The sequence below is a fragment of the Isoptericola sp. GX10416 genome, from assembly GCF_056590155.1.
Genome location: NZ_JBWPVO010000011.1, coordinates 1 through 111,510, shown reverse-complemented (window position 1 = coordinate 111,510; position 111,510 = coordinate 1). Strand labels below are relative to the sequence as shown.

At 73.5% G+C, this 111,510-nt stretch carries 108 protein-coding genes and 1 tRNA gene (1 of these 109 only partly in view); 76 read left to right on the top strand and 33 right to left on the bottom strand.

Annotated elements, in window-relative coordinates; genetic code table 11:
- The 12 genes from ACWAT2_RS15395 to ACWAT2_RS15340 form a co-directional block, all read left to right on the top strand.
- A protein-coding gene (locus ACWAT2_RS15395) for a heme-binding beta-barrel domain-containing protein (RefSeq protein WP_402374029.1) crosses the window boundary here: on the top strand, window positions 1-518 show its 3' portion. The gene continues 58 nt to the left of window position 1, outside the view; 518 of the gene's 576 nt are visible here — the last part of the coding sequence; its start codon lies beyond the left edge, outside the window; the stop codon is at window positions 516-518.
- The gene (ygfZ, locus tag ACWAT2_RS15390; RefSeq protein ID WP_402374031.1) at window positions 515-1,684 is read left to right on the top strand and encodes a CAF17-like 4Fe-4S cluster assembly/insertion protein YgfZ; all 1,170 of its coding nucleotides are present in this window, start codon (window positions 515-517) and stop codon (window positions 1,682-1,684) included. Before ACWAT2_RS15395 ends, ygfZ begins: the two co-directional genes overlap by 4 nt.
- Window positions 1,685-1,739: 55 nt before the next feature.
- Window positions 1,740-2,825: an FUSC family protein gene (locus tag ACWAT2_RS15385; protein ID WP_402374033.1), complete on the top strand. Its 1,086-nt coding sequence runs from the start codon at window positions 1,740-1,742 to the stop codon at window positions 2,823-2,825.
- Between the two features lie 82 nt (window positions 2,826-2,907).
- On the top strand, window positions 2,908-3,279 hold the full coding sequence (locus tag ACWAT2_RS15380) for a PadR family transcriptional regulator (RefSeq protein WP_402374521.1): 372 nt from the start codon (window positions 2,908-2,910) through the stop codon (window positions 3,277-3,279).
- Complete coding sequence (locus tag ACWAT2_RS15375; protein WP_402374035.1) at window positions 3,276-4,193, top strand: permease prefix domain 1-containing protein; 918 nt, start codon at window positions 3,276-3,278, stop codon at window positions 4,191-4,193. The genes ACWAT2_RS15380 and ACWAT2_RS15375 overlap by 4 nt, the downstream gene beginning before the upstream one ends.
- A gap of 43 nt (window positions 4,194-4,236) precedes the next feature.
- Window positions 4,237-4,521 (top strand): type II toxin-antitoxin system Phd/YefM family antitoxin, encoded by a 285-nt coding sequence (locus tag ACWAT2_RS15370; protein WP_402374037.1) that lies wholly within the window; start codon window positions 4,237-4,239, stop codon window positions 4,519-4,521.
- A 27-nt stretch (window positions 4,522-4,548) separates the two neighbouring features.
- Window positions 4,549-4,971: a type II toxin-antitoxin system VapC family toxin gene (locus tag ACWAT2_RS15365; RefSeq protein WP_402374039.1), complete on the top strand. Its 423-nt coding sequence runs from the start codon at window positions 4,549-4,551 to the stop codon at window positions 4,969-4,971.
- A 9-nt stretch (window positions 4,972-4,980) separates the two neighbouring features.
- Window positions 4,981-5,313, top strand: coding sequence for a DUF2516 family protein (locus ACWAT2_RS15360; protein WP_402374041.1), 333 nt, complete (start codon window positions 4,981-4,983; stop codon window positions 5,311-5,313).
- Window positions 5,307-6,386 carry an asparaginase gene (locus tag ACWAT2_RS15355; protein WP_402374523.1) on the top strand — a complete coding sequence of 360 codons (1,080 nt, stop codon included), beginning with the start codon at window positions 5,307-5,309 and terminating at the stop codon, window positions 6,384-6,386. Before ACWAT2_RS15360 ends, ACWAT2_RS15355 begins: the two co-directional genes overlap by 7 nt.
- Window positions 6,383-6,808, top strand: coding sequence for a D-aminoacyl-tRNA deacylase (gene dtd, locus ACWAT2_RS15350; protein ID WP_402374043.1), 426 nt, complete (start codon window positions 6,383-6,385; stop codon window positions 6,806-6,808). The genes ACWAT2_RS15355 and dtd overlap by 4 nt, the downstream gene beginning before the upstream one ends.
- Window positions 6,809-6,859: 51 nt before the next feature.
- The gene (locus ACWAT2_RS15345) at window positions 6,860-8,467 is read left to right on the top strand and encodes a helix-turn-helix domain-containing protein (RefSeq protein ID WP_402374045.1); all 1,608 of its coding nucleotides are present in this window, start codon (window positions 6,860-6,862) and stop codon (window positions 8,465-8,467) included.
- Between the two features lie 181 nt (window positions 8,468-8,648).
- Window positions 8,649-10,304, top strand: coding sequence for a glycosyl hydrolase family 18 protein (locus tag ACWAT2_RS15340; protein WP_402374047.1), 1,656 nt, complete (start codon window positions 8,649-8,651; stop codon window positions 10,302-10,304).
- A 129-nt stretch (window positions 10,305-10,433) separates the two neighbouring features.
- Here the strand turns inward: ACWAT2_RS15340 and ACWAT2_RS15335 are convergent, their stop codons facing one another.
- Together ACWAT2_RS15335 and ACWAT2_RS15330 are read right to left on the bottom strand one after the other, a co-directional pair.
- Window positions 10,434-11,522 (bottom strand): LPXTG cell wall anchor domain-containing protein, encoded by a 1,089-nt coding sequence (locus tag ACWAT2_RS15335; protein WP_402374049.1) that lies wholly within the window; start codon window positions 11,520-11,522, stop codon window positions 10,434-10,436.
- 114 nt (window positions 11,523-11,636) lie between these two features.
- Window positions 11,637-13,508, bottom strand: a complete 1,872-nt coding sequence (locus ACWAT2_RS15330) for a DUF4012 domain-containing protein (RefSeq protein WP_402374051.1) — start codon at window positions 13,506-13,508, stop codon at window positions 11,637-11,639.
- A gap of 156 nt (window positions 13,509-13,664) precedes the next feature.
- Here ACWAT2_RS15330 and ACWAT2_RS15325 point away from each other — a divergent pair, with 156 nt between their 5' ends.
- The 3 genes from ACWAT2_RS15325 to ACWAT2_RS15315 are packed head-to-tail and all read left to right on the top strand — an operon-like array spanning window position 13,665 to window position 16,133.
- Entirely contained in the window at window positions 13,665-14,213 is a 549-nt protein-coding gene (locus tag ACWAT2_RS15325) for an RNA polymerase sigma factor (RefSeq protein WP_402374053.1), read from the top strand.
- A 46-nt stretch (window positions 14,214-14,259) separates the two neighbouring features.
- On the top strand, window positions 14,260-15,633 hold the full coding sequence (locus tag ACWAT2_RS15320; RefSeq protein ID WP_402374055.1) for a hypothetical protein: 1,374 nt from the start codon (window positions 14,260-14,262) through the stop codon (window positions 15,631-15,633).
- A 56-nt stretch (window positions 15,634-15,689) separates the two neighbouring features.
- Window positions 15,690-16,133 carry an OsmC family peroxiredoxin gene (locus tag ACWAT2_RS15315; RefSeq protein WP_402374056.1) on the top strand — a complete coding sequence of 148 codons (444 nt, stop codon included), beginning with the start codon at window positions 15,690-15,692 and terminating at the stop codon, window positions 16,131-16,133.
- A 185-nt stretch (window positions 16,134-16,318) separates the two neighbouring features.
- Here ACWAT2_RS15315 and ACWAT2_RS15310 read toward each other — a convergent pair whose 3' ends face one another.
- A complete protein-coding gene (locus tag ACWAT2_RS15310; protein WP_402374058.1) occupies window positions 16,319-17,434 on the bottom strand; it encodes an NAD-dependent epimerase/dehydratase family protein in 1,116 nt (371 codons plus the stop codon).
- Between the two features lie 312 nt (window positions 17,435-17,746).
- Here ACWAT2_RS15310 and ACWAT2_RS15305 point away from each other — a divergent pair, with 312 nt between their 5' ends.
- The gene (locus tag ACWAT2_RS15305) at window positions 17,747-20,653 is read left to right on the top strand and encodes an FAD-binding and (Fe-S)-binding domain-containing protein (protein WP_402374525.1); all 2,907 of its coding nucleotides are present in this window, start codon (window positions 17,747-17,749) and stop codon (window positions 20,651-20,653) included.
- Here ACWAT2_RS15305 and ACWAT2_RS15300 read toward each other — a convergent pair.
- The 5 genes from ACWAT2_RS15300 to ACWAT2_RS15280 form a co-directional block, all read right to left on the bottom strand.
- Window positions 20,650-23,169, bottom strand: coding sequence for an ABC transporter permease (locus tag ACWAT2_RS15300; RefSeq protein ID WP_402374060.1), 2,520 nt, complete (start codon window positions 23,167-23,169; stop codon window positions 20,650-20,652). The two genes, ACWAT2_RS15305 and ACWAT2_RS15300, sit on opposite strands and share 4 nt — an antisense overlap.
- On the bottom strand, window positions 23,169-24,044 hold the full coding sequence (locus ACWAT2_RS15295; protein WP_402374061.1) for an ABC transporter ATP-binding protein: 876 nt from the start codon (window positions 24,042-24,044) through the stop codon (window positions 23,169-23,171). The genes ACWAT2_RS15300 and ACWAT2_RS15295 overlap by 1 nt, the downstream gene beginning before the upstream one ends.
- 120 nt (window positions 24,045-24,164) lie before the next feature.
- Window positions 24,165-24,851 carry a response regulator gene (locus ACWAT2_RS15290; RefSeq protein WP_402374063.1) on the bottom strand — a complete coding sequence of 229 codons (687 nt, stop codon included), beginning with the start codon at window positions 24,849-24,851 and terminating at the stop codon, window positions 24,165-24,167.
- 4 nt (window positions 24,852-24,855) lie between these two features.
- On the bottom strand, window positions 24,856-26,079 hold the full coding sequence (locus ACWAT2_RS15285; RefSeq protein ID WP_402374065.1) for a sensor histidine kinase: 1,224 nt from the start codon (window positions 26,077-26,079) through the stop codon (window positions 24,856-24,858).
- 35 nt (window positions 26,080-26,114) lie between these two features.
- Window positions 26,115-27,182, bottom strand: coding sequence for a fatty acid desaturase family protein (locus ACWAT2_RS15280; protein WP_402374067.1), 1,068 nt, complete (start codon window positions 27,180-27,182; stop codon window positions 26,115-26,117).
- Window positions 27,183-27,380: 198 nt separating this feature from the next.
- On the opposite strand from ACWAT2_RS15280, the gene ACWAT2_RS15275 reads away from it, so the two are divergent.
- From ACWAT2_RS15275 to ACWAT2_RS15265, 3 genes are read left to right on the top strand one after another with little or no spacing between them, the layout of a single operon-like run.
- Window positions 27,381-28,052 (top strand): hypothetical protein, encoded by a 672-nt coding sequence (locus ACWAT2_RS15275; protein ID WP_402374069.1) that lies wholly within the window; start codon window positions 27,381-27,383, stop codon window positions 28,050-28,052.
- Entirely contained in the window at window positions 28,049-30,175 is a 2,127-nt protein-coding gene (locus ACWAT2_RS15270; protein WP_402374071.1) for a YhgE/Pip domain-containing protein, read from the top strand. The genes ACWAT2_RS15275 and ACWAT2_RS15270 overlap by 4 nt, the downstream gene beginning before the upstream one ends.
- A gap of 42 nt (window positions 30,176-30,217) precedes the next feature.
- Entirely contained in the window at window positions 30,218-30,823 is a 606-nt protein-coding gene (locus ACWAT2_RS15265; RefSeq protein ID WP_402374073.1) for a nitroreductase family protein, read from the top strand.
- Window positions 30,824-30,826: 3 nt separating this feature from the next.
- On the opposite strand, the gene pdxR is transcribed toward ACWAT2_RS15265, so the two are convergent.
- Complete coding sequence (pdxR, locus tag ACWAT2_RS15260; RefSeq protein WP_402374075.1) at window positions 30,827-32,335, bottom strand: MocR-like pyridoxine biosynthesis transcription factor PdxR; 1,509 nt, start codon at window positions 32,333-32,335, stop codon at window positions 30,827-30,829.
- 70 nt (window positions 32,336-32,405) lie between these two features.
- On the opposite strand from pdxR, the gene ACWAT2_RS15255 reads away from it, so the two are divergent.
- Both ACWAT2_RS15255 and ACWAT2_RS15250 read left to right on the top strand, forming a co-directional pair.
- A complete protein-coding gene (locus ACWAT2_RS15255) occupies window positions 32,406-33,389 on the top strand; it encodes an aldo/keto reductase (RefSeq protein ID WP_402374077.1) in 984 nt (327 codons plus the stop codon).
- A 52-nt stretch (window positions 33,390-33,441) separates the two neighbouring features.
- Complete coding sequence (locus ACWAT2_RS15250) at window positions 33,442-34,410, top strand: aldo/keto reductase (protein ID WP_402374079.1); 969 nt, start codon at window positions 33,442-33,444, stop codon at window positions 34,408-34,410.
- Window positions 34,411-34,428: 18 nt separating this feature from the next.
- Here ACWAT2_RS15250 and cofC read toward each other — a convergent pair whose 3' ends face one another.
- Both cofC and cofD read right to left on the bottom strand, forming a co-directional pair.
- Complete coding sequence (gene cofC, locus ACWAT2_RS15245) at window positions 34,429-35,118, bottom strand: 2-phospho-L-lactate guanylyltransferase (protein ID WP_402374081.1); 690 nt, start codon at window positions 35,116-35,118, stop codon at window positions 34,429-34,431.
- Window positions 35,115-36,071 (bottom strand): 2-phospho-L-lactate transferase, encoded by a 957-nt coding sequence (gene cofD, locus ACWAT2_RS15240; RefSeq protein WP_402374083.1) that lies wholly within the window; start codon window positions 36,069-36,071, stop codon window positions 35,115-35,117. The genes cofC and cofD overlap by 4 nt, the downstream gene beginning before the upstream one ends.
- Before the next feature lie 34 nt (window positions 36,072-36,105).
- On the opposite strand from cofD, the gene ACWAT2_RS15235 reads away from it, so the two are divergent.
- Together ACWAT2_RS15235 and ACWAT2_RS15230 are read left to right on the top strand one after the other, a co-directional pair.
- Window positions 36,106-36,426: an MTH1187 family thiamine-binding protein gene (locus ACWAT2_RS15235; protein ID WP_402374085.1), complete on the top strand. Its 321-nt coding sequence runs from the start codon at window positions 36,106-36,108 to the stop codon at window positions 36,424-36,426.
- 105 nt (window positions 36,427-36,531) lie between these two features.
- Window positions 36,532-38,295 (top strand): restriction system modified-DNA reader domain-containing protein, encoded by a 1,764-nt coding sequence (locus ACWAT2_RS15230; protein ID WP_402374087.1) that lies wholly within the window; start codon window positions 36,532-36,534, stop codon window positions 38,293-38,295.
- A gap of 116 nt (window positions 38,296-38,411) precedes the next feature.
- On the opposite strand, the gene ACWAT2_RS15225 is transcribed toward ACWAT2_RS15230, so the two are convergent.
- Window positions 38,412-39,371 (bottom strand): zinc-binding dehydrogenase, encoded by a 960-nt coding sequence (locus ACWAT2_RS15225; RefSeq protein ID WP_402374089.1) that lies wholly within the window; start codon window positions 39,369-39,371, stop codon window positions 38,412-38,414.
- Window positions 39,372-39,422: 51 nt separating this feature from the next.
- On the opposite strand from ACWAT2_RS15225, the gene ACWAT2_RS15220 reads away from it, so the two are divergent.
- Window positions 39,423-40,412 carry a coiled-coil domain-containing protein gene (locus ACWAT2_RS15220; RefSeq protein WP_402374091.1) on the top strand — a complete coding sequence of 330 codons (990 nt, stop codon included), beginning with the start codon at window positions 39,423-39,425 and terminating at the stop codon, window positions 40,410-40,412.
- Window positions 40,413-40,422: 10 nt separating this feature from the next.
- Here the strand turns inward: ACWAT2_RS15220 and ACWAT2_RS15215 are convergent, their stop codons facing one another.
- The 3 genes from ACWAT2_RS15215 to ACWAT2_RS15205 form a co-directional block, all read right to left on the bottom strand.
- Window positions 40,423-40,842 carry a VOC family protein gene (locus ACWAT2_RS15215; protein WP_402374093.1) on the bottom strand — a complete coding sequence of 140 codons (420 nt, stop codon included), beginning with the start codon at window positions 40,840-40,842 and terminating at the stop codon, window positions 40,423-40,425.
- 90 nt (window positions 40,843-40,932) lie between these two features.
- On the bottom strand, window positions 40,933-42,171 hold the full coding sequence (metX, locus tag ACWAT2_RS15210; protein ID WP_402374095.1) for a homoserine O-acetyltransferase MetX: 1,239 nt from the start codon (window positions 42,169-42,171) through the stop codon (window positions 40,933-40,935).
- A 168-nt stretch (window positions 42,172-42,339) separates the two neighbouring features.
- Window positions 42,340-42,705, bottom strand: coding sequence for a winged helix-turn-helix transcriptional regulator (locus ACWAT2_RS15205; RefSeq protein WP_402374097.1), 366 nt, complete (start codon window positions 42,703-42,705; stop codon window positions 42,340-42,342).
- Window positions 42,706-42,788: 83 nt separating this feature from the next.
- On the opposite strand from ACWAT2_RS15205, the gene ACWAT2_RS15200 reads away from it, so the two are divergent.
- Entirely contained in the window at window positions 42,789-43,604 is an 816-nt protein-coding gene (locus ACWAT2_RS15200) for an NAD(P)H-dependent oxidoreductase (RefSeq protein WP_402374099.1), read from the top strand.
- Here ACWAT2_RS15200 and ACWAT2_RS15195 read toward each other — a convergent pair.
- Entirely contained in the window at window positions 43,564-44,286 is a 723-nt protein-coding gene (locus ACWAT2_RS15195) for an ABC transporter permease (protein WP_402374101.1), read from the bottom strand. The two genes, ACWAT2_RS15200 and ACWAT2_RS15195, sit on opposite strands and share 41 nt — an antisense overlap.
- A gap of 23 nt (window positions 44,287-44,309) precedes the next feature.
- Window positions 44,310-45,206: an ABC transporter ATP-binding protein gene (locus ACWAT2_RS15190; RefSeq protein ID WP_402374103.1), complete on the bottom strand. Its 897-nt coding sequence runs from the start codon at window positions 45,204-45,206 to the stop codon at window positions 44,310-44,312.
- 163 nt (window positions 45,207-45,369) lie between these two features.
- Here ACWAT2_RS15190 and ACWAT2_RS15185 point away from each other — a divergent pair, with 163 nt between their 5' ends.
- Genes ACWAT2_RS15185 through ACWAT2_RS15175 form a run of 3 tightly spaced genes read left to right on the top strand, consistent with a single transcriptional unit; the run spans window position 45,370 to window position 47,914 of the window.
- Complete coding sequence (locus ACWAT2_RS15185; protein ID WP_402374105.1) at window positions 45,370-46,593, top strand: sensor histidine kinase; 1,224 nt, start codon at window positions 45,370-45,372, stop codon at window positions 46,591-46,593.
- Complete coding sequence (locus tag ACWAT2_RS15180; RefSeq protein ID WP_402374107.1) at window positions 46,590-47,192, top strand: response regulator transcription factor; 603 nt, start codon at window positions 46,590-46,592, stop codon at window positions 47,190-47,192. Before ACWAT2_RS15185 ends, ACWAT2_RS15180 begins: the two co-directional genes overlap by 4 nt.
- Window positions 47,193-47,218: 26 nt before the next feature.
- Complete coding sequence (locus tag ACWAT2_RS15175; RefSeq protein ID WP_402374109.1) at window positions 47,219-47,914, top strand: GOLPH3/VPS74 family protein; 696 nt, start codon at window positions 47,219-47,221, stop codon at window positions 47,912-47,914.
- 20 nt (window positions 47,915-47,934) lie between these two features.
- Here ACWAT2_RS15175 and ACWAT2_RS15170 read toward each other — a convergent pair whose 3' ends face one another.
- From ACWAT2_RS15170 to ACWAT2_RS15160, 3 genes are all read right to left on the bottom strand, one after another.
- On the bottom strand, window positions 47,935-48,996 hold the full coding sequence (locus tag ACWAT2_RS15170) for a zinc-binding dehydrogenase (protein WP_402374111.1): 1,062 nt from the start codon (window positions 48,994-48,996) through the stop codon (window positions 47,935-47,937).
- Window positions 48,997-49,422: 426 nt separating this feature from the next.
- On the bottom strand, window positions 49,423-50,754 hold the full coding sequence (locus tag ACWAT2_RS15165) for a bifunctional o-acetylhomoserine/o-acetylserine sulfhydrylase (RefSeq protein ID WP_402374113.1): 1,332 nt from the start codon (window positions 50,752-50,754) through the stop codon (window positions 49,423-49,425).
- Between the two features lie 108 nt (window positions 50,755-50,862).
- Window positions 50,863-51,357: an inorganic diphosphatase gene (locus tag ACWAT2_RS15160; protein ID WP_402374115.1), complete on the bottom strand. Its 495-nt coding sequence runs from the start codon at window positions 51,355-51,357 to the stop codon at window positions 50,863-50,865.
- A 156-nt stretch (window positions 51,358-51,513) separates the two neighbouring features.
- Between ACWAT2_RS15160 and dacB the strand changes: the two genes are divergently transcribed.
- The 19 genes from dacB to ACWAT2_RS15065 all read left to right on the top strand — a co-directional run bounded on the left by dacB (window position 51,514) and on the right by ACWAT2_RS15065 (window position 72,157).
- Window positions 51,514-52,920 (top strand): D-alanyl-D-alanine carboxypeptidase/D-alanyl-D-alanine endopeptidase, encoded by a 1,407-nt coding sequence (dacB, locus tag ACWAT2_RS15155; protein ID WP_402374117.1) that lies wholly within the window; start codon window positions 51,514-51,516, stop codon window positions 52,918-52,920.
- 22 nt (window positions 52,921-52,942) lie between these two features.
- Window positions 52,943-54,067 (top strand): zinc-dependent metalloprotease, encoded by a 1,125-nt coding sequence (locus tag ACWAT2_RS15150; protein WP_402374119.1) that lies wholly within the window; start codon window positions 52,943-52,945, stop codon window positions 54,065-54,067.
- An 11-nt stretch (window positions 54,068-54,078) separates the two neighbouring features.
- Entirely contained in the window at window positions 54,079-55,260 is a 1,182-nt protein-coding gene (tilS, locus tag ACWAT2_RS15145) for a tRNA lysidine(34) synthetase TilS (protein WP_402374121.1), read from the top strand.
- 3 nt (window positions 55,261-55,263) lie between these two features.
- Complete coding sequence (gene hpt / locus ACWAT2_RS15140) at window positions 55,264-55,815, top strand: hypoxanthine phosphoribosyltransferase (protein ID WP_402374123.1); 552 nt, start codon at window positions 55,264-55,266, stop codon at window positions 55,813-55,815.
- 110 nt (window positions 55,816-55,925) lie between these two features.
- Window positions 55,926-58,040 carry an ATP-dependent zinc metalloprotease FtsH gene (gene ftsH / locus ACWAT2_RS15135; RefSeq protein WP_402374125.1) on the top strand — a complete coding sequence of 705 codons (2,115 nt, stop codon included), beginning with the start codon at window positions 55,926-55,928 and terminating at the stop codon, window positions 58,038-58,040.
- Between the two features lie 38 nt (window positions 58,041-58,078).
- Window positions 58,079-58,666: a GTP cyclohydrolase I FolE gene (folE, locus tag ACWAT2_RS15130; protein WP_402374527.1), complete on the top strand. Its 588-nt coding sequence runs from the start codon at window positions 58,079-58,081 to the stop codon at window positions 58,664-58,666.
- A 5-nt stretch (window positions 58,667-58,671) separates the two neighbouring features.
- Complete coding sequence (gene folP / locus ACWAT2_RS15125) at window positions 58,672-59,607, top strand: dihydropteroate synthase (protein WP_402374127.1); 936 nt, start codon at window positions 58,672-58,674, stop codon at window positions 59,605-59,607.
- Window positions 59,604-61,610 (top strand): 2-amino-4-hydroxy-6-hydroxymethyldihydropteridine diphosphokinase, encoded by a 2,007-nt coding sequence (folK, locus tag ACWAT2_RS15120; RefSeq protein ID WP_402374129.1) that lies wholly within the window; start codon window positions 59,604-59,606, stop codon window positions 61,608-61,610. Before folP ends, folK begins: the two co-directional genes overlap by 4 nt.
- Before the next feature lies 1 nt (window position 61,611).
- Window positions 61,612-62,085: a DUF3180 domain-containing protein gene (locus ACWAT2_RS15115; RefSeq protein ID WP_402374131.1), complete on the top strand. Its 474-nt coding sequence runs from the start codon at window positions 61,612-61,614 to the stop codon at window positions 62,083-62,085.
- A 268-nt stretch (window positions 62,086-62,353) separates the two neighbouring features.
- A complete protein-coding gene (locus ACWAT2_RS15110; protein WP_402374133.1) occupies window positions 62,354-62,965 on the top strand; it encodes a hypothetical protein in 612 nt (203 codons plus the stop codon).
- Window positions 62,962-63,987 (top strand): peptidoglycan-binding domain-containing protein, encoded by a 1,026-nt coding sequence (locus ACWAT2_RS15105; RefSeq protein ID WP_402374135.1) that lies wholly within the window; start codon window positions 62,962-62,964, stop codon window positions 63,985-63,987. Before ACWAT2_RS15110 ends, ACWAT2_RS15105 begins: the two co-directional genes overlap by 4 nt.
- Window positions 63,987-64,613: an ABC transporter ATP-binding protein gene (locus ACWAT2_RS15100; RefSeq protein ID WP_402374137.1), complete on the top strand. Its 627-nt coding sequence runs from the start codon at window positions 63,987-63,989 to the stop codon at window positions 64,611-64,613. The genes ACWAT2_RS15105 and ACWAT2_RS15100 overlap by 1 nt, the downstream gene beginning before the upstream one ends.
- The gene (locus tag ACWAT2_RS15095) at window positions 64,610-65,701 is read left to right on the top strand and encodes a hypothetical protein (RefSeq protein ID WP_402374139.1); all 1,092 of its coding nucleotides are present in this window, start codon (window positions 64,610-64,612) and stop codon (window positions 65,699-65,701) included. The genes ACWAT2_RS15100 and ACWAT2_RS15095 overlap by 4 nt, the downstream gene beginning before the upstream one ends.
- A gap of 57 nt (window positions 65,702-65,758) precedes the next feature.
- Window positions 65,759-66,334, top strand: coding sequence for a PH domain-containing protein (locus ACWAT2_RS15090; protein WP_402374141.1), 576 nt, complete (start codon window positions 65,759-65,761; stop codon window positions 66,332-66,334).
- The gene (locus ACWAT2_RS15085) at window positions 66,331-68,031 is read left to right on the top strand and encodes a PH domain-containing protein (protein ID WP_402374143.1); all 1,701 of its coding nucleotides are present in this window, start codon (window positions 66,331-66,333) and stop codon (window positions 68,029-68,031) included. Before ACWAT2_RS15090 ends, ACWAT2_RS15085 begins: the two co-directional genes overlap by 4 nt.
- Window positions 68,028-68,999: a Rossmann-like and DUF2520 domain-containing protein gene (locus ACWAT2_RS15080; protein WP_402374145.1), complete on the top strand. Its 972-nt coding sequence runs from the start codon at window positions 68,028-68,030 to the stop codon at window positions 68,997-68,999. The genes ACWAT2_RS15085 and ACWAT2_RS15080 overlap by 4 nt, the downstream gene beginning before the upstream one ends.
- Window positions 68,996-69,994: a pantoate--beta-alanine ligase gene (gene panC, locus ACWAT2_RS15075; protein WP_402374147.1), complete on the top strand. Its 999-nt coding sequence runs from the start codon at window positions 68,996-68,998 to the stop codon at window positions 69,992-69,994. The genes ACWAT2_RS15080 and panC overlap by 4 nt, the downstream gene beginning before the upstream one ends.
- Before the next feature lie 79 nt (window positions 69,995-70,073).
- Entirely contained in the window at window positions 70,074-70,484 is a 411-nt protein-coding gene (gene panD / locus ACWAT2_RS15070) for an aspartate 1-decarboxylase (RefSeq protein ID WP_402374529.1), read from the top strand.
- A complete protein-coding gene (locus ACWAT2_RS15065; RefSeq protein ID WP_402374149.1) occupies window positions 70,481-72,157 on the top strand; it encodes an L-aspartate oxidase in 1,677 nt (558 codons plus the stop codon). Before panD ends, ACWAT2_RS15065 begins: the two co-directional genes overlap by 4 nt.
- Window positions 72,158-72,176: 19 nt before the next feature.
- On the opposite strand, the gene nadC is transcribed toward ACWAT2_RS15065, so the two are convergent.
- The 4 genes from nadC to ACWAT2_RS15045 form a co-directional block, all read right to left on the bottom strand.
- On the bottom strand, window positions 72,177-73,112 hold the full coding sequence (nadC, locus tag ACWAT2_RS15060) for a carboxylating nicotinate-nucleotide diphosphorylase (RefSeq protein ID WP_402374151.1): 936 nt from the start codon (window positions 73,110-73,112) through the stop codon (window positions 72,177-72,179).
- Window positions 73,113-73,144: 32 nt separating this feature from the next.
- Window positions 73,145-74,014: a sulfite exporter TauE/SafE family protein gene (locus tag ACWAT2_RS15055; protein ID WP_402374153.1), complete on the bottom strand. Its 870-nt coding sequence runs from the start codon at window positions 74,012-74,014 to the stop codon at window positions 73,145-73,147.
- A gap of 44 nt (window positions 74,015-74,058) precedes the next feature.
- Window positions 74,059-75,468, bottom strand: a complete 1,410-nt coding sequence (locus tag ACWAT2_RS15050; protein WP_402374155.1) for a rhodanese-like domain-containing protein — start codon at window positions 75,466-75,468, stop codon at window positions 74,059-74,061.
- 199 nt (window positions 75,469-75,667) lie between these two features.
- On the bottom strand, window positions 75,668-75,928 hold the full coding sequence (locus tag ACWAT2_RS15045) for a metal-sensitive transcriptional regulator (protein ID WP_402374157.1): 261 nt from the start codon (window positions 75,926-75,928) through the stop codon (window positions 75,668-75,670).
- A 319-nt stretch (window positions 75,929-76,247) separates the two neighbouring features.
- Between ACWAT2_RS15045 and ACWAT2_RS15040 the strand changes: the two genes are divergently transcribed.
- The 10 genes from ACWAT2_RS15040 (at window position 76,248) to ACWAT2_RS14995 (ending at window position 84,132) form a co-directional block, all read left to right on the top strand.
- Window positions 76,248-76,649: a GntR family transcriptional regulator gene (locus ACWAT2_RS15040; protein WP_402374159.1), complete on the top strand. Its 402-nt coding sequence runs from the start codon at window positions 76,248-76,250 to the stop codon at window positions 76,647-76,649.
- Window positions 76,600-77,346 (top strand): ABC transporter ATP-binding protein, encoded by a 747-nt coding sequence (locus ACWAT2_RS15035; RefSeq protein WP_402374161.1) that lies wholly within the window; start codon window positions 76,600-76,602, stop codon window positions 77,344-77,346. The genes ACWAT2_RS15040 and ACWAT2_RS15035 overlap by 50 nt, the downstream gene beginning before the upstream one ends.
- Entirely contained in the window at window positions 77,343-78,161 is an 819-nt protein-coding gene (locus tag ACWAT2_RS15030; RefSeq protein WP_402374163.1) for a hypothetical protein, read from the top strand. Before ACWAT2_RS15035 ends, ACWAT2_RS15030 begins: the two co-directional genes overlap by 4 nt.
- A gap of 36 nt (window positions 78,162-78,197) precedes the next feature.
- A complete protein-coding gene (gene lysS, locus ACWAT2_RS15025) occupies window positions 78,198-79,712 on the top strand; it encodes a lysine--tRNA ligase (RefSeq protein WP_402374165.1) in 1,515 nt (504 codons plus the stop codon).
- A gap of 12 nt (window positions 79,713-79,724) precedes the next feature.
- The gene (locus tag ACWAT2_RS15020; RefSeq protein WP_402374167.1) at window positions 79,725-79,922 is read left to right on the top strand and encodes a hypothetical protein; all 198 of its coding nucleotides are present in this window, start codon (window positions 79,725-79,727) and stop codon (window positions 79,920-79,922) included.
- 84 nt (window positions 79,923-80,006) lie between these two features.
- Window positions 80,007-80,339, top strand: a complete 333-nt coding sequence (locus ACWAT2_RS15015; protein WP_402374169.1) for a histone-like nucleoid-structuring protein Lsr2 — start codon at window positions 80,007-80,009, stop codon at window positions 80,337-80,339.
- A gap of 79 nt (window positions 80,340-80,418) precedes the next feature.
- The gene (locus ACWAT2_RS15010) at window positions 80,419-81,519 is read left to right on the top strand and encodes a lactonase family protein (RefSeq protein ID WP_402374171.1); all 1,101 of its coding nucleotides are present in this window, start codon (window positions 80,419-80,421) and stop codon (window positions 81,517-81,519) included.
- The gene (mshA, locus tag ACWAT2_RS15005; protein WP_402374173.1) at window positions 81,516-82,814 is read left to right on the top strand and encodes a D-inositol-3-phosphate glycosyltransferase; all 1,299 of its coding nucleotides are present in this window, start codon (window positions 81,516-81,518) and stop codon (window positions 82,812-82,814) included. Before ACWAT2_RS15010 ends, mshA begins: the two co-directional genes overlap by 4 nt.
- Window positions 82,815-82,857: 43 nt before the next feature.
- Window positions 82,858-83,298, top strand: a complete 441-nt coding sequence (locus ACWAT2_RS15000; protein WP_402374175.1) for a nitroreductase family deazaflavin-dependent oxidoreductase — start codon at window positions 82,858-82,860, stop codon at window positions 83,296-83,298.
- Window positions 83,299-83,391: 93 nt separating this feature from the next.
- On the top strand, window positions 83,392-84,132 hold the full coding sequence (locus ACWAT2_RS14995; RefSeq protein WP_402374177.1) for a phosphoglyceromutase: 741 nt from the start codon (window positions 83,392-83,394) through the stop codon (window positions 84,130-84,132).
- 110 nt (window positions 84,133-84,242) lie between these two features.
- Here ACWAT2_RS14995 and phoU read toward each other — a convergent pair whose 3' ends face one another.
- Window positions 84,243-84,911, bottom strand: coding sequence for a phosphate signaling complex protein PhoU (gene phoU, locus ACWAT2_RS14990; protein ID WP_402374179.1), 669 nt, complete (start codon window positions 84,909-84,911; stop codon window positions 84,243-84,245).
- 158 nt (window positions 84,912-85,069) lie between these two features.
- Here phoU and ACWAT2_RS14985 point away from each other — a divergent pair, with 158 nt between their 5' ends.
- The 6 genes from ACWAT2_RS14985 (at window position 85,070) to pstB (ending at window position 91,233) form a co-directional block, all read left to right on the top strand.
- On the top strand, window positions 85,070-86,350 hold the full coding sequence (locus ACWAT2_RS14985; protein WP_402374181.1) for a sensor histidine kinase: 1,281 nt from the start codon (window positions 85,070-85,072) through the stop codon (window positions 86,348-86,350).
- Entirely contained in the window at window positions 86,347-87,060 is a 714-nt protein-coding gene (locus ACWAT2_RS14980) for a response regulator (protein WP_402374182.1), read from the top strand. The genes ACWAT2_RS14985 and ACWAT2_RS14980 overlap by 4 nt, the downstream gene beginning before the upstream one ends.
- 141 nt (window positions 87,061-87,201) lie before the next feature.
- Window positions 87,202-88,329 (top strand): phosphate ABC transporter substrate-binding protein PstS, encoded by a 1,128-nt coding sequence (gene pstS, locus ACWAT2_RS14975; protein ID WP_402374184.1) that lies wholly within the window; start codon window positions 87,202-87,204, stop codon window positions 88,327-88,329.
- Between the two features lie 129 nt (window positions 88,330-88,458).
- Complete coding sequence (gene pstC, locus ACWAT2_RS14970; protein WP_402374186.1) at window positions 88,459-89,445, top strand: phosphate ABC transporter permease subunit PstC; 987 nt, start codon at window positions 88,459-88,461, stop codon at window positions 89,443-89,445.
- Window positions 89,445-90,407 carry a phosphate ABC transporter permease PstA gene (pstA, locus tag ACWAT2_RS14965; RefSeq protein ID WP_402374188.1) on the top strand — a complete coding sequence of 321 codons (963 nt, stop codon included), beginning with the start codon at window positions 89,445-89,447 and terminating at the stop codon, window positions 90,405-90,407. The genes pstC and pstA overlap by 1 nt, the downstream gene beginning before the upstream one ends.
- A gap of 46 nt (window positions 90,408-90,453) precedes the next feature.
- Entirely contained in the window at window positions 90,454-91,233 is a 780-nt protein-coding gene (gene pstB / locus ACWAT2_RS14960; protein WP_402374190.1) for a phosphate ABC transporter ATP-binding protein PstB, read from the top strand.
- Between the two features lie 145 nt (window positions 91,234-91,378).
- Here the strand turns inward: pstB and ACWAT2_RS14955 are convergent, their stop codons facing one another.
- The gene (locus ACWAT2_RS14955; protein WP_402374192.1) at window positions 91,379-91,849 is read right to left on the bottom strand and encodes a hypothetical protein; all 471 of its coding nucleotides are present in this window, start codon (window positions 91,847-91,849) and stop codon (window positions 91,379-91,381) included.
- A 249-nt stretch (window positions 91,850-92,098) separates the two neighbouring features.
- Here ACWAT2_RS14955 and ACWAT2_RS14950 point away from each other — a divergent pair, with 249 nt between their 5' ends.
- Genes ACWAT2_RS14950 through ispF form a run of 3 tightly spaced genes read left to right on the top strand, consistent with a single transcriptional unit; the run spans window position 92,099 to window position 93,815 of the window.
- A complete protein-coding gene (locus ACWAT2_RS14950; RefSeq protein WP_098464588.1) occupies window positions 92,099-92,581 on the top strand; it encodes a CarD family transcriptional regulator in 483 nt (160 codons plus the stop codon).
- Window positions 92,578-93,315 (top strand): 2-C-methyl-D-erythritol 4-phosphate cytidylyltransferase, encoded by a 738-nt coding sequence (gene ispD, locus ACWAT2_RS14945; protein WP_402374531.1) that lies wholly within the window; start codon window positions 92,578-92,580, stop codon window positions 93,313-93,315. Before ACWAT2_RS14950 ends, ispD begins: the two co-directional genes overlap by 4 nt.
- Window positions 93,312-93,815 (top strand): 2-C-methyl-D-erythritol 2,4-cyclodiphosphate synthase, encoded by a 504-nt coding sequence (ispF, locus tag ACWAT2_RS14940; RefSeq protein ID WP_402374194.1) that lies wholly within the window; start codon window positions 93,312-93,314, stop codon window positions 93,813-93,815. Before ispD ends, ispF begins: the two co-directional genes overlap by 4 nt.
- A 3-nt stretch (window positions 93,816-93,818) precedes the next feature.
- Here the strand turns inward: ispF and ACWAT2_RS14935 are convergent, their stop codons facing one another.
- Window positions 93,819-95,183 carry a D-arabinono-1,4-lactone oxidase gene (locus ACWAT2_RS14935; protein ID WP_402374196.1) on the bottom strand — a complete coding sequence of 455 codons (1,365 nt, stop codon included), beginning with the start codon at window positions 95,181-95,183 and terminating at the stop codon, window positions 93,819-93,821.
- Window positions 95,184-95,227: 44 nt separating this feature from the next.
- On the opposite strand from ACWAT2_RS14935, the gene ACWAT2_RS14930 reads away from it, so the two are divergent.
- Genes ACWAT2_RS14930 through rlmB form a run of 3 tightly spaced genes read left to right on the top strand, consistent with a single transcriptional unit; the run spans window position 95,228 to window position 98,901 of the window.
- Window positions 95,228-96,421 (top strand): type III PLP-dependent enzyme domain-containing protein, encoded by a 1,194-nt coding sequence (locus tag ACWAT2_RS14930; RefSeq protein WP_402374198.1) that lies wholly within the window; start codon window positions 95,228-95,230, stop codon window positions 96,419-96,421.
- A 54-nt stretch (window positions 96,422-96,475) separates the two neighbouring features.
- Complete coding sequence (gene cysS, locus ACWAT2_RS14925) at window positions 96,476-97,909, top strand: cysteine--tRNA ligase (protein ID WP_402374200.1); 1,434 nt, start codon at window positions 96,476-96,478, stop codon at window positions 97,907-97,909.
- Window positions 97,909-98,901 (top strand): 23S rRNA (guanosine(2251)-2'-O)-methyltransferase RlmB, encoded by a 993-nt coding sequence (rlmB, locus tag ACWAT2_RS14920; RefSeq protein ID WP_402374202.1) that lies wholly within the window; start codon window positions 97,909-97,911, stop codon window positions 98,899-98,901. The genes cysS and rlmB overlap by 1 nt, the downstream gene beginning before the upstream one ends.
- 359 nt (window positions 98,902-99,260) lie before the next feature.
- Here the strand turns inward: rlmB and ACWAT2_RS14915 are convergent, their stop codons facing one another.
- The 4 genes from ACWAT2_RS14915 to ACWAT2_RS14900 all read right to left on the bottom strand — a co-directional run bounded on the left by ACWAT2_RS14915 (window position 99,261) and on the right by ACWAT2_RS14900 (window position 104,238).
- Window positions 99,261-100,538: a DUF4032 domain-containing protein gene (locus ACWAT2_RS14915; protein ID WP_402374203.1), complete on the bottom strand. Its 1,278-nt coding sequence runs from the start codon at window positions 100,536-100,538 to the stop codon at window positions 99,261-99,263.
- An 82-nt stretch (window positions 100,539-100,620) separates the two neighbouring features.
- Entirely contained in the window at window positions 100,621-101,736 is a 1,116-nt protein-coding gene (locus tag ACWAT2_RS14910; protein WP_402374205.1) for an ABC transporter ATP-binding protein, read from the bottom strand.
- 206 nt (window positions 101,737-101,942) lie between these two features.
- Window positions 101,943-102,782 carry a trehalose-phosphatase gene (gene otsB, locus ACWAT2_RS14905; RefSeq protein ID WP_402374207.1) on the bottom strand — a complete coding sequence of 280 codons (840 nt, stop codon included), beginning with the start codon at window positions 102,780-102,782 and terminating at the stop codon, window positions 101,943-101,945.
- Entirely contained in the window at window positions 102,775-104,238 is a 1,464-nt protein-coding gene (locus tag ACWAT2_RS14900) for an alpha,alpha-trehalose-phosphate synthase (UDP-forming) (protein ID WP_402374209.1), read from the bottom strand. Before ACWAT2_RS14900 ends, otsB begins: the two co-directional genes overlap by 8 nt.
- Window positions 104,239-104,410: 172 nt before the next feature.
- Here ACWAT2_RS14900 and ACWAT2_RS14895 point away from each other — a divergent pair, with 172 nt between their 5' ends.
- The 3 genes from ACWAT2_RS14895 (at window position 104,411) to ACWAT2_RS14885 (ending at window position 107,464) form a co-directional block, all read left to right on the top strand.
- The gene (locus tag ACWAT2_RS14895) at window positions 104,411-106,342 is read left to right on the top strand and encodes a serine/threonine-protein kinase (protein ID WP_402374211.1); all 1,932 of its coding nucleotides are present in this window, start codon (window positions 104,411-104,413) and stop codon (window positions 106,340-106,342) included.
- 124 nt (window positions 106,343-106,466) lie between these two features.
- Window positions 106,467-107,336 carry a DsbA family protein gene (locus ACWAT2_RS14890; RefSeq protein WP_402374213.1) on the top strand — a complete coding sequence of 290 codons (870 nt, stop codon included), beginning with the start codon at window positions 106,467-106,469 and terminating at the stop codon, window positions 107,334-107,336.
- Window positions 107,337-107,388: 52 nt separating this feature from the next.
- Window positions 107,389-107,464 (top strand) — tRNA-Thr (locus ACWAT2_RS14885).
- 86 nt (window positions 107,465-107,550) lie between these two features.
- Here ACWAT2_RS14885 and ACWAT2_RS14880 read toward each other — a convergent pair.
- Window positions 107,551-108,393: an SGNH/GDSL hydrolase family protein gene (locus ACWAT2_RS14880; protein WP_402374215.1), complete on the bottom strand. Its 843-nt coding sequence runs from the start codon at window positions 108,391-108,393 to the stop codon at window positions 107,551-107,553.
- A gap of 14 nt (window positions 108,394-108,407) precedes the next feature.
- On the bottom strand, window positions 108,408-109,100 hold the full coding sequence (locus ACWAT2_RS14875) for a uracil-DNA glycosylase (protein ID WP_402374217.1): 693 nt from the start codon (window positions 109,098-109,100) through the stop codon (window positions 108,408-108,410).
- A gap of 87 nt (window positions 109,101-109,187) precedes the next feature.
- On the opposite strand from ACWAT2_RS14875, the gene ACWAT2_RS14870 reads away from it, so the two are divergent.
- The 4 genes from ACWAT2_RS14870 to ACWAT2_RS14855 all read left to right on the top strand — a co-directional run.
- A complete protein-coding gene (locus ACWAT2_RS14870; RefSeq protein ID WP_402374533.1) occupies window positions 109,188-109,499 on the top strand; it encodes a DUF3263 domain-containing protein in 312 nt (103 codons plus the stop codon).
- A 67-nt stretch (window positions 109,500-109,566) separates the two neighbouring features.
- A complete protein-coding gene (locus ACWAT2_RS14865; RefSeq protein WP_402374219.1) occupies window positions 109,567-110,277 on the top strand; it encodes a LytR C-terminal domain-containing protein in 711 nt (236 codons plus the stop codon).
- A 169-nt stretch (window positions 110,278-110,446) separates the two neighbouring features.
- On the top strand, window positions 110,447-110,650 hold the full coding sequence (gene cspE / locus ACWAT2_RS14860) for a transcription antiterminator/RNA stability regulator CspE (RefSeq protein ID WP_106266085.1): 204 nt from the start codon (window positions 110,447-110,449) through the stop codon (window positions 110,648-110,650).
- A gap of 318 nt (window positions 110,651-110,968) precedes the next feature.
- Window positions 110,969-111,510 (top strand): TCP-1/cpn60 chaperonin family protein (locus tag ACWAT2_RS14855; RefSeq protein WP_480049075.1); only part of this gene is annotated, 542 nt, incomplete at its 3' end.

Here is a 111,510-nt window from a genome sequence, read left to right as displayed (position 1 = left end):
TGGGCCGGTGGACGGGTGCAGGCGTCATCAAGTACGAGGGCATCGCCGAGACGCCGTTCCGCCAGGACCTGGTCTTCGACCACGACGGCGGCCCCTACCTGCGCTTCACCTCGACGCTGCGGGTCCGTTCCGCCGCGGCGGCGGACGGCGAGACGACCGGCGACGGTACCGAGGGCGAGGACGCCTTCGACACCGTGTGGTCCACCGAGACCGGCTACTGGCGCATCTCGTCGGAGCGTCCCGACGACCTGCCGGAGGGCAAGCACGCCCTCGAGGTGCTGGTGACCGACGCGTCGGGCCGGCTCTCGCTGTTCCTGGGGCTCGTGGGCGACGGTCGCGTGGACCTCGCCACCGACTTCGTCGCGCGCACGTCCACCGCGGCCGAGGTGACGGCCGCCAAGCGGCTCTACGGCAACGTCGAGGGCCGCCTGCTGTGGCTGGAGGAGCTCGCTGCGTTCGGCCACCCGATGGGTTCGTACGCCTCCGGCGAGCTCGACCGCGTCGACGGCCTCTCATGACCTACCGCAGCCCGATCCTGGACCGTCCCGGGGCCGTCTCGGCGACCGGGCCCGACGAGGGCATCGCCTGGCACTACGGCGAGCCCGTCGCCGAGCAGCGCGCGCTCGCCCGCGGCGGCGCCGTCGTCGACCAGTCCCACCTCGGCGTCGTGCGCCTGACGGGCCCCGACCGCCTGAGCTGGCTGCACTCCATCACCTCGCAGGACGTGGAGCACCTCGCGCCGCGCACCTCCACCGAGCTGTTCGTGCTCTCCCCGCAGGGCCGGATCGAGCACGCGCTCGGCGTCGTCGACGACGGCACGTCCACCTGGCTGATCACCGAGCGCGACCACGTGGAGCCGCTCGTCGCCTGGCTGACCCGCATGCGGTTCATGATGCAGGTCGAGATCGACGACGTGACGGACTCCTTCGCGGCGATCGGCGAGCCGGTCGCGGCGGAGGGCGTCGAGGGCGAGCCGGTGACGTGGTGGGACACCTGGCCGCGGGTCGCCGTCGGCGGCACCCGGTACGGCCCGCCGGAGGAGGAGCACCCCGGCGCCGACCGCGCGTGGCGGCTCGTGCTCGTGCCGCGCGAGACGCTCCCCGACGCCGTCGCCGAGCGGGAGGCCGCCGGATGGCGCCTCGCCGGCACCTGGGCCACCGAGGCCCTGCGGGTCGAGGCGTGGCGCCCGCGCCTGGCCCGTGAGGTCGACGATCGTTCGGTGCCCCACGAGCTCGACTGGCTGCGCACCGCCGTCCATCTGCACAAGGGCTGCTACCGCGGCCAGGAGACGGTCGCGCGGGTGCACAACCTGGGCCGGCCCCCGCGGCGCATCGTCATGCTCCACCTCGACGGGTCGCAGCACGTGGTGCCCGACGGCGGCTCGGAGGTCCGGCGTGACAGCGCGGACGGCAAGGCGGTCGGCACGGTGACGTCGGTCGCGCGCCACCACGAGCTGGGCCCGGTCGCCCTCGCCGTGGTCAAGCGGAACCTGCCGGACGACGCACCGCTCGTCGTCGTGGGCACCGTCGGTACCGGTACGGACGCCCAGGAGCTGGTCGTCGACGCCACCCAGGAGACGATCGTGCCCGGCGAGGGCGTGTCCGCCGACCGGCCCGAGGGCCGCGGCGAGACGTTGCGCGGGCTGACCCCGCGCGGTGGCGACGGGGCCCAGAGCCTGCTGTGATCGTGCGGTGAGAGCGCCGGACCCGCGGGAGGCGGGCTCAGCCGCGGGTGCCGCGGTGCGCAAGCTCCTCCGGCGGATCCGCATCCGGCAGGGTCTCGCACGGGTGCGGTCGGGGTTCTGGCCGATCGTCCAGGCGTCGCTGGCGGCCGGTGCCGCCTACCTGCTGGCCCAGCTCGTCCTCGGCCACGACCAACCGTTCTTCGCCGCCGTCGCGGCCTGGGTGTGCCTCGGCTTCTCGTTCGAGCGGGAGCTGCGCCGCGTCGCCGACGTCGCCGTGGGGGTCGCCGTCGGCGTCGGGATCGGCGAGGTCATCGTGGGCCTCATCGGTGCGGGCTGGTGGCAGCTCACCGTCGTGCTCCTCGTCTCGGCGGTGCTCGCCCGGTTCATCGACCGCGGGCCGATGCTGGTGACGCAAGCCGGGGTGCAGGCCATCGTCGTCGTCGGCCTGCCGGCCGCCGTCGCGGCGGAGGGTGCGTTCGGCCGATGGGCCGACGCGGCGGTCGGCGGCGTCGTGGCCCTGGCCGTCACGCTGCTGCTGCCGAGCGACCCCTTGCGGCGGCTGCGCTCCCTGGCCTACGAGGCGACGACAGAGCTGGCCGAGACGCTGGAGGCGGTCGGGCGGGGGCTGCGGCAGCACGACATGGACGAGCTGGGCGCGGCGCTGGTGCGCGGCCGGGCGTCGGAGTCGGTGCTGGCCGACTGGCGGGACACGGCTCGCAAGGCGGAGGACATCGCGCGGGTCGGCGTCAACCGGGCGCAACGGGGCGACATCCACGAGATCGTCGGGCAGGCGGTGCTGGTGGACCGGGCCATGCGCAGCGTCCGGCTGCTCGCCCGGCGCGCCCCGACCGTCGTCGGGCCGGACGGCACGTGGCCGGACGTCGGTCCGCTCGCGGACGAGGTGGAACGGTTCGCCGGCGGGACGCGGCTGCTGGCGTCCGCCGTCGGGGGCGGCGGCACGGTCGAGGACGCCCGGCGGCTGCTGGTGGACGTCGCGGCGGCGGTCGACCCGCACGTGGTCGGCCGTAGCGATCTGCGCGTCGCGTCGCTGGTCGTGCTGCTGCGTTCACCGGTGGTGGACGCCCTCGAGGCGAGCGGTCTGGACCCCCGGGCGGCACGCGAGCACCTGCCCGAGCTCTGACTCCCGCGATCCTGCCGCCCCGACGCGGCGTCAGAGGAACCCGTTGGCATCCAGTAGTTGATCAGATACAGTACCTGTCGTGATGCAGCCCGATCAGAGCCCTCCGGCGGAGGACGCCTTCTCCGCCGACCTGCTGCGCGGTCACACCGACACGATCGTGCTCGCGACGCTGCGCCGCGGGGACCGCTACGGCTTCGAGATCTACAAGGCGATCCGTGACGCCACCGGCGGAGCGCACGAGATCAAGGAGGCGACGCTCTACGCGACCTACCGCCGTCTGACCCGGGACGGCCTGGTCGAGGCCTACTGGGGCGACGAGTCCCAGGGCGGGCGTCGCAAGTACTACCGGATCACCGACGCCGGCCGCGCCGTCTTCCGTCGCAACGTCGCCGCGTGGCGCGCGACCCGCGACGTCGTCGACACCCTGCTGACAGACAAGGAACCTCGCTCATGACCACGGTCCACCGCCTCCTCGACGACGCATTCGCCGGCGTCGAGCCGACCGCAGAGGTCCAGGACCTCAAGGAGGAGATCCGGGCGAACCTCACCTCCCGGGCCGCCGAGCTCGAGGCCACGGGCGCCGCCCCCGCCGACGCGGCACGCCAGGCCGTCGACGAGCTCGGCGACGTGCGTGCTGTCATCGCCGAGGCGGCGGACCCGGCCCGGTCGCCCGCCGCGTCGTCCCCCACCTCGTCGTCCGCCGCGTACGCGTCGACGGCGCAGGCGATGCTCGCGAACAAGGTGCGGCCGCGGCCTGCCTTCGTCGTCAGCCTCGTGTTCGCGGGAGCCAGCACCGCGGCGCTCCTCGCCCTGACCCTCCTCGGCCTGAGCGGGAACCTCACCGCCCCCGTGGGCGCGCTCGTCGGATGGGTGCTGGGCGCCGCGTTCGGGGCGGGCTGGATCGTGGGCAGCTCCGTGGCGCAGGAGACCACCACCAACCACCCGGTCCCGGGCCGCCGGGCCGCGGGATACGGGCTGGCCGCCGGGCTCGTCGTCAGCGGGCTGGGGCTCGTCGGCATCGTCGTCACCGACGGGCCGCTGTGGCTGACCGCGCTCGCCGCGCCCCTGCTCGTGAGCGGGGCCGCGCTGTTCGCCGGGCTCGGTGCCACGCAGACCAACCGCAAGAAGGCATGGTTCCGCGAGGTCACGGCCGAGCACGGCACGGTCGGCGACCGGTTCGACCGCGACCCCGAGGCCGCGGCGCGGTTCGGCATCCTCACGGCGGTGATCTGGGTGACGGCGTTCGTCGTCTTCGTCGTCGTCGGCCTGGCCGGCGGCTGGGCGTGGTCCTGGCTGGCGTTCGTGGTCGGCTGGATCGCGTTCATGCTCCTGCTGGCCAAGATGCTCTTCGGCGGTCCCGCGCGGTGAGAGCCCTGTTCGGCTCCCGCTCGTGGGTGTACCGTCGCTGGTCATGGAGGTATCCGTCAGCGCGTTGCGCGCCGAGCTGAAGTCATGGATCGAGAGGGCTCGCGACGGCGAGGACGTGGTCGTCACCGACCGTGGGGTCCCGGTCGCCCGGCTCACCGGCGTGGGCAGCGCCGACCTGGTGAGCGAGCTCGTCCGTGACGGTCTGCTCACCCCGGCCCAGGCCGAGCGCCCCACCCACACCGTGCCGCCCACGGCGCAGGCCCTGGGCGCGGCCAACGGTGCCTCCCGCTCCGGTCTGTCCGGCCTCGTCCGGCGCATCCGCCGCTGAGTGAGCCGCTGAGAGGATCCACCCCCGATGGCACTCGTCTACTTCGACGCCAGCGCGCTGGTGAAGCTGTGCGTCCCCGAGCACGGCTCCGACCTGGCGAGCGCGCTGTGGAACCGGGCCGACGTCGTCGTCACGTCCCGGCTGGCCGACACGGAGCTGCGGGCGACCCTCGCCGCGGGGGAGCGCGCCGGCGTGCTCGACCCGGGCTCCCGCCGTCGTGCGCTCGACCGCTGGACCGCGCTCTGGCCCGCCCTGCACCTCGTGGAACTCACCGCGCGCGTCGCCGGCACCGCGGCCGAGCTCGCCGCGGGGCCGCACCCGCTGCGCGGCGGGGACGCCGTGCACGTGGCCAGCGCCCTCGCCGTCGCGCACGACGACACCCTCGTCGCGGCGTGGGACGAGCACGTCGCCACGGCGGCGCGGGACCGACGGCTCCGCGTCCTCCCGTAGCCTGGTCGCGTGATCGCGAACCTCCAGTTCTACGTGCTCGCCGCCCTGGCGGTCGTCGTCTTCGTCGTCCAGGTGTGGGCGCTCATCGATGCGTTGCGCCGGCCCGCGCACGGGTTCGTCGCCGAGGGCAAGCTCAAGAAGCCGATCTGGCTGCTCATCCTGGGCGTCGCCGTCGTGCTCGGGTTCCTGGGTCTCCCGTCGGACGGCAGCGCGGGCAACGCGGTGGGCTTCCTCAACATCATCGCGGTGGTGGCCTCCATCGTGTACCTCGTCGACGTGCGCCCGAAGCTCCGGGCGTACGGCCCGGGCAAGGGCCGCTCGCAGGGTTCGAGCAGCTGGTGACCGCGGGGATCGACCGGGGCGCCGTCCCGCTCGCCGAGGTCGTGCGCGGCGACCTCGTCGAGTCGGTCCACCTGGGCCACCTCGTCGTCCTGGACCCGCAGGGTGAGGTGGTCCTCGCCGCCGGGGAGCCGACGGCGCAGATCTGGCCACGCTCGTCGCTCAAGCCGCTGCAGGCGGTCGCGATGGTCCGGGCAGGGCTCGACCTGCCGCCGGAGCTCCTGGCGCTCGCGGCCGCGAGCCACAGCGGGGAGCCGGTGCACCGGGACGGCGTGCAGGCGATCCTCGCGGGTGCCGGGCTCAGCGCCGACGCGCTGCGGAACACCCCGGGCCTGCCCATGTACCCGCCGGCGGCCGCGGACTGGCTGCGCGCGGGCCGGGACGCGGAGCAGATCACGCAGAACTGCTCCGGCAAGCATGCGGCCATGCTCGCCACGTGCGTCGCCACCGGCTGGGACACCGGCGACTACCTCGCGGTCGACCATCCGCTGCAGCGGGCGGTGCGGGCCACCGTCACCGAGCTGACCGGCACCGAGCCCGAGCACGTGACGACGGACGGCTGCGGTGCGCCGCTGTTCGCGACGACGTTGAGGGGGCTGGCCCGCTCGTTCGGCACGCTCGCCGGCGCGGCCGGGCGGCACGGCCCGGCCGGCGCGGCCGGGCAGGAGGGCGCCGCCGACGGCCCGCTGGAGCCGACGGCGCGGGTGGCGCAGGCCATGTCCATGCACCCCGAGATGGTGGCGGGCACCGGGCGGGAGGACACCCTGGCGATGCGGGCGGTGCCGGGCGTGGTGGCGAAGATCGGTGCCGACGGCGTGTGCGCGGCCGGCCTCCCGGACGGTTCCTCGCTGGCGTTCAAGGTGCTCGACGGTGCCGACCGGCCCCGGCCCGCGCTGCTCGCCGCGGCACTGCGCCTCGCGGGCGCCCTGGACGTGCGGGGCGCCGATCCTGCGGCCCTGGTGGCCGTCGGCCACGTCGCCGTGCTCGGCGGTGGCCGGCCCGTGGGCGAGGTTCGCACGGTGCTCGACGGGCCGCCCGGCGCGCGCTCCGCCGTCGGCCCGGGGGTGCGGTCGTGAGGGCGGTGCTCCAGCGGGCGACCCGCGCGAGCGTGACGGTCGACGGCGAGGTGGTGGGCGCGTTCGACCGGCCCGGGCTGGTGGCGCTGGTCGGTGTCACTCACGACGACGGACCGGCGGACGCCGCGACGATCGCGCGCAAGATCGCCGACCTGCGTCTCCTGCGGGGCGAGCGGTCGGTGGTCGACGAGGGCGCCCCGGTGCTGGTGGTCAGCCAGTTCACGCTGTACGGCGACGCGCGCAAGGGGCGCCGGCCGACCTGGCAGGCCGCGGCGCCGGGGCCGGTGGCGGAGCCGCTGGTCGATGCCGTGGTGGCTGACCTGCGCGCGCGGGGCCTCGAGGTCTCGACCGGGGTGTTCGGTGCCGACATGGCGGTAGAACTGGTGAACGACGGTCCGATCACTATGATGTTGGAGACCTAACAAACTTCTGACCTGCGCCGACCCGGCGAAGGTCGACCCCGGAGGTTGACGATGGCGTCGAACCCGCCGGTCGACGCGCTCGCACTGCTCGGCCACGAGACCCGGCGTACTGTCGCGCCCCACGTCGCGGCGCGGCTGGTCCGGGGGACGGCCGGCGACGCCGCGGCGCTCGCCCAGCTCGCGGCCGTCCTGCGGCCCGAGCACCTGGCCGGCACGGCCCTCCTGCCCGACCCGCTCCCGGCCGTCCCGGCGGTCCGTGCGAGCCGGGGCCCTACGCAGGGCGGCGCGGCGGACCGTCGGGTGCTGCTGTGCGCGGCCGTGGCCGTCACCGACCGCGCCGACATCCTGCTGCGGGCCACCGGTGACGCGACGGATGCGCTCGTGGCCGGACCGGTGGTCGAGGACGTCGAGCTCGCGGACGGACGCTTCCGGATCACCGACCCCCGGATGCGGTGCGTGGTGCACGACGACGCCGACCTCGCGCAGCGCACCGCCGCCCACACCGCGTTGGCGCGCGCGGCCCGGGACTGCGGCGAGCCGGGCATCGCCCTCTGGCACACGGCACTCAGCACCCTCGCCGGCGACGAGCTGCTCGCCGACGGCCTCGTCGAGCTCGCGGAGCTGCTCGCGTCGCACGGGGACACCGAGGCCGCCCACGAGGTGGCGAGGGAGGCCGCGAGCCACGGCACGGGGGACCGGCGCGCCCGGGCCTTCCTGGTGGCCGGCCGCTCCGCGTTGTGGAGCGGGCACCTCGTCGACGCGCAGGACTGGCTGCGGCGGGCGGACAGCAGCGGTGTCCCCGCGGTCGAGCGGGACGCCGCACGCTGCGCCGCGGCGGTGCGGGCGCTGCTCACCGGGGAGACCGCCGAGCGGTCCGACGCCGACGCCACGCCCGGCGCCCGGCTGGCCCGGACGGTCGAACCGCTGGTCGGCACGGCCGTCACCCGTGCCGACCGGGCCGCCGTGGCTGCCGTGGCCGCTTGCCTGGGCATGCTCGAGAACGATCCCGCCCAGGCAGAGGCGCTGCTCGTCCGTACCGTCGCCGGTGTCGTGCCGGCCCGGCGTCGGCCCGGGCCCTGGCCGTCGGCGTCCGGCGCGCTCGCCCCGCTGGCGGAGGCCGCCGTCCGGGCGGCTCAGGCGTTGCTGCTGCTGCGCGCCGGCCAGACGGGGGCCGCCGCCACCGTGCTCGACGAGGCCGTCGACCGGCTCCCGATGGCGCACGTCGGCGGCGGGCTCGCCGCCGAGGTGTCCCGGCGGCTCGACGCGGCGTGCCCCGGTCGCCCGACGGCGGTGACCGCAGCGCTCGAGCGGGTGGGGCCGCCGCGCACGGCACCCGCTGTCGCCGCGGCGGCCGGGCGGTGGACGCGGCCCGCGGACCGCGGTTGCTCGCTGCTCGCCGCCGTGAGCAGCCGAGGCTGCGCGGGCGGGTCCGACGACGAGCCCGACGGTGCGCTGCCGCTCGCCTGGTCGGTGGTGCTGACGGCGCGGGAGACGGAGGTCGCCCGGCTGGTCACGGCCGGGATGACGAACCGCGAGGTGGCCAACGCCCTGTGCGTCTCCGTGCGCACGGTCGAGGTGCACCTGGGCCGCGTCTTCCGCAAGCTCGACGTGCGGTCACGGTCGGAGCTCGTGGTCCTGGCGCTGCGGCCGGTCCGGTGACCGTCCGTGCGGGGCGCGGGCGTGCACGCCGATCAGGGAAATCACGTAGCGGGACCGGTGCGCGCCGGTCGGTCGTGTGGTTTTCCCGGATGACCTGATAGGAAGCCTTCCTTACTTTTGAGGCGCACGGTTCGTACGCCCGGCCCGACGACGATGTCGGGCTCCAGAGAGAGGAAGAACCATGTCGAGACCAGCAGGAGGGGCACGCCGGGTCGTGGCTGCCGTGGCCGGTGCCGCCGTCGCGCTCACCGGTGCCCTCGGCGCCGTGGCGGCCACGAGCGCGAGCGCCGGGGAGCCGTCCGGCGGGGACAGCGCGATCAACGGGTTCCGCAACGTCGGCTACTTCACGCAGTGGGGCGTCTACGGGCGCGACTTCCAGGTCGCCGACCTGGTGACCTCCGGTGCCGCCGAGAACCTCACCCACATCAACTACTCCTTCGGCAACATCCACCACGAGAGCCTCGAGTGCTTCGTGGCGAACAAGGCGCAGGGCACCGGACCGAACGGGTCGGACGGCGCGGGCGACGCGTGGGCGGACTTCGGGATGGGCTACACCGCGGCGAGCTCCGTCGCAGGCGTCGCCGACACCTGGGACCAGCCGCTGGCCGGGTCGTTCAACCAGCTCAAGCAGCTCAAGGAGCTCCACCCCGACCTCAAGGTCATGCTGTCCATCGGCGGCTGGACCTGGTCGAAGAACTTCTCGCGCGCCGCGGCCACCCCGGCGTCCCGGGAGAGCTTCGTGTCATCCTGCATCGACCTCTACATCAAGGGCGACCTGCCCGTGATCGACGGTCGCGGTGGTCCCGGGGCCGCCGCCGGCGTGTTCGACGGCATCGACATCGACTGGGAGTGGCCCGGCACGCACAGCGGTCTGGAGGGCAACCACGTCGACGAGGAGAACGACGCCGAGAACTTCCGCCTGCTGCTGGCCGAGTTCCGTGAGCAGCTGGACGCCTACGGCGCGCAGACCGGTGAGGACTACCTCCTCAGCGCATTCCTCCCGGCCAACCCGGACGACATCGCCGCCGGCGGCTGGAACGACCCAAGGATCTTCGACTCGCTCGACTTCGGCAACGTCCAGGGGTACGACCTGCACGGCGCCTGGGATGCGGACCTGACCGGTCACCAGATCAACCTCTACGACGACCCGGCGGACACCCGCGAGCCGAGCCGACAGTTCTCGGTGGACACCGCCGTCCAGGAGTACGTCTCGGCCGGCGTGGACCCGGCCCAGCTCGGCCTTGGCATGGCCATGTACGGCCGTGGGTGGCAGGGCGCGACGTCGGCGGACGCCTGGGGACCGGCGACCGGCGCCGCTGCGGGCACGTGGGAGGCCGGCATCGAGGACTACGACGTGCTGCGCGACGTCGGCACGGAGCACTACGACGCCACCCTCGGCGCCGCCTGGCGCTACGACGGCAACCAGTGGTGGTCGCTGGACACGCCGGCCACCGTGGCACAGAAGTCCGCGTACGTCCGCGACCGGGGCCTCGGCGGCGCCATGTGGTGGGACCTCTCCGGCGACGAGGACGCCGAGCTGCTCGACGCCGTCGCCGCCGGACTGTTCAGCGGCCCGGCCGGGCCGGTCGACCCCGGCACGCCCGACCCGGACCCGACGCCCGACCCGGACCCGACGCCCGACCCGGACCCGACGCCCGACCCGACGCCAGACCCCGACCCGGACTGCGGTGACGGGTGGAGCAGCGGCGCGGTGTACACCGCCGGCGACCTCGTCTCCTGGGACGGGCACACCTGGCGGGCCAAGTGGTGGACGACGGGCGAGGAGCCCGGAACCACCGGGCAGTGGGGAGTGTGGGAAGACCTCGGCACCTGCTGAGGCCCACCCGGTCCGGGCTCGGCCCCCGACCGGGCGGAGACCACGATCCCCGCAGCACCCTGACCAGGGTGCTGCGGGGATCGGTGCACGGCCGCGGGAGGCGGCGTCACTCTCGCTGTCGGCTGCCGGTCACTCGGTCCCGACCGACCCGCGGCGTCGGCGGACCACCACGACGATCACGGCGCCGGCGGCAAGGAGCCCGGCAGCGACGGCCAGCAGTCCGAGGACCTCGCCGCCCGTCTGCGGCAGGAACGGGATCGTCGACGCGCCCGGTCCCGGCGGGCCCGCCACGGTGTCGCCCGGGGGCGGCACCTCCTCGTCGATGCAGCCGTCGGTGTCCTGCGGGAAGGTGACGGGGATCGTCACCTCGGGGTTGACGGTGAACGTGACGTCGACGGTGCCGACCGCCCAGCCGAAGTCCCGGGTGTTCTGCCACATGTTGTTGACGAGCTCCCAGCCGTCGTCTGCAGAGAGCTCGACGAACCGTTCCGGGTAGGCGCCCGGCCAGAGCACCCTGCCCTCGAGCGGCTGGTCGGCCTGGACGAAGTTCTCGCCGTCCGGGTTGTGCCACGTCAGCGTCACCGTCGTGCTCGGGTCGCCGGTGAGAGACACCCGGTAGTCGAGGTACGTCACGCCCTCCACGCACAGGGGGGTGAGAGTGTCGACCTCCATCGCCGGCTCCTCGACCCCGGGCGGGTTCGTGGCGCAGTCCGGGGACGACGGCGGGTAGCCGACCGTCCGCGTCGCGGACGGGTTGACCTCGAAGACGACCTCCACGGACGGGCGCACCCAGTCCCACTCGTCGCCCACGACCCACTCGCCGTCAACGAGGTTCCACCCCGGCCAGTCCACCGGGTTGCCCGCGCCGTCGACCTCGGCGCCCGGCCAGAGGACCCGGCCGGACATCGGCTGGTCGGCCAGGACGTAGTCGTCGCCGGTGGGGTTCACGAAGGTGATCGTCACCGCGTCGGGCGCGGGCTCCACACCCTCCGTCACGGCGTCGTACTGCAGGTAGGGCACGTCGCCGTCGCAGATCGGGTCGAGGATCTCGAGCTCGAGGTTCTCCTCGGGCTCCTCGGTGTATCCCGTGACGCTCGGTGACGGGCTCGGGCCGTCGTCCGTGTCGGCCACCGCGAGCGTCCCGCCGCCGAGCACGACGACGGTGCTGAGGCCCAGCGCCGTGAGAGCGCGTCGCCGCGCGCGTGGTGCCGATGTCATCGGTCCGTCCCCTTTGGTGTGCCGTGCGCTGGTGTCGCTGTGGCCTTTCACGCTAGCGACGGCGGGGCGGCGCGGGTATGTCTGGTACGGGTGAAAGCGGCTGGACCGCCGTTTTCACCCGCAGAACGGGACGTCGAGCTCGCGGAGCCCTGACGTGCTCACCGTGGGCGTGGACCACACCTCGAGGCGGCCCGGGACGCCGGCCCCCTCACCGCGGGCCGCTGCCGCGGAGGCAGGAACGGCGATCTCGATCGTCGTCGTCCTCCCCGGGCGCAGCGTCACCGCGATGGTGGTGTGCTGCCGGCCGTGCACGGCCAGGCTCGACCCGCCGATCGGGGCGCCGTCCTGGGTCAGTGCCGGTGCCCCGCCGCCGTGCACCCCGGCGGCCGTGAGGTTGACCACGATGTCCCCCCGGCGCGGGTCGTCCTCGGGGCCAGCCACGTAGAACGGCAGCTCACGGGCTCGCTCGCGGTCGAGCCGGTTGGTGAGCGTGACCGCCACGGTGTCCAGGCGGCCGTCACCGGTGCACACCGACGCCGCCAGCGCGAGCTCGACGTCCAGGTAGGCGGACATCTTCCCGGCCTTCGTGTCCTCGAGGAACACTCCGACGGAGTCCGCGGCGCGCTCCGCGCCGAAGGTCCCGGCGACCAACGTGCCCGTCAGCAGCTCCTGCTCGTCGGGCGACACCGACCAGATGAGGAACCGGTGCTGCGCTGCCGCCTGTTCGAACGCCGGCAGGACGGCGGTGGTGTCCACCTCGTCGGTGGCCAGGGTGCTGAAGGTCGCGGCGGCGACCGCCGCGAAGAACTGGTCGGCGACGTCGGGCCGCAGCGAGTCGTAGACCCGGCGCAGCAGCAGGTCGACGACGTTGTCCGCGTGGACCTCGATGCTGTCGCTGCCCACGGCCGCGGCCACCTCCTCGGGGAGCGGCACCTGCACGGGTCCGGTCGCCTCGAGCAGGAAGGACAGCGCGACCGGGTCGGTGGCGATCACGCCGTCGACCTGCTCGCCCTGCGACCGTGCCCACATCTCCGCGGCGACGGCGCCCGTGGTCGGGAACTCCGGGGTGGCCGTGACGTCCTGCACGAACCGTCCGAGACGCGCGGAGTAGGCCGCCTCCTCCTCCGGGTCGAGGGGGACGACGCTCTCCTCGAACGGCCCGACGTCGCTGCTGGCGGCCTGCTTCTCGATCGTCACCCGGCCGTCCTCGACGGCCATCAGGGTGAGGGCGCCCGGGATGCCGCCGGCGGCCCGCAGCTCGCCGTTGTTCATGCCCAGCAGCAGGTACTGCCGTGGCCCGTCAGCGCCCAGCATCGGTGGCAGGAGCGACGTGGCGCGCTCCGCGGTCCTCGTGATGCCGGCCAGCTCGTCGAGCCGGGCGTCGAGCGTCACGAGCGGTTCCACGAGCTCGGAGCGGATGCGGGTGGGATCCACCTGGTCCAGCTCGCCCCGCGCCTCGTCGAGGGTCACCCGCGCGGCAGCGACCTGCCCGGCCACCTCGGACAGCGGGACGAGGTCGACGCCGCCGTCGTCGGTGCGGTCGGTCGCCGTCGCCGCGTCACCGGCCGCGGCGAGGGCGGGCAGCACGTCCTCGGCGAGGTCGTGGAGCGCGGAGGCGACGCGCTGGACGGCGTCCACGGAGTCCCCGATCACGGGCAGGTACGCCGCGAGGTCCCACAGCACGCCGTCGGTCGCGTCGCGTGCCGTCGCGGTCTGCTCCTGCAGGGCGACGAGACCGGGGGCGTCCGTGAGCGACTGCCCGGACCCGTCGAACAGTCCCCCGCGCAAGGTCTGCTCGACGGCGGGGACCTGCGCGGCGGCGTCCTGGAGCGCGTCACGGGCCGTCAGCGCGTCGCGGATCATCAGGGCCGCGGCGACCAGGGTGGCGATCACGAGCACGACCATCGTCAGCAGCACCCAGCGCAGGACGCGGCGCCGCGGCCGCACCCTCCGCAGGTCCGCTGCACCGCCGGTCTCGACGGTCATACCGGCAGGGTACGTGGCCGACTGACCGCGAGGTCAGCGCGTCGCAGGGTGAAACCGGTCCTGACGTGGTGCAAGGCTGGGGGTCCTCGCGACACAGAGCAGGCAACCGGCAGGCAGACCGTCGCAGCGCCGCGACCACCGACCGCAGGAGGCACCGTGACCCCCGACGTGGCGATCGAGCACGACGACGCCTGGTTCGACGCGCTGTTCGCCGCGCACTCGCGAGCCGTCCACCGATACTTCCTGCGCCGCCTCCCGGCGGGGGACGGCTCACGGGACGACGCCGAGGACCTCGCCGCCGACGTGCTCGCCACGGCTTGGCGACGCCGCACCGACGTGCCGCGCGGGGCGGAGCTGCCCTGGCTCTACCGGACCGCCGGACACGTGCTCGCCAACCATCGGCGCAAGCATCGCGCGCTGCCGGTGGCCGCCGTGCCGGACGAGCCGGACGACGTCGACCCGGCGGTGCTCGCCGTCGCCGACGACCGTGTACGCCGCGCGTTGGCCGGGCTCTCACCCCGCGACCGGCGCATCCTGCTCCTCGTCGCGTGGGACGGCCTCGGCGGCGACGACCTCGCCGAGGTGCTCGGTGTGGGTCGCGGCGGCGCGGACGCCGCTCTCTCCCGCGCCCGCTCGCGCCTGCGCGACGCCTGGGCGCAGGCCGACGACGAGGCGGCCGACGGGACGCAAGGAACCAGCACGTGAGGACACAGGCAGGGTGTCAGAGCGAGCGCGTCCCGAGGAGGCCGTGATGAACACCGAGGACGAAGCCTTCGAGCGGCTCGCCGCGGCGGACCCGGCAGCCGGTACGGAGCCGCGGCCGGGCGCGCTCCGGGCCAAGGTCGACGCGCTGGCGGACGGCCCGACGCACGCTCCGCCGTCGGGCAGCGACGAGGTCGCCGCGCGGCGGGCTCGCCGCACGCCCTGGCTGGTGGCTGCCGGGGTGGCCGGTGCGGTGGCGCTGGGTGGCGGCGGGTACGCGCTCGGCGTGGCCGGGTCCGACGGCGCGGTGCCCGCGGCCAGCGGCGAGGTGGCCGGCGAGGCGCTGCCGCCGATCACGCTCGGTGGTGGCCGCGACGGGGCGGAGCCCGCCGAGAACGGCGCCGCGGCCGGGGCGGCGGACGAGCAGGCGACGGCCGGCGACTCGGCCGCGTCCTCCAGCCGCGACGTGTCCCTGCCCGGCTGGCACGACGGCCGGGCCGTGTTCAGCGCGAGCGGGCTCTCCGACGAGGCGGGCACCGCGACCGCCTACTCCTACGACGCCCGCGAGGTCGCCACCGAGGCCGGTGCCGCCCGCCTGGCCGAGACGCTCGACGTCTCGGGCGAGCCGCGCTGGGAGCACGGCGCGTGGGCGGTCGGGCCGCAGGACAACAGCGGACCGAACATCTGGCTCTCCGTGGACGGCACCGCCTACTTCAGCTACAACGACCCGGCCGCCGACCCGTGGCGGTGCGACGGTCCGGTCGAGACGCTGGAGCGCGAGGACACCGGGGACGAGGCGGGCGTCATCGAGCCCGCCCCCTGCGAGCAGCCGGGCGACCCGGAGCTCTCGCCGCAGGACGCGATCGACGAGGTGCGCGACCTCATGGAGCAGGTCGGGGTCGACCCGTCCGGCTTCGAGTTCGAGGTGCCCGACGACGGCGGCGAGGGGGCGCGGTGGGTGAGCGCCCAGCAGGTGGTCGAGGGGCAGGAGACCGGGGCGTCCTGGAGCGCGACCGTCGGTGACCAGGGCATCGCGTGGCTCGACGGGTTCCTCGCCGCGACGGTGCCCCTCGGCGACTACCCGGTGGTGAGCCCGGCGGAGGCCGTGGAGCGGCTGGGCGACCCGCGCTTCGGTGGGTCCTCCTGGCCCGTGGTGTACGCGGCCGAGTCGCAGGAGCTGCTCGAGATGCGGGTCGAGGAGACGGAGCCGACGGCGCCGCCCGCACCGCCGTCGTCGGGCAACGACCTGCCGTGGCCCGTGTCCGAGGTGACCATCACCGAGGCTCGGCTGGGTCTCACCCAGCACCACGACGCCGGCGGGTCCGTCCTGCTGCTGCCCGCCTACGAGCTGAGCGACGCCGCGGGGAACACCTGGTCGGTGCTCGCGGTGGCCGAGGAGGCGCTCGACACCACCTCTCGTTGAGGGGCGTACCGGGGTACGGTCGGGGTGTCCCTGCAGCAGCTCCGAAGGAGATCGCCATGCCCACTCGTACCGCACGCACCGCCTGGAACGGCACCCTGCAGGAAGGGTCGGGCCAGCTGGAGCTCTCGAGCTCCGGCGCCGGGACGTTCTCGGTCTCGTTCCCGAAGCGTGCCGCCGACGACGCGGACGGCACCACCAGCCCCGAGGAGATGATCGCGGCCGCGCACTCCTCGTGCTTCTCGATGGCCCTCGCCGGCGAGCTCGGCAACGTCGGAGCCTCGCCCGAGCAGGTGGAGGTCACCGCCGACGTCACGCTGTCGTCGGACCCGGCGGGCGGCTTCCGCATCTCCGCGATCGCGCTGTCCGTGCGGGGCTACGCCGCCGGCACCGACGAGGCCGGCTTCCGCCAGGCCGCCGAGGCCGCGAAGACCGCTTGCCCGGTGTCCAAGGCGCTCGCGGGCGTCGATGAGATCACCCTCGACGTCACGTACGAGGGCTGAGCCGGAGCGAGCTTGCGAGTGCAGGCCCGGCCCGACCGTGGATACGAGGGCTGAGCCGGAGCGAGCTTGCGAGTGCAGGCCCGGCCCGACCGTGGATACGAGGGCTGAGCCGGAGCGAGCTTGCGAGTGCAGGCCCGGCCCGACCGTGGATACGAGGGCTGAGCCGGAGCGAGCTTTCTCTGCTCCTACTTCGTGAGCGGCGGGGTGCTGGCGTGAGCGCCGTCCAGCACCCCGCCGAGCACCTCGAGCAGCACCTCTTGCTGCGTGCGGGTCGGCCGCCAGCGCAGCACGTCCCGGGCGCGCGAGGCGTCCATGACGATGTTCGCCGCCGCCATGTCGAGCCACCCCGCGTCGATCGGGACGACGCGCGCGCGGGACGCCAGGTCCAGGCCGCGCCGCAGGAGGCCGACCGGTAGCTCCACGAGCCGCCCGTCGGCGAGCAGGTCGGCGAGGTCCTGGCCGGTGAGGCCGCCGTCGGGAGCGAGGTTGAACGCCCCGGGATGGCGGCCGACGACGGCGGCGCGCACGGCGCTCGCGGTGTCGTCCGGGTGCAGCACCTGCAGGCGGACGCCGCGGGGGAACGGCACGAGCGGGAACAGCGGGGGGTCGACGGGCTCCGGGCGCCCGTCGGCGTGCCAGCCGCGGATCAGCCCGCCGAGAGCCTGGCCGACCGGCCCGGCCGCGACCTTGAGCCCGATCCGGCCCAGCGGACCCAGGAAGTAGCGCCCGATCTCGGCCCCGGCCTCGCGCTGCAGCATGATCGCCGGACGCATCCGTGTCACGGTGAGCCACGGTTCGGCAGCCTCGACGCCGTCCAGCATCGTCTCGACCTCGGCCTTGTCGAGCGCGTACGCCGAGCCGGGCACGCCGCGGGTCGGCCAGCTCTCGTCGATCGCGTGGCCGTCGGCCGGGCCGGGCGAGTACACCCCGGACGCCGACATGAAGATCAGGTGCGGCACCCGGTTGCGCACCACGGCGTCGACGACGGCGCGGGTCCCGTCCACGTTGACGTGGTGCAGCACGTCGGGCTTGCGTGCCGGCTGGATCGCCCACACCAGGTGGATGACGACGTCCGCCCCGGCGAGCGCCGTGTCCAGCCGTTCGGCGACCGTGGCGTCGTCGGCGAGGTCGACGCGCGCCCACTCGGCGGCGTCGTGCGGCGGGCCGACGGTGCTGCTGCCGTCCGCTCGGGGGACGCGGCGCGCGACCCCCACGACGGAGGTCACCACCGGTTCGGCGACCAGGGCGCGCAGGATCGCTGTCCCGACGTTTCCGGTGGCTCCCACGACGACGACTCGCATGGCTCGACGCTATCGGCGCAGAGCGGTGGGCGCGCGATGGCGGCAGGCGGCAGGCGGCCGAGGTCCGGCAGCACGCCGGCGAGGTGGCCCGCGCCGCGGACGATCCGGTCGCTCACGGGCAGCGGTGGCACAATCGCCATCGTGTCTGCCCAGTCGACGACCACAGCTTCCGGCCACCACCCAGCACCCGACGACGCGCCCTCCCAGGACGCGCAGGCAGCGGCGCTCGCCGCGCAGCGGGAGGCCGAGCGCGAGGCCCAGGCCGCAGCGGCCGAGGCCCGCGAGGCCGTCGCGACGGCGCTGCGCACGGTGATGGCCGGCACCGTCGACACCACGACCCGTCGCCGCGCCGAGTACTCCACGGACGCCTCGAACTACCGGGTGGTGCCTGACGTCGTCGCGTTCCCGGCCTCGACGGACGACGTCGTCGCGGCGCTCGAGGTGCTCCGCGAGCTGGGCGTCCCGGTCACCGCACGCGGGGCCGGCACGTCGGTGGCAGGCAACTCCGTGGGCCCCGGGGTGGTCCTCGACCTCTCGCAGCACCTGCACGCCATCAGCACGGTCGACCCGGAGGCGCGTACCGCCGTCGTCGAACCCGGTGTGGTGATGTCGTCGTTGCAGCGCGCCGCGGTGCCGCACGGGCTGCGGTTCGGGCCGGACCCGTCCACGCAGAACCGCGCCACGCTCGGCGGGATGATCGGCAACAACGCCTGCGGCCCGCACGCGGTGGCCTACGGCCGCACGGCCGACAACGTGGTGTCGCTCGACGTCGTGGACGGACGCGGACGGCGCTTCACCGCGGGGCAGGGCGACCCGACCTTCGCCGACGTGCCAGGGCTGGCGGAGCTCGTCCGGGAGAACCTGGCGCTCATCCGGACCGAGTTCGGTCGGTTCGGCCGGCAGGTGTCCGGCTACTCGCTGGAGCACCTGCTGCCGGAGAACGGCTCGAACCTGGCGCGGATGCTCGTCGGCACCGAGGGCACGCTGGTCACGGTGCTCGGCGCCACGCTCGACCTGGTCCCGACGCCGAGCGCCCCCACGCTGGTGGTGCTCGGCTATCCCGACATGCCCGCGGCCGCCGACGACGTCCCGGTCCTGCTGCGGCACCACCCGCTCGCCGTCGAAGGGCTCGACGCCCGCCTCGTCGACGTCGTGAAGCGCGCCAACGGGCCGGACTCGGTGCCCGACCTCCCGGACGGCGCCGGCTGGCTGATGATCGAGGTCGGCGGCGACTCACCGGCAGCGGCCCGCGCCGTCGCCGACGAGATCGTCGCGGCGTCGTCGGCCATCGGGTCGGCGGTCTACCCTGCCGGTCCGGACGCGACCAAGATGTGGCAGATCCGGGCCGACGGCGCGGGGCTCGCCGGGCGCACGCCCGCGGGGGAGCAGGCCTGGCCCGGCTGGGAGGACTCGGCGGTCCCGCCGGAGAAGCTGGGCGACTACCTGCGCGACCTGGACGCCCTCATGGCGCGCTACGGCGTCGACGGCCTGCCGTACGGGCACTTCGGCGACGGCTGCATGCACCTGCGCATCGACATCCCGCTCGAGACCTCGGGCTCCGTGCTGCGCACCTTCCTGACCGAGGCCGCGGAGCTCGTCGCGAAGTACGGCGGGTCGCTGTCGGGCGAGCACGGCGACGGCAGGGCACGCTCCGAGTTGTTGCCCCTCATGTACTCGCCCGAGGCGATCGCGCTGCTCGAGCAGGTCAAGGCGTTGTTCGACCCCGAGGACGTGCTGAACCCGGGCGTGGTCGTCCGGCCGGCCGCCGTGGACACGGACTTGCGCCGGCCCGCCGCCCAGAAGGTGCCGTCGACGGCGCCGATCGGCGAGCGCGGGCTGCTGGGCTCCGGCACGCTGCGCGGGCCGGCGAAGAAGACGGGGTACGCCGGGTTCAGCTTCGCGCACGACCACCACGACCTGACGACGGCGGTGCACCGGTGCGTCGGCGTCGGCAAGTGCCGCGCGGACACCAGCGCCGCCGGCGGGTTCATGTGCCCGTCCTACCTGGCGACCAAGGACGAGAAGGACGTGACCCGGGGTCGCGCCCGCGTGCTCCAGGAGGCGGTCAACGGGTCGCTGGTGGGCGGCCTCACGGCACCGGAGGTGCACGAGTCGCTCGACCTGTGCCTGAGCTGCAAGGCGTGCTCCTCCGACTGCCCGGCCGGCGTCGACATGGCGCAGTACAAGTCCGAGGTGCTGCACCGCACGTACCGCGGCAAGCTCCGCCCGATGGACCACTACGCGCTCGGGTGGCTGCCGCGGTGGGCGCGGCTCGCGGGCATCGCCCCCCGAGCGATCAACAGGGTCATGTCGGTGGGGTGGATCCGCAAGGCCGTGCTGTGGGCCGGGGGCATGGACACCCGTCGCGAGGTGCCGCACTTCGCCGAGATGCCGTTCCGCACGTGGTGGCGGCGCGGGTACGCCACCCACGGCGTGCCCGGCCTGGCGCACCGCGAGCTGCCGGGCCGGCCCGTCGAGTCCCAGCGACCCCGGGTCGTGCTGTGGACCGACTCGTTCAGCGACTCGCTGTCGCCGTCGGTGCCCCAGGCCGCGGTGAAGGTGCTCGACGCGGCGGGCTACGACGTCGTCGTCCCCGACGAGCAGGCCTGCTGCGGGCTGACGTGGATCTCCACCGGCCAGCTCGACGGTGCCCGCCGCCGGCTGAGCGACCTGCTGAAGGTGCTCGGCCCTTACGCCGTCAACGGGATCCCGATCCTCGGTCTGGAGCCGTCCTGCACGGCGGTGCTGCGCTCCGACCTGCTGGACCTGTTCCCGGACGACCCGCGCGCCGCGGCCGTCGCCGGAGCGACCAAGACGCTCGCCGAGCTGCTCACCGACCCGGAGACGGCGCCTGCCGAGGACTCGGGCTGGGAGCTGCCGGACCTGAGCGACGTCACCGCCGTCGTGCAGCCGCACTGCCACCAGCACTCCGTGATGGGGTTCGGTGCCGACCGGTCGCTGCTGGCCGACGCGGGGGCGACCGTCACCGAGCTCGCCGGGTGCTGCGGGCTCGCCGGGAACTTCGGCATGCAGAAGGGCCACTACGACGTGTCGGTCGCCGTGGCCGAGAACGCCCTGCTCCCGGCGTTGCGGGAGCAGGGCGAGGGCGACGAGTTCATCGCCGACGGGTTCTCGTGCCGGACGCAGGCAGTCCAGCTCGAGGGTGTGGAGGGCAAGGCGCTGGTGGAGGTCCTCGCCGAGCGCCTCCCTCGCGGCTAGGCACGCCGCAGCACCGCTCGTGCCGGGAGGGTGACCGCCAGCAGGGCGAGGCCGACGGCGCCCGCCACGAACGCACCGTAGACCAGCGGTGGCACGGAGGGCGCCGAGCCGGTCATGCCCTGCATCATCGGGAAGAGCGTGGCGGCGGCGATCGCGGACCCGAGGACGACGCCGATGCCCGAGACGAGCAGCCCCTCCCAGCGGAGCATCCGCAGCACCTGGAGCCGGGTGGCGCCCACGAGGCGGAGCGAGCCCAGCTCGCGCCGGCGGTCGAGGACCATCATCACCAGGGTGTTGACGGCGGCGACGGCCGCGAACCCGCCGAGGACGGCGGCCATGGTGGCGTTCATCCAGGCGCCCAGCCCGGCCTCCGAGCTCTGCGCGGTGGCGTAGCCGGAGACGTCGGTGACGTCACCCAGACCGGAGAGCGCCGCCGCGGAGCCGCCGCTGACGAGCAGGGTGCTGTCGAACCCGGAGGTGACGTGCCCGGCGAGGTCGGCCCGGTCCATGGTGACGGTCCCGAGCCCGAGCCCCCGCTCGTACACGGCGACGATCTCGGGGCTCGCCTCGGTGCCGTCGGGCAGGTACATCGCCAGCTCGTCACCGACCCCGACCTCCGCCGACGCGGCGAGCGTCTGGTCGACGGCGATCCGGCCGGCGCCGAGCCGGCCGAGGTCGCCGTCCCGCACGCCCAGGTCCACCACCTGGGCGAGCGCGGCGCCGGAGCCGGTGACCCCCTGGGTGGCCGCGCCCTGCAGCGAGGAGAACTCGCCGGAGCCGACCGGCACGAGCACCTGCGTGCTCAGCACGCCGACGGCGGCGTCCACGCCCGGTGTCGCGGCCGCGCGGCCCACGGCGTCCGCCGGCAGGCCGGCGGGGTCGGTGATCACGTGCTCCGCGGTGATGCCCGCCTGGAGCTGCTCGTCGGCGGCGTGGTTCTCGCTGGAGTGCATGAACACGAGCGTGGAGGCGAACGCCATGGCGAGGACGATCGGGGTGGTGGCCGACGCGAGGCGCCGGGCGTTGGTGCGGGAGTTGGCGGCCGCGAGCGACGCCGAGGCGCCGGCGCCGCGCAGGGGGATGCCGAAGAGGCCGGCGCACACCCGGGCGACGATCGGGCCGAGCAGCCCGACGGCCAGCATGAAGAGCATGACGACGCCGAGCGCGGCACCGGCGGAGTCGTCGCCGGTGGCGCTGGCGGAGACCCCCGTCAGGGAGAAGCCGCCGACGAGCGCGGCCACACCCAGGACGGTGCGGATCTTGCCCGGGCGGAGTCGTTCGACCGCCGCCTCGGACAACGCCTGCCCCGGCTTGATCCTCGCGGGGCGGCGCCCAGCGATCCAGCCGGAACCGAGCGCGGTGAGGAGCCCGACGACGACCGCCGCCAGGAGCGGGTAGGCGGAGACCTGCAGCTGGACGCCCTCGGGGATCGCGCCGCGATCCTGCAGCTGGCTGAACCACCAGGACGCGAGGCCGATGCCGGGCAGGCAGCCGAGGACGCCGGCGAGCGGGGCCACGAGCGCGGCCTCGGCGGCGACGGCGCGGCGGATCTGGCGCGGGGTCGCTCCGACGGCGCGCAGCAGGGCGAACTCGCGGGCACGCTGGGACACGGACAGGGCCACGGTCCCGGCCGCGGTGAAGACCGCGACGATGGCGGCGATCCCGCCGAAGGACCCACCGATGCCGAAGAGGGTCTGCCGGGCGCTGGCGAGGCCGTGCTCCTCGACGGCGCCACGGTCGTCGCCGGTCAGCACCTGGGCCGCGGAGCCGGCCGGGTCGGCTGCCAGCGCGCCGGCCACGGCGGTGGCGAGCGCCTCCGTCCCGGTTCCGGGCTCGGCGAGGACGGCGACGGCGTCGACCGTGCCGGCGTGGCCCGCGAGCGCGGGTGCCTCGGTGTCGGCGAACCAGGCGAGGTCGCCGGTACCCGCGGCCTCCTCGGCCGCCCCTGCTGCCCCCTCCGCCGGGCCGGGCTCGGCCACGCCCGCGACGCGGAAGTCTCGCTGGCCGTCGGCCGTCTGCACGGCGACGGTGCCGCCGACGGCGGTCCCTGCGGAGCCTGCGGCGTCGGCGGAGAGCACGACCTCGCCCGGGCCGGGCGCATGCCCGGAGACGAGCTCCGTGCCGGTGAAGGCGTGCGAGCCCCAGCCGTGCGCGGTGAGCGGGGCGTCCTCGGCACGCACCGGGAAGGTGACGTCGGGGACCGCGGTGGCCACGCCCGGAGCCCGGGAGACCTGCGCCGCCAGGCCGGCGTCGATGCGGGCGGTGTCCGGCAGCGGGACCGCCTCTTCCTCGCGGTCCTCGCCGCTGCCGGTGACGACGTACTCGTTCTGGTCCGCTGCCGCGACGACGGGCGCGTGGGCGTACCGTTCGGGTGCCACGGACGCCGACATGCTCGTCATGAGGAGGGTCCCGCACGCCGCGACGATCAGGGCGGACATGAGGATCGCCACGAACGTGCCCACGAACGACGCGGGCTTGGCGCGGACGGCCGCGCGGGCCAGGCCGGTGGTGCGCATCAGGCCGCCGCCCCCGCCATCGTGCCCGTGGTGGGCCGCACCGTGCCGGCGCCGGCGGCGACGGCCGTGAGGGTCGTCATGCGCGTCGCGATCTGCTCGGCGGACGCGCCCTCCAGGTGGCCGGCGAACGTGCCGTCGGCGAGGAAGAGCACGCGGTCGGCCCAGGCCGCCGCGGCGGGGTCGTGCGTGACCATGACGACAGTGGCGCCCAGGGCGTCGACGGCGTGTCGCAGCAGGCCGAGGACGTCGGCCGCGGTGCGGGTGTCGAGCGCACCGGTCGGCTCGTCGGCGAAGATCACGTCGGGCTCGTTGACCAGGGCGCGGGCGACGGCGACGCGCTGCTGCTGGCCGCCGGAGAGCTCGCCGGGGCGGCGCCGGCCCTTGTCGGCGAGCCCGACCTGGGCGAGCACCTCGGCCGCCCGACGGCGGGCCCTCCCGTGGGTAGGCCGCCCGTCGAGGCGCTGGGGCAGCAGGACGTTCTGCTCCACCGTCAGCGACGTCAGCAGGTTGAACGACTGGAAGACGAAGCCCACGCGGCGGCGGCGTAGCTCGGTGAGCTCGTCCTCGCTCATGCCGGTGATCTCGGTGCCGGCCAGATGGACGGAACCTGACGTGGGCCGGTCGAGACCGGCGGCGCTCTGCAGGAACGTCGACTTGCCGGAACCGGACGGGCCCATGATCGCGGTGAAGGTCCCCTGCGCCAGGACGGCGTCGACACCCGCGAGGGCGTGCACGGCGTTGCCGCCGCGCCCGTACTGACGCCGGACGCCGCGCAGCTCGACGGCGGCCCCTGGGGTGCCGGGGATGCCCTGTCCCGTGAGTCGCTGGTCCGGCGCCGGCGCGCCGCCGGTGCGCCGGGTGGTGCGTGATCGCATGGTCTCTCCCGTGCTGGATCGTGTGGCTGTGACGTGATCAAGCGTGCGGGGGAGAGACCTGGCCGGACATCACGCCCGGGAGCCAACCTCGGGGTGCTACCGCGGTACGGGGTGGGTGGCCTACCCGCCCGGGGACACCAGCCCGGACTCGTAGGCGAAGACGACCGCCTGCGCGCGGTCGCGCAGGTCCAGCTTGGTGAAGATGCGGCTCACGTGGGACTTCACCGTCTGCTCCGCCAGCCAGAGGGTCTCGGCGATCTCCGCGTTCGAGCTGCCGCGTGCCACCAGGGTGAGGACCTCCGTCTCACGCTCCGTGAGTGCGTTCAGGCGCAGCGCCGGCTTCCCGGGCCGAGCCGGTCCCTGGCGGGCGAACTGGGCGACGAGGCGGCGTGTCACCGACGGGGCGAGCAGTGCGTCGCCCGCCGCGACGACGCGGACGGCTGCGATGAGGTCGGCCGGCGGAGCGTCCTTGAGCAGGAACCCGCTGGCGCCGGCACGCAACGCCTCGTAGACGTAGTCGTCGACGTCGAACGTGGTAAGCATCAGCACGCGCGGGCGGTGCGTCACGCCCGGCGGGGGCGACAGGAGGCGTCGCGTCGCCTCGAGGCCGTCCATCTCGGGCATGCGCACGTCCATCAGGACGACGTCGGGGTGGGTGCGCCGGCTGAGCTCGACACCCTGCATGCCGTCCGGGGCCTCACCCACCACGTCGAGGTCGTCCTGGGCGGCGAGGAGCGCGGCGAAGCCCGCTCGGACCATCGACTGGTCGTCGACGATGATGACGCGGGTGCTCGTCTGTGCCGTCATGTGCTCACTCTCGTGCCAGGGGAAGCTGGGCGGCCACCCGGAACCCGCCGTCCGGCAGGGGACCGACGTCGAGGGTGCCGTCGGCGAGCCGCACGCGCTCGCGCATGCCGACGAGCCCGTGCCCGGTGCCGTGCTTCTCCAGGGGCGACGACGGCGGCTCGGGCGACGCCCCGTTGACGACGAGGACGACCAGCCGGGCACCGTCCCCGGAACCGTCCCGGGACACGGACACCTGGGTCGGCGCGCCCGGAGCGTGCCGGACCACGTTCGCGAGCGCCTCCTGGACGAGGCGGTACGCGGTGAGGCCGACCGCCTCGGGCACCTCGCCGTCGTCGCGCGTGAGCTCGACGGGCACGCCGGCACGGACGGTCGCCTCGACCAGCCGGTCGATCTGGGCCGGCCCCGGCTGGGGTGCCAGCTCGCCGTCCGACTCCTCGTTGCGCAGCACGCCGAGGAGTCGTCGCATCTCACCGAGCGACTCGCGCGCCGTCGAGGCGATGGACGTGAACTCCTCCTGCGTGGCCGGGGCGAGCGCGTCCAGGCGGTAGGCGGCGGTGTCCGCCTGCACGGTGATGACGGACATGTGGTGCGCGACGACGTCGTGCAGCTCGCGCGCGATGCGGGCGCGTTCCTCCAGCAGCGTCCGCCGGCTGCGCTCGGCCTCGCTGATCGTCTCCTGCTCCGCCAGCCGGCGTTGCACCTCGCGCCGTTCGCGCAGCGCACCGGCCAGCAGCAGCGCGACGCCGCTGAGCATCGTCAGGAGCATGCCCCCGGCGCCCGTGGGGTGGGGGGCGACGAAGACCAGCCCGACGTTGGCGACGGCCGTCGCCAGCCACACGGACAGCAGGGTCCTGCGGGGCTCGCTCAGACCGAGGGCGAGGCACAGGCCCACGTAGCCGACGATCGCCGTCGCGGGGAACGGCCACGGCAGGCGGCCGTCGAAGTCCACCGCCAGCAGCGCGAGCGCCCCGGCGACGTCGGCGGCGAAGATGACGTACCAGGCCCGCAGCGGGTGGACGACGGCGAGCAGCAGCGGCGCCGTCTGCGCCACGGCGAGGGCGCTCGCGAACCCCACGCCCATCTCGTAGCTGACGTCCAGCACCCGGATGGTGGTGGGCAGCAGCGCGGCGCACAGCACGAACGCGACGACCCACGGCGCGCGCCGCACCCACCGGTGGGAGGCGTCCGCGAGCAGGGCCCGCGGGTCGTCCGTCCCCACCGAGGTCATGCGCCACAGCCTAGGTGCGGCGACGGGCATGCTGCTCACCCGGTCCGGTGCGCGGTGACGAACGGGCAGGTGAAGGGGTCGCGGTCGCTCAGGCCGACCCGGTTGAGGTGGCGCACCACGATCCCGTAGGACTCCAGGAGGCCGGCCTCGGTGTACGGGACGTCGTGCTCGGCGCAGTACGCGCGCACCATCGGCCGGGCCCGGTGCAGGTTGCCGCTCGGCATGCTGGGGAACAGGTGGTGCTCGATCTGCAGGTTGAGCCCGCCCATCAGGTGGTCGACCCATCGGCCGCCGCGGATGTTGCGGGACGTCAGGACCTGCCGTGACAGGAAGTCGATGCGCGTGTCCCGGGGCACCAGCGGCATGCCCTTGTGGTTGGGCGCGAAGCTCGCACCCATGTAGACGCCGAACACCATGAGCTGGACCGCCAGGAACGCGGCACCGAGCGCGGGCCCCAGCGCCGCGACGAGGAGCAGCGGCCAGCCGATCAGCCGCACCGCGAGGAGTGCCGCCTCGGTGCCGCGGTGCTTGAGCGCGCGGTCCGTGACGACGGTACGGACGGCGCCCACGTGCAGGGCGAGGCCCTCGAGCGTCAGCAGCGGGAAGAACAGCCAGCCCTGGTGCCGGGTGAACCACCCGGCGATGCCGGTGCGCCGGGGCACGTCCTCGGTGGTGAAGAGGATGACGCCGGGCCGGATGTCCTCGTCGGCACCGACCTTGTTCGGGTTGGCGTGGTGGCGCGTGTGCTTGCGCACCCACCATCCGTGGCTCAGCCCCACCACGAGGTTGGCCACCACACGGGACGTCCACTCGTTCTTGCGGCCCGAGGCGAAGATCTGCCGGTGGGCGGCGTCGTGCCCGACGAACGCGACCTGCGTGAACAGCACGCCGGAGCCGGCCGCGACGAGCAGCTGCCACCACGAGTTCCCCAGCGTCAGGAGGGCGGTCAGCGCGACGCCGAACGCGCCCGCGAGGACGAGCGCCCGGACGAGGTACCGCCGTCCGGAGCGTTCGAGCAGTCCCTCGTCCTTGATGCGGCGCGCGAGGTCGGTGTAGGTGCTGACCTGGTGGCGAGCCTGCGGCGGGAGCGGTGTCGTGGTCACGGGCACGACGCTAGGCGGCGGGCTCCGCCGGCACATCGCACCCCGGAGCGAACCGGACCCCCTACCCGGGTAGGGGGTCCTACCCGCCCGGCGGTTCCGGGCGCCGGTGGCGTTGCCCCTGCGCCCGGCCGCCGGTGCGGGCACGATCGACACCATGACCGCGCCACGGCGACCACAGGACGGACGAGGGAGCACGGGATGAGGATCACGCTCGACGGGGTGCGGGTCGACGGGCGGCGCGACCCGTTGCTCACCGAGCTCGACCTGGTGTGGAGCACCCGCGAGGCGGTGCTCGTCGCCGCCGAACCCGGTCACGGCCACACGGCGCTCGCCCTCGTCGCCACCGGGCGGCTGGCACCCACGGCGGGGCGCGTGTGGCTCGACGGCGAGCAGGACGCCGCGGCGCTGCGCCGCTGCACCGCCGTCGTCGACGTCCCTGCCATCAACGAGCCGGACGACACGCAGCCGCTGGGCGACGTCGTCGGCGAGGGACTCGCTCTGGCGGGCCGCCGGTCCTGGCCCGGCGACGTGACCCGCTGGCTGTCCGAGCACGCGCTGGCCGGTGACCAGAGCCGGCGCACCGACCAGCTTCCCGGCCTCGTGCGGACCACCGTCCTGGCCGCGCTGGCCGCCGCGAACCCCGCGGTGCGCTTCCTCGTGCTCACGCTGCCCGACCGGCACGGTGGCGACGCCGCCGACTGGTGGGGGATAGCCCGCACCTTCGCCGCGGCCGGGCACGGGGTGCTGGTCCAGTGCACACGGGCGTCCGCGCGGGACCTCGGCGTCGACCTCCCGCCGGCCCGCGGCGTCGACCCGCACTCGCCCCCGCAGGTCGTGCTGCGGTCGACGTCCGGGCTGGCGGCGTCATGACCGTCGTCCACCTCGCCCTGTCCGAGCTGCGTCGCCTCGCCGCCGGCCGGCTGCCCAGGCTGGCGATCCTCGCGATGGCGATCATCCCCACCCTGTACGCCGGGCTGTACCTGTACGCCAACCTCGACCCGTACGGGAACCTCCAGGAGGTGCCCGCCGCCCTCGTCGTGCAGGACGAGGGCGCCACCACGACCGACCCCACCACCGGCGAGACCGAGGAACGGAACTTCGGGGACGACGTCGCCGAACAGCTCGTCGACGACGGCGGGTTCGGGTGGGTGGAGACCACCCAGCGCGACGCCGAGGACGGGGTGCGCTCGGGGCGGTACGACGCCGCGCTCATCATCGGCCCCACGTTCTCCGACGAGCTCGTCTCGGCCGGGCAGTTCGAGCCCGAGCAGGCCAGCCTCACGCTCATCACCAACGACGCGAACAACTACCTCGCCGGGACCATCGCCGACCAGATCGTCGGGCAGGTGCGCGACTCCATCGCCACCCAGGTCGGCACCGAGGCCGCCGACGAGTTCCTGCGTGGGTTCGCCTCCATCCACACCAACCTCGCCGACGCCGTCACCGGCGCCGGCCAGCTGCTCGACGGCGCCACGCAGCTCGAGGACGGCCTCGCCGACGCGGACACCGGAGCTGCCACCCTCGCCGACGGGGCCGGGCAGGCGGCCCGGGGCGCCGCCACGCTGAACGACTCCACCGGGGAGCTGAGCACCGCCGTCGGGCAGCTCGACGACGGTGCCGGCACGCTGGCCGCGGGGCTGGACCGGCTGGAGTCCGCGACGTCGTCCCTGCCGGCGCAGACCCAGGAGCTGGCCGACGGCGCCGGGCAGGTCGCCGACGGCGACGCCCGGGTCGCGGCGGCCGGGGACGAGGCGGCCGCCGCGGCCGGCGACGTGCTGCCGGCGCTGGACGGCGTGCGCGACGACGTGGACGCCGCGCTGGGCGACGAGCTCGACCGGCTGGTCTCCGACGGCGTGCTCACCCAGGACCAGGCCGACGACCTGGCCGCCGCGGTCCAGGCCCAGGTGTCCCCGGTGCTGGACGACCGGCGGGCCGCCGTGGCGGACGCCGTCGCGACGATCGAGGGCGCGGCGTCGCAGCTGGACACCCTGGCCGACGGCGCGCAGCAGGTCGCCGAGGGGGCGTCCGACCTCGCGGCGGCGACCCCCGGTCTGACCGGCGGGATCTCCGACGCCGCGGACGGCGCGGGGGCGCTCGCTGACGGGACGGGACAGCTCGCCGCGGCCACGCCCGCGCTGGTGGACGGCGTCGCCCGGCTCGCCGACGGGACGGCGCAGGTCTCGGACGGGGCGGCGTCGTTGGCCGACGGCGTGGGGCGGCTGCACTCCGGCGCCGCGGAGCTGGCCGACGGGACGGCCGAGCTCCACGACGGTCTCGCCGAAGGGCTCGGACAGGTTCCCGACGTCGACGCGCAGACGCGCGAGGACACCGCCGAGACGATCGGCGATCCGCTGCAGGTCATCGACGAGTCGTACTCCTCGGCCGGGACGTACGGGGGCGGGTTGGCGCCCTTCTTCCTCTCGTTGGCGACATGGATCGGCGCGTACGTGCTGTTCCTGCTGGTGCGGCCGTTGTCCGCGCGGGCGCTGGCGGCGAACCGGCCGGGGATCGCGGCGGCGCTCGGCGGGTGGGCGATGCCGGCCGTGATCGGCGTGGCGCAGGTCGCGCTGATGTTCACGGTCGCGAAGCTCGCCCTCGACATCGACCCGGCCTACGGCGTGCTCACGGCGCTGTTCCTGGTGCTGGTCTCGGGGACGTTCGTGGCGATCCTGCAGGCGCTGAACGTGTGGCTGGGGGCGGCCGGGCAGTTCCTCGGCCTGGTGCTCATGCTGGTCCAGCTCGTGACAGCCGGTGGGACGTTCCCGTGGCAGACCATCCCGGAACCGTTGCGGGCGCTGCACCAGTTCCTGCCGATGACCTATGCCGTCGAGGGGCTGCGGCAGCTGCTGTACGGCGGCAGCCTCGCGACGGCAGCCCGGGCGACCGCTGTGCTGCTCGGCGTGTTCGTGGTGGCGATGGTGTGCACGGTGCTGGCGGCCCGCCGGCAACGGGTGTGGACGGTGACCCGGCTGCAGCCCGAGCTGGTGCTCTGACCCCGCGCCCGGGCAGCCCGGGGACGTGGCAGGGTGGTTCGCATGGAGCTTCGTGACGTGGTCCGACGGCGGCGCATGGTCCGGCGCTTCAGCGACGAGCCGGTGCCGGCGGAGGTGGTGGACCGGCTGCTCGACCACGCCGTGCGTGCCCCGAGCGCCGGGTTCACCCAGGGCTGGTCGTTCCTGGTGCTGACCACGGACGCGGAGCGGGAGCGCTTCTGGACCGCGGCCACCCCCGCGGGATCGGCGCGCGACATGTCGACCTGGCTCGCCGGGATGCGCACCGCCCCGGTGCTGGTCGTCGTGCTGACGTCCCGGGACGCCTACGTCGGCCGGTACGCCGAGCCCGACAAGGGGTGGACCGACCGGGACGAGGCGCGCTGGCCGGTGCCGTACTGGCACGTCGACGCGGGCATGGCTTCGCTGCTCATGCTCCAGACGGCCGTGGACGAGGGTCTCGGGGCGTGCTTCTTCGGGATCGACGCCGGGCGCATCGATGCCTTCCGCGACGAGTTCGGCGTGCCGCAGGAGTGGTCACCCACCGGGGTGGTCGCCGTCGGGCACCCCGAGGCCGGGGGAGCGAAGGGCTCGCCGGCACGGCGGCGGCGCAAGCCGATGGCCGACGTCGTGCACCGCGGGCGCTGGTAGCGCTCAGACGCAGCTCGCCAGCCGGGCCACCGCCTCCTCGAGCCGGGCGTCGACCAGGTTGCCGTAGCCGAGCACGAGCGTCCGAGACCGTGCCGCCGGGCGCACCTGGTAGCGCCGCAGGTCCACGACACCGACGTCGCGGGCTGCCGCCGCGCGCACCACCTCGGCGGCGTCCGGGGCCTCGTCGCCACCCGGCAGCTCCAGCAGCGCGTGCAGCCCGGCGGCCATGCCGTGCAGCCGGGCGTCGGGAAGCCGGTGCCCGACGGCGCCCGCGAGCGCGTCGTGGCGCCGCCGGTACCGCGTGCGGGCGGCGCGCAGGTGCCGGTCGTAGCCGCCTCCCTCCAGGAACCGGGTGACGGTGAGCTGGTCCACCACGGACGGCGCGCCGGCCCGTGCCACGTCTCCCAAGGCCGCCCGCCACGCGGCCGGCAGCACCGCCCAGCCGATCCCGAACGCCGGCGACATCGTCTTGCTCACCGAGCCGAGCAGCACCACCCGCTCCGGGTCCAGCCGTTGCAGCGCCGCCACGGGCCGCCGGTCGTAGCGGAACTCCGCGTCGTAGTCGTCCTCGACCACGAGCCCGTCCACCTGCCGCACCCAGGCCAGCACGGCCTCGCGCCGCTCGCCGGCCAGCGCCACCCCGGTGGGGAACTGGTGCGCTGGCGTCAGCAGCACCGCCCGCGCGCCGGTCCGCGCGCCGGCCTCGGCGAGCCGCTCGACGTCGACCCCGCCCGCGTCCACCGGCACGGGCACGGGTCGCAGCCCGGCCTGCCGGGCGACGTCGCGCAGCACCGGCCACGACGGGTCCTCCACGAGCAGATGGGTGTGCCCGGCGGTCCGCAGCGCCGCCGCGACCCGCGCCATCGCGTCGGTGGCGCCCCGGGTCACGACGACGGCCGTGTCCGGGGCCTCGACCATCCGCGCCCGGCGCAGGTACGCGGCCACCGTCGACCGGGTCGCGGGGTGTCCGAGACCGGGCGCCGTGGACAGGTCCGTGCTCGACGCGCCGGCCAGCGCCTCGCGTGCCGCCCGCAGCCACGCCTCGCGCGGGACGTGCCGCAGGTCGGGCACGCCGGGACGCAGGTCGAACCGCGGGCGCGGCGGCAGGTGCGGCACCGTGCCCGACGGCGGCACCCCCGTGGCGGCCGACCCCTGCGGTCCCGCGGCGGGCGAGCGTCGCGGACGTGCCGTCGTCGCGCCCCGCTCCTGGACCTGCCGGGTCTGGACCTGCCGGGTCTGGACCGACCCGGCGGCCACGCGCGTGCCGGCGCCGACCCGCGCCTCGAGGACGCCCTCGGCGACGAGCTGGCCGTAGGCCTCGGTGACGACCCAGCGCGAGACGCCGAGCGACTCGGCCAGCCGGCGGCTGGCCGGCAGGGCGGCACCGGCCGGCAACCGTCCGGAGCCGACGGCGTCGCGCAGCGCGTGCTCGAGCCGTACGACCCGTGGGCCGGTCGAGGCGTCCAGGTCGAGCAGTGTCTCCCACGCCAGATTGGTCCGGTGGACGATCATGTCAATGGACGGTACACCCGGACCGATTTCTCCGTAGCGTCGAGGACGACCACCACCGCACGGAGGAACGATGCGCTACCGCACCATCAGCAACGGGACCACGTCGTTCGAGGTCAGCACGCTGTGCCTCGGCACCATGTGGTTCGGGACCCGCACCGACGAGGCCACCTCGCGAGCGATCCTGGACCGGTTCGTCGAGGCAGGCGGGACCTTCCTGGACACCGCGAACAACTACAACGGCTGGAGCGGCGGCCACGGCCGCGACAGCGAGGACGTGATCGGCCGCTGGCTGGCGGACCGCGGGGTCCGCGACCAGGTCCGCGTCGCCACGAAGGTTGGTGCCGCGAAGAAGGACCCGGACCTGCCGCAGACGCACGTGCCGCCCTCGAACTACCAGGGCCTCGGTGCTCGGACCGTCGTCCGCGAGGTCGCCACGAGCCTGCGCCACCTCGGCCTCGACCGCCTGGACGTCTGCTACGGGCACGTCGACGACTACGCCACGCCGCTGGCCGAGACCGTCGGCGCGTTCGGCAAGCTCCAGGCCGAGGGCCTCGTCGGGATCGCAGGCATCTCCAACGCCGCGTTGCACCGCGTGGTCGAGGCCCGCGAGGAGGCCCGCCGCCAGGGCATCGCCCCCTACGGGCTGGTGCAGCAGCAGCGCACCTACCCCTACCCGCGGCCCGACGTCGGCCGGCACAACTGGGCGTCGTACGAGCTGCTCGACTACGCCGCCCAGGCCACCGCCGGCGGGAGCGCCCCGCTCGCCGTCACCGCGTACTCGCCGCTCATGCAAGGCGCGCTCACCAGCCCGGACAAGCCGCTGTGGGACGGGTTCGACCACCCCACCACGCACGAACGGCTGCGGGTCCTGCGGGAGGTCGCCGCAGAGGTCGGAGCCACCCCGAACCAGGTGGTGCTCGCGTGGCTGCTCGGCGGCGAGGTCCCCGTGACTCCCATCGTCGGGCCCAGCTCGGTCGAACAGCTCGACGAGCTGCTCGGTGCCGCCGACCTCGACCTGGACCCTGAGCTGCGAGCCCGCCTCGACGCCGTCTGACCGGCTCCGTCCGACCACCACCGACCAGCACGAACCACCAAACGGAGGAACCATGCGCTACCGCACCATCGGCACCGGGGACCGCGCCATCGAGGTGTCCACCCTGTGCCTCGGCACCATGAACTACGGGACCCTCGTGGACCCGGCCACCTCGGAGGCGATCCTCGACCGGTTCGTCGAGGCGGGCGGGACCTTCCTGGACACCGCCAACAACTATGCCGTGTGGCACGGCGGGCACGGCCGGGACAGCGAGGACCTGATCGGGGGCTGGCTGGCCGCCCGGCGCCACCGTGACCACGTCCGGATCGCCACCAAGGTCGGCGCCGGCCCCCGCGACCGGGGCCTGCCCTTCACGCCGGACAACTTCGAGGGCCTCGGCGCCGGCGTGATCGAGGCCGAGGCGCACAAGAGCATGCGCCACCTGGGCACCGACCACCTGGACGTGCTCTACGGGCACGTGGACGACCGCGACACCCCGCTGGCCGAGACGGTCGGGGCGCTGGGCAAGCTCCAGGCCGAGGGCGCGGTGGGTCTGACCGGCATCTCGAACGTCACGCTGTGGCGACTCGTCGAGGCCCGCGCCGAGGCCGAGCGTCAGGGCGTGCCGCCCTACGCCGTCGTGCAGCAGCAGCACTCGTACGTGTACCCGCGGCCGACGTCGCGCCCCTGGGTGAGTCGCGACCTGCTCGACTACGCCGCGTCCACGGGGACTCCGGGCCGGCCGTCGCTGACGGTCGTGGGGTACGGGCCGCTGCAGGCCGGGGCCCTGATGCGGGACGACAAGGGCCTGTACCACGACGCCGACCACCCCGGGTCGGTCCACCGGGTCCGCGTCCTGCGCGAGGTCGCCCGCGAGATCGGTGCGACCCCCGCGCAGGTGGCGCTCGCCTGGATGATGGGCGGCGAGGTGCCGGTGATCCCGGTGACGGGACCGAGTTCCGTGGAGCAGCTCGACGAGCTCCTCGGTGCGGTGCACCTCGACCTGCCGCAGGAGGTGCGCACCCGCCTCGACGCGGCCTGAGCGGCGACCTGCCCGCCGCTACTGCGCCTGCCGGGCCGGCCGCTCGGTGAGCGGGTGCCCGACGGCGGCACCCACCCGGGCGCGGATCTCGGCGGGGAGCTCGGCCCAGTCGTCGAGCGTGTCGAGGTCCGCGGCGGTGCCGGGTCGCTGCACGACGGCGGAGGTCAGGCCGTGCGTCCCGGCCTCCGCCTCGTGGGCGGCCCGGGACCCGGCGCCGAACCGGAACCGGTAGCCCTTCGCTGCGAGGGGAGCGGTGAGCGGGACCATGAGCAGGTTGGTGCCGGTCGCATGGCGGTCGGTGGCGATCGTGACGTCGGCCCGGGTCGCGAGGAGGGCGTCGACGTCGGCGGTCGTGAGCCGGGGCAGGTCCGCGTGGACCACCAGCATCCGGTCCGCGGCCAGGTTCCGGACGTGGTCGCGGGCGTGGTCGAGGGCGCCGTTCAGGCCGGGCGTGCCGGGCGGCTCCGCGATCACCTGACCCGGGACTGCCGCGAGGACCTCCTTGACGAACGGCACGTCCGCCGTCACCACCACGACCCCCGCCAGCCGGCCGTCCGCCACGAGCGGGGCGAGCACCTCCACGACGTGCCGCGCCAGCGCGACGACCAGCCGCCGTCGGGCACCCGGATCCAGGGCGGCCGCGAGCCGCGACTTGCCCGAGACGCCGTCGCGGAGCGGGACCACGGCGACCGTGCGGGGACTCGTCACGGCCCGGCCACGGCGAGGAGCTCGCGGGCCAGGCGCTCGCGACCGGCCGGACCTCCCATGATGGTGTCGGTGACCACCACCTCGAACCCGAGGTCCTCGACCGGTGCGGCCAGCGCGGCGTCCGCCTCGTCGATCACCATGACGTCCACGACGCCGGTGTACAGCCGTGCCACGCCCACCGCCGAGACCTCGTGCCCGAGCGACTCGAGGATCTGCGCGGCCGGCCCCTTCACCGCCCGGCCGCCCACGATCGGGCTGACCGCCACCCGGCGTGCTCGCGAGGCCGCCACGGCGTCGCGCACACCGGGCACGCCGAGCACCGGTTCGACGGAGAGGAACGGGTTCGACGGCGCCACCACCAGCAGGTCGGCGTCCCGCACCGCCGGCAGCACCCCGGGCGCCGGGCGGGCGGACCCGATGCCGTCGAAGGTCAGGTCGAGCACCGCGTCGGCGTGCTGACGCCGCACGAAGTACTCCTGGAAGGCGAGGGTGCCCGACGGCGTGGTCACCTGCGTGCGCACCGGGTCGTCCGTGACCGGGAGCAGCCGGGCGCCCACGCCCAGCGAGGCCGTCAGGGTGGCGGTCACCCCGCTCAGCGGCACGCCCTCGCGCAGGCGCGCGGTCCGCACCACGTGGGTCGCCAGGTCCTTGTCGCCGAGCGTGAACCAGGTGTCCTCACCGAGCCGTTCGAGCTGCGCCAGCGTCGCGTACGACTCGCCCGTCAGCCCCCAGCCGCGTTCCTCGTCGTTGAGCCCGGCCAGCGTGTACATCACCGTGTCGAGGTCGGGCGAGACGTGCAGCCCGTGGCGGGTCGTGTCGTCGCCGACGTTGACCACGCAGGTCAGGCCACCGCCGTCCGCCGGGGTGCCGCCGTCGGGCAGCGCGAGCGCGAAGCCGTGCGCGAGGCGGGCGCCGCCGACGCCACCGGCCAGGACCGTCACCGAGGTACTCACCCCCCGAGCGTAGACGGGGAGGCATGATGGAGGCATGGCTGTCTTCGCGTTCTCCGTCTCCCCGCTCGGCGCGGGGGAGTCCGTCGCGGGCCCCGTCGCCGAGGCCGTCCGCATCGTGCGGGAGTCCGGGCTGCCGCACCGGACCACGTCCATGTTCACCGAGATCGAGGGGGAGTGGGACGAGGTGATGCCGGTGATCCAGCGCGCCACCGAGGCCGTGGGCGCGGGCGGTCACCGGGTCTCGCTCGTGCTCAAGGCCGACATCCGCCCGGGGTACACCGGGCAGCTCGACGCCAAGATCCGGCGCGTCGAGGAAGCGCTTGCCGCGGACGAGGAGCAGGCCGGGCACGCGTGACCGTGGTCACCCACCTGCAGTGTTGCAGGTCACGGGACGTCTCGCCGTAGGCTATGCGGCACACGGCACCGGGCCGTGTGCGGGAACCGGGGAGAAGTCAGCGCGATGCCACTGTTCGAGGTCGACGCCAGCAGGCCGCTCCTCGTCCAGTCCGGGCGGTCCGCAGGTGCCGTGGAGCCCGGGCTCGGGACGACGGCGCACCGCGTCGTGGACTCGCACATCGACGGGCTGCTCGGGGAGCAGATCTTCCCCGTCGCCCAGGGCGCCGGACCTGACGAGCCGCACCTGCTCGCGCTGGACGCCACCGGCTCGCCGGTCGTGGTCGAGCTGGTCGCCGAGCTCGACCGCCCGGCGCTGACCCGGGCGCTGGACCACGCGGGCTGGGCCGGCCGGCTCACCCGCGGCGAGCTCGCCTCCCGGTACCACGGCGGGCCGAACGCGTTCCAGCGGGACGTCGCCTCGTTCTACGACTCCGTGCCGATCACCCGGTCCCAGCCGGGGCGCTCCAGCGCCCGGCTGATCATCATCTGCCAGGAGGCCGGCGAGGAGATCCTGAACGCCGTCGACTTCCTGCGTCAGCCCACGATGCCCGTCGAGGTGCTCAAGATGGGCGTGGTCCACAGCCAGGACGGGCGACGGTTCGTCGACGTCTCCCCGTTGGTGATCCACCCGGCCTCCGCCCCGACGGCGCCACGCCTGTCCGGTGTCGCACCGGAGGGGACGCGCCGGGCCGCCGCATCCGCCGACACCGAGCCGGAGTCCTTCGCGGAGGGCGTCAAGGTGGGCATCGCCCTGACCGGCAAGCATCCGGCGGTCGCGCAGTCTGCCTCGCCGAACCCGCCCGCGGCGCCAGCACCGGCCCGGCGGGCCGCGTCCGAGCCGGCGCCCGCCCCCGCCCCGCACCGGACCCGGGCCGGACGGCGGGCCGCCGCCGGGGCGTCCAGCCTGTCGCTCCCGACGATCCGCGCCGACGCGGCCGGCAGCCAGAGCAGCCAGAGCAGGCAGGGCGGCCAGACCAGCGACGCCGGCACGCCGCCACGTCCGGCCCCGGCGGCCGCGCCGCCACCGCCGCCCGCTCCGCCGCAGCCGACACCTCCGCCACCGGCGCCACCGGCTCAGCAGCCGGCCGTCCGACGTCGGTCCCGCAGGGACCGCTTCACGTCGCAGCCGCAGCAGCCCTCGCCGGAGCTGGCGGCCTTCACCGCGGCGTCGGCGGGCTCGGCGGAGGACCTCGACCTCGCGGAGCTCGCCCGCCGCACGAGGTCGGCGTCGAGCGTCGACACCCCCGGACTCGGTGAGGACTTCGCGCGGTACACCGCCCCGGCGCTGGACCTGCCGCCGGCACCGCGGCCGGAGCCTGCCACCCGGCGTCGTGAGCCGGCGCCGTGGGATCCGCCGGAGGCACGCTGGGAGGACCCGCTCAACGACCCTCCGCCGTACCGGTCCTCCGGGTGGGAGCCGTCGACGCCGAGCAGCTGGACGAACGCTTCCGAGGACCTGCCGCGCCTCGAGGTCCCGCCGCTGGAGGCGCCGTCGTACACCCCGCCGCCCGACTACGGCCTGTACGAGACGGCCCAGTCCGCACCGATGGCGTTCGACGACGAGGTGGACGGCGACCTCATCGCGCTCGCCGCCACCCTGCACCGCCCCACGCTGCTCGTGTGGTCGCGGCCGCGCCGCCGGCAGCACTTCGAGGCCGTGCTGCACCCGGACGGCGCGATCGAGCTGGCCGACGGCTCCCGCTACCAGCACCCGGACCATGCGGCCTCGGCCGCGAGCGGGACCCCCACCGACGACGGTTGGAACGTGTGGCACCTCGGGCCGGACGGTCCGTCGCTGCTGGACGCCTACCGCGCCCGCTTCGCCTGACCCGCCCGGCCGCCCTACCGAACGTTGTGGGCGCGATCTCTGGCCCGATTCGTCCCTCTTGGGACGATTTCCGACCCAGAAATCGCGCCCACAACGTTCGAGGGGCAGTCGCAGGGTCAGGGGACGACGACGATCTTGCCCGTCTGGTCGCCCGCGGCCAGCCGGGCGAGGCCCGTGCCGACGTCCGCCAGCGACACCTCGGAGTCGATGAGCGGCCGCACGCCGGTCCGCGCGCAGAACCGCAGCAGCGCAGCGAGGTCCTCGCGCGACCCCATCGTGACGCCCTGCACACGGATCTCGGAGAAGAACAGCCGGGTCAGCTCCGCGGGCGGCGCGTCACCGCTGGTCGCCCCGCACACCACGATGGTGCCGCCGGGCCGCACGGACCGCACCGAGTGCGCCCAGGTCGCCTCGCCGACGGACTCGACGACGGCGTCGACGCGCTCGGGCAGGCGGGTCCCGGGCTCGACGGCGCGGGCCGCCCCGAGCTCGAGCGCCCGCTCGCGCTTGCCTGCGTCGCGCGACGTGGCGGTCACCTCGAGGCCGGCTGCTGACCCCAGCACGACGGCCGCGGTGGCGACCCCGCCGCCCGCACCCTGTACGAGCACGCGGTCGCCCGGCCGCAGCGCCGCCGCGCCGAACAGCATCCGGTAGGCCGTCAGCCACGCCGTCGGCAGGCAGGCCGCCTCGGCGAACGTGAGCTCCGCGGGCTTGGGCACGAGGTTCGCCGTGGGCACGGAGACCTGCTCGGCGAGAGTGCCCGGGTACCGCTCGGACAGCAGGGAGCGCCGCTCGTGCGGGCCGACGCCGTGGCCGTCCGCACCGACGACGGCGTGCAGCACGACCTCGGTGCCGTGCGGCGTGACACCCGCGGCGTCCGTGCCGAGGATCATCGGGAGCTGCTCCTCGCGCAGGCCGACGCCGCGCAGGGACCACAGGTCGTGATGGTTGAGCGCGGCGGCGCGCACCTGGACCGTGGTCCAGTGCTCGCGCTCGATCGGCGCGGGGCGGTCGGTGACCTCCAGTCCGTGCAGCGGGGCGTCGGGGGAGAAGCGGTCGACGGTGGCAGCGAGCATGATCCCAACGTAGAGGACGTTCCGGTGCCACGGGCCACTATGTTGGAGGCCATGGCCGACCCCGTGGTGCACCGACCTGCTGAGCCCGACCCGACGGACCCGGAATCCGCGGCCCTCGAGGCGCGCGTCGAGCAGGCGCAGCAGGACGCCACGCTCCTGGCGGACTACCTGGCCCGCCGGGAACGCGCGGCCGCCGGGCTGCGGGCTGCGGACCGAGCGGTGGAGCGTGCTCTCGAGCAGCTCGCCGACGAGTCGGCCGACGTGGAGCGCCTGGAGTCGCTGAGCCTCGACCGACTCTGGGCGACCCTGCGCGGCGCTCGCGACGAACGCCTCGACACGGAGCGGGCCGAGCAGCGCACCGCCGAGTACGCCGTCGCCGCAGCGGAGGCCCGCCGCGCGGCAGCGCAGCGTGAGCTGCAGGTCGCCGAGGGTGCGGTCGCGCGTCTGGGCGACGTCGCCGGACGGCGGGAGCGCGCGCTCGCGGACAAGGAGGCCTGGCTGTGGACGGCGGGCAGGGGGCGTGGTGCCGAGCTCGTGGACGTCGCGGAACGGCGGGGCCGACGTCGGGCCGAGAAGCTGGAGATCGCCGAGGCGCAGGACGCGGCGGACGCCGCCGCGACCGCTCTCGAGGCGGCGGCCGGCGAGCTGGCGGGCGCGAACGGCTGGTCGATGTACGACACGTACCTGGGCGGCGACCTGCTCGCGAGCATCGCCAAGCACCGCCGTCTCGACCGGGCGGCCGAGCTGGCCCGGGAGGCCGACGCGGCCCTCGCCCACCTGATGGTCGAGCTCGGCGACGTGGGTGAGCGAGGGGTCGGCGCGCTGGGCGTCGAGGGCATGTCGCGGACGTTCGACATCTGGTTCGACAACGTCTTCAGCGACCTGTCGGTGGCGCGCCACGTCCGCGAGTCCCGCGAGCGGGTCGAAGCCGCCCGGGTGGCGGTGCAGCACGTCAGCGGGCGGCTGGCGGAGCGCCGGGTCGTGGTGGAGGAGGATCTCGTCTCGCTCGAGCGGCGCCGCGAGGTCGTGCTGCTCTCGTAGCGGTCCGCGGTCAGGCGTCGCCGACGTCGAACATCCAGGCGATGCCGTAACGGTCGGTGAGCTGGCCGTAGTGGTCGCCCCAGGGTGCGGGCTCGAACGGCACGACGTCGGTGGCGCCGTCGAGCAGCGTGCTGATCGCGCCGCGCACGTAGTCCATGTCGTCGGAGCTGCCGGTGAGCGCCACGGTCACGCCGCTCGTCGCGGCGACGTACGGCATGAACGACGGCGTGTCGGCCGCCATGAGCGTGAGCCCGCCCGGCGCGGTGAGCTGGCCGTGCATGACGAGCTGTTCGTCGGCGGGGTCGTGGGCCATGCCGGGCACGGAGCCGAACGTCGAGATCTCGAGGTCCCCGCCGAGCGCGGACCGGTAGTGCTCGAGGGCTTCGCGGGCCTGGTCGCGGAAGCTGAGGTAGGGGTTGAGTCGTGCCATCGGATTCTCCTCGCGAGAGCGCTTCCGGGCGTCGTGGTCGACGTCCGGCACCACGCTAGGACCGCCGGGCACGGCTCGCGCGCGGGCCCGCTACGAGGTCGGTGGGACGGGGGCCGCCTCGGTGAGGAAGTCCCGGATCAGTGGTCCCGTCTGGTCGTGCTCGAGCAGGAACCCGTCGTGCCCGAAGTCGGAGGTGATGACGCGCAGGCCGCCGGCGCCGGGCACACCGGCGGCGATCCGGGCGCACTGCGCCGGTGGGAACAGCCGGTCGCTGTCCACCGCCACGACGAGCGCCCGCGCGGTGATCTGCGCCAGCGCGGACTCGACCCCGCCCCTGTCTCGGCCGAGGTCGTGCGTCATCATCGTCTCGGTGAGCCGCAGGTAGGAGTTGGCGTCGAACCGTCGCGCGAGCTTGTCCCCGTGGTGGTCGAGGTAGGACTGCACGGCGAACCGGCCGTCGTCGAACGGGTCCTCGCCGCCCTGGGGCAGCCGCCCGAACCGCTCGTCGAGCTCGCGCGCGGTGCGGTAGGTGGTGTGCGCGATCTGCCGTGCGATGGCCAGCCCGGCGTGCGGGCCCTCGCCGTCCGGAGCGTCGTAGTAGTCGCCGCCGTTCCAGCGGGGGTCGGCACGGATGGCGCCGAGCTGGGGGTGCGCCCAGGCGATCTGGTCGCCCGACGACTGCGCGGCGGTGGCGATGGCGGCGATCGAGCGCACCTCGATGCCCGCCTCGGGCCCGAGGATCGCCCACTCCAGGACGCGCATGCCGCCCATGGAGGCGCCGACGACGGTGGCCCACGAACGGATGCCGAGCAGCCGTGCGAGCTCGATCTCGACGGCGACCTGGTCGCGTGTGGTGATGCGCGGGAACCGGCCGCCCCAGGGCTGGCCGTCGGGTGCGGTGGACGCCGGGCCGGTGGTCCCCTGGCACCCGCCGAGGACGTTGGGCACGACGACGTGGTACCGGTCGGTGTCGATGGGCGCGCCGGGCCCGATCATGGGTTCCCACCACCCGGCGGTGAGCTGGCCGGGGCCGGCGGGACCGCGCACGTGGGCGTCGCCGGTGAGGGCGTGGAGGATGAGGACGGCGTTGGAGCCGTCCGGGGCGAGCTCGCCGTAGGTCTCGTAGGCGACGCGGACGTCCGGCAGGCGGGCCCCGGCCTCGAGGTCGAAGGTGCCGACGTCGGCGAACAGGCGGTCCGCGACCGGGTCGCCCTCGCGCCAGGCGCCGGACGCCGGGACGGGGGTGGCCGGGCCGCGGCGGGCGGCACGGGGCCGGGCCGCCGTCGGGGCGTCGTCGGGCCTCGTGATGCTGGTCGGCGTCGAGGTCATCGTCTCTCCTGGCTGCGGTCTCCGGCGGGTGCGGTCGGGCGGGCGCACGCGGCGTATGGCTGCCCGGTGCGTGGCCGCAGGCAGGCGAAGGTGCGCGGTGGTCAGCTGCGCATTCGACGAGTCATGGATCGACGGTAACGCCCGCCCGGGGGCGCTGCCCAGGCGATCTCACGATGCGGGACCATATTCTGAGACGGCTTCTCGCTCGGCCCCCGGCACGAACCGCTCGCTCCAGCGACCGAGCAAGGACCCGATGGTCGCCAGCTCCCGGCCTGCCTCGGTCAGCTCGTAGGTGACGTGCGGTGGTACCTCCGGGTACACGGTGCGCACGACGACGCCGTCCGCCTCGAGAGCCCTGAGCTGCCGGGTGAGGGTCTTGGCCGAGACGGGGCCGACGGCGCGCTGCAGCTCGCCGAAGCGGAGCGGCCCGTCGGCCAGCTTCCACACGGCCGTCAGCTTCCAGTCCCCGCCGGCGACGGCGATGCCCACCTCGATCGGGCACACCTCCAGGGCACGCCGCACCGCGTCCCGCATGGCATCCTCGCTTCCCCTGATGTCCCTTGGTGACAAGAATGACCGTACTACCGCCGCCGTCTCCGGGTGCTTACGGTCGCACCATGCAGACACTCATCGTCTCCGCAGCCCCGTCGGCGGGCTCCCTGACCGCAGACCTCGCCGCCACCGCGGAGTCCACGCTCCGCGAGCAGGGCCACGACGCCGTCCTCCTCGATCTGCCGCGGCTCGGCTGGCACCCCGCCGTCCGCCCGTCCGACTACGGTGTCGAGACGCTGACCGGGCCGGTCGGCACCCACGCCTCCGACGCGGCTGCCGCCGGCACCCTGCACCCGGAGGTCGTGCGGCACCAGGAGCTCCTGCGCCGGGCCGACCTCCTCGTCCTCGTGTTCCCGCTCTGGTGGGCGGGGATGCCGGCCGTCCTCAAGGGCTGGGTGGACCGGGTGTTCACCGAAGGCTTCGCCTACGGGCTGCGCGACGCCGCGGGGAACCCGCGCAAGTACGGGGACGGCGCGTTCGCGGGCAAGCGGGGGCTGGTGCTCACGACGGCGGGGGACCGGGCAGAGGCCTTCAGCCCTCGAGGCGTGAACGGACACATCGAGGACCTGCTGTTCCCCATCAACCACGGGATCCTCTGGTACACGGGCATCGAGCCGCTGGCGCCGCTCACGCTGCTCGGCGTCGACTCCCCGGTCTGGCCGGGGATCGACGACGCCAGAGCCCGGGTGCGCAAGCGGTTCGAGAACCTCGACACCGACGAGCCGCTGCCCTACCGGCGGCTGCTCGACGACTACGACGCGCGACGCCGTCTGCTCGACGAGCACTCCCCGGGCCGCAGCGACCTGGCGATCCATCTGCGGCCCGCGGAGCACCCGGCCACTACCGGCGCGGCTCCCACCGGAACATCCTCGCCGCGATGACGATAGCCACCACGACCCATGCCAACGTCGGGGCGAGCAGTGCGAGCGAGCCGGTCAGCGCGGCGCCGCCGTCCCAGGCCGCGACGATCAGCTCCGTGGCCGCGCCCCCGGGCAGGAGCCGCTTGAGCAGGGCCATGCTCTCGGTGCCGGTGATCCCGACCCAGCTGGCGACGGCGATGACGCCGATGCTCAGGGGCAGGGCGGTCACCTGGGCGTGCTCGGGGGAGTTCGTCACGCCGGCGGTGGCGATCCCCAGGGCGAGCATCATGACGAACGCCGCGAGGGTCGCCGCGACGAGGAGCACGGCGTCGACGGGCCCACCGCCGCTGGCAGCGGCGAAGACGCCGAGGATCAGGGTGATCTGCACCAGCGCGATGGCACCGACCGGCAGGACGAGCCCGGTCAGGATGGTGGCGTCGCTCGCCGCCGTCGACCGGAGCTGCTTGAGGAAGAGGCCCTGGCGCCGGGCGGCCAGCGTGGTGACCGTCGTCGCGTAGAGGTTGAACGCGGCGATCGTGAACACGAGCACGGCGGCGACGTACCCGATGCTGCCGATCCTCGTGAGGACGTCGCGGTAGCTGATGAAGAAGACGGCGACCGCCACGGGCATGAGGAGGCTGGTGACGAGCACCGACCGGTTGCGGAAGAGCTGGACCAGCTCGGCCTGGGCGAGAGGAAGCACGATGATCTCCTGTTCGGGGTAGGTCAGGAAGCGGTGGAGTCGGCGCCGATGGCGCGGAAGACGTCGTCGAGGCGGGTCGGAGCCGCGGAGAGGCCCTCCAGCTCGACGTCGTGGTTGTCCGCCCAGTCGAGGAGCTGCTTGAGGTCCCGCTGGAGCTCGAAGGTCTCGATCGCGTAGGACGCGTCGGCCTGCGGGACGGAGCTCGTCGGCGGGGCGGGCGCGTGCCGCGGCAGCGAGAACTGGATCGAGGCCGGGAGCGACCGGGTCAGCTCGGCCACCGTCCCCTGGTGGCGGAACGTGCCGCGGTGCATCAGACCGATGCGGTCGGCACGCTGCTGCGCCTCCTCCAGGTAGTGGGTCGTCAGCACGACGGTCGTGCCCTCGTCGCGCAGTCGCTGCACGGTGGCCCACAGGGAGTCCCGGGACGCGATGTCCAGGCCGGTGGTGGGCTCGTCGAGGAACAGCAGCTCCGGGCTGCCGTACACCGCGGTCGCGAAGTCGAGCCGACGCCGCTCACCGCCCGAGAGCTGACCGGTGCGGGTGTCCGCCTTGTGCTCGAGGTCGACAAGGCCCAGGACGCGTTCCACGGAGTCCTCGCGTCCGGTCAGGCGGCCGATCAGCCGCGTGGACTCGGCGACGGTGAGGTCGGCCGAGAGGCCGCTCTCCTGCAGCATGATGCCGACCCGTGGACGCACCACCGAGCGGTCGGCCGGGTCCGACCCGAGCACGCGTACCGTGCCCGAGGTGGCCTTGCGGTGCCCCTCGACGACCTCGAGGGTCGACGTCTTGCCGGCACCGTTGGTCCCCAGGAGCGCGTAGAGCTCACCACGCTCGATGTGGAACGACAGGTTCTTGACGGCGTGGAAGTCGCCGTACGCGACGTCGAGTCCCTCGACGTCGATCACAGTGTTGGTTGACATGGCCCCATCAGACCGCCGACGGCGGCGCGATCCCAGTGTCCCGGCGTCACCCGGCGGCATGACGATCCGCAGCACCCCGGTGTGACACGGCGTCACTGGCAGGAGGCTCGCACGGGAGCGGATACTGAGGGGCACGATCCCTCGAGCCTGTGAGCCGCCCACCATGGATGACCGCACCTCCGCCCCGCAACGCACGGCCGCGGGGCCCTGGAAGCCGTCGACGGCGTCACGGTCCTCACGTCGGCGGTTCCGTCGGGTCAACCTCACCGCGCTGCTCCCGCTGATCGGCGCCGTGGGCGTCCTGCTCGTGGCGAGGCAGGCGCAGACCTGGGTCCAGGCGCTGGTGCTGGCGGCGGGCCTGCTGGCCGCCCTGGTCGCGTTCGAGCGCTGGTCCGCCGGCGACCTCGCGCGGGTGGCGGCGCCCTGTCTGTTCGTCGCGGCGGCGGTGTGGCCGTACGGCGCCCTGGTGATCGACGGCGACACGCAGACCGCCTACTACGCGCTGGCGGTCGTGGCGTGCCTGGTGGTCCCGGAGCTTCCGCGCCGCCGGGCCCTGGCCGCCGTCGGGGTCGGGCTGTTCGTCGCGCTGGTCGGCACCTGGGGGCTGGTCTCTGCCGGGCCCTTCTCGGCGGGTGCGCTGATCTCCTTCGTGATCCTGCCCACCGGCATCACCGTCGTCCTGATCTGCCTGCGGCTCCCCAACAAGGGGTTCTACGACGTGATGACAGAGCTGGAGGAGGCGCGGGAGCGGGAGGCGGAGCTCGCCGTCGTGCGTGAGCGGGTCCGGTTCGCGAGCGACCTGCACGACATCCAGGGCCACACGCTGCACGTGGTGAAGCTGAAGATCGCGCTGGCGCAGAAGCTCTTGCGTGCGGACACGGAACGCGCGGAGCAGGAGCTGCGCGAGACGTACGACCTGGTCGGCGACACGATCGCGCAGGCCAAGGAGCTCGCGTACGGGCGCCGTCGGCCGAACCTGTCGGCCGAGCTGGAGAACGCCAGGAATTTGCTCGAGGCTGCGGGCATCCACGTCCGCGTCGACCATCCGCCGAGCGTCCGGCCGCAGCCCGGCGACCTGCTGGCGCAGGTGCTGCGGGAGACGACCACCAACGTCCTGCGTCACTCGCGTGCCACGCTGGTGCACGTGGCGGTCACGGAGCGCGGCATCACGATCGTCAACGACGGGGTCGACGGGCACCCGCCGCCGACGCTGCGCGGGCTGTCGTTGCTCGCGAGCCGGGTGGCGGACAACGGCGGCACCCTGACCGCGGAGCTCGCGGACGACCGGTTCCGCACGGCGGCCACCTTCCCGGCCGGGGTGGCCGGGACCGCTGATGCCGCCGGGGCCGCCGGTGCCGACCTGCAGCCCGAGGAGGACGCACGATGACCACGGTGGTGCTGGCCGACGACGAGGCCCTGCTCCGCAGGGCGCTCGCCGCGCTCCTCCCGCTCGAGGGTGACGTCACCGTCCTGGCGGAAGCGGCCGACGGCGCGGAGGCGGTCGAGGCCACGGTCGCGCACCGGCCCGACGTGCTGGTCGTCGACCTCGAGATGCCGGGGGTCGACGGCCTGGAGGCCGTGGCCGAGATCCGCCAGGTCCTGCCCGAGCAGGTGGTCCTCATGCTGACCCGCCACGCCCGGCCGGGGGTGCTGCGCCAGGCCCTGCGGCTCGGGGTGCAGGGCTTCGTCAGCAAGTCGGCCGAGCCGTCCCACATCGCCAAGGTGGTCGCGGCGCTGCACGAGGGAGGGCGGTGGATCGACCAGGACGTCTCCGCCGCGGCCCTCATCGACGACGTCCCGCTGACCGACCGGGAGCTCGACGTGCTCCGGGTGACCCGCGACGGCTACTCGGTCGCCGAGATCGCCGCCCGGCTGTACCTGGCACCAGGAACGGTGCGCAACTATCTGTCCAGTGCGATGCAGAAGACGCAGACCCGCACGCGGCACGAGGCCGCACGCTACGCCCGCGAGCACGACTGGCTGTGACGCGCGCACCGACGAGAGGAACGACGATGCCCGAGCGTCCTGGTCCGGCGGCCGCCCCGACGTTGGCGGAGGACCTGCTGCTCCTGCTCTTCCAGCCGGGGTCGGGCACCTTCGCGGGCGAGAACACGCTGTTCTACGTCCTGGCGGGCGGTGTGCTCGCGGACCTCGCCCTCGGCGGGCACGTGCGGACCACCCGCTCGCCGGGCGGCAACGTCCGGGTGGGCGCCGTCGAGGGCCGGGAGCCGTCGGACCCCGTCCTGCGGTCGGCCTGGGCCTCCGTCACCGGGAAGCCGCGGGGCGTGCAGACGGTGCTCGCGGCCATCGGCCCCCAGCTGCGGGGGCCGCTGCTCGAGAACGTCGTCGCGCGGGGTGACATCCGCCGGGAGACGCGCAAGATCCTCGGGTTCTTCGCGCGGACCGCGCTCGTGGACGGCGGGACGTCACGCCGGGCGGAGCTCGCCGCGGGCGTGCGTGCGGTGCTCGTCGACGGGGCGGAGCCGACGCCGCGGGTGGCGGCGCTCGTGGGTCTGCTGGCGGGCAGCGGCACGCTTCCCCAGCTCCACCCGGAGATCCCGTGGACGACGCCGGTCATCACCCGTGCGCACGACCTCGAGGTCGGCAGCTGGGGCGCTCAGGCCGCCGGGGAGGCGGTGGCGCGCACGGTCACGGCGACGATCGTCAACAGCACGACGTACGCCCTGACCCTGCTCCCGCGAGGCTGACCCCCGCGGGGCCTGACCCGTCAGGGCCGCAGCAGCACCTTGGTCGCGCGGCGCTCGTCCATCGCGGCGTACGCATCGGCGACGTCGGCCAGCGGCATCTCGACGTCGAACACCTTGCCGGGCAGGATCGCACCGGACAGCACGTCGTCGAGCAGCTCGGCCATGAGGGTCCGCGCCGGCGCCATGCCCCCGCCCACGGTGATGTTGCGGCGGAAGAGCTGCCCGACCGGCACCTGGGAGCCGCCGTGCGGCACCCCGACGAACCCGACGCGCCCGCCGCCGCGGACCGAGCCGAGCGCCTGGGCCATGGACTGCTCCGTGCCGACGCACTCGAGCGCGGCGTCGGCCAGGTCGCCGTCGAGCAGCTCGCGCAGCGCGGCGACGCCCTCGTCGCCGCGCTCGGCGACGACGTCGGTCGCGCCCAGCTCCCGCGCCAGCGCGGCCCGGTCCGGGTGCCGAGAGAACGCCACGACGCGCTCCGCCCCGAGGCGTCGCGCCGCGATCACCCCGCACAGCCCGACGGCGCCGTCGCCGACCACGGCCACCGTGTCTCCCGGGCCGACGCCGGCCGAGACGGCCGCGTGGTGCCCGGTGGACATCACGTCCGCCAGCGACAGCAGGTGCGGGACCAGACCCGCGGCCTCCAGGTCCTCGAGCGGGCGGCCCACCGGGAACAGCGAGTGCTGCGCGAGCGGGATGCGCACGCGCTCGCTCTGCGCGCCGTCGACCGGGTGCCCGTCGCGGTCGGTCGAGCCGAAGCCCGTCACCACGTCGCACGCCGACGGGAAGCCGGCCCGGCAGGACTGGCACCGCCCGCAGCTCAGGGTGAACGGCACCACGACGAAGTCGCCGGGTGCGGCCGAGGTCACCGCGGCCCCCACCTGCTCGACGACGCCCACGAGCTCGTGGCCGATCGGGTGCGGCTCCTTGGTGCGAGTCACCCCGCGGTACGGCCACAGGTCGGAACCGCACACGCACGCCGCGGTGACGCGCAGGACGGCGTCGTGCTCCGTCAGCAGGGCGGGTTCGGGGCGCTCCTCGGCGCGGACGTCCCGGGCAGCATGGATCATCGTGGCGAGCATGTGCCCACCGTAGGCCGACGGCGCCCCGCCGTGCCGCCGTCGGGCACGCCGAGACGCCGTCTCTGCCGCGCAAGTCAGCAGGGTTGTCGTCGGCTGAGCCTGCGGTTCCACTGCGGGCGAGTGCCTCGTCCCTCGGCCCTCACCCTGCGCTGCACCTCCGGCTCAGCCGGGTTGTCGTCGGCTGAGCCTGCGGTTCCACTGCGGGCGAGTGCCTCGTCCCTCGGCCCTCACCCTGCGCTGCACCTCCGGCTCAGCCGGGTTGTCGTCGGCTGAGCCTGCGGTTCCACTGCGGGCGAGTGCCTCGTCCCTCGGCCCTCACCCTGCGCTGCACCTCCGGCTCAGCCGGGTTGTCGTCGGCTGAGCCTGCGGTTCCACTGCGGGCGAGTGCCTCGTCCCTCGGCCCTCACCCTGCGCTGCACCTCCGGCTCAGCCGGGGAGGGCGTCCTTCGCGGCGGTGAACCCGAGCTCGAGGTCCGCCAGGATGTCCTCGACGTCCTCGATGCCCACCGCGAGGCGCACCAGGCCAGGCGTGACGCCGGACTTCGCCTGCTCGACCGGGGTGAGCTGGCTGTGCGTCGTGGAGGCGGGGTGGATCACCAGGGAGCGCACGTCGCCGATGTTCGCGACGTTCGAGTGGAGCTCCAGCGCCGAGACGAACGCCTGGCCGGCCTCCGCCCCGCCGTCGAGCTCGAACGACACGACGGCGCCGGCACCGCGGGGCGCGTAGCGCTGCTGAGTGGCGTGCCACGGGCTCGACGCCAGGCCGGCGTAGTGCACGGTGCGGACGTCGTCGCGCGCCTCGAGCCACTCGGCCACCCGCTGGGCGTTGGCCACGTGACGCTCGATGCGCAGCGACAGCGTCTCGATCCCTTGGGACACGAGGAACGCGTTGAACGGCGAGACCGCCGCCCCGAGGTCGCGCAGGAGCTGTACGCGCGCCTTGAGGATGTACGCGAGGTTGGCGCCGAGAATCCCGTCGACGCCGAGGTCACGGGCGTAGACGACGCCGTTGTACGAGGGGTCGGGGGTGTTGAAGCCGGCGAACCGCTCGGGGTACCGGGCGTAGTCGAAGTTCCCGGAGTCGACGATGACCCCGGCCACGGACGTGCCGTGCCCGCCGAGGTACTTCGTGGCCGAGTGCACCACGACGTCGGCCCCGTGCTCGATCGGTCGCACCAGGTAGGGCGTCGCGACCGTGTTGTCGACGATGAGCGGCACCTCGGCGGCGTGCGCGACGTCGGCCACGAGCGAGATGTCGAGGAAGTCCCCGCGCGGGTTGGGGATGGTCTCGGCGAAGAACGCCTTGGTGTTCGGCCGCACGGCGGCTCGCCACGCCTCGGCGTCGTGCGCGTCGTCGACGAACGTCGTCTCGATGCCGAGTCGCGGCAGGGTGTGCTGGAGCAGGTTGTGCGTGCCGCCGTAGAGGCTCGAGGAGGCCACGATGTGGTCGCCCGCCTCGGCGACGTTGAGGATCGCGAACGTCTCGGCGGCCTGGCCGGAGGCGAGCAGCAGCGCTCCGACGCCGCCCTCGAGGTCCGCGATGCGGTTCTCCACGACCTCCTGGGTCGGGTTGTTGATCCGCGTGTAGATGGGTCCCAGCTCCGCGAGCGCGAACCGCTTCGCGGCGGTCTCGGCGTCGGGGAACACGTAGGACGTGGTCTGGAAGATCGGCAGCGCCCGGGCGCCCGTCGTCGGGTCCGGGGTCTGGCCGGCGTGGATCTGGCGGGTGGCGAAGGACCAGCGGGGTGCGTCTGTCATGACGCGACCGTACGAGCCCCGTCTCGTTCAGTGGAAGGGGTGATCCACGAAGTGAGACAGTGACGGCCCTCTCCCGTGGCGCGGGAGAGGGCCGTCAGCGCGTCGCGATCAGTGGCTGTAGCCCGAGTCCTTCGCGCGCTGGAACGAGCGCTCGATCTCCGCCTCGGCGTCCTCGCGGCCCACCCAGTGCGCGCCCTCGACCGACTTGCCGGGCTCCAGGTCCTTGTAGACCTCGAAGAAGTGCTGGATCTCCAGGCGGTGGAAGTCCGAGACGTCGTCGATGTCCTGACGCCACGCGGCGCGCTGGTCCCCGAGCGGCACGCACAGCACCTTGTCGTCGCCGCCGGCCTCGTCGCGCATACGGAACATGCCCAGGGCGCGGCACTTGATCAGGCAGCCGGGGAACGTGGGCTCCTCCAGCAGGACGAGCGCGTCCAGCGGGTCGCCGTCCTCGCCGAGGGTGCCCTCGATGAACCCGTAGTCGTCCGGGTAGCGGGTCGAGGTGAACAGCATCCGGTCGAGCCGGATGCGGCCCGACTCATGATCGACCTCGTACTTGTTCCGCTGACCCTTGGGGATCTCGATCGTGACGTCGAACTCCACTGTTCCTCCAGTCTCGGGGCGTGCGCGCTTCCCCAGTGTGCCACGCAGAACCGCCCGGAACGCCGTGCCGCGGTGCCGCTCAGCGGCAAGGACGTGCGAGAATGCGCAGGGACGGAGCCTGCTTGTGACCAGGTTCACGAGAACGGGGAGGACCGCATGGGGTGGCGGCTGAGCGTCGGCGCCACCGTCACGACGGTCGTGGCCCTCTTCGGCGGCTACCTCGTGGCCGACGCCTACGACGTCGTGCCGGGCATGGTCACCCTCGACGCGGCCCCGCAGCCCGCCGCTCCGTTCCCCGACCCGCCCGGTGCGACCACCGGTCCGATCCCGTCCGTCGCCCTCCCCGCGCTGCCCGAGGACGCACCCGTCCCGGACACCGCCGAGGTCGGCGACCTCGTGGACGACCTGTCCGGCGACAAGCGGCTCGGCAAGCGCGTCGGGGTGATGGTGGCCGACGGCGGCACGGGCGACACGCTGGGACACTCCGGCCAGGACCGCCTCATGGTCCCGGCGTCGACGCAGAAGATCCTGACCGGGGTGGCGGCCTACGCCGGTCCCGGCGGGGACACCCGGCTCGCCACCCGCGCGATGCTGCACAGCGACAACCGGCTGGTGCTGGTGGGCGGCGGCGACATGATGCTCGCGGCCGGCCAGGGCGATCCCGCGGCCGTCAACGGCCGCGCCGGGCTGGGCGAGCTCGCCGACCAGGTGGTCGCGAAGATCAGCCTGACCGGCACCGACGCGGTGACGCTCGCGGTCGACGACACCCTGTTCACCGGTCCGGCGATCGCGCCGACGGTGCGCGCGAGCGACGCCGAGGACGGATACGTCGCACCCGTCGCCGCGCTCGCCGTCGACGTCGGGCGGCTCACCGACGACAAGTACGCGCCCCGCGAGGAGGACCCCGCGCTCGCCGCCGCGAAGACGTTCGCCGACGCGCTGGCCGAGCGCGGCGTCGAGGTGTCCGGGCAGATCGTGCGCCAGGCCGCACCGTCGTCCGCGGTGGAGATCGGGCGGGTGGAGTCCGCGCCGCTCGGCGACCTCGTCGGCTACCTGCTCAAGGAGTCGGACAACACGCTCACCGAGGTCGTGGGCCGGATCGTGGCGATCGACGCCGGCCTGCCCGGCTCGGCCGACGCCGCCGTCAGCGAGGTGCTGGCCACCGTCGAAGGCCTCGGCGTCGACCTCTCCGACGCCGAGCTCACCGACCTGTCCGGGCTCGGCGAGGGCTCGCGCATGAGCGCCCGGCAGCTCGTCGACACGCTCGCCGTGGCTGCCGCGGACCCGGAGCTGCGCGCAGCGGTGACCGGGCTGCCCGTGGGCGGTCTGGAGGGGACGCTCGCCGACCGGTTCGACGGCGACAACCCCGGCCGGGGCTACGCGGAGGCGAAGACGGGGAGCCTGCCCGGCGTGCGCTCGCTCGCGGGCGCGGTCGTGACGGACGACGACCGGCTCCTCGTCTTCGCGGTCACGGCCGACAGGATGGACAAGGACAAGACCTGGGGGACCGACGCGATCATCGACGACTTCGTCGGGGACCTCGCGGCCTGCGGCTGCTCGTAGCCGCCCCGGTTACCGTGGACCCGTGACCGCACCGAGCACCGCCCTCGTCGACTGGTCGACGGCCGCGCAGATCGCCCGTCGCGTCGCGCGGCCGGGACCGGTCGCCACGCGCGGCGAGCTCGACGACCTGGTCGGCGGGCTGCGCACGGCCGCCGCCGACGCCGTCCCGCACGTCCTGCGCGTCACCCGGATGCGGCCGGCGGCGCCCGTCGAGCGCGACCATCACCCGGACGGCAGCCTGCGCCGCGTCCGTGTACCGCGGCCCGACCTCGGCGACGTGCGCGTCGTCGACCGCGCCACCTGGGCCCTCGCCAACAGCCGCTCGATGGCCGCGATGACGGGACCGGCGCTCGCGGGGCTCGGCCGGGACGCGCCGTCGGCCGGGTCCGCCGCCGCCAGGCTGGCCGGCGCCGCCGAGGTCGGCGGGCTCCTCGCGCTCCTCTCGTCGAAGGTGCTCGGCCAGTTCGACCCGTACAGCGAGGGCCGGCCCGCCCTGCTGCTGGTGGCGCCCAACGTGCTCGCCGCGGAGCGGGCGCTCCGCCTCGACCGCCGCGACTTCCACCTGTGGGTGTGCCTGCACGAGCAGACCCACGCGCTGCAGTTCGCCGCCGCACCGTGGCTCGCCGAGCACCTCGCCGGGCGGCTCGGCGGGCTCCTGCAGGAGGTCACCTCCACCTCCCTGGGACTCGCCCACGCTCCCTGGCGGGACAAGGCCGCGCTGGTCGGCCGCACGGTGCTCGACGCCGTGCGGGGCGAGCTCACCACCCCGCTCGACCAGGTGCTCGGGGCCGAGCAGAAGCGCGAGCTCGCCGAGATCACCGCCGCGATGGCCCTCCTGGAAGGGCACGCCGACGTGATGATGGACGCCGTCGGCCGCCGGGTGGTGCCGAGCGTGCGCACGATCCGTGCCCGGTTCGAGAAGCGGCGGGACGGCGAGGGCGCACCCCGGTTCGACGCGGTGCTGCGGCGTGTGCTCGGCATGGACGCCAAGCTGGCCCAGTACCGCGACGGCGCCCGGTTCGTGCGCGCCGTGGAAAAGCTGGCCGGACGTGACGCGCTGAACGCCGTGTGGGCCGTGCCCGAGCATCTGCCCTCCGCCCGGGAGATCTACGACGCGCGCGCCTGGGTCCGCCGGGTCCACCCCTGAGGACGGCGACGGTGGCCCGCGTCGACCCCGCTCTCGCCGCCGCCCGCGCGGCGGTGCGCGCCGACCTCGCCGACCTGCCGCGCGACGCCCTGGTGCTCGTCGCGTGCTCGGGCGGCCCGGACTCGCTGGCGCTCGCCGCCGCCGTCGCCACGGAGTCGCGCCGGGTGGGCCGGTCCGTGCGGTCGGCGGGGCACACCGTGCGGGCGGGCGCCGTCGTCGTCGACCACGCCCTGCAGCCCGGCTCCGACGGCGTGGCCCGCCGGGCCGCGCAGCAGTGCCGCGAGCTGGGGCTCGACCCGGTGCTGGTGCGCCGTGTCGCGGTGGACCCGGCGGCGGGCGGGCTGGAGGCTGCGGCCCGCGACGCCCGGTACGCGGCGTTCGACGACGTGGTGGCGGCGACGGGTGCTGCCGCGGTGCTGCTGGGGCACACCCTCGACGACCAGGCCGAACAGGTGCTGCTGGGGCTGGCCCGGGGGAGCGGGACCCGGTCGCTGGCGGGGATGCCGCGACGTCGTGGTCCCTACCGCCGACCGTTCCTCGGGCTGCGGCGTGCCGAGACGGAGCGGGTGTGCGCCGTCGTCGGCCTGGAGCCGTGGCAGGACCCGACGAACGACGCGTCCGCGGCCGGCGCACCGCTGCGCTCGCGGGTGCGCGGGCTGCTGCTGCCGGCGCTCGCCGACGTGCTCGGCCCTGGCGCCGTGGAGGCCCTCGGCCGCAGCGCGGACCAGCTCCGCGACGACGCGGAGCTGCTCGACGCGCTCGCGACCGACCTGCTCACTGCCGCCCGCCTCCCGCTCGAACCTTTTACCGATGTCGGTAGTTCGTGTCGAGATCGGCAGTCCGCACTGCCGATCTCGACACGAACTACCGACATCGGTAAAACGCATGAGGCGCATGCGGCGGACGAGGCGGGCGCGGGCGCCGCCGTCGTGCTCGACGTCACACCGTTGGCCGAGGCGCCCGCCGCGCTGCGCCGTCGTGCACTGCGGGCCGCGGCCCTGGAGGCCGGATGTCCTGCGGGGTCGACGACGTCGCGGCACGTCACCGCGCTCGACGCCCTGGTCGTGCGGTGGCGCGGGCAGGGCGAGGTGCACCTGCCCGGTGGCGCACGAGCCACCCGCGCGTGTGGCAGGCTGGTCCTGCGCTCGGGCACGGTTCCCGGCGCGGAACCCACCCCGCACCATGAGGAGTAGCCCGTGGACCAGTCGGACGTCGCCGGCGACCTCGCCGACATCCTGCTCACCGAGGAACAGCTGGGCACCCGGCTGGACGACATGGCCGCCCAGATCGACGCGGACTACGCGGGCAAGGACCTGCTGCTCGTCGGTGTCCTCAAGGGTGCGGTCATGGTCATGGCCGACCTCTCGCGCCGCCTCCACCACCCCGTCTCGATGGACTGGATGGCGGTGTCGTCCTACGGCTCCGGGACCAAGTCGTCCGGCGTCGTGCGGATCCTCAAGGACCTCGACACCGACCTGTCGGGCCGCAACGTGCTGATCGCCGAGGACATCATCGACTCGGGCCTGACCCTGTCCTGGCTGGTGCAGAACCTGCGCTCCCGCGGCCCGCAGTCGGTCGAGATCGCGACGATGCTGCGCAAGCCGGACGCCGCGAAGGTGGACGTCGACGTGAAGTACGTCGGGTTCGACATCCCGAACGAGTTCGTGGTGGGCTACGGCCTCGACTATGCCGAGAAGTACCGCAACCTGCCGTTCATCGGGACGCTGGCACCGCACGTCTACTCCTGACGTGCGCTGAGCCCTGCGCGAACACACCGGGAACTTTCAGGACGGCCGTGTAGTTTCGCCTATCGAACCACCGCCCGGACGAAGGGAAGCGGGGCACCGCCCCGTCACGGATGAACCTCAAGAAGATCTTCAGCGGACCGATCATCTGGATCGTGCTCGGCCTGGTGCTCGTCGCGCTCGCGTTCTCGGCCTTCACCGGCGAGAACGTGAGCCGGGTCGAGACGTCCCAGGGCCTCGAGCTGCTCGAGGGTGACACGGTGGAGCACGCCCTCATCGTCGACGGCGAGCAACGGGTGGAGCTCGACCTCACCGAGCCTTACGTCGTCGACGCCGACACCGACGACGAGGTGGACCACGGCGAGAAGGTGGACTTCTTCTGGGTGGCGCCCCAGGGCGAGGACGTCGTCGCCGCGGTCGAGGGAGCCGACCTGGCCGAGGGGTACGACACCGACGTCCCGCAGGCGTCGTTCCTCGGGTCGATGCTGTCGTTCCTCGTGCCGTTCCTCATCATCCTGGCGATCTTCTGGTTCGTCATGTCCCGCATGCAGGGTGGCGGGAGCCGCGTCATGGGCTTCGGCAAGTCGAAGGCGAAGCTGATCAGCAAGGACATGCCCCAGGTGACGTTCGACGACGTCGCCGGCGTGGACGAGGCGGTCGAGGAGCTGCACGAGATCAAGGAGTTCCTCGCCGAGCCGGACAAGTTCCAGGCCGTCGGGGCGAAGATCCCGAAGGGCGTCCTGCTCTACGGCCCGCCCGGTACCGGCAAGACCCTGCTCGCACGCGCCGTCGCGGGCGAGGCGGGCGTGCCGTTCTACACGATCTCCGGCTCCGACTTCGTGGAGATGTTCGTCGGTGTCGGCGCCTCGCGCGTCCGTGACCTGTTCGAGCAGGCGAAGAACAACGCCCCCGCGATCATCTTCGTCGACGAGATCGACGCCGTCGGCCGCCACCGCGGCGCCGGCATGGGCGGCGGGCACGACGAGCGCGAGCAGACGCTCAACCAGATGCTCGTCGAGATGGACGGGTTCGACGTCAAGACGAACGTCATCCTCATCGCCGCCACGAACCGCCCGGACATCCTGGACCCGGCGCTGCTGCGGCCCGGCCGCTTCGACCGGCAGGTCGCCGTGGAAGCACCCGACCTCAAGGGCCGCGAGCGGATCCTGCAGGTGCACGCCCAGGGCAAGCCGATGGTCGACGAGATCGACCTGGCCACCGTCGCGCGCCGCACCCCCGGGTTCACCGGCGCCGACCTGGCGAACGTGCTCAACGAGGCCGCGCTGCTCACCGCCCGCTCGGGCGCCCAGCTCATCGACGACCGTGCGCTGGACGAGGCGATCGACCGCGTCATCGCCGGGCCGCAGAAGCGCACCCGCGTCATGAAGATCAAGGAGCAGAAGATCACCGCGTACCACGAGGGCGGCCACGCCCTGGTGGCGGCGGCCATGCGGTACACGGACCCCGTCACCAAGGTGACGATCCTGCCGCGCGGCCGCGCGCTCGGGTACACGATGGTGATGCCCACGGAGGACAAGTACTCCACGACGCGCAACGAGCTGCTCGACCAGCTCGCGTACGCCATGGGCGGCCGCGTGGCCGAGGAGATCGTGTTCCACGACCCGACCACCGGTGCGAGCAACGACATCGAGAAGGCCAGCGCCATCGCCCGCAAGATGGTGATGGAGTACGGCATGAGCGACAAGGTCGGGGCGATCAAGCTCGGCTCGGCGTCCTCCGAGCCGTTCCTCGGCAAGGACATGGGCCACCAGCGGGACTACTCCGAGTCCGTGGCGGGCACCGTCGACCACGAGGTCCGCCGGCTCGTGGAGTCGGCGCACGACGAGGCCTGGGAGGTCCTGACCCAGTACCGCGACGTCCTGGACGACCTGGTGCTGCACCTCCTCGAGAAGGAGACGCTCAACCAGGCCGAGCTGGCCGAGATCTTCGGCCCCGTCACCAAGCGCGAGGCGCGCGACGTGTGGCTCTCGAGCGAGCAGCGCGCCGTGCACACGCGCGGACCGGTCATGACCGACGGCGAGAAGGCCGCGTACTCGACCAACGGTGCGCCGGGCGTCCCGCAGGACGAGGCCGCCGTCGTCGGCAACGTCGAGGCGGAGGCCGCGGCACGGTCCGACGTGAGCGGGCGCGTCTCGCGCGCTGCCGGCGGGGAGCGGGACGCCGGCGAGTCCCGGACCGGCGACGACGGTACCGAGGAGAGCCCGTGAACGCGGAGGGCTCGCCGGTGACGCCGGTGTCGATCGGGATGCGCCCGGCCGCCGAGGTGCCGGCCTACGACGCCGAGCGTGCCGAGGCCGCCGTGCGCGAGCTGCTGATCGCCGTCGGCGAGGATCCCGAGCGTGAGGGCCTGCGGGACACCCCGGCACGGGTCGCCCGTGCCTACCGGGAGATCTTCGCGGGGATCCGCCAGGACCCGGAGGACGTCCTGACCACCACGTTCGACCTCGGTCACGAGGAGATGGTGCTGGTCAAGGACATCGAGCTGTACTCCACCTGCGAGCACCACCTGGTGCCGTTCCACGGTGTCGCCCACGTGGGCTACATCCCGAGCACCGACGGCCGGATCACCGGGCTGTCCAAGATCGCCCGCCTGGTCGAGGTCTACGCCAAGCGGCCGCAGGTCCAGGAGCGGCTGACCACGCAGATCGCCGACGCCCTGGTGCGCATCCTGGACCCCCGCGGCGTCATCGTCGTCGTCGAGTGCGAGCACCTGTGCATGTCGATGCGCGGCGTGCGCAAGCCCGGCTCGCGGACCGTGACCTCCGCGGTGCGGGGCGGCATGCAGAACGCCGCGACCCGTGCCGAGGCGATGAGCCTCATCCTGGGGCGGTAGCGCGCATGGCTGGACGCGACGCCGTGGTCGCCGGGCTCCCCGAGCTGACGGGGGCCGGACGCTGCCTCGTCATGGGGGTCGTCAACATCACCCCCGACTCGTTCTCCGACGGCGGGGAGTGGTTCGAGCCGGACGCGGGCGTGCAGCACGGCCTCGACCTGCTCGCCGAGGGCGCGGACATCCTGGACGTGGGCGGAGAGTCGACCCGGCCCGGGTCCGCGCGCGTCAGCGAGGACGAGGAGCTGGCGCGGGTGATCCCCGTCATCGGACGTCTCGCCGCGACCGGAGCCGTCGTCTCCGTCGACACGACGCGCGCCGCGGTCGCCGAGCGCGCGGTGGCCGCGGGCGCCAGGATCGTCAACGACGTCTCCGGCGGGCTCGCCGATCCCGCGATGGCGGACGCCGTCGCGGCGACCGGGGCGGCCTACGTCGCGATGCACTGGCGCGGCCACGCCGACGTCATGGACGACCTCGAGGTGTACGACGACGTCGTCGCGGACGTGCGCTCCGAGCTCGGCGCGCGCCTCGCCGCCCTGCACGACGCCGGAGTGGCGCCCGAGCAGGTCGTCCTCGACCCGGGGCTCGGTTTCGCGAAGGCGGGCACCCTGAACTGGCCGCTGCTGGCACGCCTCGACGCGCTGCAGGCGCTCGGCCGGCCCGTGCTGGTCGGGGCGTCGCGCAAGCGGTTCCTCGGGCACCTGCTCGCGACCGCCGCGGGCGACCCGGCGCCCCCGCTGGCCCGGGACGACGCGACCGCCGCGATCTCGGCGCTGGCCGCACACGCCGGGGCGTGGTGCGTGCGCGTGCATGCCGCGCGTGCGAGCGTGGACGCCGTGCGCGTGGCAGCCGCCTGGGATGCGGCGCGCACCCCCCAGGAGAAGACCTTCCCGGAGCGCGACGCCGTCGCGACACCGGGCCACGAGACGGAGGCCACCCCGTGACGTTTGCCGATGCCGTACCCGGCCCGGACGGGCAGCCCCTCGACCAGATCCGGCTGTCGGGCGTGACCGCGACCGGGCACCACGGCGTGCTCCCCGAGGAGCGTGCCGAGGGCCAGACGTTCCGCGCCGACGTCGTGCTGCACCTGGACACCCAGGCCGCGGCGAGCTCGGACGACCTGTCCGCGACGGTGAGCTATGCGGAGGTCGCCGAGGACGTGCACGACGTGCTCGCCGGATCGCCCGCCGACCTGGTCGAGACCGTCGCCGAGCGGATCGCCGCGGTGGTGCTCGAACGTGGCGCCGTCCAGGCCGTGGACGTCCGCGTGCACAAGCCGCAGGCGCCTATCAGTGTGCCGTTCGACGACGTCGAGGTCGTGGTGCGTCGCGACCGCGCGCGGATGCCCGCGGTCACCGCCTTCGCGACGCAGGAGCCGGCGGCCGTGGCCCACGAGCCCGCCCCGGTGCCGCCGGTCCCGGTGCCGTCGACACCGGAGCCGGCCGCGCCCGAGCCGGCCGCCGAGCACCCTACGGAGCACTCCACGGAGCACCCTGCCGACGTCCCGGACGTCGGCGAGACGATGATCTCCGCGGTGCCCACGCAGTTCGCGCCCGCCCCGGGGCAAGCCGCCCCGGCGTCGGTGGCCGAGCCCGAGGCCGCGCCGGAGCCCGAGCCGGCCGCGCCGTCCGATCCGTTGGACGCCGTGCCCACCGGTCCCGTCGAGGCGGTCCTCGCCCTCGGGTCCAACCTCGGCGACCCGCAGGGGACGCTGCGCGCCGCCGTCACCGACATCGACCGGATCCCGGGCCTGCAGGTCATGGAGGTCTCTCCGCTGGCCCGGACCGCCGCCGTCGGACCCGATCAGCCCGACTTCCTCAACGCGGTGCTGATCGTGCGGACCACGCTGCCGCCGCGCGACGTGCTGGGCGCGTGCCAGGAGGTCGAGCTGATGCACGGCCGTGTCCGCGACGAGCGGTGGGGACCGCGCACCCTGGACATCGACCTGGTGCAGTACGACGACCTCGTCGCGAGCGCCGAGGACCTCGAGCTGCCGCACCCCCGGGCGCGCGAGCGGGCGTTCGTGCTGGTGCCGTGGGCCGAGGTCGACCCGGACGCCGTCCTCGGCGGGCTCGGTGGCGGCCCCGTGGCACAGCTCGCGGCGACCGCCCCGGACCGGCCCGGGATCCGCTGGCTGGCGCTGGACTGGCTGACCGAGCCCGCGACGACGGGCGCGGTCGCCGCTCAGCCGCAGGCGGCGGCCCAGGCCGAGCCAGAGCCTCAGCCCGAGCCGGAGCCGGCCGAGCAGCCTGACCCGCTGCCCGTCCGGGACGGTCGCTCGCCCCAGCCCGCGGGCGGGCCCTACACGCCGGCGCAGGGCGACCCGGCCGTGCCCCAGCCTGTCCAGCCCGCACCCGGTCAGATGCCTCCGTCCGTCCCGGTGCCGCGGCACGACGACCCGCCGACCGCAGGGCCGACGGGGCAACCGGGTCCTCAGGCACATGCTGAGCAGCCGGGGCAGGCATCGGCCGAGCCGCTGCCGACGGACGCCGGCCCGGCAGGCTGGGCGTATGAGCCGCAGGAGGTGCCGGAGCGGCAGGAGCCACCCGCGTTCGTCCCGGCCGCGCAGGAGCCGGCCCCGTACGCACCGGAGTCTCAGCCGGTCTACGTCGATCCGCAGCCGGAGTACGCGCCGGAGCGGCCGTACGAGCAGCACTCGGACTACGCGGCGGAGCCGGGCTACGTGCCGCAGCCCGAGTACGCGGCCGAGCCCGGCTATGCGCCGCAGCCCGAGTACGCGCCGGAGCCGCCGTCCGTCCAGGGCACCCGGCCGCAGCCGGTCTACGCCGACCCGCACCGCTCGGCGGCCCCGCCGTCGGTCCCACCAGCCGGTGTGCACCCGCCCGCCCCGTCGTACCCCGCGCAGGACGAGCAGGCGTTCATCCCGGCGCCGCACCAGCACGCCCCGATCCCGCCCGCGCCGGACGGCGAACCCGGGCGCTCCTGACGTGCGTCGCACCCGCGTGCGCACCCTGGCCGCCGTCGCGGCGGTCGTCGCCGTCGTCGGCGCGCTGCTGCTGCGCCTGCTGGAGTCGCGGCGGGTCTACCTGCCGGGCGCCGCGTGGATCGAGATCTTCGCGATCCTCCTGCTGGCCGGGCTGATCTTCGGGGCCGGCTGGTCGGTGCGGGCCTACCTGCGCGGCGACCGGCCGGACCTTCCCGGTCTGCGTGCCGCGCGGACCTTCGCGATGGCCAAGGCCGCCTCCTACACCGGGGCGCTGCTCACGGGCCGCTACGTCGCGCACGTGCTGGTCGTGCTGCCGCAGCTGGAGGTCGAGGCCCGGCGCGACCAGGCGGTCGTCTCCGGCGTCGCGGCCCTCGCGGCCGTGGTGCTGAGCGTGGTGGGCCTGGTCGTGGAGAAGTTCTGCGAGGTCCCGCCGCCCGAGGGCGACGACGGCGAGGCAGAGGCGATCACGTCCTGAGGGCGGCACGGCACCCTTGCCTGCAGGCCCACACCTGACTTGACCTCCGCAGTGACATATCACTACCTTTCGGGCATCGGAGCGCTCCACAACGATGGGAGCGCTCCACAACCATGGGGGAGCACACTATGCGCGCACTCATTCGCGCGACGGTGGCCGTCCTGGCCTCGTCTGGCATCGTCCGCGGAGTGCGGGCCAAGGCCGGAGCCGCAAACTCCGCTTGGTACACCTACTGATGCAACGGATTGCCACGAGGGCTGCCTCGGTCGTGACGTTGGCCGTGTTCGTTCTGGCGGGATGCGCAGCGCCTGAGGAGACAGCCGACGCGACTCCGGAGCTGTGGCGGGCTCAGATCGATCAGGTCTTGGTCGATGAAAGTGAGCATGTGACCGAAGATCACCGCCAGATTCTCGCGGACTACAACGTCAGCGAAGCCGAGTACGGTGAACTCCGCCAGCACTTGTCGGACTGTCTTTCCGGGCATGGAGTCGAGCACGATTTGGACCCGGATCAGGGTGGAAGACTCGAGACGGCGGATATCGCTGGGGACGACGACGGTTCCCGAACACTCGAGCTGGTGACCGAATGCATGGACAGCACAACAGGACCTGTCGAGGCGATCTATCTCGGTATGCGAGAGAATCCCGAAGGGCTCGCTCAGGGTGAGGCGATGCGCCGCTGCTTGGACGAGTCCGGGGCGACGGAGCTTGCCGGCGTGCCGGGGGACGAGCTGGACCGGCAGATCAAGGCCGCCGAGATGCAACCGACCACCCCGGAGGCGTTGGTCTGTCTCCACGATCCGTTCGGGACACATGGCCTCACGCCCGATGCCGCAAGCGAGATGTCGGCCGACAGTCAGGTTGAGGTCGGCGGCGAGTGAACGGGCGTGGGGGCGTACGGGTCGCACTCTCCGCGGTGCTGCTGGTGGTCGTGGCACTGGCCGCTGGCGGCGTGACAGCGGCACTGCTCCTGCTACCCGGTCCCGTCGAGGGAGCTTCGGCCGAGACGTTCGCAGACGAGGGCGCCGTAGCGGTGACGTCCGAGACCTACGACGGCGCCCGGCAGGTCTCGGTGCTGGCCACCGTGAGAGCACCGGAGTCGTTGACGGTCGCCGACACCGGACGGGTGACGGCGTCGGCCTGCGAAGAGGGTGAGAGCGTCGAGTCCGGTGACGTCCCCCTCGTCATCGACGACCGGCCCGTCGTCGCCCTGGCCACCGACGTGCCGCTGTGGCGCGACCTGCAGTCGGGTTCCCGGGGGCCTGACGTTCTCGCACTGCAGGAGGAGCTTGCCCGGCTGGGGCACGACCTGGAGCCGGGAGGCTACTACGGGGCAGCGACGCAGGCCGCGGTGCGCGCAGTCCAGGACGATGCCGGGGACGGCCGACCTGGCGGTGTGCTGGTCGCGGCCTCTGTCCTGTGGCTGCCGGGCTCCGACGTGGTGGTCTCCGAGTGCCTCGTCCGGGTGGGCGACCGGGTCACCGAGGGCGAGGTCGCGACGGTCTCCGGGGGCTTGACCGAGCTGACGGTGGTCGAGCCGCCCGGGGAGGGTTGGGTGGTGCGGTTCGACGGCTCGGTCGCGGAGATCGACGGCGACGGCGTCGTGCGTGACACCCGGTTCCTGGCCGCGGTCGAGGGCAGTGAGCAGTTCCAGCAGAGCCAGGACGAGGGGACGGACCGGTTGACGATGGAGATCGCCCTCGCGCAGGAAGTCGACGTGGCGGTGGTGCCGCCGTCGGCGATCGTCTCGACCGGAGACGGGCAGGGCTGTGTCCAGACCGACGACGGCGAGGCGCTGCGCGTGGAGGTGGTGGCGTCGTCTCTGGGGCAGACGATGGTGCGTCTCGTCGACGCGGAACGACTGCGGTCGGTCCGGGTGCAGCCGGACGGGGTGGGCTGTTGATGCCCGCGCTGCGCGCGACCGGGCTCGCACACCGCTTTCCTCCGGACGGGCTGCTCTTCGAAGACGTCGACATGGAGCTGCGTGCGGGAGAGCTCGTGGCTCTCGTCGGGCCGTCCGGATCGGGAAAGTCGACGCTGATGGCGATCCTGGCAGGATGGCTCGTGCCCTCCCGCGGTCAGGTCGTCCGGGAGGGTCTCGTGCACACCGGCTGGGTCTTCCAGAACCCGCACGGATCGGCCCGGCGCAGCGCACTGGACCACGTCGTGCTGCCGCTGCTGGCCCGGGGTCGGTCCCGGCACACTGCTGAGCCGGAAGCACGGCGGATCCTCGCGAAGTTCGGTGTGTCGGACAGCGCTGAACGCCCGTTCCGGGCGCTCTCGGGCGGCGAGGCGCAGCGGCTCATGCTCGCTCGCGCCGTAGCCACGGCACCGGACCTGCTCCTGGTCGACGAGCCGACCGCACAGCTCGACCTGGCCACCTCGGCGACGGTCAACCGAGTGTTGGCACAGCTGGTGCAGGACGACACGGCCGTGCTCGTCGCGACACACGATCCGGCCACCCGCGATGCCTGTACCCGCGTGATCGACCTGGCAGAGTTCTCGCCCGCCGTCCGTGCGTCGGCATGAGCATGAAGGCTCGTTCAGTAGCCGGTGAGGCGGCGCGGAACCTGGTGACCGGGACCACGCGAGCACTCTGGTGGGCGCTGGCGTTCGTCGTCCTCGTCGGCGGCCTGGCTGTGGCCGATGCCCGGGTGCTCGTGCGGGTCTGGCAGGACGCCGACGCCTTCCGGTCCGCCGGAGCGGCCGTGCTGACCCTGGCGTCCGAGCGTGAACAGGTCGTGGACGGAACACGGTGCCAGGGACTGAGCGGCGTGTCGCGGCTGGCCGGAGCAGGTGCCCTGCGGCCGGGCACGCCCATCCGTGCGGCGAACATGCCGAGCTCGGACCTGACGGTGTGGGAGGTCACCCCGGGAGTTCTTGAGCTGCTGACGTCGACGGCGCGTCCGACCCAGGTGGTGACAGGCGCGACGGGAGGCATCTGGTTGGCGGACGACCTTGCCGCCGCCCTCGGCGCGTCAGCCGGGGACGATCTCGTCACCACCGACGGGCGCGTGCGCATCGCCGGCGTGTACAGCTGGCCGGACGACGGTCGCGACCGAGTGCTGGCCTACGCCGCCGTCGTCGCGGTCCCGGCATCGGGGACGTTCGAGCGGTGCTGGGCCGAAGCCTGGCCGGCGGACGAGGACGCCGCCGGACTGCTCTACTCCGCGATGTCTCCGGGCGCGGACGACCTTCGCCTCGGGCAGCTCAATTCCCAGCGAGGGAGCACCTACGACCTGACCGGGTCGGTCGACTCGCGTCCCACGGCGACCGCTCCCGCCGCGGCCGCCGTCGTGGGGCTCGTCCTGGGCTGTGTCGCGGTCCGCGCTCGGCGGCTAGAGCTTGCCTCGGCCTTGCACGCCAGGGTGCCGAAGCGTCTGCTGTCCTGGCAGCTTCTCCTGGAGGCCGGGTGCTGGCTTGCCGCAGCGCTCTCCGTGACGGCTGCGGCAACCGGCGTCGCGGCCCTGCTCGGCAGCCCGGGACCGTTTCTCGAGACGTGGGCGACAGCCGGGATGACCGCCGGTGCCGGCGCGGCGGCGACGTTGATCGGCACGCTGGTCGGGGTGCTGGCGACCCGGGAGAAGCACCTGTTCCGCTACTTCAAGGAGCGTTGATCAGTCCGAGCCGGAGCCGATGCTGTTCCTTCCCGCGGTCGGTGCCAGGATGGAGCCATGAGTAGTCCCCATTCCTCGCCGGTGCCGCCCGGGGCCTCCGCAGACGGCGCGACGTCCGTCTCGCCGTCTGCCACCACCGTGCCCGATGCCGCCGCGGGACCGTTCGATCCGGCCGGCGTCACCTGGGACCGTCTCTCGCCGCGACTGATCACGGCGCGGCTCGTCGTCCTCGCCCTCATGCTCGGCGTCCCGATCATCGCCTGCGCGATCGTGGCGGTGCTGGTGACCCCGTGGGTGTGGATCCCCGCCGGCGTCCTGGCCGCGCTGCTGCTGTGGGCGGTGCTGCTCGTTCCCCGGCAGGTCCGGGCGATGGGGTACGCCGAGCGCGACGACGACCTGCTGATCCGCAAGGGCATCCTCTTCCGCCAGCTCGTCGTCGTCCCCTACGGCCGCATGCAGTTCGTCGACGTCGAGGCGGGTCCCCTCGACCGCAAGCTCGGCATCGCCAAGGTGCAGCTGCACACCGCGGCCGCGAGCACGGACGCGGTGATCCCGGGCCTGGCTCCGGACGAGGCCGAGCGCCTTCGTGACCGCCTCACGGCCCGCGGCGAGGCGAGGCTGGCGGGCCTGTGAGCGACCAGGAGTGGCGCCGGGTCCACCCGGTCACACCGTTCGTCCGCGGCTGGGCGGTCATCGTCGCCCTGCTCTTCATCGTCGCCCAGCAGAGCTTCGACGGTGTCCCGTACGGCGAGATCCTCGACGACGTGGCGCGGTTGTGGTGGGTGTTCGCCCTGGGTGTGCTGGGGCTGCTCGTCGTGATCTTCGGGTACGCGGCGCTGGCGTGGCGCATGACCAGCTACGCGGTCGACGACGACGCCGCGCACCTGCGCAAGGGCATCCTGTTCCGCCAGCAGCGCCACGCCCGCCTGGACCGTCTGCAGGCGGTGGACGTGCGCCAGCCGCTGCTGGCGCGCATCTTCGGCCTGGCCGAGCTGACGTTGGAGGTCGCGGGCGGCACCGACTCCGCGGTGGCGATCGGGTTCCTGCGCCTCGACGAGGCGACGGCGCTGCGTGCGGACCTGCTCGCACGGGCCGCCGGGGTGAAGGCGCGTCGCAGCGGGACGGCGCCGGCGACCGCTGCGGCAGCCGGTGCCGGGGGCACGGCGACCGCGACGGTCGGGACGGGCGACGGGACCGGATCGGCAGTCGCGGACGTCGGGGCTCCCGACGCTGACGCTCCCGACGGCGCGGCTCCCGACGCCGCCGCTCCTGAGGCTCCGGCGGGTCCCGACGCCCCGGCGGACCAGCCGCCCGACACCGACGACGCCCCGGCCGCGGTGCTCGCCGCGCCGGTCGAGGCCCCGGAGAACCAGGTCTACGAGGTGCCGCCGGGACGGCTGGTGGCCTCGCTGGTCCGGCTCCCGGCGGTCTGGCTCGCGCTCGTCGCGCTCGTCGCGGTGGGCGTCGTCGTGGCCGTGACGCGCAACGTCGGGATCTTGTTCTCGATGCTGCCCGCCCTGCTGGGTGTGGCCACGTTCCTGTTCAACCGGTTCGCGGGGGAGTTCGGCTTCCGTGCCGCGGTGTCCCCGGACGGCATCCGCCTGCGGCACGGTCTGCTCGAGACCCGTGCGCAGACGATCCCCCCGGGCCGGGTGCAGGCCATCGAGCTCACACAGGGCATCTGGTGGCGTGGCAAGGACTGGTGGCGCATCAAGGTCAACGTCGCGGGGTACGGCATCGAGGGCACGGACACCCAGAGCGTCCTGCTGCCCGTCGGGCCGCGGGAGGAGGCGCTCACCGCGCTGTGGCTCGTCCTGCCGGAGCTCGGCACCCCGGACCCGGCCGCGCTGGTGGACGAGGGCCTCACCGGAGACTCCCGCACGGACACGAGCTTCACCACGAGCCCCCGCCGCGCGCGGATCCTCGACCCTCTGACGTGGCGCCGCAACGGCTTCGTCGTCACCGACCGGGCGCTGCTGCTGCGCGGCGGGCGCCTGACGCGCCGGCTCGCGGTGGTGCCGCACGAGCGCACCCAGTCGCTCGGCCTCGGGCAGGGGCCGTGGCAGCGACGGCGGGGCGTGGCCTCGTTCACGGTGCACTCGACGCCCGGCCCGATCAGCCCGGCCGTGCACCACCTGGACGCCCCGGACGCGGCGCGGCTCATCGCGGAGCAGGCGGTGCGCGCCCGCACGGCACGCGCGCACCAGACCCCGGAGCGCTGGATGGAGACGGTGGCCGCGGTCGCTGCCGCCAGCGGCGACGACCGGCCGGAGCCGGACGCCGGCCCGCCGCCCGGGCCCGCCCCGGTGCGACCCGAGGGCGACGCGTGAGCGTCGTACCGCCGTCGGGCACCCCGGCGGGGGCCGTACGGCCGGGGCGCCTCGGCGTGGGCGTCATCGGTGCGGGGCGCGTGGGCGCGGTGCTGGGCAGCGCCCTGCGCTCGGTGGGGCACGCCGTGGTCGGGGCGAGCGGTGTCTCGGACGACTCGCGCGAACGCATCGAGACCCTCCTGCCAGGCGTGGAGAACCTCGAGATCCCAGAGGTCGTCGAGCGGGCGGAGCTCGTCCTGCTGGCGGTGCCCGACGACGCGCTGGCCGACCTGGTCGCGGGCCTCGCGGAGGTGGGCGCCTGGCAGGGCGGGCAGATCGTGGTGCACACCTCGGGCCGCTACGGCACCGGCGTGCTCGCCCCGGCGCAGCGTGCGGGCGCCATCCCGCTGGCGATCCACCCGGCGATGACGTTCACCGGGACGTCGCTCGACCTCGCCCGCCTGACCGGCTGCACGTTCGCCGTCACCGGTCCGGGTGCCGTGCTGCCGATCGGTCAGGCGCTGGTCGTGGAGGTCGGCGGGGAGCCCGTCGTCGTCGGCGAGGCGGATCGCGGGCTCTACCACGCGGCCCTCGCGCACGGGTCGAACCACCTGGTGGTCCTGGTGGCGCAGGCGGCGCAGGCCCTGGAGGCCGCCGGGATAGAGCGTCCTGGCCGGGTGCTCGCCCCGCTGCTGGGCGCCGCGCTCGACGGCGCGACACGCTCCGCTGACGTGCGTGACGGCGTCGGCCCCGGCGCGGTCTCGGCGCTCACCGGACCGGTGTCCCGCGGAGATGCAGGCACGGTGTCGACCCATCTCGAAGCCCTCGGCGACCTCGCCGCACGGACCGGGGCGACCGACGTCCCGGACAGCTACACCGAGCTCGCCCGGGGCGCCACGCGGCGCGCGCTGGCGAGCCACCGGATCGACGACGCCGCGGCCCGCGCGCTGCTCGACGTCCTCGACGAACCACGCAAGGAGCAGGAATGAGCACGCCGGCCCACGATGCGCACGGCGCCGACGACGAGACGTCGTCGCACGACGGGTCCGGCGGGCACCGGCTCCCCGTGGTCGTCGAGACCCGGTCCCGGCTGCAGGACGCCATGGCCACCTGGGCGCTCACCGCGCCCGAGGCCACCGACCGGCGCGCGGTCGTCATGACGATGGGTGCTCTGCACGAGGGTCACCTCGACCTGGTGCGCCGGGCCCGCTCCGAGGCGGGGCCGGGTGGCCAGGTGCTGGTGACGATCTTCGTCAACCCGCTGCAGTTCGGGGCCGGCGAGGACCTGGACAGCTATCCCCGCGACCTCGAGCGGGACGTCGCGCTGCTCGCCGGCGCGGGGGCCGACGTCGTCTACGCGCCGACGCCCGACGTCGTCTACCCCGACGGCGACCCGGTCGTGCGCGTCAGCGCGGGCCGGATCGGCGAGGTGCTGGAGGGCGCGTTCCGGCCGGGGCACCTCGACGGGGTGCTGACGGTGGTGCTCAAGCTGCTGCACGTCACCCGCCCGGACGTCGCGCTCTTCGGTCAGAAGGACGCCCAGCAGCTCCTGGCCGTGCGCCGCATGGTGCGCGACCTGGACCTGGACGTCGAGATCGTCGGCGTGGCCACGCGGCGCGACGAGGACGGTCTCGCGCTCTCCTCGCGCAACGCCTACCTGTCCGACGCCGAGCGCCGCTCCGCGCTGGCGCTGTCCCGCGCGCTGCGGGCAGGGGCGCAGCAGGCGGCCGCCGGCGGGGGCGCCGCGGCGGTCCGGGCGACGGCCTCGGGAATCCTCAACGAGGCCGCGAGCGTTGTGGTGGACTACCTCGCGCTCGTCGACCCGGATACCGTGGAGGAGGTTCCCGCCGAGCACACCGGACCCGCGCTCCTGCTCGTCGCGGCACGCGTGGGGACCACCCGACTGATCGACAACCAGGCCGTGGACGTCGTCGCGCCTTCCGACGGCAGCGAAACCCCAGGCCAGGAGGCATCTCGTGACTGACCAGACTGCTTCGTCCGTGGGCTCGCAGGCCCCCGCACCGGGCGCGCCCGCGCGCCGGCCGGCCTCGCTGCAACGCCCGATGATGATCGGCAAGATCCACCGCGCCACGGTCACCCAGGCGGACCTGCACTATGTGGGATCGATCACTGTCGACACCGACCTGCTCGAGGCGGCGGACCTGATCGCCGGCCAGCAGGTCGACGTCGTGGACGTGGACAACGGCGCGCGGCTGACCACCTACGTCATCCCCGGCGAGGCCGGCTCCGGACAGATCAGCATCAACGGCGCCGCCGCGCACCTGGTGCACCCCGGCGACACCGTGATCATCATCGCCTACGGGATGCTCTCCGACGCCGACGCGCGGAGCTTCCTGCCGCACGTCGTGTTCGTCGACGGCGAGAACCGGATCGTCCAGGTCGACGACGACCCGGGCCAGGTGCCGGACGGCTTCGGGCTGGTCAGCTCCGGCATCCCCGTCGCGGCGCGGTGAGGCCCGCCCGGCTCGCCCGCTCCCTCGCCGCTCCCGCGCCGGGCTGGACGACGCGCGCCGACGCCGTCGTGGTCGGGTCGGGGATCGCGGGGCTCACCGCCGCGCTCGAGCTGCGCACCCGCGTGCCCCGGGTGCTGCTCGTCACCAAGGCCGAGCTGTCCTCGGGGTCGACGGTGTGGGCGCAGGGCGGGATCGCCGCCGTGCTGCACCCCGACGACACCGCTGCGGCACACCTGCACGACACCCTCGTGGCAGGCGGTGGGCTGAGCGATCCAGCGGCCGTGGAGGTGCTCGTCACGGAGGGCCCGGACCGCGTCCGTGAGCTGGTGGGACGCGGTGCGACGTTCGACCTGGCGGCCGACGGCGGCATCGCGCTCACCCGTGAGGGCGGTCACCGGGCGGACCGGATCGCGCACGCCGGAGGTGACGCCACGGGGGCGGAGATCTCCCGGGCGCTGGTGGCGCAGATCGAGGCCGTCCAGCACGACCCCGGCATCGAGGTGATAGAGAACGCGCTGGTGCTGGACGTCCTGACCGGTGCGCCGTCGTCGGACGGTCCGGGGCCGGTGGCCGGCGTGACCCTGCACGTGCGGGGCGCGGGGTCGCGTGACGGCGTCGGGGCGGTCCTCGCGCCGACGGTCGTGCTCGCGACCGGGGGAGTGGGCCAGGTGTTCCGGTCCTCGACGAACCCGCCCGGCGCGACGGCGGACGGCATCGCGGCGGCGCTACGGGCCGGCGCCGAGCTCGGCGACCTGGAGTTCGTCCAGTTCCATCCCACGGTGCTGTGGCTCGGCGCGGGGGCGCGCGGGCAGCTGCCGCTCATCAGCGAGGCCGTCCGCGGCGAGGGGGCGCTGCTGCTCGACGTCGCGGGGCAGCGGTTCATGCCCGACGCGCACCCGATGGCGGAGCTGGCTCCCCGCGACGTGGTCGCGCACGCGATCGTGCGGCAGATGGCGGCGACCTGCGCCGACCACGTGCTGCTGGACGCCCGCGCGCTGGGGGCTGACTTCCTGCGCCGCCGGTTCCCCGGCATCACGGCTCGTCTGCTCGAGGCCGGCATCGACTGGACCGAGGAGCCCGTGCCCGTGGCTCCCGCCCAGCACTACCACTCCGGCGGTGTCGTCACGGACCTGCGGGGCCGGACGTCGGTCCCGGGACTCTACGCGGTCGGCGAGGTGGCGTGCACCGGCGTGCACGGGGCCAACCGGCTGGCGTCCAACTCGCTGCTGGAGGGGCTCGTGTTCGCGCAACGGGCCGCCGCGGACGTCGTGCAGCGGTACGAGGCGGGTGAGCTGCGTGACGCGCCGGAGGCCGCCGAGCGTCCGGGCGACGCGGCCCTCGTCGCCGCCGCGGCCCGCTCGCGGGTGCAGCGGGCGGCGTCCGACGGCGCCGGGCCGGTCCGTTCGGCCGCGTCGCTGGAACGTGCGGACGCCGCGCTGGCCGGGGTGACGACGTCGGCCCACCGGGAGGCGGACGTCGTCGCGGCGCCGCAGGCCGCGGAGTGGGAGACCACCAACGTCCACCAGGTCGCGCGGGCGCTGGTGCGCGCGGCGTGGGTGCGCACGGAGAGCCGTGGCGGGCACTTCCGCACGGACTTCCCGGACCGTGACCCGGCGTGGGAGCGGCGGGTCACCGTCTCGCTCGACACCGACGGCACCCTCCTCGCGAGGTAGTACCGCCCCGAGGTAGTACCTACCCCCGCAGGTCCAGCCCGAGGTCGAGGATGGGCGCGGAGTGCGTCAGCGCCCCGACCGAGAGATAGTCCACCCCGGTCGACGCCACCTCGCGTGCCCGGTCGAGCGTGAGGTTGCCTGTCGCCTCCAGCTCGACGCGCTGCGCCACGCCGTCGTGCCCCTCGCGCTCGCGGACCGCGGCGACGGTCGCGGCGAGCATCGCGGTGGGCATGTTGTCCAGGAGCAGGAAGTCGGCGCCCGCGTCGAGGGCCTCCATGGCCTGCGCGGTCGTGTCGGCCTCCACCTGGACGAGCACGTCGGGGAAGGTGTCGCGCACCGCTCGGATCGCGGCGGCCACGCCGCCGGCGGCGATCACGTGGTTGTCCTTCACCATCGCGACGTCGTAGAGCCCCATGCGCTTGTTCGTCCCGCCGCCCGCCCGCACGGCGTACTTGTCCAGCGCCCGCAGGCCGGGCGTGGTCTTGCGCGTGTCGAGCACCTGGGCCCCGGTCCCGGCGAGCTCGCGGGCGAAGGCGGCCGCCGCGCTCGCCACCCCCGACGCCCGCGAGGCGAGGTTGAGCAGGGTCCGTTCCGCGACGAGCAGCACCTGCGTGCGCCCGGTCAGCGTGGCCAGCACCTGGCCGGGGACGACGGCGGTGCCGTCGTGGACGTGGAACGTCACCTCGGGCACGGGGAGGCCGAGACGCCCGGCGGTCTGCCGGAGGGTCTCGGCGACCACCACCAGACCGGCGACGGTGCCCTCCTCGCGGGCGACCAGCTCGGCGGTACCGGTGGCCGACGTCGGCACGGTGGCCTGGGTGGTGACGTCCCGGCCGGGTGCGGGGCCCAGGTCCTCGTCGAGGGCGGTCTCGACCGTGCGCGCGACCCAGTCGGTGTCGAGGCCGGGGACGACGGCAGCGGGGGAGTGGTCGGGGAGGCTCTCGGGCGTGCTCACGGCGCCACGGTACCGGCCGCCGGACCTGGCGATCAGCCGAGCCCGGGCTGCGCGGACCAGGGGCACCGGTTGCGCACGAGGCGGCACATGATCGCGGCCGCTGCGGCCAGGACGGCGACCGTCACGACGACCAGGGCGGCCGCACCGGGAAGCTCCTGGCCCAGCACCACGACCCCCATGGCGAGGACGAAGTAGCCGAATCCTCGGCGCAACGCCGCCTCGGGCACCCGGGAGGTGAGTCGGGCGCCGATCAGCGAGCCCACGACCGCTGCCGCCGTCACGCCCGCGACGATGCCCAGGTCGAGGGACACCGTGGTGAGGTAGCCCGCCAGCCCCGCGAACGACTTCATCGCGATGACCAGCAGGGACGTCCCCGCCGCGACGGCCATCGGCAGCCCGGCGAGCAGCGCGAGCGCCGGGACCACGAGGAACCCGCCGCCCGCGCCGACCAGGCCGGTGACCAGGCCGACGACCAGGCCGTCCACGACGATACGCAGCCACGGCCGGCCCCCGGCGTCGCGCGACGGAGCGGGCCTCGTGCGGCGCCCGCGCAGCATGGCGGCCGCCGTCGCGATCATCATGACGGCGAAGGCGATCATGAGGATCGTGCCCGGCACCTGCCCGCCGACGAGACCGCCGACGAAGGCGCCGGCCATCCCGGCCGCGCCGAAGATCAGGCCGGTCCGCCACCGGACGTTGCCACGCCGCGCGTGGGCGAGCATGCTCGCGACGGAGGTGACGCCCACCACCAGGAGCGACGCGGCGATCGCCTCCTTGGGCGGGAACCCGGCCACGTAGGTGAGCAGCGGGACGGTGAGGATGGAGCCTCCCCCGCCGAGCAGGCCGAGGGAGAGGCCCACCACCACCGCCAGCAGGAGGACGAGCACCGTCGAGATGTCCATGGTCGTCGCTCAGGTGGCTCGCGGGACGACGGGTCCGGCGCCGGTCACGCCGGCGCGGTGACGGGCCGGGACTGCTGCCGGTCGGCCCAGCCCGCGTAGCTGCCCTCGAGCTCGACGGCGTCGTAGCCGGCGCGACGCAGCGCGCTGGCGATCACGGCGTTGCGCACACCGGACTGGCAGTACGTCACGATCGTGCCGCCGTCGGGCAGCTCGTCCAGGTGCCAGAGCACGCGGCCGCCGCTGAGGTGCTCCGAGCCGGGGATGTGGCCGTCGTCGTGCTCGGTCCTGTTGCGCACGTCGAGCAGCATCGCGGCGTCGACGGCGTCGAGCCCGGACGGCGGGACGACGGCGGGCGTGGTCAGGGGGAGCCCGTCGAGGTCGGACGTGAAGCCGACCACCGTGTCGATGCCGACGCGGATCAGGTGGTCACGCATCGCCTCGGCGAACTCCTGGTCCGGGGCGAGCAGCACCAGCGGACGGGTCTCCCTCTCGGGGTCGTAGACCCAGGCGCCGTAGCTGGCCGCCTTGGCGAGCCCGGGGACGTGGAGGCTCCGGTCGACCGTGCCGGCGTGCACGGCGTGCTGGTCGCGGGTGTCGACGAAGATCACCTCGTCCGCCTCGAGCCGGCGCGCGAGGTCGGCCTGGTCCGCCCGGTCGACCGGCGACAGCGGGCCGAGCAGCCGCGGTCCGTCCCTGTTCTCGCGCTTCATCCGCGCGAAGTAGGCGTGGGCGTCGGGCTGCCCGTCGAGCAGCTCGTCGATGAAGCCCTGCTCGTCGTCGTCGCGCAGGTAGGGAGTCCACCAGGCGTTGAGGCGCTCGTAGCCGACCGTGGTGGACGGCAGGGCGCCGAGCGCCTTGCCGCAAGCGCTCCCGGCGCCGTGGGCGGGGAAGACCTGGATGTGGTCGGCGAGGGTGAGGAACTCGTCCCGCAGGCTCGCGAAGAGCCGGCGCGCGCCCTCGAAGCGTGTGTCGACGCCGCCCGCGGCCTCGTCGAGCAGGTCGGGGCGTCCGAGGTCGCCGGCGAACACGAAGTCGCCGGTGAGGGCGTAGCCGGGCGAGTCGCTGAAGGCGCCGTCGGTCACCAGCATGGCCAGGTGCTCGGGCGTGTGCCCGGGCGTGTGGCGAGCCTCGATGGTGATGTTGCCGATCGAGATCGTGTCGCCGTGGTGCAGGCGGTTCGCCTCGAACCCGTACTGCCAGTCCCGCCCACCCTCGCCGGAGACGTAGATGTCGGCGCCGGTGGTCGCGGCGAGCTCGCGCGTCCCGGAGAGGTAGTCGGCGTGGATGTGGGTCTCGGTGACGGCCACGATGCGCATGCCGTGCCGCTGGGCGAGGTCGAGGTACTCGGCGACGTCACGCCGGGCGTCGACGACCACGGCCTCGCCCTCGGCCTGGCAGCCGATGAAGTAGCTCGCCTGGGCGAGGTCCTCGTCGTAGATCCGTTCGAGCAGCATGGGGAGTCACTCCTTGAGGTTCGTGCTGGGGGTATCCAATGACACAAGGGCTGCCGGGCCAGGCCGGGAGCATGACCCGGTCCGGTGCGGCGAGACGTCCGGACAGACCTGGTGCAGCAGGATCCCGACGGCGCACCCGCCGAGTCCCACACCCCGCAGGATCCCGGGCAACGTGATCGGCCGGGCTCCGTCGGCGCGGCTACGCCAGGCTGAGGAAGAGCTTCTCGAGCCGGTCGACGTCCGCCGCGCCGTTCTCCTCGTCGGCGAGGCACTGCTTCAGGCCTGAGGCGATGATCGCGAACCCTGCGCGGTCCAACGCCTTGGAGACGGCCGAGAGCTGTGTCACCACATCGGCGCAGTCGCTGCCCTCGTCGACCATGCGCACCACAGCGGAGAGCTGCCCCTGCGCGCGCTTGAGCCGGTTCGAGACCTTCTTCATCTCGTCCTTGTCGAGCTCCATGTCTCTTCCTCTCCTCGGGCCGCGGCGTGCGCGCCGCGGGCGGTCACCGCCTGAACAGGCGCGCGAGGACGGAGCGCGGAGCAGGCTCCTGCGCGTGGCCTTCGCACCGGTCGGCCCGCGGGACAGCCCGCATGACCTCGTCGACGTGCTGCCCGCAACCGGCCCACGTCGTCTTGCCGCAGTTCTTGCAGGTCACTGCTCTACACATGGTCTGCCCTTCTCGTCGGTACGACCGAGCATACCTCAATACCCCCCAGGGTATGACGATCCGGCCGTGCTATTGTACTAATGACTTAATACAGTAGGACAGGAGGGCCGCATGGAGTTCGACACCAGCTCGCCCATCTGGGAGCAGCTCGTCGCCGAGTTCTCGCGGCGCATCGTCACGCGGGCCTGGCCGGCGGGCGGCCGGATCTCCGGCGTCCGCGAGCTGGCGTCCGAGCTCGGCGTCAACCCGAACACCGTCCAGCGGGCGCTGGCCGAGATGGAACGCCGCGGGCTGTGCCGCTCCGAGCGCACCGCGGGCCGGTTCGTCACGTCCGACGAGCAGGTCATCGACGAGGTCCGGGCTCGGCTCGCGGTCGGTGCCGCGGACGACTACGTCCACCGGGCGCGAGGGCTGGGCATGTCCCGGACCCGGGCCCGGCAGCTGATCGAGGAGAGATGGAACCATGACGACCACATCCGCACTGTCGCCCGGGGAGAGCACGATGACGCCTGAGCGTGGGCTGGTCAGCGTCCGCGACCTGACCGTCCGATACGGGTCCCGCACCGCCCTGGACGGCCTGGACCTGGACCTCCCCGCCGGGCAGATCGTCGGTCTCCTGGGAGAGAACGGCTGCGGCAAGTCGACGCTGCTGAAGACCCTCGCCGGTGTGTACGCCGACTACACCGGCGACGTCCGGGTCGGCGGGCACGCTCCCGGCCCCGAGTCGAAGGCGATCGTGTCCTACCTGCCGGACACGAGCTCCCTGCCCGATCAGGTCCGGGTGCGCTACTGCCTGGACCTGTTCGGCGACTTCTTCGGAGACTTCGACGAGGGCAGGGCACGCGACCTGATCTCCACCTTCGGGCTGGACGAGTCGATGCGGCTCAAGGAGATGTCCAAGGGCATGCGCGAGAAGGTGCAGATCTCCCTCGCGATGGCACGCCGGGCGCGCGTGTTCCTGCTCGACGAGCCGATCTCCGGCGTCGACCCGGCCGCGCGCGACGGGATCCTCGACGGCATCCTCCGCAACCTCGAACCCGGGTCGTTGCTGCTCGTCGCCACCCACCTGGTGCACGACCTCGAGACCGCGCTGGACTCGGTGGTGATGATGCGCCACGGCCGCGTGGCCCTCACCGGTGCGGTCGACGACCTGCGCGCCGAGCACGGCGCGAGCCTCGACCAGATCTTCCGAAAGGTGTACCGCTCATGATCACGCTCCTGAGGCACGAACTGGTCCTGACCCGCGCGATGCTCGGGGTCGTGGGCGGTGCCGCGGTCCTCGTGGCCGCCGTCGGTGCCCTGTTCGCCGCGACCGGCTGGCCGGTGCTCGCCCCGGTCGGCACGATGCTCACGGTGGGAGCGGTCTTCGCCGTCGTCCCCGCGGCCCAGATCGTGCTGGCCGTGGCCTACTGGCAGTCCAGCTACGGCCGCCGGGGATACCTGACCCAGACGTTGCCGGTGCGAGGATCCTCGATCTACTGGGCCAAGACGGTCTGGGCGTGGCTGGTCTCCCTCGCCGGGATCGCCCTCAGCCTCGGCATCGCGCTCGCCGTGTCGCCCCTGGTCGGCACCGGCGACGGGACGGGGCGGGGCGACCTGTTCAGGCCGCTGCGCGAGGGCTGGGCGCGACTGGTCGAGATGGCGCCCGCCTGGGGCGTCGTCGCCATCGTGGTCGCGGTCGTCTCGCTCGTCCTGATCTGGCCGGTGCAGTACTTCTTCGCTGCATCGATCGGGAGCCAAGCACCGCTGAACCGGCTGGGCGTGGGAGGCCCGGTCGTGGTCTGGGTGGGTGTGTACCTGGTCACACAGGTCGCCACCTTCGCCTCGTTCGCCCTCGTGCCGCTGGCGATCGGGGTCGACGACGGCCGGCTGAGCATCGTCCGCTTCGCTGTGTTCGTCGAGATGGTGGCGGGCACCCCCGCCGACGTCATGCCCATCGGGTTCCTGCCGGCGCTGCTGGTGGTGGCCCTGGTGTGCGTCGTCTGGAGCGTGCGCTCCTGGAACCGCCGGGTGTCGCTGGTCTGAGGCCACGGCCCCTCGGCAGGCCCGTAGAATCGAACGGTGACGACCCCCGAGAATCCCGCCTCCGCCGCGCCCGACGACCTCCCCGAGCAGCTGCGAGTCCGTCTCGAGAAGCGTGACCGCATCATCGCCGAGGGCGGTGAGGCGTACCCCGTCAGCCTCCCGATCACGACCACGATCGTCGCGGTCCGCGACGGGTACGGACACCTCGAGCCCGGCGTCGAGACTGACGACCTCGTCGGCGTCGCCGGCCGGGTGGTCTTCCTGCGCAACACCGGCAAGCTCTGCTTCGTGTCGCTGCAGGACGGCGAGGGGAACCGGTTGCAGGCGATGCTCAGCCAGAAGGTGGTCGGGGAGGAGTCGCTGGCCGCGTTCAAGGCCGACGTCGACCTCGGCGACCACCTGTTCGTCCACGGACGCGTCGGGGCTTCCCGCCGGGGTGAGCTGAGCATCTTCGCCGACTCCTGGCGAATGGCGGCGAAGGCGCTGCGCCCGCTGCCGGTCCTGCACAAGGAGCTCTCGGAGGAGGCACGGGTCCGCCAGCGGTACGTGGACCTCATCGCGCGCCCGGCCGCACGCGACATGGTGCGGGTGCGTGCCGGCGTCGTGCGCTCGCTGCGCGAGAACTTCCACCGCCGTGACTTTCTCGAGGTCGAGACGCCGATGCTGCAGACGGTCGCCTCGGGCGCCTCTGCGCGGCCTTTCGAGACGCACATGAACGCCTACGACATGGATCTGTTCCTGCGGATCGCGCCGGAGCTGTTCCTCAAGAAGGCCGTCGTCGGTGGTGTCGAGCGCGTCTTCGAGATCAATCGCAACTTCCGCAACGAGGGCGCGGACTCCTCCCACTCGCCCGAGTTCGCGATGGTCGAGGCCTACGAGTCGTACGGTGACTACGACACGATGGCGGATCTCACCAAGAATCTTGTGCAGCGGGCTGCCGAGGACGTCCTCGGTACCACCCTGGTCACCCTGGCCGACGGCGAGGAGTACGACCTGGGCGGCGAGTGGGCCGACATCAAGATGTACGACTCCCTCTCGGCGGCCGTGGGAGAGGAGATCACGCCGCAGACGTCGGTGGAGCATCTGATGGCGCTCGCCGAGAAGGTCGAGATCTCGATCGACCCGAAGAAGGCCAGTCACGGAAAGCTCGTCGAAGAGCTGTGGGAGCACCACGTGGGCGACCACCTGCACGCACCGACCTTTGTCCGGGACTTTCCGGTCGAGACCTCCCCGCTCACGCGCGACCACCGCAGCGTCCCGGGCCAGGTCGAGAAGTGGGACCTCTATGTGCGCGGTTTCGAGCTCGCCACGGCCTACTCCGAGCTCGTGGACCCCGTGATCCAGCGCCAGCGGTTCGAGGCCCAGGCGCTGCTGGCTGCGGCCGGCGACGACGAGGCCATGCGTCTCGACGACGACTTCCTGACGGCGATGGAGTTTGCGATGCCGCCGGCCGGTGGAATGGGGATGGGCATCGACAGGTTGCTCATGGCACTCACCGGCGCCGGCATCCGCGAGACCATTCTGTTCCCGCTCGTCAAGCCGACGCACTGAGAGGATCGAGACATGGATACCTTCTGGGCGGTGCTTGCCGGGCTGGTCCCTTCCGTGGGCGTCGGTCTGCTCTTCTGGTTCGTGATGCGGAAGATCATGCGGGCCGACCGGAACGAGCGTGCGGCGCTCGAGCTCCATGATGCCGAGGCGCGGATGGCTGCGGAGAAGAATTCGGCGAATGGTTCTGCCGAGGCAATCAAGAACGCCTGACCGGTCGTGGTGAGTTGACAATTCATTCTCTGCTCGGGCATGCTCGAATCGCTCAGTCAATTCGAGGCACCGGAGGGTGACAGCGTGGTTCAGAAGACACAGGTCGTACTGATCGACGACATCGACGGGAGCGAGGGTGACGAGACCGTCACCTTTGCGCTGGACGGTGTGTCGTACGAGATCGACCTCTCTGCAGCGCATGCTGCCGAGCTCCGCGAGTCCCTGTCCCAGTGGATCGGGCACGGACGCAAGACGGTGGCAAGGACCACCCCTCGCGCCACGGCGTCGCGCCGTGGCCGCACCGATCGTGAGCAGTTGCAGAAGATCCGCGAGTGGGCGCGCGAGAACGGTCACACGGTCAACGACCGCGGCCGCATCCCGGGTCGCGTCCTGGAGGCCTACGAAGCCGCTCACTGACCCTCACCACAACCAGCCTGCGCCCCGGTCGGATCAGCCCCGCCGGGGCGCGGTGCTGTCCGGAGCCTAGGCTGGCCCCATGATCTCCTCGAGCTCCCGGACCCTGTGGATCGGCACCTATCCCGCGGGCAGCACGCCGGGCACCGGTGAGGGCGTGTGGCGGGTCGAGGTGGACCCGGGCACCGGGGCCTTCGGCACCCCGACGCTCGCCGCGGAGGTGGCGGCGCCGTCCTTCCTGGCTCTGCACCCGCACGCTCCGGCGCTCTACGCCGTCTCCGAGACGGCGCCCGGGAGGCTGACCGCGCTGCACGTCTCCGACGACGGGGGCGCCACCCCGCTCGGCGCGCTCGCCTCGGGCGGCGACGACCCGTGCCACGTGGCCGCGACGCCGCGGACCGTCTGGGTCGCGAACTACGGCGACGGCGCCGCGGCGGCGGTCGCGGTGGCCGACGACGGCACCCCGGCGGAGGACCACCGGGCGGTGCACCTCGGTGAGGGGACCGGGCCGGTCACGGATCGGCAGGAGGGCCCGCACGCCCATCAGGTCACGGTCGTCGGCGACCACGTGCTGGTGACCGACCTCGGCGCGGACCTGGTCCGGCGGTACCCGGTCGACGCGGGCCCCGGCGACGCCGGCCCGAGCCGCTCGCCCGCGGCCGACGACCCGTCCGTGGACGACGACGTCGCGGCACGCCTTCCCGCCGGCACCGGTCCCCGGCACCTCGTCGTCCTGCCGAGCGGTGCACTGGTGGTGGTCGGCGAGCTCGACGCGCAGCTGCACGTGCTGGTCCCGTCGGGTGCGGGGTGGGAGCACGCGGGCGCCGTGCCGGTCAGGCCGGGCGCCGTCGCCGGGGAGGACTTCGGCGGGCACGTCACCGTGAGCGGGGACGGCACGCGGCTGCACGTGGGTGTGCGTGGGCCGGACGTGCTCGCGGTCCACGAGGTGGCGGACGGCGCCGCACCGACGATCACGCACCTCGCCGACACCTCGCTGGGGGACGGCGGCTGGCCCCGGCACCACGAGGTGCTCGACGCGGACGGGGCGGAGCTCGTGGTCGTGGCCCTGCAGGGGTCGAGCGAGCTCGCCGCGGTGCGGCTGGACGTCGGCTCGGGTGCCGGTGAGGTCGTCTCACGTGTCCCGTGGGCGACACCCCCGGCGTGCGTCGTGGTGGGGCGATGACCCCCGCCCGGCCCGGCCCGCGGGTCGCGATGCTCTCGGTCCACACCTCGCCCCTGGACCAGCCGGGCACTGGCGACGCGGGCGGGATGAACGTCTACGTCCTGGAGCTGTCCCGGGCGCTCGCCGGGCGCGGGGCCGAGGTGGAGATCTACACCCGCGCGACGACGTCGGCCCAGCCGAAGGTCGTGGAGGTCGAGCCGGGCATCCGGGTCGTGCACGTGTCGGCCGGGCCGTACGAGGGCCTCGACAAGAACGACCTGCCGGGCCAGCTCTGCGCGTTCACCGCCGGGGTGCTGCGCGCCGAGGCGCACCGCCCGGCCGACTGGTACGACGTCGTGCATGCGCACTACTGGCTCTCGGGGCAGGTCGGCTGGCTGGCCGCCGAGCGCTGGGACGTCCCGCTGGTGCACACCATGCACACGATGGCGCGCGTGAAGAACGCGGCGCTCGCCCCGGGGGACGTCCCGGAGCCGCAGGGCCGCATCATCGGCGAGGAGCAGGTGGTCGAGGCCTCGGACGCGCTGGTCGCGTCGACGCGCGAAGAGGCCGACGACCTCGTGCGGTACTGCCACGCGGACCCGGACCGGGTCCACGTGGTGGCCCCGGGCGTCGACCTGGAGGAGTTCGCCCCGGCGTCGCCCGCGGGGACGACGGCGGAGTCTCGGCGCGCGCTCCGCGAGCGGCTCGGCCTGCCGGACGACCGGCCCGTCGTGCTCTTCGCGGGCCGGGTACAGCTGCTCAAGGGGCCGGACGTCCTCGTGCGGGCGTGGGGGGTCATGGCGGACCACACGGACCCGGCGGGCGCGCCGGAGGACCAGCTGCTCCCGCGGCTCGTGGTCCTGGGTGGTGCGAGCGGTCGTCCGACGGCGGTGCGCGAGCTCGAGGCCCTGGCCCACCAGACGGGGGTCGGGGAGCACCTGGACGTGCGTCCGCCGGTGCCGCGCAGCGAGCTCGCCGACTGGTACCGGGCGGCCGACGTCGTCGCCGTGCCGTCGCACAACGAGTCCTTCGGCCTGGTGGCGGCCGAGGCGCAGGCCTGCGGGACGCCGGTCGTCGCCGCGGCCGTGGGCGGGCTGCAGACCGTGGTGGTCGACGACGTCTCGGGCGTGCTGGTGCGCGACCACAGCCCGTGGACCTGGGCGCGGGAGCTGACCGGGCTGCTGGCCGACGAGCCCCGGCTCGTCCGGCTCGCGGCGGGTGCCCGGCGCGCGAGCGAGCGTTTCTCCTGGGACCGCGCGGCCGCGGCGATGCTGGACGTGTACGAGCAGGCCGGCAAGGTCCGCCGCGCGAGGTAGCGCACCGGGAATGACCTGGCGGTCCGACGACGTTGGCGCGGACATGCCTATCACCGGAGAATACGTCCCCAGCCCGTCCACCTGGGCCGCCGAGCAGGTCTCGACGTACGAGTCCTCGGGCGGCACCGAGGGCACCACGTTGCGTGGCAAGCCGGTCATCATCCTGACGACCCTTGGCGCCCGGAGCGGCAAGGTGCGCAAGACGCCGCTGATGCGCGTCGAGCACGACGGCGCCTACGCCGTCGTCGCCTCCATGGGCGGTGCACCGAAGCACCCCGTCTGGTACCACAACATCGTGGCGAACCCGCAGGTCGAGCTGCAGGACGGCACGGAGAAGCACGACTACGTCGCCCGCGAGGTCGCCGGCGAGGAGCGGGCGGCCTGGTGGGAGCGCGCGGTCGAGGCGTGGCCTGACTACGCCGAGTACCAGACGAAGACGGATCGCGAGATCCCCGTGTTCGTCCTCGAGCGCGCCGACGCCTGACGGCGGCTCGCCGACGGCGAGACGACGGACGCCAGACGTCCGCGATCCGGCCGGGAAGTGCGTCCGGTCCCTCGGTCAGGGCAGGATGGAGGCATGACCTACACCCTCGTGCTGCTCCGCCACGGCGAGAGCGAGTGGAACGCCAAGAACCTCTTCACCGGCTGGGTCGACGTCCCGCTGTCGGACAAGGGCATCGAGGAGGCGAAGCGCGGCGGCACCCTCCTGACGGAGGCCGACGTGCTGCCCGACGTGCTGCACACCTCGCTGCTGCGCCGTGCGATCTCGACCGCGAACCTCGCGCTCGACGCCGCGGATCTCCACTGGATCCCCGTCAAGCGCAGCTGGCGCCTGAACGAGCGCCACTACGGCGACCTGCAGGGCAAGGACAAGAAGCAGGTCCGCGACCAGTACGGCGAGGAGCAGTTCATGCTCTGGCGTCGTTCGTACGACGTTCCGCCGCCCGAGATCGAGCTCGGCTCGGAGTTCTCCCAGGACGCCGACGTCCGTTACGCGGGGGAGCCGATCCCGCGCAGCGAGGCGCTCAAGCAGGTGCTGGAGCGGGCCCTGCCCTACTGGGACGGCGAGATCGTGCCCGACCTCCAGGCGGGCAAGACCGTCCTGGTGGCCGCGCACGGCAACTCGCTGCGCGCGATCATCAAGCACCTCGACGGGGTCGACGACGAGACCATCGCGGGGCTGAACGTCCCGACGGGGATCCCGCTGCTCTACGAGCTCGACGAGGAGACGCTGAAGCCCACCAACCCGGGTGGCACCTACCTGGACCCGGAGGCCGCGAAGGAAGCCATCGCGGCCGTGGCCAACCAGGGCAAGTAGCCCTCCGGCACACCGGCACGTCCGGCGTGTCGTGCACGACGGCGGCGCCCCCCATCGCGGGGAGCGCCGCCGTCGTCGTCCATCGAGACCCGGAGCGCCGCGTGCGCCGCTCAGGCCTCGGCGACGCGGGAGTGCTCCGCGTCGAAGTCGCCCGTCACGAGGAACGTGATGCGTCGTGCCACGGAGACGCCGTGGTCGCCGAACCGCTCGTAGTAGCGGCCCAGCAGGGTGACGTCCACCGTCTCCTGCGCGGTGCCCGTCCAGTCCGGGGACAGCGTGGCCGCGAACGTGTCCTGGTGGAGCTGGTCGAGGGTGTCGTCGCCCTGCTCCACCTCTGCGGCCAGCGCGACGTCGCGGGTCGCCAGCAGCTCGGTCGTGCGGCGGGCCACGAGGATCGCGGCCTCGTTCATGCTGACGAACGTCTCGCGCGCGCCGTCCGGCACGGCGGGCGCCGGGTACCGGCCGCGCGCCACCTCCGCGACGTGCTGGGCCAGGTCGCCCATCCGCTCCAGCGTGGCGCTGATGCGCAGGGCGCTGATCACGACCCGCAGGTCGGTCGCGACGGGTGCCTGCTGCGCCAGCAGGTGCACGCAGCGCTCGTCCAGCTCCTTCTCGAGCCGGTCGATCTCGTGATCGGCGGCGATGACGTCCTGCGCGAGCTGGTGCTCGCCGTCGAGCAGCGCCGAGCCGGCCCGCGTGATCGCGGACTCGACCAGCCGGCTCATCTCCACCAGTCCCTCACCGATCTGCTGCAGCTCGGCGTCGAAGATCTCTCGCATGGGTGTCCTCCCGGAATTCTTGTGCTGAGCAACTCTCGCAGCCGGCCCAGGCTCCCAGGTGAACGTCGCGAGGTCCACAGGTGAACACTGGACGACACGTCAGGGAGCAGACGGCGCCCTGGCACGGCGAGGGCTCCGGCGCGACCTAGGCTGAGGGCGTGGAGGGAATCATCCAGGGTGCGACCGCCGTCGTCGCCGGCGTGCTCGGCGTCGTCGTCGGGCTGGTCGCTGCCCTCGCCTTCCGCTTCTCGGACCGCATCCAGCGCCGTGACGCGGACGCCGGGACGTCGGAGCTCGACAGCGGTCTCGTGCGGGTGCTGTCGGTGCTGCGCTCCGCCGCCGTGGTGCTCGGCGACGACGACGAGGTGATCCGGGCGTCCCCGCCCGCGTATGCGCTCGGCATCGTGCGCAACGACGCGCTGGTGCACCCGGCGATCGTCGACATGGTGCGGGAGGTGCGCCGCGACGGCGTCATCCGCGAGGAGGAGCTGGAGCTGCCGCGCGGCCCGATCGGCTCCGGCACGGTGCTGCTGCAGGTGCGGGTCGCGGCGCTGGGGCTCGACAACCTCCTCGTCCTGGCCGAGGACCGCACCGAGGCGCGGCGCGTCGAGGCCATCCGTCGGGACTTCGTCGTCAACGTCTCCCACGAGCTGAAGACGCCGGTGGGCGCGCTCGCGCTGCTCGCGGAGACCGTGCAGGACGCCGCTGACGACCCCGTGGCCGTGCGCCGGTTCACCGAGCGGATGCAGTCCGAGGCGCACCGGCTGTCCGCCCTGGTGCACGAGATCATCGAGCTCTCGCGCCTCCAGGTGGCGGGAGCGCTGCAGCAGGTCCGCCCCGTCCCGGTGCGCGACGTCGTCGACGAGGCCGTCGACCGGGCCCGCACCACGGCGCAGGGCAAGAACATCACCATCACGGTGGGCGGCTCGGTGGACTGCGTCGTCTTCGGTGACCACAACCTGCTCGTGACGGCGGTGCGCAACCTGCTCGACAACGCCGTGTCCTACTCGGGGGAGAACACCCGCGTGGGCGTCGGCGTGCACGAGCGCGGCGGCCTGGTCGAGATCGACGTCGTCGACCAGGGCATCGGCATCTCCGCGGAGGTGCAGGAGCGGGTCTTCGAACGCTTCTACCGCGTCGACCCGGCGCGTTCGCGGGACACGGGCGGCACGGGCCTCGGGCTGAGCATCGTCAAGCACGTCGCCGCCGACCACGGCGGGGACGTGCGCGTGTGGTCCGAGCCGGGCAAGGGGTCGACCTTCACCTTGCGGATTCCTGCCGCGGACCTCCCGGCCGGCGAGCCGCCCGGGTCGACGGCGAGCCCGGCAGACGCGACCGACGACGTGACCCACGCTTCGCACGTGCCCCCGAGGGCGGGGCGCGGCGGTGACCATGAGCACGGGCCGGAAGGCCCGACGAACGAGGAGGTAGGCGCGTGACGCGCATCCTGGTGGTCGAGGACGAGGAGTCCTACCGCGACCCGCTGACGTACCAGCTGACCCGCGAGGGCTACGAGGTCGTGGCGACGTCGAACGGCAACGACGCGCTGGACCGGTTCGACGACGGCGGCGCGGACCTCGTGCTGCTCGACCTGATGCTCCCCGGCCTCAGCGGCACGGAGGTGTGCCGGGAGCTGCGGCAGCGAGGAGACGTGCCGATCATCATGCTCACCGCCAAGGACTCGGAGATCGACAAGGTCGTGGGCCTGGAGCTCGGCGCGGACGACTACGTCACCAAGCCGTACTCGTTCCGCGAGCTGCTGGCGCGCATGCGTGCGGTCATGCGGCGGCGTGGGGCGGCCGGTGCCGACAGCGGCGCCAACGGTCACGACGACGACGGCGAGTCGGTCCTCGAGGTCGGCCCGGTGCGCATGGACGTGGAGCGGCACACGGTGGCCGTGGGCGGGGAGGCGGTCTCGCTGCCCCTCAAGGAGTTCGACCTGCTCGAGCTGCTGCTGCGCAACGCCGGTCGCGTGCTGACCCGCGGGCAGCTCATCGACCGGGTGTGGGGCGCCGACTACGTCGGCGACACGAAGACGCTCGACGTCCACGTCAAGCGCATCCGCTCCAAGATCGAGGCCGACCCCGGGTCGCCGGCCCTCCTCCTCACGGTGCGCGGGCTGGGGTACAAGCTGGCCGACGAGTCCTGAGAGGCGGTCTCGCCAACAGGCCCTCGGCTGTTCATGAGTCGTTCACCTGCTCCTGGTCACCGGGTCATCTGGCCTCCTTAGCGTTCCATCCGAACGCCGGCGGCCGCCGGTGCCACCACATGCGTGAAGGATGGACGACTCGTGAACCTCAGCCGATTCACTCGTGCAGGATCTGCCGTCGCCGTCGGCGTGCTCGCCCTGAGCCTCGCCGCGTGCGGCTCGGACCCCGAGCCTGCGGACACCGCCTCGGGCGGCGACGGCGCGGAGTCGACGGAGACCGGCGACGCGACGGCCTCGCTCTCCGGCGAGCTCTCGGGCGGCGGTGCCTCGTCGCAGGAGGCCGCGATGAACGCCTGGCGCGCCGGCTTCCAGCAGGCGAACCCGGACGCCACCGTGAACTACGACCCGGTCGGTTCGGGCGGCGGGCGCACCGGGTTCGGTGACGGCTCCTACAAGTTCGCCGGCTCGGACGCCGCGCTGGACGACGAGGAGCTCGCCGCCGCCGAGGCTCAGTGCGGCCCGGACGGGGTCATCGAGTTCCCCGGCTACGTCAGCCCTGTGGCGGTGGCCTTCAACCTCGAGGGCGTCGACTCGCTGAACATGCAGCCCGAGACGATCGCCAACATCTTCCTCGGCGAGATCACCACCTGGGACGACGAGGCGATCGCCGCGGACAACCCGGACGCCGAGCTCCCCGGCACGGCGATCACCGTGGTGCACCGCTCCGACGAGTCGGGCACGACGGAGAACTTCGAGGAGTACCTCTACACGGTCGCACCCGACATCTGGACGACCGAGCCGTCCGGTGTCTGGCCGATCGACGGCCAGGAGTCCGCGCAGGGCACCTCCGGGGTCGTCGGCGCCGCCCAGGCCGGTGACGGCACCATCACCTACGCCGACGCCTCCCAGGTCGCCGACCTGGGCACCGTCGCGGTCGGTGTCGGCGACGAGTTCGTGCCGTACTCGGCCGAGGCCGCCGCCGAGGTCGTCGCCCAGTCGCCGCGTACCGAGGGCACCAGCGAGTACGTCTACTCGATCGACCTGGAGCGCGACATCCCGGGCACCTACCCGATCGTGCTCGTGTCGTACTCCCTCGCCTGCACGTCCTACGACGACGCGGAGACCGCCGAGCTGGTCAAGGGCTTCCTGACCTACCTCGCCAGCGAGGAGGGCCAGCAGGCCGCCTCCGACGCCGCCGGTTCCGCGCCGCTGTCCGACACGATCCGCCAGGCGATCATGCCCGGCATCGAGTCGATCTCCGCGAGCTGACCCGACCACAGGCTCCGGCCGGCGGCCGGGCGCCACGCCCACCGAGGCGCGACGCCCGGCCGCCGGCACCGCCGTCTGGCACCAGAGCAGAGTCGAGAGCAGCGCACCCAGCATGAGCGAGGAATCCGAGTGAGCATCACCGACAGCCCGCCTCGAGCGGGCACCCGCGCGGTCCGCCGACGGCGGTCGTCCGACCGCGGCTTCAACCGCGTCTTCCGCTGGATCGCCGTCGGCGCCGGCGTCCTGATCCTCGTCGTGCTGGCCGCGGTCGCACTGTTCCTGCTGTGGCAGGCATGGCCGGCGATCACGGCGGGCAGCACCGAGCTCGCGTCGGCCGTGCCCCGCTACCCGGAGGACACGTCCCTCCTGGGGTACGTGGGACCCCTCGTCTTCGGCACGCTCCTGGCCGCGGTCCTCGCACTGTGCCTGGCGGTCCCGGTGGCGATCGGCATCGCGCTGTTCATCTCGCACTACTCGCCGCGGCGCCTGTCGCAGGTGCTGGGCTACCTCGTCGACCTGCTGGCCGCGATCCCCTCGGTCGTCTACGGCCTCTGGGGCTTCCTCGTGCTGGCCCCCGTGCTGACGCCGGTCTGGCTGTGGCTGAACGAGAACCTGAGCTGGATCCCGCTGTACGGCGGCCAGGCGTCCACGACCGGGCGAGCGATGGCCACGGTCGGCGTGGTGCTGGCCGTGATGATCCTGCCGATCATCACCGCGGTGTCCCGCGAGGTCTTCCTCCAGACGCCCAAGCTGCACGAGGAGGCGGCGCTCGCCCTCGGCGCCACCCGCTGGGAGGTCGTGCGCACCGCGGTCCTGCCCTTCGGGCGGTCCGGCGTGATCTCCGCGGCCATGCTCGGTCTGGGCCGCGCGCTCGGCGAGACGATGGCTGTGCTGATGATCATCTCGCCCGGGTTCTCCTACAGCCTGGACATCCTCGCCGCGGGGCAGCACCAGACGATCGCCGCGTACATCGCCGCAGACTTCCCGGAGTCGACCGGGCTCGGCATCAACACGCTGATCGCGACCGGCCTCGCCCTGTTCGTCATCACGCTGGCCGTCAACATGACCGCGCGCTGGATCGTCGCGCGCCGCAAGGAATTCTCGGGGGCCAACTGATGAGCGTCGCGACCGGAACCACGAACACCGCGGACGCCACCGAGCGCACCCGCGCCCTGCTCACGGCGGCCGACCCGGGCCGCCGCCGCACCGACCTCGTCATGCGGAGCCTCATCTGGTTCGCCTTCGCCCTGGCGATGGTCCCGCTGGTCTGGCTCCTGTGGACCGTCACGGTCGAGGGCGTCGGCCGGATGAGCATCGACTTCCTGTCGCTGTCGATGCGCAACATCTTCGGCGGCGACCCCACCGGCGGCATCTACCACGCGATCATGGGCACGCTCGTGATCACCGGGATCGCCGCGCTCATCTCCGTACCGGTGGGCGTGCTCACGGCGATCTACCTCGTCGAGTACGGGCGCGGCTGGCTGGCCAAGGCGGTCACGTTCTTCGTGGACGTCATGACCGGCATCCCGTCGATCGTCGCCGGGCTCTTCGCCTTCTCGCTCTTCGCCCTCTTCCTCGGCCCGAGCGCCCAGATGGGCTTCATGGGCGCCATCGCGCTCTCCGTGCTCATGATCCCGGTGGTGGTGCGCTCCTGCGAGGAGATGCTCAAGCTCGTCCCGAACGAGCTGCGCGAGGCCTCCTACGCGCTGGGCGTGCCGAAGTGGTTGACGATCGTCAAGGTGGTGCTCCGCACCTCGATCGCGGGCCTGACCACGGGCGTGCTGCTCGCCGTCGCCCGCGTCATCGGCGAGACGGCCCCGCTGCTCGTCACCGTGGGCGTCACCGACTCGATCAACATGAACCCGTTCGACGGCCGCATGATGACGCTGCCCGTCTTCAGCTACCGGCAGTACCACCAGGGCTACGCGCCCTGCCCGTCCGGCGAGTCGGCGTCGTGCGTGGCGGACATCGCGTTCCAGAACGCGTGGGGCTCCGCACTCGTGCTCATCGCGATCGTCCTGGTCCTCAACATCGTCGGCCGACTGGTGAACCGTTGGTTCTCCCCGAAGCTGCGCTGACGCGCAGACCCGCCGACCAGACGCAGCTCAGAAGAAGGAAATAACGATGGCACAGCGCATCGATGTCAAGGATCTCAACATCTACTACGGCGACTTCCTCGCCGTGCAGGACGTCGCGATGACGATCGAGCCCGAGTCGGTGACGGCCCTCATCGGCCCGTCCGGCTGCGGCAAGTCGACGTACCTGCGCACGCTCAACCGGATGCACGAGGTGATTCCTGGTGCGCGCGTCGAGGGCAGCGTCCAGCTCGAGGGCGTCGACCTCTACGGGTCGGACGTCGACCCGGTCGCGGTGCGCCGCAACGTGGGCATGGTGTTCCAGCGACCCAACCCGTTTCCCACGATGTCGATCCGCGACAACGTGCTGGCGGGCGTCAAGCTCAACAACAAGCGGATCTCCAAGGCCGACGCCGACGACCTGGTCGAGTCCTCGCTGCACGGCGCCAACCTGTGGAACGAGGTGAAGGACCGCCTCGAGAAGCCGGGGTCCGGACTCTCCGGCGGGCAGCAGCAGCGGCTGTGCATCGCTCGGGCCATCGCCGTGAAGCCGCAGGTGCTCCTCATGGACGAGCCCTGCTCGGCCCTCGACCCGATCTCGACCATCGCGATCGAGGACCTGATCGGCGAGCTGAAGAACGACTACACGATCGTGATCGTCACGCACAACATGCAGCAGGCGGCGCGCGTGAGCGACCGGACGGCATTCTTCAACATCGCCGGCACCGGCAAGCCGGGCAAGCTGATCGAGATGGACGACACGTCGACGATCTTCTCGTCGCCGGCCGAGAAGTCGACCGAGGACTACGTCTCCGGCCGCTTCGGCTGACCGCGGGGTAGTACCGCGCCTGCCGAGGCAGTACCGCCGGCCGCCGCGTCGCAACGAGAAGGCCCCTCCCGCTCGAGCGGGAGGGGCCTCTTCCTACTACCTCGACGGCGCCGCTACTACCTCGGCGCCGCTACTACCTCGGGGGTCAGGGGAGGTACTCGGCGTACTCCGGGAGCGTGCCGTCGAGGACGGGCAGGTAGAAGTCCTCCGTCGCGCCGGCGGCGGAGAGCGACGCCTCGAGGTTCGCGCCGGGGATCGCCGCCACGGAGCCGAGCATGACCTGCTCGCCGTCCTCGGTGCCGAGGTAGACCGTCCCGTTCGCGGGCACGGGGACGCTCACCGGGCCGGAGCCGGGGGTGGTCAGGACGAACTCGACGTCCTCGGAGGACTCGTTGGCGAGAGCGCCCAGCACCCTGCCCTGCTCACCCTCGGCAGCGGACACGACCATCAGGTTGAGACCGCGCACGTCGGCGTCCTCGAAGTCGACACGGCTGCCGTCCGAGGGCGAGTAGGCGAGCTGCGTGGTGATCGGTGCGCACGCCCCCAGCAGCAGCGCTCCGACGGCGGCGCCCGCGACGGCGAGGGTGGTTCGGGCAGGACGGGCGGAGCGGGCCACGTGCTCTCCTTCGGCTGGAGCGTGCGTGCCGACAGCGGGTCTTGTGCACGCGTTGTGTCACTGGATGGGAGGACGCAGAGCGCCCGGCGCTATCCTAGTGCGGTTCGCCGACCTACATCCACCGAGGTTCCCGGCAACGCTCTGACCTGCGGCGATGCTGTCGCGAGCCACGGCGTGAACGCCTCCGGGCACGCAGAGCGAGCCCTTTCCCGTGATAGACTCACCTACTGGGAAAGGGGACATCTACAGATGACGTTCACAGTAGGCGAGACGGTTGTCTACCCGCATCACGGCGCCGCGCTGATCGAAGAGGTCAAGACGCGCAAGATCCGTGGTGAAGAGAAGATGTACCTCAAGCTCAAGGTCGCCCAGGGCGACCTGACGATCGAGGTCCCGGCCGAGAACGTCGACCTCGTCGGCGTGCGCGACGTGGTCGACCAGGAAGGCCTCGACAGGGTCTTCGACGTGCTGCGCGCCCCGTACACCGAGGAGCCGACCAACTGGTCACGGCGGTACAAGGCGAACCTCGAGAAGCTCGCGTCCGGCGACGTGATCAAGGTCGGCGAGGTCGTGCGCGACCTCTCGCGCCGTGACGCGGACCGTGGGCTGAGCGCCGGCGAGAAGCGCATGCTCGCCAAGGCTCGTCAGATCCTCGAGTCCGAGGTCGCCCTCGCCGAGGGCGTCGACGAGGAGAAGGCGGGCGCCATCATCGACGAGGTGCTCGCCTCCTGACGACGCTCGCGATCCTCACCGCGGCCGGCTCCGGCACGCGGCTCGGGCGGGACGTCCCCAAGGCGCTGGTCGAGGTCGGCGGCCTGCCGATGATCACGCACGCCGCCCGGGCGCTGGCGGGCTCCGGCGTGGTGGACGTCCTCGTCATCACCGCGCCGCCGGGTCGCAGCGCGGAGATGCGTGCCGCCGTCGGCCCGCTCGATCTCGAGCTGCACGTGGTCGACGGCGGCGTGACGCGTCAGGCGTCCGTCGCCGCCGGGCTCGCCCAGGCGGTCCCGGGCACGGACGTCGTCCTCGTGCACGACGCCGCCCGGCCGTTCACCCCGCCCGCGCTCGTCCGGCGCGTCGTGGCGGCCGTGCGCAGCGGGCATCCCGCCGTCGTCCCCGGCCTGCCGGTCACGGACACGATCAAGCGGGTGGCGCCCGACGACGGCGCCCCGGCCGGACGCTCCGCCTCCGGTGCGCCCGTGGTCGAGCGAGTCGTCGAGACCCCGGACCGCAGCGTGCTGCGTGCCGTGCAGACGCCGCAGGGCTTCGACCACGACCTGCTGGTCCGGGCGCACGCCGAGGGCGCCTCCCGGGCAGCCGCCGAGCACCTGGCCGCCACGGACGACGCGGGGCTGGTCGAGGCGCTCGGTGAGCCCGTGCACGTCGTCGCCGGCGACGCCGCGGCGCTCAAGATCACCACGGAACGCGACCTCGCCGTCGCCACCATCCTGCTGGAGGAACGATGAGCGCCCTGCCGCGGACCGGCGTCGGCGTCGACGTCCACGCGTTCGCCCCCGAGGGTTCGGACCGTGAGCTGTGGTTGGGCGGTCTGCACTGGCCGGGGGAGCGTGGGCTGGCGGGTCACTCGGACGCGGACGTCGCGGCGCACGCGGCAGCCGACGCGCTGTTCTCCGCGGCGGGCATCGGCGACCTCGGGTCGCACTTCGGTACCAGCGAGCCCGAGTGGGCCGGGGCGAGCGGTGCGGCCCTGCTCGCGGAGGCCGCGCGCCGGGTGCGTGCCGCGGGCTTCGAGATCGGCAACGTCGCCGTCCAGGTGATCGGGAACCGGCCGAAGGTCGGGCCGCGCCGGTCGGAGGCGGAGGCGGCGCTGTCGGAGGCTGCCGGCGCACCGGTGTCGCTGAGCGCGACGACGTCCGACGGGCTCGGGCTCACCGGTCGCGGCGAGGGCGTCGCGGCGGTCGCGACGGCACTGGTCGCCTCCCACGACGCCGAGGGTCGCCCCTGACGCTCAGGGAGCGCCGAGGACCCGGTCCGTGTACGCGTTGCGGAACGTTCCGGCGGGGTCGACGACGGCACGGACGCTCGCGACGTCGTCGAGCGGGTAGTGCTCGGCCAGGTCGTCGGCGGTACGGGTGTGCAGCTTGCCCCAGTGCGGTCGCCCACCCGCGGCCACGAAGATCTCCTCCGCCGCGGCGAAGTACCGCTCGCGCGGCATGCGGTGGTACTGGTGCACGGCCACGTACGCCGTCTCCCGGCCGCGCGCCGTCGAGAGCCACACGTCGTCCGCCGCCGCGCAGCGCACCTCCACGGGGAACGGCACCGGTTCGCCGGACGTCCGCAGCCAGGCCGCGAGATCGGTCAGCACCTCACGCAGGGCCTCCCGGGGCACGGCGTACTCCATCTCCGCGAAGCGCACCCGCCGCCGTGTCACCAGCACGCGGTCCGACGGCGCCACGTACGTGCGGTCGCCGAGCGCGGCCGCGCTCACCCGGTTGATCCGTGGGACCCAGCGGGGGGCCGCGGCCGCCAGCCGCATGGCGACCCCGAGGGCACCGTTGGCCAGCACCTCCTCGTCGAGGATGGTGCGCGCCCCTGCGCCCAGACACCGCACCGTGCCGGCGAGGCCCTCCTGACGCTCGGCGTGCGCGGCAGCCTCGTCACGGTCCAGGGGGTCGTTGCACCACGTGAGCATGCGGTCCGTGCCGGGGAACCAGTAGGCGTCGACCCGTTGGTGCTGCGCCACGAGCTCGTCGTAGCCCTCCACGACCTCGCGCCACGGCCGTACCGTCTCCGTCGAGCGGAGCAGGTAGGCCGGTACCACCTCGAGGGTGACAGCGGCGAGCACGCCCACCGTGCCGAGACCGAGCCGGGCCACCTCGAAGAGCACCCGCTCGGGCGAGCCGGCGGGGTCGTCGTCGGTCACGGTGCGCACGGTGCCGTCGGCGTGCACGAGTCGCAGGCCGCGAACCTGGGTGGCCAGCCCGCCGAGCCGGGCGCCCGTGCCGTGCGTACCGGTCGAGATCGCGCCGGCGACCGACTGTCGGTCGATGTCGCCCAGGTTGCGCATCGCCAGGCCGTGCGAGGCGAGGATCGCGTTGAGCTCGTGCAGCCGGGTGCCCGCTCCCACGGTCACGAGCGCACCTCCCGAGGGCAGCCGCTGCATCGACTCCAGGCCACGCAGGTGGTCCAGGCTGAGCAGCAGCCCGTCCGTCACGGCCGCGTCGGTGAACGAGTGCCCGGCCCCGACGGCGCGCACCCGCAGGCCGTCGGCCGCCGCGCGGGCCACCATGGCGCGCAGCGCCGGCTCGTCGCGGGGCGTCGCACGCTGTGCCGGTTCGGCGGTGAAGGTCCGCCCCCAGGTGGTGAACGTCACGGCGAACACTCTGCCACGCCGGGCCGCCGGTGTACCGTGCGTGCATGGGCGAGACCGAGCGGCTGACCAGGGCCACGGACGGCCTGCCCGCGCCGCTCGCCGTCGTCGACCTCGACGTGTTCGACGCCAACGCGGCGAGCCTGCTCAGCCGGGCCGGCGGCACCCCGGTCCGCGTGGCCGCCAAGTCGGTGCGGGTGCGCTCGCTGATCGAGCGGGCACTGGGGGCCGGGTTCGCGGGCGTCATGGCCTTCTCGCTGGACGAGGCCATGTGGCTGGTGGGCACCGGCGTGCGCGACGTTCTCCTCGGCTACCCGACGGTCGACGCCGGAGCGCTCGCCCGGCTCGCCGGCGACCCGGTCGCACGCCGCGAGATCACCCTCATGGTCGACGACGTCGCGCAGCTCGCGCTCGTGCGGACCGCGCTCGCCGGACGGGACGCAGCAGCCGGAGAGCCCGCGCTGCCGGACGTCGCGGTGTGCCTCGACGTGGACTCCTCGCTGCGGGTCGGGTGGGGTCCCCTTCAGCTCCACCTGGGCACCCGGCGGTCGCCGCTGCGCAGCCCGGAGCAGGTCGCCGCGCTGGCGGTCGAGGTGGCCGGCACCGAGGGTCTGCGCCTGCGGGGCCTGATGTTCTACGAGGCGCAGGTCGCCGGCGTGCCCGACACCCCGGCGGTCCGGGTGGTCAAGGCGCTCTCCGTGCCGGACGTCGACCAGCGGCGCCGCGGCATCCTCGCGGCGGTGCGTGCCGCCGTCGGGCACGACGTCGAGCTGGTCAACGCCGGTGGTACGGGCTCCCTCGAGACGTCCGCGGCCGGGACCGGGGTGACCGAGGTGACCTCGGGGTCCGGGCTGTTCGTCCCCGGCACGTTCGACGCGATGCGCTCCGTGACGCAGCGGCCGTCCGCCTTCTTCGGGCTCGACGTCGTGCGGAACCCGGGGCCCGGGTGGGCGACGGCGTTCGGCGGCGGGTACATCGCCTCCGGCCCCGCGGGCCGGTCCCGCCTGCCGCGGCCGGTCACTCCCGGTTGGGCGCTGACCCGGCAGGAGGCCGCCGGCGAGGTGCAGACGCCGTTGCGGCTGCGGGGTGGGCGTCCTCTGGACGTGGGGGACCGGGTGTGGTTCCGTCACGCCAAGGCGGGCGAGCTGATGGAGCGGTTCGCCGCCGTGCACCTGGTGCGCGGCGACGAGGTGGTCGGGACGGTGCCGACCTACCGTGGCGAGGGTCGCACCTTCGGCTGAGGGTCCACGCCGCCCGGCTCCGAGGAGCGGCGACCAGGCCGGTACCCTGGACCGGTGACCTTGCACCTGTATGACACCGCCACGCGCACCGTGCGCGAGCTCGTCCCTCGAACCCCTGGCAAGGTCGGCATCTACCTGTGCGGCGCGACCGTCCAGTCGTCGCCGCACGTCGGCCACCTGCGCCCCGCCGTCGCGTTCGACGTGCTGCGCCGCTGGCTGCAGCGCAAGGGTTTGGACGTGACGTTGATCCGCAACGTCACCGACATCGACGACAAGATCCTGACCAAGGCGGCCGCGGCCGGGGTCGAGTGGTGGGCGCACGCCGCCACGTACGAGCGGGAGTTCACCGCCGCGTACGACGCCCTGGGCGTCCTGCCGCCCACCTACGAGCCGCGCGCCACCGGCCACGTGCCGCAGATGATCGACCTGATGGAGCGACTCGTCGAGTCGGGGCACTCGTACACCACCGGGCCCGGCAACGTCTGGTTCGACGTCCGCTCCTGGCCCGCCTACGGCGAGCTGACCACGCAGCGGCTCGAGGACCTCAACCCCGAGTCCACGGACGACGCCGTCGCGACGGAGAAGCGCGACCCCCACGACTTCGCGCTGTGGAAGGCGTCGCGGCCCGGGGAGCCGGCGACCGCGGCCTGGGACACGCCGTTCGGGCGCGGCCGGCCGGGCTGGCACCTCGAGTGCTCCGCGATGGCGCGCCGGTACCTGGGCGAGTCCTTCGACATCCACGGCGGCGGTCTCGACCTGCGGTTCCCGCACCACGAGAACGAGCAGGCCCAGTCCCGAGCCGCGGGCTACGGGTTCGCCGACCGGTGGATGCACTCGGCCTGGGTGACCCAGCAGGGCGTGAAGATGAGCAAGTCGCTCGGCAACGGGCTGCTCATCGGCGAGGTGCTCGCCAAGGCGCCCGCTCCGGTCGTGCGCTACGCCCTCGCGGCGGTCCAGTACCGCTCGATGCTCGAGTGGGGGCCGGACACGCTCGACGAGGCGCGTCACACCTGGGAGCGGCTCGTCGGCTTCGTGGCACGCGCCTCCGAGCGCGTCGGTGACGTGTTCCGCACAGAGGTCGCCACGTCGGCGCTGCCGCCGGCCTTCGAGGCAGCGTTGGACGACGATCTCAACGTCCCGGCCGCGCTCGCCGTCGTGCACGAGACGTTGCGCTCCGGCAACAGCGCCCTGGCCGCAGGGGACGACGACGGCGCTCGCCTGGCGCTGGTGACGCTGCGGGGGATGCTGGACGTGCTCGGCCTCGACCCCGCCGACCCGCACTGGGCCGCGGAAGCCGACACCAAGGTGGCCGACGCGCTCGACGCCGTTGTGCGCGCGGAGCTCGAGGCGCGTGCCGCAGCCCGAGCCGCGAAGGACTGGGCCACCAGCGACGCGATCCGGGACCGCCTCGCGGCGGCGGGCGTCGTCGTGCAGGACTCACCGGACGGTGCCCGCTGGGCGTTGTCCACCACGGAGGAGAACAGCTGATGGCGGGCAACTCGCAGCGTCCCGGCGCGAAGCGCAAGGGCAGCACCAAGAAGGGCGCACAGGTCGGTACCGGCGGCCACAGCCGCAAGGCGCTCCAGGGCAAGGGGCCGACGCCGCGGGCCGAGGACCGCACCTACCACCCGGCGCACAAGAAGAAGGTCGCCGCGGAGAAGCGGCAGGAGTCGCAGAAGGCGCAGGGCGCACGCAAGGGCGTCTCCCGCGGCACGCGCAAGGCGACCGGTGGCGCGGAGGTGGTGGCCGGCCGCAACGCCGTGCTCGAGGCGCTGCGCACGCAGGCTCCCGTCACGGCCGTGCACATCGCCGAGCGCATCGACCACGACGACCGCACCCGCGAGATCATCGAGCTCGCCTCGATGCGGGGGGCGCGGCTGCTCGAGTCGTCGCGCGGGGCGCTGGACCAGCTCACCGAGGGTTCCGTGCACCAGGGCGTGGCGCTCGAGGTGCCGCCGTACGAGTACAAGGACGTCGAGGACCTGCTCGATGCCGCCGCCGACGCCGGGGAGCCGCCGCTCATCGTGGCGCTCGACTCGGTCACCGACCCGCGCAACCTCGGGGCCGTGCTGCGGTCGGCGGGCGCGTTCGGCGCGCACGGCGTAGTGGTGCCCTCCCGGCGCTCGGCCTCCGTCACGGCGTCGGCCTGGAAGGTCTCGGCCGGGGCCGCGGCCCGCGTGCCGGTCGCGAAGGAGACCAACCTGGCGCGGACGCTGACCGACCTGAAGAAGGCGGGCCTGTTCGTCGTCGGGCTCGACGCCGGCGGCGACACCGAGATCCGGGACCTGGCCTTCGCGACGGACCCGCTGGTGATCGTGGTGGGCTCGGAGGGCAAGGGGCTCTCGCGCCTGGTCCGCGAGACCTGCGACGCGGTGGCGTCGATCCCCATCGCGTCGTCGGTGGAGTCGCTCAACGCGGGCGTGGCCGCGGGGATCACACTGTACGAGGTGGCGCAGGCCCGGGCCGCGGCCACCGCCTGACGCCGAGGTAGTACCGGATTGCGCGAGGTAGTGGGACGCGCGCCGAGGTAGTGGGTCGCGTGACGAGGTAGTTGGCCCGGTCGGGTTCCGCCGGGTGTCGGGCGCCGTGCACGGTCGCGTTCACGGGCGCTGGGCGCCCTCCACTTCGGGATTGACGACCGTGCACGGCACCCGACACCCGGCTTGAGCGTTTGCGCCCGGGCGCTACCTCGCGCCGTCGGGCACTACCTCGGCGCGAGCGCTACTACCTCGGCCGAACCGGTACTACCTCGGCCCCAGCCCTACTACCTCGCGAAACCCGGTACTACCTCGGCAAGGTCCGTACTACCTCGGCGAGCGCGGCCCTACCTCGGCCGGGGTCAGCCGTCGGACGATGCGTAGTGGAAGTAGTCCGACTCGGGGCCGTGCTCGGGCGTCTCTCCGGGGGCGAGCCCGAGGATGGCCTTCTCGTCGGGGCGGTGCTGGAGCACGTTCTCGACGTACGACGCGACCGTCTCGGGCATCGGCACGTCGCGCTGCGCCTGCTCGGAGATGTACCACCGGTGGTCGAGGATCTCGTGGTACAGCTGCGCGGGCTCGAGCTTGCGTCGCAGCTCGCGGGGCACCGCACGGATGGTCGGCCGGAAGACGTTCTGCAGCCAGTCGTGTGCCACGAGCTGCTCGTCGTCGTCCTGCCGCTCGGTCGCCGCCTGATAGGAGTCGAGGTCGTTGAGCAGCCGGCGAGCCTGGTTGTCCTGAACGTCCAGGCCGGTGAGCTTGAGCAGCCGCCGCGAGTGGTGCCCCGCATCCACCACCTGGGGCTGGATCTGCACCGTGGTGCCGCCGATGTCCGTGGTGATCGACAGCTCGCCCACGTCGAAGCCGAGCTCGTTGAGCCTCTCGATGCGGGCGGCGACCCGCCAGCGCTCGTCGGCGTGGAAGGCCTCGACGCCGGTGAGCGCCTGCCACAGCTCGGTGTAGCGCTCGACCAGCGAGTCGCCGATGGCGATCTCGTCGACCTCCTCGTCGAGCAGCTCGCCCGCGGCGAGGTCCATCAGCTCGCCGATGATGTTGGTCCGCGCGAGGTCGAGGTCGTACTCCCGCTGCCCCCGGGTGAGCTCGCGGTGCAGGGCTCCCGTCTCGGCGTCGACGAGGTACGCCGCGAACTGTTCCGCGTCGCGCCGGAACAGCGTGTTGGACAACGACACGTCGCCCCAGAAGAACCCGGTCAGGTGCAGTCGCACGAGGAGCACCGCGAGGGCGTCGATCAGCCGGTTCGCGGTCTCGTCGCGCAGGGCCTGGCTGAACACGGAACGGTACGGCAGAGAGAACGCCAGGTGCTCGGTCACGAGGGCGGCCTCGAGAGGTTCGCCCGTGTCGGACCGGCGGCCCGTGACCACGCCGACGGGTGTCACGGCGGGGACGTCGAGCTTGCGCAGCTGGCGCAGCATCTCGTACTCGCGGAAGGCGATCGACTCGCTGATCTCCTTGATCGCGAGCACACGGCCGTCGAGGCGCACGAACCGCACCACGTGCCGGGAGATGCCGCGGGGCAGGGCGGCCAGCACGTCGGCCGGCCACTCGGCGAGGGGCTGCCGCCAGGGCAGGTCGAGCAGCGCCGAGTTCGGCGTCGCCGAGGTGATCTGCAGCTGTTCCATCGGGTGTCAGCGTAGACGACGGCGGGGCGGGTCCGGTCGATGCCGGACCCGCCCCGCCGCGGTGCTGCTGCTCAGGCGTCGCTCAGAGTCGCGCGCCCGTCGCGGGGGAGAACACGTGCGACTTGCCCGGCTCGATGGTGACGTGGATGGTGTCACCCTTCATCGGGACGTCGCGCGGGTCGATGCGCACGATGACCTGGTCGGAGTTGCCGGAGTGCAGCTCGCCGGCCGCGCCCTCGCTCTTGAGCGAGCCGTAGACGAACGCGTCCGAACCGAGCTCCTCGACGAGGTTGACCTCGACCTGGAGGGCGTCCGGGGTGCCGGCGGAGACGATCTCCAGCGCCTCGGGACGGAACCCGACGGTGATCTTGCCGCCGTCGGCGTCCGTGAGCTGGCTGACGGCCTCGCGGTCGAGCGGCACGGAGGCGTGGCCGACGACGGCCTTGCCGTCCTTGACGTCGAACGTGCCGACGTTCATCGCCGGGGAGCCGATGAAGCCCGCGACGAACACGTTCGCCGGGGTGTCGTACATCTCGCGCGGGGTACCGACCTGCTGCAGCAGACCGTCCTTGAGGACCGCGATGCGGTCACCCATCGTGAGGGCCTCGGTCTGGTCGTGCGTGACGTAGACCGTCGTGACGCCGAGGCGGCGCTGCAGGGACGCGATCTGCGTACGCGTCTGGACACGGAGCTTGGCGTCGAGGTTCGACAGCGGCTCGTCCATGAGGAACACCTGCGGCTGACGCACGATGGCACGGCCCATGGCCACACGCTGACGCTGACCACCGGAGAGCGCCTTCGGCTTGCGGTCGAGGTACTCGGTGAGGTCGAGGATCTTGGCGGCCTCTTCGACGCGCTGGCGGATCTCGGCCTTCGGCGTGCCCGCGATCTTCAGGGCGAAGCCCATGTTGTCGGCCACCGACATGTGCGGGTAGAGCGCGTAGTTCTGGAAGACCATCGCGATGTCACGGTCCTTGGGCTGCACGTCGGTGACGTCGCGGTCACCGATGTAGATGTGCCCGCCGTTGACGTCCTCGAGGCCCGCCAGCATGCGCAGCGAGGTCGACTTTCCGCAGCCCGAGGGGCCGACGAGGACGAGGAACTCGCCGTCCTCCACCTCGAGGTTGAGCTGGTCCACGGCCGGGCGCTCAGAGCCCGGGTAGATCCGCGTCGCGTGGTCGTAGGTGACCGAAGCCATGGTGATTCCCTCCACCGGCAGGTACGTGCCGGACGATCCGTTGTGGTCGGGTGTCTTGCGTTCACGACTGGCGTGTCAGCGGTGACACATTCTGTTGTCCTGCGCGCGCATACCGGACCGTTCCGGCGGCCTCGCGCTGACTGATCGTACATGGCCGTGACCGGGATCACGCCATGTCGCTGGTCACGTCCCTGCAGGGCCGTGCGTCACACCGCGAGGAGGTCGGTGATCCGGTCCAGGACCGCGGCGACGCCGTCGCTGTCGGCGACGCGGTGCTCGGCGAGGGTCTCGCCCGAGCCGACCTTGAGGGTGACGTCGCCCGCACCGAGCACGGCGAAGGCCTTCTCGTCGGTGGTGTCGTCGCCCGCGTACAGGACACGCGTGGCCGGGGCGCCGACGTCGTGCGCGACGACGGTGCGCAGCCGCTCCAGCGCCTCGCCCTTGGACGTGTGCAGGACGGCGATCTCGACCACATCCTTGCCGTGCATGGCGTCCAGCCCGAGACGTGCTGCTGCGGCGTCGGCCGCCTCGACGGCAGCGGCCGAGTCGGCGGGCCCGGCCGTGCGCGTGTGCAGGACGGCGGCGCTCGGCTTGCGCTGCACCCACGCCCCTTCGCGGCCGACGACGGCGGAGTCCAGCGCGGCCGTCAGCTCGGCCAGGACGTCGGTCTGCTCAGGCGTGAGCTCGAGCGGGACGGCGTCGATCCCGTCGGCGGTCGCGTGGCCGGTCTGCGCCCCGTGGCTGCCCACGAGGTACGTGCCGGCGGGCGGGAGGGAGCGCAGCGCCAGGTCGTCGAGGTCGCGCCCCGAGACGAAGGCGATCCGGGCACGACCCGCCGCCCCAGCCGCACCGGAGGCCTCGCGCACGTGCGCCCCCAGCCGGTCCACGGCGGCGCGGGTCGCCGGCGTCATGCGGGACGCCGTCGGGTCGTCCACGAGCGGGGCGAGCACCCCGTCGAAGTCGAGGGCGACGAGCACCGCGGCGCCGTCGTCGGCCACGAGCCGTTCCAGCGCGGCGACGAGGGGGGTGTCGATCGGGTCAGACATGCGTGTCCCGGGTCGGCATGGCCGTCAGGACGCCGAGGAACGACTTCGACCACTTCGCGACGTCGTCGCCCATGACCTTGCGGCGCAGGCGGCGCATGCGGCGGCGCTTCTCCTTGGGGTCCATGTGGGCGGCGGTGACGATGATGTCCTTCATGCCGTCGATGTCGTGCGGGTTGACGAGCAGCGGCCCGGGGGCGAGCTCGTCGGCCGCGCCGGTGAACTCGGACAGGACGAGCACGCCGCCCAGGTCGGAGCGGGCCGCGATGTACTCCTTGGCGACGAGGTTCATGCCGTCGCGCAGGGAGGTCACGAGCATGACGTCCGCCGCGAGGTAGAGGGCCGCCATCTCCTCCGGCGGGTAGGAGTGGTGCAGGTAGTGGATCGCGGAGTGCCCGATCTCGCCGAACTCGCCGTTGAGGCGTCCCACGAGGCTCTCGACGTGCTCGCGGAGCTCCTGGTAAGCGCCGACGTTCTCGCGTGACGGGCTGGCGACCTGGACCAGCGTGGTGTTGGCGGCCTCGATGCGGCCGTCCTGGAGGATCTCGCCGTAGGCCTTGATCCGGTGGCGGATGCCCTTGGTGTAGTCGAGGCGGTCGACGCCGAGCATGACGACGTCCGGGTCGCCCAGGTCGGCGCGGACCTCCTTGGCGCGGGCCTGGACCTCGGGGCTGCGGGCCAGCTCGTCGAACTTGGCGGTGTCGATGGAGATCGGGAAGGCCGCCGCGCGCACCCGCCGGCCGGGGGAGCCGTCGTCGGAGTCCATGGAGACGACCGAGCCGCGGGTCGGGTGGTCCGTGAGGCGTCGCACCGCGCGGACGAAGTTGGAGGCGTCCCCGCCGCGCTGGAAACCGACGAGGTCGGCGCCGAGCAGGCCCTCGAGGATGCTCCGGCGCCACGGGAGCTGCTGGAACAGCTCGACCGGGGGGAAGGGGATGTGGTCGAAGAACCCGATGCGCAGGTCGGGTCGGAGGTCGCGCAGGATCTTCGGCACGAGCTGCAGCTGGTAGTCGTGCACCCACACGACGCCCCCGTGGGCCGCCTGCGCGGCCGCGGCGTCCGCGAACCGCTGGTTGACGCGCCGGTAGGCCTCCCACCACTGCCGGTGGTAGGTGGGCGGCGCGATCACGTCGTGGTACAGCGGCCACAGGGTGTCGTTGGAGAACCCCTCGTAGTACTTGCGGATCTCGCTCGCGGAGAGCGTGACCGGGACCAGCATCATGCCATCTGCCTCGAAGGGCTCGTGCGCGAGGTCCGGTGCGCCGGACCAGCCGACCCAGGCGCCGTCGTTCTCCTGCATGACCGGCTCGAGCGCCGAGACCAGTCCTCCGGGGGACCGCTGCCAGTCCACCTCGCCGTCCGCGTCCACGGAGAAGTCGACCGGGAGCCGGTTCGCCACGACGACCAGGTCGTAGCCTCCGGATCCGTCGGAGCCGTTTGCCGATCCTTGACCTTTCAAAGGTGTTCTCTCCCAAGATTGGTGGCATCCTGCTCTTTCTTGACAGGGTAGCCAGACTCCCACCGGGCACCTTACCGACCAGGTCTGCCGCCTGCTCGGTCACGGCAGGGAGACGGGCTCGCCGGGCCCGTGCGAGCGCGCGGACCCCCACCCCGGCGCTACGGTGTGGCCCATGGGAGAGGGCGACGAGTCGCAGGTGATGACGGCGGGCGCCCCGGTGTCCGGAGCCGACGGGACGCTGCCCGTCGGGGCCGACGTCGGCGGCTACTCCGTCGTGTCCCTGCTGGGCCGCGGGGCGATGGGCGCCGTCTACGAGGCGGTCGACGGCGGCGGGCAGCGCGTCGCCCTCAAGGTGCTGCACGCGCACGTGGACGCCAACCCCGCCGGCCGGCAGCGTCTGCGGCGCGAGGTCGCGGCGCTGCAGCGTCTGCGGCACCCGGCCGTCGCCCAGGTGCTCGACGCAGAGTTCGAGGGGCCCCACGCGTTCGTCGTCACCGAGCTCATCGAGGGGCTCACGCTCGAGGAAGAGGTCGACGCGCGCGGCCCCCTCGACGTCGCCGACCTCTTCTCCCTGGCGGACCAGCTCGCCGACGCCCTGGAGTCCGTGCACGCCGCCGGGGTGGTGCACCGCGACCTCAAGCCCTCCAACGTGATGGTCACCGGCGACGGCCCGTCGCTCATCGACTTCGGGATCGCGCAGAGCCCCGAGGACGCCCGCACCACCATGACCGGGTTCGTGATGGGCACCCCGGGGTACATCGCGCCCGAGCTCCTCGACGGCGGCGACCCCGTGCCCGAGACCGACTGGTGGAGCTGGGCCGCGCTGCTCGCCTTCGCCGCCACGGGCCGGTCACCCTTCGGCGTGCGGCCCACCGACCTGGTGCTGCGCCGGTCGCGGGAGGGCCGGGCCGACCTCGTCGGCGTCCCCGCCCGTACCGGCCGGGCGCTCGCGGGCGCGCTGCACGCCGACCCCGCACGCCGTTGGGGTCCCACCGACGTGGTGCGCGCCGTCCGCCGAGACCTCGAGGAGGGGACGAGCGACGTCGTCGGCGTCCCGGAGGACCCGCACGCCACCCAGCGCATCGTGGTCGCCGCCGGTGCGGCGACGGCGGCGCTCGCGGGCGCAGCAGGGGCGATGGCCCACCAGGGGGACGACACCGCGGTCTCCGGCGAGTCCGGGGACGACGGCGGCACGGCACCGGACCGGGAGCCCGACGGCGACGTCGTGGGCCACGGGGCGGCCCGGTCCGTGGGGGTGCCCGCGGGTGACGAGACCGCCGTCGTCGGGCCTCCCGTACCGCCGCCGCCGGACCCGCAGGACGCCGGGCAGGTGATGTCGGCGGACGAGCGTGAGCGGGCGATGGCGCAGGACGGCGGCACCCAGGTCCTGCCGGTCGGGGACGTGCGGTACCGCAGCTACGACGAGCTGGCCGACGTGACGCCGGACCCGGAGCCGGAGCAGCCCGCCGGTCCGTACACGGCCCCTGTGCACGGACGCCGGTGGGGGACCGTGCTGGCGCTCGGTCTGCCGTTCGTCGTGCTGGCTGCCTTCTACCCGCTGATCACGTTCGGCGTGTTCTGCGGCGTCACTGTGCTGTGCCGGATCGTCGGCGTCTCGGGCCACCGCTTCCACGAGCGGCGCGAACGCAAGGGCGTGCACCGCTCCGACGGGCTCGTGGCGGGCCTGCTCCTGCCGTACCACGCCGCGATCGGCGCGATCGGCGTCGTGCCGGCGGCGCTGGTCGGCGGCTGCGTCGGGCTGCTCGCGGTCATGGGCGGCTACTGGCTGTTCGGGGACGGCAACCTCATCGTCGTGCCGCTGGAGGACGTCGCCTCCCGGTCGGTCGGCGGGCGGAACGCCCCGGTCGTCTTCGGTCTCGTGCTGGCCGGCTCGATGGTGTCGGCGGTGCTGGCGACCTGGTTCGGGCCGGCCGGGCGCACGGCGCGCGACGGCGCACGGACGATCCTGGCCAACCTCGCGCCCGGGCTGCTCGGCGCGGCCGTCGTCGTGGCGGTGTGCCTGGTCGGGTCGTGGATCCTGTACGCACAGCTCTCGCACCCGGTCGAGTGGTGGCCCATGGACGGCCCGCCGTCGTTCTTCTGACGGCCTCCCAGGTGTCTCCCAGGTCCTCGCGCTAGGTTCTCGCGGGCCGACGTCCGGCCGCAGGTAGGCTGACGCGCGGATCTGCCGCCCGGAACCCACGACGACCCGAAGGACCTGTACCGAGATGTCGAACAAGAACAAGGCCCAGCTCCGCGAGGAGGCGCGCCAGGAAGCGCTCGCGCGGCAGCAGAAGCAGGTGCAGCGCGACCGGCGCAACCGGATCCTGGTCTTCGGTGGCCTCGGCCTCGCGATCGCCGCACTGGTCGCCGTGGCGGCGTTCATCCTCATCAACGAGGGCGCCAAGAAGAACGTCGAGGACATCCCGCTGGCCGAGGTCACCGACGTGCCGTCCACGGCGCTCGAGTCGGGCGGCATCCCCGTGGGTGCCGACCTGGTCGCCGGCACCGAGAACGAGGGTGCACCCGTGGTCGACGAGTACCTCGACTACATGTGCCCGGTCTGCGGCCAGTTCGAGCAGGTCAACGGCGCCGACGTCGAGACGATGGTCACGTCCGGCGACGCCACCGTCGTCTTCCACCCCGTGTCGATCCTGGACCGGGCCTCCAACAACACCGAGTACTCCACCCGCGCGGCCTCGGCGGCCTACTGGGTGGCCGACCGCGCGCCGGAGGCGTTCTTCGCCTTCAACGAGGCGCTGTTCGCGAACCAGCCGGAGGAGGGCACCCCCGGCCTCGACGACGAGGCGATCGCCGACCTGGCGGAGGGCGCCGGCGCGCCGGCGGACGTCGCCGCGGGCATCGCCGACGGCACCGCCCGCGCGACCTTCGGCCAGTACGTGTACTCGCTGACGAACGATGCGACCGCCGACGAGTCGCTGATGAACGCCAACGGAGGCTTCGGTACGCCGACGATCCTGGTCGACGGTGAGCGCTTCGAGGGCTGGAGCCAGCCCGGTGGCCTGCTGACGGCCGTGCAGGGCGGCGAGCCCGCGGCCGAGGAGGAGCCGGCCGAGGAGGAGGCCGCGGAGGGCTGACCCTCTCGCGGGGGCCGGCCGACCGCCGCGCGGTAGGCTGGTCCCCGCTCCCGCCGCCTTAGCTCAGCTGGTAGAGCTCCCGTCTTGTAAACGGAAGGTCGTCGGTTCGAATCCGACAGGCGGCTCCACCGTTCTGTTGTGGGCGCGATTTCTGGCCCGATTCGTCCCTTTCAGGCCGATATCCAGCCCAGAAATCGCGCCCACAACACAGTGGTCAGCGCCCGGACGGCGGCCAGATCGACGGTTCGGCCCACTTGGCCAGCCGGCCGTCACCGCTCGACGTGCCGGTGATCCGCCGTCGGACCCAGGGGGCCACGTGCACCCGCGCCCACTGCGCGTCCGCCTGCAGCTTCCGGTAGAACCGCACCGGGGGCGCGACGTCCAGCGGGACGTCGAACGCCGGGTCGTCCGGCTCGAGCCCCAGGCCCACGAGCGCGGCGTTCGACACGCGGCGGTGCCCCTCGTCGGTGAGGTGGATGCGGTCGTCGGACCACATGCGCCAGTCACGCAGGCTCCCCAGACCCCAGGTGTCCAGCACGAACGCCCCGTGGCGCTGCGCGATCGACCAGATGTTCGCGTTGTAGATGCCGACGCGGCCCTGCATCCAGTTCAGCGCGCCGCCGGTGCGGAAGCCGGTCCCGAGCAGGACGTCGGCCCCCGTCGAGCGGATCTCGGCGACCGCCTGCTCGAGCGCCCCCGAGAGCCCGTGCACGTCCGCCTGCGGACGCAGGATGTCGTTGCCGCCACCGACCAGCGACACCAGGTCCGGCTCCATGGCCAGCGCTCGAGGGACCTGCTCGGCGATGATCTGGCGGAGCTTGCGCCCTCTGATCGCGAGATTGCCGTACTCGAACGGGGCATCACCGCGGCGCTCGGCCAGATGGTCGGCGAGCCGGTCCGCCCAGCCGCGCAGGACGCCGTCGGACGCGGTACCGGCCGCCACGGGCGTGCCGTCCGCGTGCGGGTACGGGTCCCACAGGCCTTCGGAGAACGAGTCGCCGATCGCGACGTAGCGGGACCAGGGCGGGGTGGAGGAGGGCGAGTTCACGTCCCCCATCTTGCACCCGTCGCTCAGGGCAGACGCCAGTCCACGGGTGCGGCCCCCTGCTGCTCCAGCAGCGCGTTGACGCGCGAGAACGGCTTGGACCCGAAGAACCCGCGGTAGGCCGCCAGCGGGCTCGGGTGCGCGGACTCCACCGTGGGCGTGGCGCCCAGCCACGGCTTGAGCGACGCGGCGTCACGACCCCACAGGATCGCGACCAGCGGCCCGCCCCGCGCCACCAGCGTCTTGATCGCGGCCTCGGTGACCTGCTCCCAGCCCTTGCCGCGGTGCGACGCCGGTTCCCCCGGCCGCACCGTGAGCACCCGGTTCAGCATCATCACGCCCTGGTCGGCCCACGGGCTCAGGTCGCCCGACGACGGCGGGGGAGCGCCGACGTCGTCCGCCAGCTCCGTGTAGATGTTCGCCAGAGACTTGGGGACCGGCCGGACGTGCGGCTGGACCGAGAACGACAGGCCCATGGGGTGGCCGGGCGTCGGGTACGGGTCCTGCCCCACCACCAGCACCCGGACGTCCGCGAGCGGACGGCGGAACGCGGCGAAGACGTCGCCCGGCGCCGGCAGGTAGGTGCGCCCGGCCGCGACCTCGGCGCGCAGGAAGTCCCCCATCGCGTGGACCTGCGGCTCGACGTCGGCGAGTGCGGCAGCCCAGTCGGCTGCCATCACGGTGTCCAGGGCGGGTCGCGTCGTCGTCGGAGAGTCCACGCACGAGACGCTAGCGCACTCGCGACGCGCGGCCCAGGATGCCCGGGACGGCGTCCGAGGTGCCCCATACTGGCCGCTATGAGCGAGATGCTGGTCCAGGACATCGACACCACGACGGAGGCCCCGTCGTCGGTCACCGAACCCGGTGCGCTGACCGACCGGGATCGCGAGATCCTCGCCTTCGAGAAGCAGTGGTGGAAGTACGCCGGATCGAAGGAGCAGGCCGTGCGCGAGCTCTTCGACATGTCGGCCACGCGGTACTACCAGGTGCTCAACGCCCTGATCGACACCCCGGCCGCGCTCGAGCACGACCCGATGCTCGTGAAGCGGCTGCGCCGGATGCGGGCCACGCGCCAGCGGGCGCGCACCGCCCGGCGACTCGACGGGACGAACGGCTGACCTGCGGTGGCGCGATGCTGAACAACGGCTGTAGGTCCCGGGGCGGGGAACCGCTACCCTGTCCGGCGTGACAAAGAGCCAGTACCCGTACCCGCCCGACGAGTTCGACGTCCGCGGTCCCGAGGGAGCGCCGGTGGGAGTCCACCGCGAGCCCCGGAGCGGGTGGAGCTCGGTCTGGCCGTTCCTGCTCGTCGCCGTGGTCTTCGCCGGTCTGGGGATCGGCGTCATCTCCTTCCTGTCCGACGGCGGCGACACGCCGACGGAGAACCCGCCGGCGGCCTCCGAGCAGTCGGCAGCGCCGGAGGGCTCCGAGGGCGGCGAGGGCTCTGAGGGCGAGGGCTCCGGCGAGGAGCCGACCGACGGCTCGGGCGACGAGGGGTCCGAGGGTGACGAGGGCGAGGGCGACGAGACCGAGGAGCCGTCCGAGGAGCCGAGCGACGAGGTGACGGACGATGCGGTGGACATCGACGCGCTGATCGCTGAGGGCGACACCAGCGCCTTGGTCCGGGTGCTGAACGACGACAGCGGCGTGAGCGGCGAGGCCGGACGGGGATCCGACGCCCTTTCGTCGTACGGCTTCACCAACACGGAAGCGAACAACTACGACGGTGACTCTGGCCAGACGACCAACGTGGTCTGGTACGCCGAAGGCCGTGCGGAGACGGCAGCAGCCGTCGCAGCGATCATGGGGATCCCGGCGGAACAGACGTCGCAGCAGCCTCTTGCGAGCGGCGACGTCGTGGTCGTCATCAAGGAAGCCCTCGACATCGCTGAGTGATCTCGCTGGTCACGCACGTGCGGGTAGAGCCGGTGGGCTGACGCCGGGCCCGTCCACGAAGATCGCGACACCCTGGATTCGGATGCTTCCCTTCGAGTGACCTCCGCCACTAGTCTCCTGTTCACTGCGGGGCGTCGGCCCCGTGTGCCAGAACGATGAGGAGAAGTAGATGGCCCAGGGCACCGTCAAGTGGTTCAACGCCGAGAAGGGGTACGGCTTCGTCACGCCGGCTGACGGCGGACAGGACCTGTTCGTCCACTTCAGCTCGATCCAGGCAGACGGGTACCGCACCCTCGACGAGGGTCAGCAGGTGGAGTTCGAGGTCGGCCAGGGCCAGAAGGGCCCGCAGGCGGAGCAGGTCCGCCCGCTCTGATCGTGCTGATCTAGACAGACCGCGTCGGCGAGGGCCGGCGCCCGACGGCGCATCGATGCGTCGGGGGCGCCGGCCTTCGTCGTGTCCGGGGTGCCGCCGTCGGGCGCGGTTGTGCGCCGACGGCGAACGTCTTGCACTCTCGACAGGAGAGTGCCAATAATGGGTTAGCACTCTCGGCTGTCGAGTGACAGCCGGGGTCGACAACCTTGGTCGAAAGGTGAGGCACGCCCACGCCCGTGATGTGAACGGTGCGGGGGCGCGTCGTCCGTCGCGGGCACCGGCCGACCATCCACCAGCCACAGCGGAGGATCAGTCCCCATGGCCAAGATCATCGCGTTCGACGAGGAAGCTCGTCGGAGCATGGAGCGCGGGCTCAACCAGCTCGCCGACACCGTGAAGGTCACGCTCGGCCCCAAGGGCCGCAACGTCGTCCTGGACAAGAAGTGGGGCGCCCCCACGATCACCAACGACGGTGTCTCCATCGCCAAGGAGATCGAGCTCGAGGACGCGTTCGAGAAGATCGGCGCCGAGCTCGTCAAGGAGGTCGCCAAGAAGACCGACGACGTCGCGGGTGACGGCACCACCACCGCGACCGTGCTCGCCCAGGCGCTCGTCCGCGAGGGTCTGCGCGTCGTCGCGGCCGGCGCCAACCCGATCGCCGTCAAGCGCGGCATCGAGAAGGCTGTCGAGGCGGTCACCGAGCAGCTGCTCAACGCGTCGGTCGACGTCGAGACGAAGGAGCAGATCGCTGCCACGGCCGCGATCTCCGCCGGCGACCTCGCCATCGGCGAGCTCATCGCCGAGGCCCTCGACAAGGTGGGCAAGGAAGGCGTCATCACCGTCGAGGAGTCGAACACCTT

Excerpts from the sequence above, each read along its gene's own strand:
- ygfZ (WP_402374031.1), top strand. The coding sequence starts at position 515 with ATGACCTACCGCAGCCCGATCCTGGACCGTCCCGGGGCCGTCTCGGCG.
- ACWAT2_RS15380 (WP_402374521.1), top strand. The coding sequence starts at position 2,908 with ATGCAGCCCGATCAGAGCCCTCCGGCGGAGGACGCCTTCTCCGCCGAC.
- ACWAT2_RS15375 (WP_402374035.1), top strand. The coding sequence starts at position 3,276 with ATGACCACGGTCCACCGCCTCCTCGACGACGCATTCGCCGGCGTCGAG.
- ACWAT2_RS15370 (WP_402374037.1), top strand. The coding sequence starts at position 4,237 with ATGGAGGTATCCGTCAGCGCGTTGCGCGCCGAGCTGAAGTCATGGATC.
- ACWAT2_RS15365 (WP_402374039.1), top strand. The coding sequence starts at position 4,549 with ATGGCACTCGTCTACTTCGACGCCAGCGCGCTGGTGAAGCTGTGCGTC.
- ACWAT2_RS15345 (WP_402374045.1), top strand. The coding sequence starts at position 6,860 with ATGGCGTCGAACCCGCCGGTCGACGCGCTCGCACTGCTCGGCCACGAG.
- ACWAT2_RS15340 (WP_402374047.1), top strand. The coding sequence starts at position 8,649 with ATGTCGAGACCAGCAGGAGGGGCACGCCGGGTCGTGGCTGCCGTGGCC.
- ACWAT2_RS15335 (WP_402374049.1), bottom strand. The coding sequence starts at position 11,522 with ATGACATCGGCACCACGCGCGCGGCGACGCGCTCTCACGGCGCTGGGC.
- ACWAT2_RS15330 (WP_402374051.1), bottom strand. The coding sequence starts at position 13,508 with ATGACCGTCGAGACCGGCGGTGCAGCGGACCTGCGGAGGGTGCGGCCG.
- ACWAT2_RS15320 (WP_402374055.1), top strand. The coding sequence starts at position 14,260 with ATGAACACCGAGGACGAAGCCTTCGAGCGGCTCGCCGCGGCGGACCCG.
- ACWAT2_RS15315 (WP_402374056.1), top strand. The coding sequence starts at position 15,690 with ATGCCCACTCGTACCGCACGCACCGCCTGGAACGGCACCCTGCAGGAA.
- ACWAT2_RS15310 (WP_402374058.1), bottom strand. The coding sequence starts at position 17,434 with ATGCGAGTCGTCGTCGTGGGAGCCACCGGAAACGTCGGGACAGCGATC.
- ACWAT2_RS15305 (WP_402374525.1), top strand. The coding sequence starts at position 17,747 with ATGGCCGGCACCGTCGACACCACGACCCGTCGCCGCGCCGAGTACTCC.
- ACWAT2_RS15300 (WP_402374060.1), bottom strand. The coding sequence starts at position 23,169 with ATGCGCACCACCGGCCTGGCCCGCGCGGCCGTCCGCGCCAAGCCCGCG.
- ACWAT2_RS15295 (WP_402374061.1), bottom strand. The coding sequence starts at position 24,044 with ATGCGATCACGCACCACCCGGCGCACCGGCGGCGCGCCGGCGCCGGAC.
- ACWAT2_RS15290 (WP_402374063.1), bottom strand. The coding sequence starts at position 24,851 with ATGACGGCACAGACGAGCACCCGCGTCATCATCGTCGACGACCAGTCG.
- ACWAT2_RS15285 (WP_402374065.1), bottom strand. The coding sequence starts at position 26,079 with ATGACCTCGGTGGGGACGGACGACCCGCGGGCCCTGCTCGCGGACGCC.
- ACWAT2_RS15275 (WP_402374069.1), top strand. The coding sequence starts at position 27,381 with ATGAGGATCACGCTCGACGGGGTGCGGGTCGACGGGCGGCGCGACCCG.
- ACWAT2_RS15270 (WP_402374071.1), top strand. The coding sequence starts at position 28,049 with ATGACCGTCGTCCACCTCGCCCTGTCCGAGCTGCGTCGCCTCGCCGCC.
- ACWAT2_RS15265 (WP_402374073.1), top strand. The coding sequence starts at position 30,218 with ATGGAGCTTCGTGACGTGGTCCGACGGCGGCGCATGGTCCGGCGCTTC.
- pdxR (WP_402374075.1), bottom strand. The coding sequence starts at position 32,335 with ATGATCGTCCACCGGACCAATCTGGCGTGGGAGACACTGCTCGACCTG.
- ACWAT2_RS15255 (WP_402374077.1), top strand. The coding sequence starts at position 32,406 with ATGCGCTACCGCACCATCAGCAACGGGACCACGTCGTTCGAGGTCAGC.
- ACWAT2_RS15250 (WP_402374079.1), top strand. The coding sequence starts at position 33,442 with ATGCGCTACCGCACCATCGGCACCGGGGACCGCGCCATCGAGGTGTCC.
- ACWAT2_RS15235 (WP_402374085.1), top strand. The coding sequence starts at position 36,106 with ATGGCTGTCTTCGCGTTCTCCGTCTCCCCGCTCGGCGCGGGGGAGTCC.
- ACWAT2_RS15230 (WP_402374087.1), top strand. The coding sequence starts at position 36,532 with ATGCCACTGTTCGAGGTCGACGCCAGCAGGCCGCTCCTCGTCCAGTCC.
- ACWAT2_RS15225 (WP_402374089.1), bottom strand. The coding sequence starts at position 39,371 with ATGCTCGCTGCCACCGTCGACCGCTTCTCCCCCGACGCCCCGCTGCAC.
- ACWAT2_RS15220 (WP_402374091.1), top strand. The coding sequence starts at position 39,423 with ATGGCCGACCCCGTGGTGCACCGACCTGCTGAGCCCGACCCGACGGAC.
- ACWAT2_RS15215 (WP_402374093.1), bottom strand. The coding sequence starts at position 40,842 with ATGGCACGACTCAACCCCTACCTCAGCTTCCGCGACCAGGCCCGCGAA.
- metX (WP_402374095.1), bottom strand. The coding sequence starts at position 42,171 with ATGACCTCGACGCCGACCAGCATCACGAGGCCCGACGACGCCCCGACG.
- ACWAT2_RS15205 (WP_402374097.1), bottom strand. The coding sequence starts at position 42,705 with ATGCGGGACGCGGTGCGGCGTGCCCTGGAGGTGTGCCCGATCGAGGTG.
- ACWAT2_RS15200 (WP_402374099.1), top strand. The coding sequence starts at position 42,789 with ATGCAGACACTCATCGTCTCCGCAGCCCCGTCGGCGGGCTCCCTGACC.
- ACWAT2_RS15190 (WP_402374103.1), bottom strand. The coding sequence starts at position 45,206 with ATGTCAACCAACACTGTGATCGACGTCGAGGGACTCGACGTCGCGTAC.
- ACWAT2_RS15185 (WP_402374105.1), top strand. The coding sequence starts at position 45,370 with ATGGATGACCGCACCTCCGCCCCGCAACGCACGGCCGCGGGGCCCTGG.
- ACWAT2_RS15180 (WP_402374107.1), top strand. The coding sequence starts at position 46,590 with ATGACCACGGTGGTGCTGGCCGACGACGAGGCCCTGCTCCGCAGGGCG.
- ACWAT2_RS15175 (WP_402374109.1), top strand. The coding sequence starts at position 47,219 with ATGCCCGAGCGTCCTGGTCCGGCGGCCGCCCCGACGTTGGCGGAGGAC.
- ACWAT2_RS15170 (WP_402374111.1), bottom strand. The coding sequence starts at position 48,996 with ATGCTCGCCACGATGATCCATGCTGCCCGGGACGTCCGCGCCGAGGAG.
- ACWAT2_RS15165 (WP_402374113.1), bottom strand. The coding sequence starts at position 50,754 with ATGACAGACGCACCCCGCTGGTCCTTCGCCACCCGCCAGATCCACGCC.
- dacB (WP_402374117.1), top strand. The coding sequence starts at position 51,514 with ATGGGGTGGCGGCTGAGCGTCGGCGCCACCGTCACGACGGTCGTGGCC.
- ftsH (WP_402374125.1), top strand. The coding sequence starts at position 55,926 with ATGAACCTCAAGAAGATCTTCAGCGGACCGATCATCTGGATCGTGCTC.
- folE (WP_402374527.1), top strand. The coding sequence starts at position 58,079 with ATGCGCCCGGCCGCCGAGGTGCCGGCCTACGACGCCGAGCGTGCCGAG.
- folP (WP_402374127.1), top strand. The coding sequence starts at position 58,672 with ATGGCTGGACGCGACGCCGTGGTCGCCGGGCTCCCCGAGCTGACGGGG.
- ACWAT2_RS15100 (WP_402374137.1), top strand. The coding sequence starts at position 63,987 with ATGCCCGCGCTGCGCGCGACCGGGCTCGCACACCGCTTTCCTCCGGAC.
- ACWAT2_RS15095 (WP_402374139.1), top strand. The coding sequence starts at position 64,610 with ATGAGCATGAAGGCTCGTTCAGTAGCCGGTGAGGCGGCGCGGAACCTG.
- ACWAT2_RS15090 (WP_402374141.1), top strand. The coding sequence starts at position 65,759 with ATGAGTAGTCCCCATTCCTCGCCGGTGCCGCCCGGGGCCTCCGCAGAC.
- panC (WP_402374147.1), top strand. The coding sequence starts at position 68,996 with ATGAGCACGCCGGCCCACGATGCGCACGGCGCCGACGACGAGACGTCG.
- panD (WP_402374529.1), top strand. The coding sequence starts at position 70,074 with ATGATGATCGGCAAGATCCACCGCGCCACGGTCACCCAGGCGGACCTG.
- ACWAT2_RS15055 (WP_402374153.1), bottom strand. The coding sequence starts at position 74,014 with ATGGACATCTCGACGGTGCTCGTCCTCCTGCTGGCGGTGGTGGTGGGC.
- ACWAT2_RS15050 (WP_402374155.1), bottom strand. The coding sequence starts at position 75,468 with ATGCTGCTCGAACGGATCTACGACGAGGACCTCGCCCAGGCGAGCTAC.
- ACWAT2_RS15045 (WP_402374157.1), bottom strand. The coding sequence starts at position 75,928 with ATGGAGCTCGACAAGGACGAGATGAAGAAGGTCTCGAACCGGCTCAAG.
- ACWAT2_RS15040 (WP_402374159.1), top strand. The coding sequence starts at position 76,248 with ATGGAGTTCGACACCAGCTCGCCCATCTGGGAGCAGCTCGTCGCCGAG.
- ACWAT2_RS15035 (WP_402374161.1), top strand. The coding sequence starts at position 76,600 with ATGACGACCACATCCGCACTGTCGCCCGGGGAGAGCACGATGACGCCT.
- ACWAT2_RS15030 (WP_402374163.1), top strand. The coding sequence starts at position 77,343 with ATGATCACGCTCCTGAGGCACGAACTGGTCCTGACCCGCGCGATGCTC.
- ACWAT2_RS15020 (WP_402374167.1), top strand. The coding sequence starts at position 79,725 with ATGGATACCTTCTGGGCGGTGCTTGCCGGGCTGGTCCCTTCCGTGGGC.
- ACWAT2_RS15010 (WP_402374171.1), top strand. The coding sequence starts at position 80,419 with ATGATCTCCTCGAGCTCCCGGACCCTGTGGATCGGCACCTATCCCGCG.
- mshA (WP_402374173.1), top strand. The coding sequence starts at position 81,516 with ATGACCCCCGCCCGGCCCGGCCCGCGGGTCGCGATGCTCTCGGTCCAC.
- ACWAT2_RS15000 (WP_402374175.1), top strand. The coding sequence starts at position 82,858 with ATGCCTATCACCGGAGAATACGTCCCCAGCCCGTCCACCTGGGCCGCC.
- ACWAT2_RS14995 (WP_402374177.1), top strand. The coding sequence starts at position 83,392 with ATGACCTACACCCTCGTGCTGCTCCGCCACGGCGAGAGCGAGTGGAAC.
- phoU (WP_402374179.1), bottom strand. The coding sequence starts at position 84,911 with ATGCGAGAGATCTTCGACGCCGAGCTGCAGCAGATCGGTGAGGGACTG.
- pstA (WP_402374188.1), top strand. The coding sequence starts at position 89,445 with ATGAGCGTCGCGACCGGAACCACGAACACCGCGGACGCCACCGAGCGC.
- pstB (WP_402374190.1), top strand. The coding sequence starts at position 90,454 with ATGGCACAGCGCATCGATGTCAAGGATCTCAACATCTACTACGGCGAC.
- ACWAT2_RS14950 (WP_098464588.1), top strand. The coding sequence starts at position 92,099 with ATGACGTTCACAGTAGGCGAGACGGTTGTCTACCCGCATCACGGCGCC.
- ispF (WP_402374194.1), top strand. The coding sequence starts at position 93,312 with ATGAGCGCCCTGCCGCGGACCGGCGTCGGCGTCGACGTCCACGCGTTC.
- ACWAT2_RS14930 (WP_402374198.1), top strand. The coding sequence starts at position 95,228 with ATGGGCGAGACCGAGCGGCTGACCAGGGCCACGGACGGCCTGCCCGCG.
- rlmB (WP_402374202.1), top strand. The coding sequence starts at position 97,909 with ATGGCGGGCAACTCGCAGCGTCCCGGCGCGAAGCGCAAGGGCAGCACC.
- ACWAT2_RS14915 (WP_402374203.1), bottom strand. The coding sequence starts at position 100,538 with ATGGAACAGCTGCAGATCACCTCGGCGACGCCGAACTCGGCGCTGCTC.
- ACWAT2_RS14910 (WP_402374205.1), bottom strand. The coding sequence starts at position 101,736 with ATGGCTTCGGTCACCTACGACCACGCGACGCGGATCTACCCGGGCTCT.
- otsB (WP_402374207.1), bottom strand. The coding sequence starts at position 102,782 with ATGTCTGACCCGATCGACACCCCCCTCGTCGCCGCGCTGGAACGGCTC.
- ACWAT2_RS14895 (WP_402374211.1), top strand. The coding sequence starts at position 104,411 with ATGGGAGAGGGCGACGAGTCGCAGGTGATGACGGCGGGCGCCCCGGTG.
- ACWAT2_RS14890 (WP_402374213.1), top strand. The coding sequence starts at position 106,467 with ATGTCGAACAAGAACAAGGCCCAGCTCCGCGAGGAGGCGCGCCAGGAA.
- ACWAT2_RS14880 (WP_402374215.1), bottom strand. The coding sequence starts at position 108,393 with ATGGGGGACGTGAACTCGCCCTCCTCCACCCCGCCCTGGTCCCGCTAC.
- ACWAT2_RS14870 (WP_402374533.1), top strand. The coding sequence starts at position 109,188 with ATGCTGGTCCAGGACATCGACACCACGACGGAGGCCCCGTCGTCGGTC.
- cspE (WP_106266085.1), top strand. The coding sequence starts at position 110,447 with ATGGCCCAGGGCACCGTCAAGTGGTTCAACGCCGAGAAGGGGTACGGC.